This window comes from Streptomyces sp. NPDC093221 (assembly GCF_044753885.1).
Taxonomy (GTDB): Bacteria; Actinomycetota; Actinomycetes; order Streptomycetales; family Streptomycetaceae; genus Actinacidiphila.
The window spans coordinates 510,381-625,723 of record NZ_JBIVOA010000004.1 but is presented as its reverse complement, the minus strand read 5'-3'; the positions used below and the strand labels follow the sequence as shown (position 1 = coordinate 625,723).

General features: G+C 72.1%; 96 protein-coding genes (2 of these 96 cut by a window edge). 59 read left to right on the top strand and 37 right to left on the bottom strand.

The features are described from left to right. Positions 1–625 carry the 3' portion of a hypothetical protein gene (locus tag ACIQCJ_RS19710; protein WP_402712051.1) on the top strand. It extends 236 nt beyond the left edge of the window, so the window shows 625 of its 861 coding nt (coding positions 237–861); the start codon falls outside the window, past its left edge; the stop codon is at positions 623–625. 55 nt (positions 626–680) lie between these two features. Here the strand turns inward: ACIQCJ_RS19710 and ACIQCJ_RS19705 are convergent, their stop codons facing one another. Beyond that, a complete protein-coding gene (locus tag ACIQCJ_RS19705; protein ID WP_355346035.1) occupies positions 681–1,703 on the bottom strand; it encodes a LacI family DNA-binding transcriptional regulator in 1,023 nt (340 codons plus the stop codon). Between the two features lie 173 nt (positions 1,704–1,876). Here ACIQCJ_RS19705 and ACIQCJ_RS19700 point away from each other — a divergent pair, with 173 nt between their 5' ends. Then, positions 1,877–3,847: a discoidin domain-containing protein gene (locus ACIQCJ_RS19700; RefSeq protein ID WP_402712050.1), complete on the top strand. Its 1,971-nt coding sequence runs from the start codon at positions 1,877–1,879 to the stop codon at positions 3,845–3,847. Positions 3,848–3,921: 74 nt separating this feature from the next. Here the strand turns inward: ACIQCJ_RS19700 and ACIQCJ_RS19695 are convergent, their stop codons facing one another. The 4 genes from ACIQCJ_RS19695 to ACIQCJ_RS19680 form a co-directional block, all read right to left on the bottom strand. Continuing rightward, a complete protein-coding gene (locus ACIQCJ_RS19695; RefSeq protein WP_402712049.1) occupies positions 3,922–5,211 on the bottom strand; it encodes a benzoate/H(+) symporter BenE family transporter in 1,290 nt (429 codons plus the stop codon). Continuing rightward, the gene (locus ACIQCJ_RS19690; RefSeq protein WP_391162127.1) at positions 5,211–6,815 is read right to left on the bottom strand and encodes an amino acid adenylation domain-containing protein; all 1,605 of its coding nucleotides are present in this window, start codon (positions 6,813–6,815) and stop codon (positions 5,211–5,213) included. Before ACIQCJ_RS19690 ends, ACIQCJ_RS19695 begins: the two co-directional genes overlap by 1 nt. A 236-nt stretch (positions 6,816–7,051) precedes the next feature. Then, positions 7,052–7,552, bottom strand: a complete 501-nt coding sequence (locus ACIQCJ_RS19685) for a hypothetical protein (RefSeq protein WP_401722491.1) — start codon at positions 7,550–7,552, stop codon at positions 7,052–7,054. After that, positions 7,549–9,603, bottom strand: coding sequence for a DNRLRE domain-containing protein (locus ACIQCJ_RS19680; RefSeq protein WP_402712048.1), 2,055 nt, complete (start codon positions 9,601–9,603; stop codon positions 7,549–7,551). Before ACIQCJ_RS19680 ends, ACIQCJ_RS19685 begins: the two co-directional genes overlap by 4 nt. Before the next feature lie 399 nt (positions 9,604–10,002). Between ACIQCJ_RS19680 and ACIQCJ_RS19675 the strand changes: the two genes are divergently transcribed. From ACIQCJ_RS19675 to ACIQCJ_RS19665, 3 genes are all read left to right on the top strand, one after another. Continuing rightward, a complete protein-coding gene (locus ACIQCJ_RS19675; RefSeq protein ID WP_355346053.1) occupies positions 10,003–10,914 on the top strand; it encodes an oxidoreductase in 912 nt (303 codons plus the stop codon). A gap of 148 nt (positions 10,915–11,062) precedes the next feature. After that, on the top strand, positions 11,063–11,587 hold the full coding sequence (locus tag ACIQCJ_RS19670) for a hypothetical protein (protein ID WP_402712047.1): 525 nt from the start codon (positions 11,063–11,065) through the stop codon (positions 11,585–11,587). A 77-nt stretch (positions 11,588–11,664) separates the two neighbouring features. Continuing rightward, a complete protein-coding gene (locus ACIQCJ_RS19665) occupies positions 11,665–14,163 on the top strand; it encodes a tetratricopeptide repeat protein (protein WP_402712046.1) in 2,499 nt (832 codons plus the stop codon). Positions 14,164–14,277: 114 nt separating this feature from the next. Here ACIQCJ_RS19665 and ACIQCJ_RS19660 read toward each other — a convergent pair whose 3' ends face one another. After that, the gene (locus tag ACIQCJ_RS19660; protein ID WP_355346062.1) at positions 14,278–15,036 is read right to left on the bottom strand and encodes a DeoR/GlpR family DNA-binding transcription regulator; all 759 of its coding nucleotides are present in this window, start codon (positions 15,034–15,036) and stop codon (positions 14,278–14,280) included. A gap of 234 nt (positions 15,037–15,270) precedes the next feature. On the opposite strand from ACIQCJ_RS19660, the gene ACIQCJ_RS19655 reads away from it, so the two are divergent. The 6 genes from ACIQCJ_RS19655 to ACIQCJ_RS19630 all read left to right on the top strand — a co-directional run bounded on the left by ACIQCJ_RS19655 (position 15,271) and on the right by ACIQCJ_RS19630 (position 22,098). Continuing rightward, complete coding sequence (locus ACIQCJ_RS19655; protein ID WP_355346065.1) at positions 15,271–16,092, top strand: endo alpha-1,4 polygalactosaminidase; 822 nt, start codon at positions 15,271–15,273, stop codon at positions 16,090–16,092. Positions 16,093–16,290: 198 nt separating this feature from the next. Beyond that, positions 16,291–17,673, top strand: coding sequence for an ABC transporter substrate-binding protein (locus ACIQCJ_RS19650; RefSeq protein WP_401310835.1), 1,383 nt, complete (start codon positions 16,291–16,293; stop codon positions 17,671–17,673). Between the two features lie 8 nt (positions 17,674–17,681). Next, positions 17,682–18,698 (top strand): sugar ABC transporter permease, encoded by a 1,017-nt coding sequence (locus tag ACIQCJ_RS19645; RefSeq protein WP_355345765.1) that lies wholly within the window; start codon positions 17,682–17,684, stop codon positions 18,696–18,698. Beyond that, positions 18,695–19,600: a carbohydrate ABC transporter permease gene (locus tag ACIQCJ_RS19640; protein ID WP_355345762.1), complete on the top strand. Its 906-nt coding sequence runs from the start codon at positions 18,695–18,697 to the stop codon at positions 19,598–19,600. The genes ACIQCJ_RS19645 and ACIQCJ_RS19640 overlap by 4 nt, the downstream gene beginning before the upstream one ends. A 120-nt stretch (positions 19,601–19,720) precedes the next feature. Continuing rightward, the gene (locus tag ACIQCJ_RS19635) at positions 19,721–20,746 is read left to right on the top strand and encodes a carbohydrate kinase family protein (protein ID WP_402712045.1); all 1,026 of its coding nucleotides are present in this window, start codon (positions 19,721–19,723) and stop codon (positions 20,744–20,746) included. After that, a complete protein-coding gene (locus ACIQCJ_RS19630) occupies positions 20,743–22,098 on the top strand; it encodes an alpha-glucosidase/alpha-galactosidase (RefSeq protein ID WP_402712044.1) in 1,356 nt (451 codons plus the stop codon). The genes ACIQCJ_RS19635 and ACIQCJ_RS19630 overlap by 4 nt, the downstream gene beginning before the upstream one ends. A 106-nt stretch (positions 22,099–22,204) precedes the next feature. Here ACIQCJ_RS19630 and ACIQCJ_RS19625 read toward each other — a convergent pair whose 3' ends face one another. Both ACIQCJ_RS19625 and ACIQCJ_RS19620 read right to left on the bottom strand, forming a co-directional pair. After that, positions 22,205–23,116: a hypothetical protein gene (locus ACIQCJ_RS19625; protein ID WP_402712043.1), complete on the bottom strand. Its 912-nt coding sequence runs from the start codon at positions 23,114–23,116 to the stop codon at positions 22,205–22,207. A 177-nt stretch (positions 23,117–23,293) separates the two neighbouring features. Beyond that, on the bottom strand, positions 23,294–23,497 hold the full coding sequence (locus ACIQCJ_RS19620) for a hypothetical protein (protein ID WP_402712042.1): 204 nt from the start codon (positions 23,495–23,497) through the stop codon (positions 23,294–23,296). Between the two features lie 473 nt (positions 23,498–23,970). Between ACIQCJ_RS19620 and ACIQCJ_RS19615 the strand changes: the two genes are divergently transcribed. Genes ACIQCJ_RS19615 through ACIQCJ_RS19600 form a run of 4 tightly spaced genes read left to right on the top strand, consistent with a single transcriptional unit; the run spans position 23,971 to position 30,105 of the window. Beyond that, entirely contained in the window at positions 23,971–25,173 is a 1,203-nt protein-coding gene (locus tag ACIQCJ_RS19615) for an acetyl-CoA carboxylase biotin carboxylase subunit family protein (protein ID WP_402712041.1), read from the top strand. Between the two features lie 2 nt (positions 25,174–25,175). Then, the gene (locus ACIQCJ_RS19610) at positions 25,176–27,014 is read left to right on the top strand and encodes an IucA/IucC family protein (protein ID WP_402712138.1); all 1,839 of its coding nucleotides are present in this window, start codon (positions 25,176–25,178) and stop codon (positions 27,012–27,014) included. Beyond that, positions 27,014–28,810: an IucA/IucC family protein gene (locus tag ACIQCJ_RS19605; protein WP_402712040.1), complete on the top strand. Its 1,797-nt coding sequence runs from the start codon at positions 27,014–27,016 to the stop codon at positions 28,808–28,810. The genes ACIQCJ_RS19610 and ACIQCJ_RS19605 overlap by 1 nt, the downstream gene beginning before the upstream one ends. Then, on the top strand, positions 28,807–30,105 hold the full coding sequence (locus ACIQCJ_RS19600; protein ID WP_402712039.1) for a type III PLP-dependent enzyme: 1,299 nt from the start codon (positions 28,807–28,809) through the stop codon (positions 30,103–30,105). Before ACIQCJ_RS19605 ends, ACIQCJ_RS19600 begins: the two co-directional genes overlap by 4 nt. A gap of 89 nt (positions 30,106–30,194) precedes the next feature. On the opposite strand, the gene ACIQCJ_RS19595 is transcribed toward ACIQCJ_RS19600, so the two are convergent. After that, complete coding sequence (locus tag ACIQCJ_RS19595; protein ID WP_402712038.1) at positions 30,195–32,786, bottom strand: alpha-L-rhamnosidase C-terminal domain-containing protein; 2,592 nt, start codon at positions 32,784–32,786, stop codon at positions 30,195–30,197. A gap of 409 nt (positions 32,787–33,195) precedes the next feature. On the opposite strand from ACIQCJ_RS19595, the gene ACIQCJ_RS19590 reads away from it, so the two are divergent. The 9 genes from ACIQCJ_RS19590 to ACIQCJ_RS19550 all read left to right on the top strand — a co-directional run bounded on the left by ACIQCJ_RS19590 (position 33,196) and on the right by ACIQCJ_RS19550 (position 42,925). After that, positions 33,196–34,515, top strand: a complete 1,320-nt coding sequence (locus ACIQCJ_RS19590) for an extracellular solute-binding protein (RefSeq protein ID WP_355345733.1) — start codon at positions 33,196–33,198, stop codon at positions 34,513–34,515. A gap of 19 nt (positions 34,516–34,534) precedes the next feature. Then, entirely contained in the window at positions 34,535–35,476 is a 942-nt protein-coding gene (locus tag ACIQCJ_RS19585) for a carbohydrate ABC transporter permease (protein ID WP_401311287.1), read from the top strand. Beyond that, positions 35,476–36,309: an ABC transporter permease subunit gene (locus tag ACIQCJ_RS19580; protein WP_391045476.1), complete on the top strand. Its 834-nt coding sequence runs from the start codon at positions 35,476–35,478 to the stop codon at positions 36,307–36,309. Before ACIQCJ_RS19585 ends, ACIQCJ_RS19580 begins: the two co-directional genes overlap by 1 nt. Beyond that, entirely contained in the window at positions 36,306–38,747 is a 2,442-nt protein-coding gene (locus ACIQCJ_RS19575; RefSeq protein WP_402712037.1) for a beta-glucosidase, read from the top strand. The genes ACIQCJ_RS19580 and ACIQCJ_RS19575 overlap by 4 nt, the downstream gene beginning before the upstream one ends. Positions 38,748–38,964: 217 nt before the next feature. Beyond that, positions 38,965–39,111 carry a hypothetical protein gene (locus tag ACIQCJ_RS19570; RefSeq protein ID WP_402712036.1) on the top strand — a complete coding sequence of 49 codons (147 nt, stop codon included), beginning with the start codon at positions 38,965–38,967 and terminating at the stop codon, positions 39,109–39,111. Positions 39,112–39,191: 80 nt separating this feature from the next. Continuing rightward, entirely contained in the window at positions 39,192–39,494 is a 303-nt protein-coding gene (locus tag ACIQCJ_RS19565) for a LuxR C-terminal-related transcriptional regulator (protein WP_402712035.1), read from the top strand. 338 nt (positions 39,495–39,832) lie between these two features. Then, on the top strand, positions 39,833–40,273 hold the full coding sequence (locus ACIQCJ_RS19560) for a hypothetical protein (protein ID WP_188279498.1): 441 nt from the start codon (positions 39,833–39,835) through the stop codon (positions 40,271–40,273). A gap of 263 nt (positions 40,274–40,536) precedes the next feature. Then, entirely contained in the window at positions 40,537–41,217 is a 681-nt protein-coding gene (locus ACIQCJ_RS19555; protein ID WP_402712034.1) for a class F sortase, read from the top strand. A 136-nt stretch (positions 41,218–41,353) separates the two neighbouring features. Further along, positions 41,354–42,925, top strand: a complete 1,572-nt coding sequence (locus ACIQCJ_RS19550; protein WP_402712033.1) for an oleate hydratase — start codon at positions 41,354–41,356, stop codon at positions 42,923–42,925. Positions 42,926–43,185: 260 nt separating this feature from the next. On the opposite strand, the gene ACIQCJ_RS19545 is transcribed toward ACIQCJ_RS19550, so the two are convergent. Further along, the gene (locus ACIQCJ_RS19545) at positions 43,186–43,638 is read right to left on the bottom strand and encodes an anthrone oxygenase family protein (protein WP_391045460.1); all 453 of its coding nucleotides are present in this window, start codon (positions 43,636–43,638) and stop codon (positions 43,186–43,188) included. Positions 43,639–43,719: 81 nt separating this feature from the next. Between ACIQCJ_RS19545 and ACIQCJ_RS19540 the strand changes: the two genes are divergently transcribed. From ACIQCJ_RS19540 to ACIQCJ_RS19515, 6 genes are all read left to right on the top strand, one after another. Further along, complete coding sequence (locus ACIQCJ_RS19540; protein ID WP_402712032.1) at positions 43,720–44,439, top strand: TetR/AcrR family transcriptional regulator; 720 nt, start codon at positions 43,720–43,722, stop codon at positions 44,437–44,439. Positions 44,440–44,582: 143 nt separating this feature from the next. After that, positions 44,583–44,714, top strand: a complete 132-nt coding sequence (locus ACIQCJ_RS19535; RefSeq protein WP_355345712.1) for a putative leader peptide — start codon at positions 44,583–44,585, stop codon at positions 44,712–44,714. 214 nt (positions 44,715–44,928) lie between these two features. Next, positions 44,929–45,972: an amino acid ABC transporter permease gene (locus ACIQCJ_RS19530; protein WP_402712031.1), complete on the top strand. Its 1,044-nt coding sequence runs from the start codon at positions 44,929–44,931 to the stop codon at positions 45,970–45,972. Positions 45,973–45,989: 17 nt separating this feature from the next. Beyond that, complete coding sequence (locus tag ACIQCJ_RS19525; protein ID WP_355345777.1) at positions 45,990–46,742, top strand: amino acid ABC transporter ATP-binding protein; 753 nt, start codon at positions 45,990–45,992, stop codon at positions 46,740–46,742. A 118-nt stretch (positions 46,743–46,860) separates the two neighbouring features. Continuing rightward, a complete protein-coding gene (locus ACIQCJ_RS19520) occupies positions 46,861–47,862 on the top strand; it encodes an ABC transporter substrate-binding protein (protein ID WP_355345706.1) in 1,002 nt (333 codons plus the stop codon). A 145-nt stretch (positions 47,863–48,007) separates the two neighbouring features. Then, positions 48,008–48,457 (top strand): NUDIX domain-containing protein, encoded by a 450-nt coding sequence (locus ACIQCJ_RS19515; protein WP_402712030.1) that lies wholly within the window; start codon positions 48,008–48,010, stop codon positions 48,455–48,457. Between the two features lie 23 nt (positions 48,458–48,480). Here the strand turns inward: ACIQCJ_RS19515 and rpsN are convergent, their stop codons facing one another. From rpsN to ACIQCJ_RS19490, 5 genes are all read right to left on the bottom strand, one after another. Further along, complete coding sequence (rpsN, locus tag ACIQCJ_RS19510; protein ID WP_355345700.1) at positions 48,481–48,786, bottom strand: 30S ribosomal protein S14; 306 nt, start codon at positions 48,784–48,786, stop codon at positions 48,481–48,483. Further along, positions 48,786–49,022 carry a 50S ribosomal protein L28 gene (gene rpmB, locus ACIQCJ_RS19505; protein ID WP_355345697.1) on the bottom strand — a complete coding sequence of 79 codons (237 nt, stop codon included), beginning with the start codon at positions 49,020–49,022 and terminating at the stop codon, positions 48,786–48,788. Before rpmB ends, rpsN begins: the two co-directional genes overlap by 1 nt. Before the next feature lie 268 nt (positions 49,023–49,290). Then, a complete protein-coding gene (locus tag ACIQCJ_RS19500; protein WP_402712029.1) occupies positions 49,291–50,106 on the bottom strand; it encodes an SAM-dependent methyltransferase in 816 nt (271 codons plus the stop codon). 56 nt (positions 50,107–50,162) lie between these two features. Beyond that, positions 50,163–50,402: a DUF397 domain-containing protein gene (locus ACIQCJ_RS19495; RefSeq protein WP_317452483.1), complete on the bottom strand. Its 240-nt coding sequence runs from the start codon at positions 50,400–50,402 to the stop codon at positions 50,163–50,165. A 1-nt stretch (position 50,403) separates the two neighbouring features. Further along, the gene (locus ACIQCJ_RS19490) at positions 50,404–51,285 is read right to left on the bottom strand and encodes a helix-turn-helix domain-containing protein (RefSeq protein ID WP_402712028.1); all 882 of its coding nucleotides are present in this window, start codon (positions 51,283–51,285) and stop codon (positions 50,404–50,406) included. A 244-nt stretch (positions 51,286–51,529) separates the two neighbouring features. Here ACIQCJ_RS19490 and ACIQCJ_RS19485 point away from each other — a divergent pair, with 244 nt between their 5' ends. Further along, positions 51,530–52,093: an ATP-binding protein gene (locus tag ACIQCJ_RS19485; RefSeq protein ID WP_402712027.1), complete on the top strand. Its 564-nt coding sequence runs from the start codon at positions 51,530–51,532 to the stop codon at positions 52,091–52,093. Next, the gene (locus ACIQCJ_RS19480) at positions 52,090–52,563 is read left to right on the top strand and encodes a hypothetical protein (protein ID WP_355345684.1); all 474 of its coding nucleotides are present in this window, start codon (positions 52,090–52,092) and stop codon (positions 52,561–52,563) included. Before ACIQCJ_RS19485 ends, ACIQCJ_RS19480 begins: the two co-directional genes overlap by 4 nt. A gap of 83 nt (positions 52,564–52,646) precedes the next feature. On the opposite strand, the gene ACIQCJ_RS19475 is transcribed toward ACIQCJ_RS19480, so the two are convergent. Beyond that, on the bottom strand, positions 52,647–54,644 hold the full coding sequence (locus tag ACIQCJ_RS19475; protein WP_402712026.1) for a hypothetical protein: 1,998 nt from the start codon (positions 54,642–54,644) through the stop codon (positions 52,647–52,649). Positions 54,645–54,901: 257 nt separating this feature from the next. After that, the gene (locus tag ACIQCJ_RS19470) at positions 54,902–56,524 is read right to left on the bottom strand and encodes a hypothetical protein (protein ID WP_402712025.1); all 1,623 of its coding nucleotides are present in this window, start codon (positions 56,522–56,524) and stop codon (positions 54,902–54,904) included. Between the two features lie 325 nt (positions 56,525–56,849). Between ACIQCJ_RS19470 and ACIQCJ_RS19465 the strand changes: the two genes are divergently transcribed. Continuing rightward, positions 56,850–57,365, top strand: coding sequence for a hypothetical protein (locus ACIQCJ_RS19465; RefSeq protein ID WP_355345675.1), 516 nt, complete (start codon positions 56,850–56,852; stop codon positions 57,363–57,365). A 107-nt stretch (positions 57,366–57,472) separates the two neighbouring features. Here ACIQCJ_RS19465 and ACIQCJ_RS19460 read toward each other — a convergent pair whose 3' ends face one another. Beyond that, entirely contained in the window at positions 57,473–58,909 is a 1,437-nt protein-coding gene (locus tag ACIQCJ_RS19460) for an MFS transporter (protein WP_402712024.1), read from the bottom strand. Positions 58,910–59,099: 190 nt separating this feature from the next. On the opposite strand from ACIQCJ_RS19460, the gene ACIQCJ_RS19455 reads away from it, so the two are divergent. Beyond that, a complete protein-coding gene (locus ACIQCJ_RS19455) occupies positions 59,100–59,789 on the top strand; it encodes a TetR/AcrR family transcriptional regulator (RefSeq protein WP_402712023.1) in 690 nt (229 codons plus the stop codon). 21 nt (positions 59,790–59,810) lie between these two features. On the opposite strand, the gene ACIQCJ_RS19450 is transcribed toward ACIQCJ_RS19455, so the two are convergent. Together ACIQCJ_RS19450 and ACIQCJ_RS19445 are read right to left on the bottom strand one after the other, a co-directional pair. After that, positions 59,811–60,704 (bottom strand): MurR/RpiR family transcriptional regulator, encoded by an 894-nt coding sequence (locus tag ACIQCJ_RS19450; protein WP_355345666.1) that lies wholly within the window; start codon positions 60,702–60,704, stop codon positions 59,811–59,813. 89 nt (positions 60,705–60,793) lie between these two features. Then, positions 60,794–62,539, bottom strand: coding sequence for a serine hydrolase (locus ACIQCJ_RS19445; protein WP_402712022.1), 1,746 nt, complete (start codon positions 62,537–62,539; stop codon positions 60,794–60,796). Between the two features lie 205 nt (positions 62,540–62,744). Between ACIQCJ_RS19445 and ACIQCJ_RS19440 the strand changes: the two genes are divergently transcribed. Next, positions 62,745–63,953 carry a M20 family metallopeptidase gene (locus ACIQCJ_RS19440; protein WP_402712021.1) on the top strand — a complete coding sequence of 403 codons (1,209 nt, stop codon included), beginning with the start codon at positions 62,745–62,747 and terminating at the stop codon, positions 63,951–63,953. Positions 63,954–63,997: 44 nt separating this feature from the next. On the opposite strand, the gene ACIQCJ_RS19435 is transcribed toward ACIQCJ_RS19440, so the two are convergent. From ACIQCJ_RS19435 to ACIQCJ_RS19420, 4 genes are all read right to left on the bottom strand, one after another. After that, positions 63,998–64,141 (bottom strand): hypothetical protein, encoded by a 144-nt coding sequence (locus ACIQCJ_RS19435; RefSeq protein ID WP_402712020.1) that lies wholly within the window; start codon positions 64,139–64,141, stop codon positions 63,998–64,000. Positions 64,142–64,252: 111 nt separating this feature from the next. Continuing rightward, positions 64,253–67,462: a discoidin domain-containing protein gene (locus ACIQCJ_RS19430; protein WP_402712019.1), complete on the bottom strand. Its 3,210-nt coding sequence runs from the start codon at positions 67,460–67,462 to the stop codon at positions 64,253–64,255. Positions 67,463–67,719: 257 nt separating this feature from the next. Then, entirely contained in the window at positions 67,720–68,244 is a 525-nt protein-coding gene (locus tag ACIQCJ_RS19425; protein WP_402712018.1) for an AAA family ATPase, read from the bottom strand. 140 nt (positions 68,245–68,384) lie between these two features. Next, a complete protein-coding gene (locus ACIQCJ_RS19420) occupies positions 68,385–70,268 on the bottom strand; it encodes a LamG-like jellyroll fold domain-containing protein (RefSeq protein WP_355345648.1) in 1,884 nt (627 codons plus the stop codon). Between the two features lie 303 nt (positions 70,269–70,571). On the opposite strand from ACIQCJ_RS19420, the gene ACIQCJ_RS19415 reads away from it, so the two are divergent. Then, the gene (locus ACIQCJ_RS19415; protein WP_402712017.1) at positions 70,572–71,567 is read left to right on the top strand and encodes a pyridoxal-phosphate dependent enzyme; all 996 of its coding nucleotides are present in this window, start codon (positions 70,572–70,574) and stop codon (positions 71,565–71,567) included. A 59-nt stretch (positions 71,568–71,626) separates the two neighbouring features. Here the strand turns inward: ACIQCJ_RS19415 and ACIQCJ_RS19410 are convergent, their stop codons facing one another. Beyond that, positions 71,627–74,884: a TIM-barrel domain-containing protein gene (locus ACIQCJ_RS19410; RefSeq protein ID WP_402712016.1), complete on the bottom strand. Its 3,258-nt coding sequence runs from the start codon at positions 74,882–74,884 to the stop codon at positions 71,627–71,629. 635 nt (positions 74,885–75,519) lie between these two features. Here ACIQCJ_RS19410 and ACIQCJ_RS19405 point away from each other — a divergent pair. Further along, positions 75,520–76,044, top strand: a complete 525-nt coding sequence (locus ACIQCJ_RS19405; protein ID WP_402712015.1) for an AAA family ATPase — start codon at positions 75,520–75,522, stop codon at positions 76,042–76,044. Positions 76,045–76,099: 55 nt separating this feature from the next. On the opposite strand, the gene ACIQCJ_RS19400 is transcribed toward ACIQCJ_RS19405, so the two are convergent. Further along, positions 76,100–76,660 (bottom strand): hypothetical protein, encoded by a 561-nt coding sequence (locus tag ACIQCJ_RS19400; protein WP_402712013.1) that lies wholly within the window; start codon positions 76,658–76,660, stop codon positions 76,100–76,102. Positions 76,661–76,795: 135 nt separating this feature from the next. Between ACIQCJ_RS19400 and ACIQCJ_RS19395 the strand changes: the two genes are divergently transcribed. Next, entirely contained in the window at positions 76,796–78,511 is a 1,716-nt protein-coding gene (locus ACIQCJ_RS19395; protein WP_401722393.1) for a PHP domain-containing protein, read from the top strand. Beyond that, positions 78,508–79,200, top strand: a complete 693-nt coding sequence (locus ACIQCJ_RS19390; RefSeq protein ID WP_401310939.1) for a hypothetical protein — start codon at positions 78,508–78,510, stop codon at positions 79,198–79,200. The genes ACIQCJ_RS19395 and ACIQCJ_RS19390 overlap by 4 nt, the downstream gene beginning before the upstream one ends. 54 nt (positions 79,201–79,254) lie before the next feature. On the opposite strand, the gene ACIQCJ_RS19385 is transcribed toward ACIQCJ_RS19390, so the two are convergent. Continuing rightward, complete coding sequence (locus ACIQCJ_RS19385; protein WP_391162067.1) at positions 79,255–79,494, bottom strand: DUF6191 domain-containing protein; 240 nt, start codon at positions 79,492–79,494, stop codon at positions 79,255–79,257. Positions 79,495–79,624: 130 nt separating this feature from the next. On the opposite strand from ACIQCJ_RS19385, the gene ACIQCJ_RS19380 reads away from it, so the two are divergent. Further along, positions 79,625–79,843 carry an HTH domain-containing protein gene (locus ACIQCJ_RS19380; protein WP_355345627.1) on the top strand — a complete coding sequence of 73 codons (219 nt, stop codon included), beginning with the start codon at positions 79,625–79,627 and terminating at the stop codon, positions 79,841–79,843. Here ACIQCJ_RS19380 and ACIQCJ_RS19375 read toward each other — a convergent pair. Both ACIQCJ_RS19375 and ACIQCJ_RS19370 read right to left on the bottom strand, forming a co-directional pair. Continuing rightward, complete coding sequence (locus tag ACIQCJ_RS19375; RefSeq protein WP_402712012.1) at positions 79,840–81,558, bottom strand: FAD-dependent monooxygenase; 1,719 nt, start codon at positions 81,556–81,558, stop codon at positions 79,840–79,842. The two genes, ACIQCJ_RS19380 and ACIQCJ_RS19375, sit on opposite strands and share 4 nt — an antisense overlap. Positions 81,559–81,677: 119 nt before the next feature. Then, a complete protein-coding gene (locus tag ACIQCJ_RS19370) occupies positions 81,678–82,313 on the bottom strand; it encodes a TetR family transcriptional regulator (RefSeq protein ID WP_355345621.1) in 636 nt (211 codons plus the stop codon). Between the two features lie 225 nt (positions 82,314–82,538). On the opposite strand from ACIQCJ_RS19370, the gene ACIQCJ_RS19365 reads away from it, so the two are divergent. The 4 genes from ACIQCJ_RS19365 (at position 82,539) to gap (ending at position 86,790) form a co-directional block, all read left to right on the top strand. After that, positions 82,539–83,351 (top strand): hypothetical protein, encoded by an 813-nt coding sequence (locus ACIQCJ_RS19365; RefSeq protein WP_402712011.1) that lies wholly within the window; start codon positions 82,539–82,541, stop codon positions 83,349–83,351. 45 nt (positions 83,352–83,396) lie between these two features. Beyond that, positions 83,397–84,356 (top strand): NAD(P)H-dependent flavin oxidoreductase, encoded by a 960-nt coding sequence (locus ACIQCJ_RS19360; protein WP_402712010.1) that lies wholly within the window; start codon positions 83,397–83,399, stop codon positions 84,354–84,356. Positions 84,357–84,594: 238 nt separating this feature from the next. Then, entirely contained in the window at positions 84,595–85,542 is a 948-nt protein-coding gene (locus ACIQCJ_RS19355) for a DJ-1/PfpI family protein (protein ID WP_391045381.1), read from the top strand. Between the two features lie 249 nt (positions 85,543–85,791). Continuing rightward, the gene (gene gap, locus ACIQCJ_RS19350) at positions 85,792–86,790 is read left to right on the top strand and encodes a type I glyceraldehyde-3-phosphate dehydrogenase (protein ID WP_402712009.1); all 999 of its coding nucleotides are present in this window, start codon (positions 85,792–85,794) and stop codon (positions 86,788–86,790) included. Positions 86,791–87,025: 235 nt separating this feature from the next. Here the strand turns inward: gap and ACIQCJ_RS19345 are convergent, their stop codons facing one another. Further along, entirely contained in the window at positions 87,026–87,304 is a 279-nt protein-coding gene (locus tag ACIQCJ_RS19345; protein ID WP_391045375.1) for a YciI family protein, read from the bottom strand. Positions 87,305–87,661: 357 nt separating this feature from the next. On the opposite strand from ACIQCJ_RS19345, the gene ACIQCJ_RS19340 reads away from it, so the two are divergent. From ACIQCJ_RS19340 to ACIQCJ_RS19315, 6 genes are all read left to right on the top strand, one after another. Beyond that, on the top strand, positions 87,662–88,639 hold the full coding sequence (locus ACIQCJ_RS19340; protein WP_391045373.1) for an acetylxylan esterase: 978 nt from the start codon (positions 87,662–87,664) through the stop codon (positions 88,637–88,639). A gap of 239 nt (positions 88,640–88,878) precedes the next feature. Beyond that, the gene (locus ACIQCJ_RS19335; protein ID WP_402712008.1) at positions 88,879–89,148 is read left to right on the top strand and encodes a hypothetical protein; all 270 of its coding nucleotides are present in this window, start codon (positions 88,879–88,881) and stop codon (positions 89,146–89,148) included. Then, on the top strand, positions 89,145–90,188 hold the full coding sequence (locus ACIQCJ_RS19330; RefSeq protein WP_402712007.1) for a LacI family DNA-binding transcriptional regulator: 1,044 nt from the start codon (positions 89,145–89,147) through the stop codon (positions 90,186–90,188). The genes ACIQCJ_RS19335 and ACIQCJ_RS19330 overlap by 4 nt, the downstream gene beginning before the upstream one ends. 421 nt (positions 90,189–90,609) lie before the next feature. Next, positions 90,610–95,004 (top strand): LamG-like jellyroll fold domain-containing protein, encoded by a 4,395-nt coding sequence (locus tag ACIQCJ_RS19325; protein WP_402712006.1) that lies wholly within the window; start codon positions 90,610–90,612, stop codon positions 95,002–95,004. A gap of 172 nt (positions 95,005–95,176) precedes the next feature. Continuing rightward, on the top strand, positions 95,177–101,620 hold the full coding sequence (locus ACIQCJ_RS19320) for an RHS repeat-associated core domain-containing protein (RefSeq protein WP_402712005.1): 6,444 nt from the start codon (positions 95,177–95,179) through the stop codon (positions 101,618–101,620). A 3-nt stretch (positions 101,621–101,623) separates the two neighbouring features. Further along, the gene (locus ACIQCJ_RS19315) at positions 101,624–102,016 is read left to right on the top strand and encodes a hypothetical protein (RefSeq protein WP_401310967.1); all 393 of its coding nucleotides are present in this window, start codon (positions 101,624–101,626) and stop codon (positions 102,014–102,016) included. 20 nt (positions 102,017–102,036) lie between these two features. On the opposite strand, the gene ACIQCJ_RS19310 is transcribed toward ACIQCJ_RS19315, so the two are convergent. Beyond that, positions 102,037–102,405: a hypothetical protein gene (locus tag ACIQCJ_RS19310; protein WP_355345586.1), complete on the bottom strand. Its 369-nt coding sequence runs from the start codon at positions 102,403–102,405 to the stop codon at positions 102,037–102,039. Positions 102,406–102,423: 18 nt separating this feature from the next. On the opposite strand from ACIQCJ_RS19310, the gene ACIQCJ_RS19305 reads away from it, so the two are divergent. After that, a complete protein-coding gene (locus tag ACIQCJ_RS19305) occupies positions 102,424–103,281 on the top strand; it encodes a LysR family transcriptional regulator (protein WP_355345583.1) in 858 nt (285 codons plus the stop codon). A 140-nt stretch (positions 103,282–103,421) separates the two neighbouring features. Here the strand turns inward: ACIQCJ_RS19305 and ACIQCJ_RS19300 are convergent, their stop codons facing one another. Then, positions 103,422–103,844, bottom strand: coding sequence for a hypothetical protein (locus tag ACIQCJ_RS19300; protein ID WP_355345580.1), 423 nt, complete (start codon positions 103,842–103,844; stop codon positions 103,422–103,424). A 564-nt stretch (positions 103,845–104,408) separates the two neighbouring features. Between ACIQCJ_RS19300 and ACIQCJ_RS19295 the strand changes: the two genes are divergently transcribed. After that, positions 104,409–104,795 carry a DoxX family protein gene (locus tag ACIQCJ_RS19295; protein ID WP_355345577.1) on the top strand — a complete coding sequence of 129 codons (387 nt, stop codon included), beginning with the start codon at positions 104,409–104,411 and terminating at the stop codon, positions 104,793–104,795. 36 nt (positions 104,796–104,831) lie between these two features. On the opposite strand, the gene ACIQCJ_RS19290 is transcribed toward ACIQCJ_RS19295, so the two are convergent. Both ACIQCJ_RS19290 and ACIQCJ_RS19285 read right to left on the bottom strand, forming a co-directional pair. Then, positions 104,832–105,731, bottom strand: coding sequence for a GNAT family N-acetyltransferase (locus ACIQCJ_RS19290; RefSeq protein ID WP_391045353.1), 900 nt, complete (start codon positions 105,729–105,731; stop codon positions 104,832–104,834). A 179-nt stretch (positions 105,732–105,910) separates the two neighbouring features. Next, entirely contained in the window at positions 105,911–106,651 is a 741-nt protein-coding gene (locus ACIQCJ_RS19285) for an alpha/beta hydrolase (RefSeq protein WP_402712004.1), read from the bottom strand. Positions 106,652–106,950: 299 nt separating this feature from the next. On the opposite strand from ACIQCJ_RS19285, the gene ACIQCJ_RS19280 reads away from it, so the two are divergent. Further along, complete coding sequence (locus tag ACIQCJ_RS19280) at positions 106,951–107,406, top strand: hypothetical protein (protein WP_355345568.1); 456 nt, start codon at positions 106,951–106,953, stop codon at positions 107,404–107,406. Between the two features lie 121 nt (positions 107,407–107,527). Here the strand turns inward: ACIQCJ_RS19280 and ACIQCJ_RS19275 are convergent, their stop codons facing one another. The 3 genes from ACIQCJ_RS19275 to ACIQCJ_RS19265 are packed head-to-tail and all read right to left on the bottom strand — an operon-like array spanning position 107,528 to position 109,525. After that, entirely contained in the window at positions 107,528–108,631 is a 1,104-nt protein-coding gene (locus tag ACIQCJ_RS19275; protein WP_402712003.1) for an iron-containing redox enzyme family protein, read from the bottom strand. Next, positions 108,631–108,900 carry a CDGSH iron-sulfur domain-containing protein gene (locus tag ACIQCJ_RS19270; RefSeq protein WP_355345562.1) on the bottom strand — a complete coding sequence of 90 codons (270 nt, stop codon included), beginning with the start codon at positions 108,898–108,900 and terminating at the stop codon, positions 108,631–108,633. The genes ACIQCJ_RS19275 and ACIQCJ_RS19270 overlap by 1 nt, the downstream gene beginning before the upstream one ends. Beyond that, positions 108,884–109,525: a HemK2/MTQ2 family protein methyltransferase gene (locus ACIQCJ_RS19265; protein ID WP_355345559.1), complete on the bottom strand. Its 642-nt coding sequence runs from the start codon at positions 109,523–109,525 to the stop codon at positions 108,884–108,886. Before ACIQCJ_RS19265 ends, ACIQCJ_RS19270 begins: the two co-directional genes overlap by 17 nt. A 212-nt stretch (positions 109,526–109,737) precedes the next feature. On the opposite strand from ACIQCJ_RS19265, the gene ACIQCJ_RS19260 reads away from it, so the two are divergent. The 6 genes from ACIQCJ_RS19260 to ACIQCJ_RS19235 form a co-directional block, all read left to right on the top strand. Continuing rightward, the gene (locus ACIQCJ_RS19260; RefSeq protein WP_402712002.1) at positions 109,738–111,048 is read left to right on the top strand and encodes a peptide ligase PGM1-related protein; all 1,311 of its coding nucleotides are present in this window, start codon (positions 109,738–109,740) and stop codon (positions 111,046–111,048) included. 343 nt (positions 111,049–111,391) lie between these two features. Beyond that, positions 111,392–112,645 carry an ice-binding family protein gene (locus ACIQCJ_RS19255; protein WP_402712001.1) on the top strand — a complete coding sequence of 418 codons (1,254 nt, stop codon included), beginning with the start codon at positions 111,392–111,394 and terminating at the stop codon, positions 112,643–112,645. 246 nt (positions 112,646–112,891) lie between these two features. Further along, a complete protein-coding gene (locus ACIQCJ_RS19250; RefSeq protein ID WP_402712000.1) occupies positions 112,892–113,482 on the top strand; it encodes a DUF5819 family protein in 591 nt (196 codons plus the stop codon). Then, a complete protein-coding gene (locus ACIQCJ_RS19245) occupies positions 113,472–114,545 on the top strand; it encodes an HTTM domain-containing protein (protein WP_402711999.1) in 1,074 nt (357 codons plus the stop codon). Before ACIQCJ_RS19250 ends, ACIQCJ_RS19245 begins: the two co-directional genes overlap by 11 nt. A gap of 147 nt (positions 114,546–114,692) precedes the next feature. After that, a complete protein-coding gene (locus ACIQCJ_RS19240) occupies positions 114,693–114,992 on the top strand; it encodes a hypothetical protein (RefSeq protein WP_402711998.1) in 300 nt (99 codons plus the stop codon). A gap of 80 nt (positions 114,993–115,072) precedes the next feature. Beyond that, positions 115,073–115,343, top strand: partial view of a nucleotidyltransferase domain-containing protein gene (locus ACIQCJ_RS19235; protein WP_401722332.1) — the 5' portion only. Its footprint extends 491 nt past the window's final position; the window shows 271 of its 762 coding nt (coding positions 1–271); the start codon lies at positions 115,073–115,075; its stop codon lies beyond the right edge, outside the window.

Genomic DNA, 115,343 nt, shown 5'->3' with positions numbered 1-115,343 from the left:
CCTGGCCGCCCCCGAGGACATCACCGCGGCGCGGCTGCGCGCGGTCGACGCCGTACAGCGCCGTCTGCTCGGCGACGCCGTCGACTCCCCGGAGATGGCCGAGGCCGCCGAACTCGCCCAGCGGGCCGCCGAGGCGTGCACCGGCGGCGACCGTATCCTCTACGCCGCCCACGCGGCCCTGCCGTCGCCGAAGGAGCCGCACCTGGCCTTCTGGCACGCCACCACGCTGCTGCGCGAGTACCGCGGCGACGGACACCTCGCCGTCCTGCTCTGCGCCGAACTCGACGGCCTGGAAGCCCTCGTCACCCACACCGCGACCGGCAAGGGCTTCCTGCCGGGCTTCGCCAGGACCCACCGCGGCTGGAGCGAGCAGGAGTGGGACGCGGCCGTCGCCCGGCTGCGCGACCGCGGCCTTCTCGACGCCGAAGGCTCGCTCACCGACCAGGGTGTCGAACTGCGCCGCCACATCGAGTCCGAGACCGACCGTCTCGGCCGCGCCCCCTACGAGCACCTCGGCGAGGCCGGCACCGCCCGTCTGACCGAGATCGCCCAGGGCCTCACCATGCGCGCGCTGGCCGCGGGCGCCTTCCCCGAGGGCGTCTTCGCGACCGGCCCCAAGCGCTGACGCACCTGTCGCCGACTCCGAGCGGGCCACCGGCCCCGGACGCCCGCTCCCCGCGTCAGCGGGGAGGCGTCGGCGCCGGGCCCGTCGAGCCGCGGACCACCAGGTGGGTGGCCAGTTCGACGTGGAGGGTGTCGACCGTGTGGCGGTCCAGGAGCCGCATCAGCAGGGAGACCGCCATCCGGCCCATCTCTTCGAGCGGCTGGCGGACGGTGGTGAGGCGGGGCACGGTGCTGCGGCTGAGGTCGATGTCGTCGAAGCCGGTGATGGAGAGGTCCTCGGGGACGCGCAGGCCGCGTTCGTAGGCGGCGCGCAGCGCGCCGACGGCGGCCTTGTCGTTGAACGCGACGAGCGCGGTGGGGGGTTGGGGGAGGTCGAGGAGTTCGCAGGCGGCCCCGTAGCCCCAGTCGGCGGTCGGCTCGATGCTGCGCAGGAGTTCGGGGGAGGGCAGCACCCCGGCGTCGGCGAGGGCCGAAGTGTGGCCCGCGAGACGGGACTTGCTGGCGAGCCAGTCGCCCGGTCCGCCGATGACGCCGATCCGGCGGTGGCCGAACTCCACCAGGTGCGCGGTGACACTGCGGGCCGCGGCGAGGTTGGCGGCCGAGACCGAGGCGATGTCGCGGGGGAGCGGGGTGCGCGGGTCGACGACCACGAAGGGGAAGTCCTGGGCCCGCAGGACCTCCAACTCCCTTTCCGGCTCGGGCGGGACGATGAGGATCGCGCCCGCGATGCCCGGGTCGCCCGGCAGCCCCGGCAGCACCTGGACCTCGCGCGCCGCGTCGCCCGCGCTGAGCACCACGCGCCTGCCGTGCAGGTCCAGCGTCTCGGCGATCGAGGAGACGATCACACCGAAGTAGTCGGTGAGGACATACGGGCAGCGCACGTAGATCGCGCCGTCCGCCGCGCCGCGCCGGACGGGGGCCGGCGCCCCCAGCCGTTCGACCGCCCGGCGGACCAGCGCCTGGGTGTCGGGGGCCACGTTGGCCTGTCCTGTCATGACCCGCGACACGGTGGCGATGGAGACGCCCGCCTCCGCCGCGATGGCGCGGACCGTCACGCGGGTGCCCGGTGACCTAGCCAACTGTTACACCCGTTCGTTTCATGTGCGCAGCTTAGCGCCCCGACCCATCAGGGTCACGGCAGGATCGGTACAAGGCATTGACAGCGCACGCCGCCGACCGCTTACCTGATTTTCGCCACGGTTCCAGAAAATGTTTCATTCCGTTTCAGAATGAGTGCTGCCCGAGGAGAACGATGAGGAGACGCGCCGTAGGTGCCGCCGCTGCCACAGCCGCCGCACTCTGCCTGGCCTGCGTACCGGCCGCCCAGACGGCCGCCGTCACCCCGACGGCCGCCACTGCGGCCTCCCCCTCCCGCCCGGCGCCGCCACCCCGCGCCCAGGTGTGGCTGACCACGGCCGACGGCGAGCAGGAACTACGGCAGCAGGCGCCGGTCGACTTCGGCCGGGGACCGTCCGACCTCACCACCATCACCGTCGACCCGAACCAGAGCTACCAGAGCGTGGACGGCTTCGGCGGCGCGCTCACCGACTCCTCGGCCGCGGTCCTGAGCCGACTGCCGCGCACGACGCGGGACTCCGCGATGCGGCAGCTCTTCGACCCCGCCCGCGGCATCGGCGTCAGCTTCCTGCGCCAGCCCATCGGCTCCTCCGACTTCACGGCCGCCGCCGCCCACTACACCTACGACGACATGCCCGCGGGGCAGACCGACTTCGCGCTGCGCCACTTCAGCATCGCGCACGACCAGCGGCAGATCCTGCCGCTGCTGCGCCAGGCGAAGCGGCTCAACCCCCGGCTCACCGTCATGGCCACGCCCTGGAGCCCGCCCGCGTGGATGAAGGACGGCGACTCGCTGGTCGGCGGCCACCTCAAGGACGACCCGAAGGTCTACGACGCCTACGCCCGCTACCTGGTGAAATTCGTCCAGGCGTACGCGGCGGCGGGCGTGCCCGTCGACTACCTGACGGTGCAGAACGAGCCGCAGAACCGTAAGCCCTCCGCGTACCCCGGCACCGACCTGCCCGTGCAGGCGCAGGTCAAGGTGATCGAGGCGCTGGGACCGCTGCTGCACCGGGCCAGCCCGCGCACCAAGATCCTCGCGTACGACCACAACTGGACCACGCACCCCGACGACATCAAGACCGCCGAGCAGATGGGCGAGGACCCGCAGACCGACTACCCGTACGAGGTGCTGGACAGCCCGGCCGCCCGGTGGATCGCGGGCACCGCCTACCACTGCTACTCGGGCGACCCCAGCGCGCAGAGCGCGCTGCACGACGCGCACCCCGACAAGGGCATCTGGTTCACGGAGTGCTCCGGCTCGCACGGCGCGACCGACACGCCCGCGCAGATCTTCCGCGGCACGCTGACCTGGCACGCGCGCACGATCACCGTCGGCACCACGCGCAACTGGGCGAAGTCCGTCGCCGACTGGAACCTCGCGCTGGACGCCGACGGCGGCCCGCACAACGGCGGCTGCGACACCTGCACCGCCCTGCTGACCGTCCAGCCGGACGGCACGGTCACCCGCAGCGCCGAGTTCTTCACCATCGGCCACCTGTCGAAGTTCGTCCGGCCGGGCGCGGTACGGATCGGCAGCACCAACTACGGCACGACCGGCTGGAACGGCCAGCTCACCGATGTCGCCTTCCGCAACCCCGACGGCTCCACCGCGCTCGTCGTGCACAACGAGAACGACGACCCGCGCTCCTTCGCCGTCGCCGTCGGCGACCGGACCTTCGCATACTCCCTGCCCGGCGGTGCGCTGGCGACCTTCACATGGCCCAGGTCGGCTGATCTGACCAGCCGGTCGCACGCGGTGCCGCTGAACGGCGCGAGCGCCACCTCCCAGCCCGCCGGGCAGGGCGCCCCCGACCTCGCGATCGACGCCGACGGCTCGACCCGCTGGTCCAGCGGCGCGGCCCAGACCCCCGGTCAGTACGTGCAGATCGACCTCAAGAAGCGCACCGCGTTCTCCCGCGTCGCCGTCGACAGCGGCGACAACCTCGGCGACTACGCCCGCGGCTGGCAGATCTCGACCAGCGACGACGGCGTCACCTGGCGGACGGCCGCCGCCGGTACGGGAACCGGGCAGCTCACCGTCGCCGACCTGCCCCGTACGACCACGGCACGCTATGTGCGCGTCACATCGACGGGCACGGCGGCCAACTGGTGGAGCCTGGCCGATCTGCGGCTCTACCGCTGAGCCGAGGCGTTCCGACCCGACGCGTCACCCCGGGGCAGCCGCGACCTCCAGGAGGTCGCGGCTGCCGCCGCGTGTCACGCGTCCGCCTCCGGTACGGGACGCGCCGCCGCTTCCGGCCCGGCGTCCGCCGCTGCCGCCCGCTCCGCCCGGCGCGCCTGCCACTGCCGCGTCGCGTACAGCGCGCCGCCCGCGCCCAGGCCCCAGAAGGCGCCGCTGACGCCGAAGAAGGTCACGCCCGAGACGGTGACGACGAGCGTGACGACCGCCGACTCGCGGTGGTCGGCGTCGGCCATCGCGCCGGTCAGGGAATTGCCGAGGGCGCCGAGCAGCGCGAGTCCCGCGACGGCCTCGATGACATTGGGCGGTGAGGCGTTGACGAAGGCGACCGCCGCCGCCGCGCCCAGGCCCAACAGGATGTACGCGCCGCCGGCGACGACCGCGGCCCGGTACCGCTTGCGCGGGTCGGGCCCCGCCTCCTCGCCCGCGCACAGCGCGGCGGTGATCGCCGCCAGGTTGACCGCGTGGCCGCCGAAGGGCGCCGACAGCAGGCTGAAGACGCCGGTCCAGCCGAACAGCGGCCCCGGCTCCGGGTGGTAGCCGTTGACATTGAGCACCGCGATGCCGGGGATGTTCTGCGACGCCATCGTCACCACGTACAGCGGCAGCGCGATGCCGATCACCGCGGAGGCGGTGAAGTGCGGGGTGACCAGCACCGGGTGCGGCCACAGCGGGCCGAGCGCGGCCGTGTCGATGTGCGTGGTGGCGGCGATCAGGACGACGGCCACGACCACCGCGGCGGGCACCGCGTACAGCTTCCGGACACTGCCGACGACCGCCCAGGCGAGGATCACACCGAGGCCCACCGCCGGGTCGGACTTGACCGCGTGCGCCGGAGCCAGGCACAGCGGCAGCAGGATGCCCGCGAGCATCGCGTTCGCCAGCGGCTTCGGGATCGCCGAGACCCACCGGCCCAGGGGCTTCCACAGCCCGGAGATCACGACGAGCACCCCCGTGAGCAGGAACGCGCCCACAGCCGCCGCGAATCCGCCGTGCGTACCCGCGGAGCCCGCCAGCAGCGCCGCGCCCGGCGTCGACCAGGCGATGCTGATCGGCAGCCGGGAGCGCAGGCTCAGGTAGATCGCGCACAGGCCCATCGCCACGCACAGCGCCATCAGGCCCGACGCGGCCTCGGCGTGCGACGCGCCGACCTTGCTGAGCCCTTCGAGCACCACCGCGAAGGAGCTGGAGAAGCCGACGAAGGCGGCGATCAGGCCCGCAGTCGAGGCCCGGAAGAGGCCGGAGCGCGCGGAGTCACCGCTGGGCTCGTCCCGGACGGGCTCCGGGGCGGTGGTGCGGACGGGCATCAGGTCTCCTCCGGGGCCGGCCGGCGCGCGTGGGCGGCGAGCAGGGCCGTGCGGTCGATCTTGCCGCTGGCGGTCAACGGCAGGGTGTCACAGAGCTGGATGCGGGCCGGGACCATGAAGCCGGGCAGCAGCGCGCGCAGATGGGCGCGGAGCGCCTGCGGGGTGCAGGCCGGGTCGTCGGTGACGACGAACGCCCACACCGGCTTCTCGCCGCGGGCGCTCGCGGTGACGAAGCTGCGCCGGACGGCCGGGTGCCGGTCCAGATGGTGGGCGATCTCGCCCAGTTCGATGCGGTAGCCGTTCACCTTCACCTGGTCGTCCCTGCGGCCGTGGAACACCGCCGCGCCGTCCGCCCGCAGATGCCCGTAGTCGCCCGTCCGGTACAGCCGTTCGCGTACGCCGTCGACCTCGCGCTCCACGAACAGCCGGGCGGTCAGCTCCGGCATCCCCAGATATCCGGGCGACAGACCGTCCCCCGCCAGCCAGATCTCGCCCGCGCGCCCCGGCTCGCACAGCTCACCGCCGTCGTCGCCGTCCGTGTCGATCACGTACAGCCGGGTGTTCTGGATCGGCCGGCCGATCGGCAGTTCCGCCGCGTCGGCGGGGAGCGCGTCGACCCGGTGGTACGTGGCGAAGGTGGTCGACTCGGTCGGTCCGTAGACGTGCACCAGGCGGCCGGGGCCGTAGCGGCGTACGGCCTGCGCCAGCCGCGGCACCGAGGCGCGCTCGCCGCCGGTCAGCACGGTGGCCACCGTGTCGAGGGCTTCGGGCGCCTCGTCCAGCACGGAGTTGAACAGCGCCGTGGTCAGGAACAGCACATTGACCCGGCTCTCGCGCAGCACCCGCCCCAGCTTCGACAGGCTCAGCCGCGCGTCGGGGTAGAGCACGCAGGTGCCGCCGGTCAGCAGCGCGCCCCAGATCTCGAAGGTCGCCGCGTCGAAGGTCACCGGCGCCAGCTGCAGCAGCCTGCCGCCCTCGCCGAGCCGGGCGTAGCGGGCGCCGGACACCAGCCGGACCACACCGCGGTGCCGGACCGGCACCCCCTTGGGGCGGCCGGTCGAACCCGAGGTGAAGTTGACGTACGCGACGGCGTCGCCCGCGACCTCGACCTCCGGGCCGCGCTCGCTCTCCGCGACACCGCCCCGCGTCACCGGGACGGTCCGGCAGCCGTCGAGCCGGTCGGCCAGCTCCGCCGGCCGGTCGGTGAGCACCCACCGGCAGTCGGCGTCCGACAGCAGCGCGCGCAGCCGCTCGTCCGGCCAGGACGCGTCGAACGGCAGGTAGCAGCCGCCGCATTTGAGGACGGCGAGCAGCGCGACGACCAGTTCGGGAGAGCGGTCGAGGCACACGCCGACGGTCGCGCCCGGCGGGAGTCCGCGCGCCAGCAGGTCACGGGCGAGGCCGTTGGCGAGGCGGTCGAGCTGCCCGTAGCCGACCGTGCGCGCGCCCTGTTCGACCGCGGGCGCTTCGGGCCGCAGCCGCGCGCGCTCCTCGAACAGGGCGGGCACACCGCTGTCGCGCGGATAGCCGACCGCCGTGGCGTTGATCTGCCGGTGCGCGGCCAGGGCCGCCTCGGACGCGGTCACCCGGCGCAGCGCCGACACCTCCGGACGGATACGGCGTGCCGTCGGCGGTGTGCTCGACGAACCATCACGTCCCGCGCTTTCCCAGGCTCGGCGTTTGCTTGACCACCGGGCCCGCGCGCCGTGGCAGGTGACAACGGCGAAGGGGACGGCTCGGGCATCGTAATCCGCGGCCCCGAAGGAGCGCGCGCCAATTCCGATACCCGGACCGTCCCCGGCGCCGACCGGCCCGCCGCGCGGGCGGGCCGGTCGATCCGCTACCGGAGCAGGCTCTTGTACTTCGGGCAGAGATACGTGATCGCGTCCTTCGCGTCCGCGATCTCGCCGTCCGCGATGGCCTCCTTCGCCAGCTTCGGACTCGCGTCCGCGGTGTTGGCGATCCGGTCGCAGGACTCCTGGCCGGTCTGGAGAACGGCGGCCGGGTCCATGCCCTTGGGCACCTTTCCGACCAGATAGCTCTTCTGCTGGTCGGTGAACGTGCCGGTGGCCGGGGTGAGCTGGGATTCGGGCAGGGTCGACTCCTTGGCGTCGGCGCCGTTCGCACCGCCGTCGCCGCCCGGACCGGCCGAGGCCGAGGCGGACGGCTCCGCGGTGCCGTCGGGGCCGATGGCGGGCGCGGAGGAGGCCGGGCGCTCGCTGGTGGGGGCGGCGCGGTCCCGCGCCGCGTCCGCGTGTCCGCCGCCGCATCCGGCCAGGACGGCCGCGGCCGTCGTCACGATGACGACGGCCGCGGCGAACCGGCCTCTGGTCGCGGTCACGGCTTCGCGAAGGTCAGGACGAGCTGCGGATGTCCCGACGTGCCGGGCGCGTCCTTCGACCAGAACCAGGCCGAGTCCGTGCCGGTGGACGTCACCGCGAGATCGTACGGACCGCCGAGCCCCGGCGTCAGCGCCGCCACGGTGAGCGTCGCGGTGTAGTCGGTCTGGAGCGCGGTCGGCGCGGGCACCGTGCCGAGCACCGTCGGGTCGAGCGTGGGACGGGTGTTCCAGGTCACCCCGGTCTCCGTCCAGCTCCCCGTCACACGCTGCACATTGAGCGTGTCGACCGAGTTCGCGATGGCGTCGGAGCTGGTGCGCAGGGTCAGCCGCGCGCTCGTGAGCACCATGCCGCCGGGCGCGGCGGGCAGGTCGAACCGCAGGTACGTGTGGTACGCGGACGTGCCGCGCACCGCGAGCTGCTGGTCCGGGCCGTAATTCGCCGAGGGCGCGCCCGCGTTGACGTAACTGTCCGCTATCGCGTTGAGCGTCACCGTCGAGGACGTCGGCGCGCCCGGCGTCGTGACGGCCGCCGCGGCCGACTTGGCACTGGTGTTGCCGGGCGCGTCACCCGCCGTGACCTGGTACGCGTACGTGGTGCCGGGTGAGGCGGCGGTGTCGGTGAAGGTCAGCGTCGGGCGGATCCAGAACTTGGAGTCACCGGTGACCGTGCCGACCTGCGTGCCGTCGCGGTAGATCCGGTACGTCAGCGTCGAGTCGTCGAGGTCGAGGCTGGCCTGCCAGCTCACCCGTACCCCGCCGGACACGTTCGCCGCGGTCACCTGGAGCGGTACGGACGGCGCGCGCGTGTCGGGGCCGCTCGGGAAGCGGACCAGGCCCTGCTGGAGCCGGTTGCCGTTGCTGGCGATCCGGGTGAACTCGCCGCCCACCCACAGGTAGTCCGTGCCGCCGCTGGAGGCGGTGGTGAGGGCGCGCGGACCGATCTTCTCGGTGCCCGCCGGGCCGTCGTCGGTGTCGGGGAACCAGCCCAGCAGCGGCCTCGGGTTGTCGACGGACTCCGCGAGCAGGTGCTGCCGGTCGTTGTTGAGCTGCGGGAACTGCTGCATGCTGGAGCAGTCGTGCGCGTGCGAGCCGCTGTACAGCACGCCCTTGTAGACGGTGACGGCCTGGGTCGCGCCCAGGCAGGTGTCGCGCCAGCGCTGGTTGAGGTCGCTGAAGTTGAGCGCGATGCGGCCGTCGAAGACACCGCCGCCCGTGCCCTCGTTGGCGGTGAAGAAGCCGCTGGCGTCCCTCGTGAGGTCCTGCACGGTGGAGGTCGCCGAGATGAAGCCCGGATAGGTCTTCACATTGGCGCCGGTCGTGGCGTTGACCACGGCCAGCGCGTGCGAATTGACCCCGTTGACGGTGTTGAAGTCGCCGCCGATGACGAGCCTGGTGCCGTCCGGGCTGAGCACCATGGCCTTGCCCGCCTTGTCGGCGTTGGCCGTGAACGGCTTGAGCGCGCCCGTGGTCGTCAGCGCGGCGAAGCGCTGCCGGGGCTGCCCGGCGACGGTGAGGAAATTGCCGCCGATGTACACCGTGTCGTTCGTCGCCACGATGCTGCGGACCTGCGCCGAGACCGACACCTTGAACGTGGTCCTCACGGTGCAGGTGGCGATGTCGATCGCCGCCAGGCTGCTCGACGGAACGCCGTTCACCGAACCGAAGGTGCCCCCCGCGTACAGCGTCGACTCGTCCGGTGAGACGGCCAGCGCCCGAATCGTCGCCGTGCCCGAGCCGACCGTGAAGGACAGCTTGCAGGACGTCGGCGCGCCCGTGGCGGCGTCGAACGCCTGGAAGTTGAGCGCCTGCTGCTCGCCGGTGCCCGCGGCGGCGCCCGGCGGCCGGACGGTGGAGAAGGTGCCGCCCGCGAAGACCACACCGTGCGCCTGGGCCAGCGCCCACACGACGCCGTTGGTCTGCCAGGTCGGCAGGTCGTCCGCGGTCATCGCGACCGGCGCGGTGAGCGCGGACGCGGACTGCGCGGCGGTGAATCCGATCATCGAAGCCGCCGCCAGTGAGAAGGCAGCGGTTATTGCCCCAGCTCTTCGCATGAGCCCCCCTGAGCTCTGTGCTGTTCCCCCAGCGGTCCCAAACGGCCGCAAGATGCGACAAGGTTAACGTTTGGTCCGCTTTGGGGTCAGCCTCCCCGTAACGACTGTTGCACTCCTGTAGCCCAGCGGCCGGGGAGGGGGACACGGCGGGCACGCAGCGGCGCCGCGCCGATTCCGCTTCGGCCGGATCCGGTCCCCGCCGGGCGGTCCCGAAATGTTTCGGTGCGGTGCCAAGAACGACTATGACCCGGCATGACCTGCGGGCACAAGGCCGAGCGGCCCGCGCGGTCCCGGTCGCGACGGTGATGCGCGACACTCCCGCTGGACTCCGGATGTGGCCTGAATGTCACCTCGACGTTCCTCGGGGGCGACTGTGGGCCGCCGTGGGAGAATCCTCCGATGACTTCTGAGACGACGATCACCGCGGACGCCGCGGGCACGTGGACGCTCGGAGATCTGACCGTCAACCGGATGGGCTTCGGGGCGATGCGGCTGCCGCAGGACGGCAGGGCGTTCGCTCCCGACAGCGGCTCCAGCGACCGCGAGCGCGCGATCGGCGTGCTGCGGCGCGCGGTCGAACTCGGTGTGAACCACATCGACACCGCCGCCTTCTACTTCTCCGCCCTGCGCTCGGCCAACGAGCTGATCAACCGGGCGCTGGCGCCGTACCCCGACGACCTCGTCATCACCACCAAGGTCGGCCCGGGGCGCGACCCTTCGGGCGCCTGGCTGCCCGCCGCGACGCCCGCGCAGTTGCGCGGACAGGTCGAGGAGAATCTGCGGCAGCTCGGCCGGGACCACCTCGACGTGGTCAACTACCGCAATCAGGGCGCGGACTCCATCGCCGAGCACTTCGGCGCGCTCGCCGAACTGCGCGAGCGCGGGCTGATCCGCCACCTCGGGATCTCCAACGTCGGGCCGCGCCACCTCGCCGAGGCCCGCGCCATCGCGCCGGTGGTGTGCGTACAGAACAAGTACGCGCTCGGACTGCCCGGCGAGGACGACGACTTCCTGGACCTGTGCGGTGAACAGGGCGTCGCCTTCGTGCCGTTCTTCGCCATCGCGGGCGCGGGCCGCGAGTCGGGGGCGGGCGCAGCGGAGAGCGAGCAGGTGCTGGCCGCGGCCCGCGCCCACGGTGTGACCGCCGCCCAGATCAGGACGGCCTGGACCCTCCAGCGCGGCCCGCACGTCCTGGCCATCCCCGGCACCGGCAACCCCGACCACCTGGTGGAGAACGTGGCCGCGGGCGCGCTGCGGTTCACCGCCGACGAACTGGCCGCCCTGGACGCGCTGCACCACGGGGGCGCCTGAGGAGCCGAGGTACCCCGGCCGGGGCCGGAGTTGACGCGTGTGCACCGTGGGTCGTCTGTGGAATCGTGTGCCCGCGGTGCCAATTCGCGACGGCTTGCCGAGATCGGATGCCGGGCCGCGCGCGGCTGGCTACCGTCGGTGGAGACGAGTGAGCGCATGGGGGTACGGGGTGACGGGTGTCGAGGCCGCGGTCGGCCATGTCTGCGTGTGGCTCACGTGGCGAGCGAGCGGTGCCGAGCAGCGGCGGCACGACCTGGACGAGGTCCAGGTCGGCGAACTCGACCGGCTGTACTCGCTGGTCCGCGTGCTGCTCGGCGAGGACCCCGCGCTGCGGCTGGCCACCGAGGAGTGCGCCGCCCCTGAGGGCGCGGTCACCGAGCGGACCAGGCGCCGCCTGACCGACGCGCTCGACGAGGCCGTCGAGCGGGACGCGGCGCTGGCCACGGCGCTGCGGCAGGCGGTGGACCGGCTGCGGGACCGTCCCTACGGCGGCGGACCGCCGGGCGGCCCGCCCGCCGGGACGACGGCGGCCACCGGTGACGGTATCGCGGTCGGCGGCGACGTCGACGTACGAGCCCGGGACGGGTCCGCGGCGTCGTTACGGATGGGGGACGTACGGATGGGGGACGTACGGATGGAAAACCCTCCTCTGCCGGGTCCGCCCCAGGGCTGAGCGCACCCGGAGCCGTCCCCGCCCCTTTGTCCGCGCCGCCGTACGCACCGCCCGCGCCGCCGTACGCACCCGCGCCGGTGGCGCCGCCGCGCGCGCCGGAGCCTTCGGACACCGTCCCGACGCTGCCGATGCTGCCCGCGGCCACCCCGTGGCGGGTCCGCGCCGAGGGCCGGAGCCGCACGGAGGCCGAGGCCCGGCCCCGTACCGACGCCGAGGCCCGGTCCCAGGCGGCCCCGGTCCCTGCCCCGGTCCCTTCCGCCGTCACCGCGGCCGGCGGCGGTGTCGCGGCGGGCGTCGCGGGCGACATCCACCAGCACCACCACTGGCATGTCGTGCCGCGCTCGCCGGTCAACTGGCCGGTCAGGGTCGGCGTGGTGCCCCGGTCGGCCGACTGGTTCCAGCACCGGGACGTGATCCACGCCCTGGACACCGCGCTGACCGGCCCCGGCACCGCCGTGGTCTGCCAGGTGCTCACCGGCATGGGCGGCGTCGGCAAGACGCAGCTCGCCGCCCGGCGCGCCCACCACGCCTGGCGGGCGGGCGAGGTCGACCTGCTGATGTGGGTCACGGCCTCGACCCGGCAGGCCGTCATCGACGCGTACGCCGACGCCGCCGCGCGGGTGCTGCACATCGAGCGGGACGAACCGGCGCGCGCCGCGCAGGAGTTCCTGGCCTGGCTGGAGCCCGGCCCCGGCGCGGCGGCCGGACACTGCCGCTGGCTGCTGGTCCTCGACAATGTGACGGACCCCGCCGACCTCACCGGCCTGTGGCCGCCGGACCACCCCCTCGGCCGTACGGTCGTCACCACCCGCAGCCGGGACGCCGCCCTGACCGGCGCGGGCCGCCGCATGGTGACCGTCGGCCTGTTCACCCCGCGGGAGGCGACCGGCTATCTGACGGAGGCGCTCGCCGCGCGCGGCCGGGTGGAGGCGCCCGAGGAGGTCGCGCTGCTCGCCGAGGACCTGGGCAGACTGCCGCTGGCCCTGTCCCAGGCCGCCGCGTATCTCATCGACGCCGACATCGGCTGCCACGACTACCGCGCGCTGCTGGCGAACCGGGCCCGGCTGGCCGACCTCAGGCCGCCGACCCTGCCCGACGACCAGACCGCGGGCGTGGCCGCCGTCTGGTCGCTGTCGGTGGACCGCGCCGACGCCCGCGGTCCCCGGGGTCTGGCCAGGTCCCTGCTGGAGCTGGCCGCGCTGCTCGACCCGAACGGCATCCCGCAGCCGGTGCTCACCAGCGGGCCGGTCCGCGACCACCTCACCCGCGTCGTGCGCCGGGCCGCCCCCGAGCAGTGCCCGGCGCGCGGGATCACCGAGCAGCAGACCGTACGGGCCCTGCGCGATCTGCACGGGCTCAATCTGATCGACCACACCCCGAAGACCGGGCACCGGGCGGTCCGTGTCCACCAGCTCATCCAGCGGGCCGTCCGGGACACGCTCCGCGAGGCGGACCACGACGCGCTGGCCCGTACCGCGGCCGACGCACTGACCGCGGTCTGGCCGGAGGTCGAGCGCGACACCGACCTCGCGCAGGCGCTGCGCGCCAACACCACGGCGCTGACCGGCAAGGCGGAGAGCGCCCTGCACCGCCCGCACGCGCACGCGCTGCTCTACCGGGTCGGCGAGAGCCTGGGCGTCGCGGGCCAGGTGGCCGCCGCGGCCGGGCACTTCAGGCTGCTGGCCAGGACCACCCACCAGCACCTGGGCCCCGACCACCCCGACACCCTCGCCGCCCGCCACGACCTGGCGTACTGGCGGGGCGCGGCGGGCGACGCGCAGGGCGCGATCAGTGCCTTCCGCGAACTGTTCGCGGACCGGCTGCGGGTGCTCGGCCCCGACCACCCGCACACGCTCACCACCCGCGGCAACATCGCCTACTGGAGCGGCGAGGCGGAGTACGCGCAGGACGCGGAGGACGCCGCCACCGCGCTGGAGGAGCTGCTGGCGGACCGGCTGCGGGTGCTGGGCCCCGACCATCCGGACACGCTCAGCACGCGGCACAACATGGCCCGGCTGCGCGGTCGCGCGGGGGAGACGGCCGAAGCGGCCGAGGGGCTACGGGAGTTGCTGGTCGACATGGTGCGGGTGCTGGGCCAGGACCACCCCGACACCCTGACCACCCGGCACGACCTGGCCTACTGGCAGGGGCGCGCGGGGGACGCCGAGGGCGCGGCGCGCGCCTTCGAGGAGCTGCTGGCCGACGCGGCGCGGGTGCTGGGCCCCGACCATCCGGACACGCTCACCACCCGGCACAACATCGCGCGGCTGCGCGGCCGGGCCGGGGACGTCAGCGGCGCGGCGCGCGCCTTCGAGGAACTGCTGGCAGACCGGCTCCGCGTGCTCGGCCCGGACCATCCGCACACGCTCACCACCCGGCACAATGTCGCGCGGTTGCGGGGGCGGGCGGGGGACGCGGCAGGCGCGGCGCGCGCCTTCGAGGAGCTGCTGGCCGACATGGAGCGGGTGCTCGGTCCCGAGCACGGCGACACGGTCATCACCCGGCACAACATCGCCTACTGGCGTGAGGAGTCGGAGGTGCTGACCCTGCGCGTCAGGCGCGCCCCGGCGCCGTGAACGACGGTCGGCGCTTCCCGGCTCTCTGAACAGCGGTCGGCGCTTCCCGGCGCCGTGCACAGCGGTCGGCGCGCCCCCGCACAGCACGCGGCCGACCGTGGTGAGGGAAAGCGCTCAGCCGACCGTCACCCGTACGCCCGCGCCCGCGATACGGGCCAGCTCGGCGTCCGGCGCCGCCCCGTCGGTCACCAGGTCGTGGATCTCGGCGAGCGGGCAGATCTTGGCGAGCGTGGCCCGGCCGATCTTCGTGTGGTCGGCGACCACGACCGTACGGTCGCTGTTGTCGGCGAAGGCGCGGTCGGTGCCGCCCTCCAACTGGTCGTGCGTGGTGCAGCCGTGGGCCGCGCTGATGCCGTCGACGCCGAGGAAGGCGATGTCGGTGTGGTAGCTGGCCAGGGTCTTCTCGGCGATCGGGCCCACCAGCTCATAGCTGGCGTTCCTGGCGTTGCCGCCGATCACGACGAGCGTCACGTGCTTGTGCAGAACCAACTCGGCCGCGATGTTCACGGCGTTGGTGACGACGGTGAGCGGTCCTCGGGCGGCCAGCAGCCGGGCCACCTCCGTCACCGTACTGCCGCCGTTCATGCCGACCACCGCGCCGTCCGGCACCAGGGCCGCCGCCGCCCTCGCGATGGCCTGCTTCTCCGGTCGGCTGCGGCCCGCGCGGTGCTGGAGCGGGACCTCCAGGTCGACCGGGCCGACCGCCGCCCCGCCGTGGGTGCGGCGCAGCAGGTGGAGTTCGCTCAGGTGCTGGAGGTCGCGCCGGACGGTGGCCGTGGAGACGCCGAGCAGCCGGGACAGCTCGTGGACGTCGATGCCGCCCCTGGCGGAGACATGCTCAAGTATGCGCGCATGACGCTCAGTTCTCAGCATGCGTGCAGCATAATGCGCACTCCGATGCGTAAGTGAGCATGATTTGCGCAGAAGAGGGCGGTTGACATGACGAATTCTGCGCGGTTAACTCCTGGCGAACGTCGGAGTTGAGCACCGACGTCAGAGGTACGCCTAGCCGGTGGGCGGCCGTGCGCCGCAAGCCCGGACAAAGTCGCCAGGATCGCTGTCAGCGTCCGAGGCGGGGACGTACCCCCCATCATCAGGAGCTCGATGATGCGCATGAATCGTGTCCGGTCCCGTCGGAGTCTGGCCGCCCTCGCGGCCGTCGCCGCAGTCGTGGCTGTCCCCTCACTCGCTCCCGATTCCGCAGGGGCCGCGCCCCAGTCCGTCTCCCCGCCTCCGGCGCACGCCGGATTCGACTACCAGATCGGGGGCCCCTACACCCCGCCCGCCGGTGTCTCCGTGGTCAGCCGCGACTACACCGCTCCGGCCGCCGCCGGGGTCTACAACATCTGTTACGTCAACGCCTTCCAGGCCCAGGAGGGCGCCGAGGGCCAGTGGGACGCCGACCTGCTGCTGCGGGACTCCAAGGGCGCCGTCGTCAAGGACAAGGACTGGAACGAGGCGATCCTCGACATCCGCACCGCCGACAAGCGGCAGCGGATCGCCGCCAAGGTCAACGGCTGGGTCGACCAGTGCGCGGCCAAGGGCTTCCAGGGTGTCGAACCCGACAACTTCGACACCTACGACCGCTTCTCCGGCTACCTGACCAAGGCCGAGGCCGAGTCGTACATCAAGCTCCTCTCCGCCCACGCGCACTCCAAGAACATGGCGATCGCGCAGAAGAACACCCCGCAACTGTCCGGCGACCGGGTCGCCAACGGCCTGGACTTCGCCGTCGCCGAGGAATGCGCCACGTACAACGAGTGCGGCGACTACACCTCCGGCTTCGGCAACAACGTGATCGTCATCGAGTACACCGCCAAGGGCCTCCAGAAGGCGTGCTCGGGTTACGGCACGAAGCTCAGCGTCGTCCGCCGCGACGTGGACGTCGTACCGCTGGGCACCAGCGGATACGTCCGCCAGACCTGCTGACCCGCTGAACCCGCCGACCGGCTGTTCCGCCCGCCCGGCCGACCACGCCGGCCGTCGGGACCGCCGGCCGGCCGCGGCCGGCCCGGTGCGCCGCCCCCGTCGGCGCACCGGGCCCCCGCCGCCCGGCACGGGCAACGGCCCCGCCCCCCAGCCGCCGCCCGGCACCCGCACTCGCACTTCCGCCTTCTGGAGGCACCGATGACCGCAGGCCCCGTCCTGCCCCGCAGCCCGCTCCCCGGCGACCCGCCGCCCGCCGGGCACCCGCGCCGGGACACCGGACTCTCCCGCCGTGACGTCCTGCGCCGCGGCACAGGACTGCTCTCCGGCGCCGCCGCGGGCGCGCTGCTCGCGGGCTGCGGCACCGGCGAGAGCGACGGCGTGGGCGCGGACGGCCGGGTCACCGTCGAGCTGTGGCACGGCCAGACCGACACCGGCCGCGCCGCGATCCAGCAACTGGTGGCCGAGTTCAACCGCACCCATCCGAAGATCAGGGTCGACCCCGGCGGCGGCGTCCTGTCCGACGCCATGCTCCAGAAGGTCACCGCCGCGCTCGCCTCCGGCTCGTACCCCGACATCGCCTACATCTTCGGCTCGGACCTGGCCAGCATCGCCCGCAGCCCCAAGGTCGTGGACCTCACGGCGACGATGGCCCACGGCCCCACCCCCTGGAACGACTTCTGGACCCCGGCCCGCGAGGCCGTCACCGTCAACAAGCGGGTACGTGCCGCGCCCGCGCTCATCGACTCGCTCGCCGTCGTCTGCAACAAGAAGCTCTTCGCCCGCGCCGGAGTGCCGCTGCCCGAGCCCGGCTGGACCTGGGACGAGTTCACGGCCACCGCGAAGAAGCTCACCAGCCACGCCGACGGCACCTTCGGCACCGGCTGGCCGGGCGTCGGCGACGAGGACACCGTCTGGCGGATCTGGCCGATGATCTGGGACCTCGGCGGCGAGGTCATCTCCGCCGACGGCCACGGCATCGGCTTCGAGGACACCGGCGTCCGCGCCCTGGAGACCATCGCCACCCTCGCCTCCGACAAGAGCGTCTACATCGACCCCAAGCCCGGCAGCGAGCAGATGTACCAGGTCTTCCTCTCCGGCCGGATGGGCATGGTCCCCACCGGCCCCTGGCAACTGCCCGACGTCATCCAGGCCAAGATCGACTACCACGTCGTCCCGCTGCCCAGCTACAGCGGGAAAGAGGTCACCATCTCCGGGCCCGACACCTGGACGGTCTTCGACAACGGCTCGGCGCGCGTCGCCGCCGCCCGCACCTTCGTCGAGTGGCTGATCCAGCCGCCGCAGGACGTGCGGTGGGACATCCAGGCCGGCAGCCTCCCGCTCAGCCGCAGCACCCAGGCGCTGCCCGCGTGGCAGGACCGCAGCTCCCGCACGGAGGGTCTGTCGGTCTTCACCAAGGCCCTGGAGACCGCGCGGGTACGCCCCGCCCACCCCGCCTACCCGCAGATCTCCGAGGCGCTCGGCCAGGCGATCACCGCGGTGCTGCTCGGCCGCAGCACCCCCGCCAAGGCACTGCGCGACTGTGCGCACGAAGCCAACGCCGCACTGCTCATCCCGCGTTGAGGAGACCCATGTCGAGAACCACGCCGCGGCTGCTGCCCCGGCACAGGCCGGGCCCCGCGCAGCGCCGCCCCGCCCCGCTCACCCTGTCCGACCAGGACCGCGACCGCGAGCACGCACAGCAACTGCGCGCCCGCCGCCGCAGGCTGCGCGGCGAGTCCGCGACCGCGTGGACCTTCATCGCGCCCTCGATCGTGGTCATCCTCGGCCTCAGCGTCGTCCCCGTGGTCTGGTCGCTGCTGCTGTCCTTCCGCGCGGACGACCTGGTCACCCCCAGCCGCTGGGTGGGCCTGGCCAACTACCGGGCCCTGTCCAAGGACCCGCACTTCAGCCAGGCGGTGCGCAACACCCTGGAGTACACCGCGCTGTACGTCCCGCTGAGCATGCTGCTGGGCCTGGCGCTCGCCCTCGCGCTCAACCGGCGCATCCGGCTCGTCGGCGTCTACCGCACCCTGATCTTCGTACCGTTCGTCATCTCGGCCACCGCGCAGGGCGTGCTGTTCTCCTTCATCCTCGACCCGCAGTTCGGCGCCGCCAACTCCGTACTGCACTCCATCGGCGTCTCCCCGCAGGGGTTCCTCACCGATCCCTCGCAGGCCCTCCTCGTCCTCGTCGCGATCTCCCTGTGGAGCGGCACCGGCTTCTGCGTCGTGGTCTACCTCGCCGCGCTCCAGGACGTGCCGCAGTCCCTCATCGAGGCCGCCAGACTCGACGGGGCGGGACGCCGCCAACTGCTGCGCCACGTCGTGCTGCCGACGCTCACCCCGGTCAACGTCTTCCTGCTGCTGTGGCAGACCATCAACTCCCTCCAAGTCTTCGACCTCGTCTACGTCACCACCAAGGGCGGACCGCTCGGCTCCACCACCGTGATCGTCTACTTCATCTGGGAGCAGGCGTTCAAGAACTTCACCGCCGGTTACGGGGCAGCCGCCGCCTACGTGCTCGCGCTCGCCCTGCTGGTGATCGCGGTCGGCACGCGGGCCCTGCGCCGCCGCGAGCCCGTACGCCTCGAAGGAGCCCCGCGATGACCGTCACCTCAGCCCTGCCCGACGCGGCGCCGCCCGGCGCCGGGAACGCCGACGCCCCGCGGCCGAGCGCGCCCCGCCCCCGGCGGTCGCGGCTGCCCTTCAGCGGCTGGCACCTGCTGCTCGCCCCGCTCGCCCTGCTCTTCGCGGTCCCGCTGATCTGGCTGCTGGTCAGCTCGGTGATGAGCAACGCCGAGATCAACCGCTTCCCGCCCGCGCTGTGGCCCTCCCACATCGACCTCGGCGGCTACCGCTACGTGCTCGGCAACGCGCTGTTCCCGCGCTGGTTCGCCAACTCGCTGATCGTCTCCGTCGTCGCGGTCGTCTCCAACCTCGTCTTCGGCGCGCTCGGCGGATACGCCTTCGCCCGGATGCGGTTCGCCGGCTCGCGCACCCTGCTGGTGCTGATGCTGGCCACCATGGCGATCCCGTTCCAGCTCACCATGATCCCGACCTTCCTGGTGATGAAGCGGCTCGGCCTGATCGACACCCTCGGCGCGCTCATCGTGCCGTCGCTGGTCACGCCCTTCGCGGTCTTCCTGCTGCGGCAGTTCTTCCTCTCGCTGCCCAGGGAGCTGGAGGAGGCCGCGTGGATCGACGGCTGCTCACGGCTGCGCGTGCTGCTGCTCATCGTGCTGCCGCTGTCGCGGCCCGCGCTGAGCACGGTCGCGGTGCTGACCTTCCTCAGCACCTGGAACGACCTGACCTGGCCGCTGATCGCCATCAACCACGACACGCAGTACACGCTGCAACTCGGCCTGACCACCTTCCAGGGCCTGCACCACACGCGCTGGTCCGCGGTGATGGCGGGCAACGTCCTGACCGTCCTGCCGGTGCTGCTCGCCTTCCTCGCGGCGCAGAAGCAGTTCATCCAGTCGATCACCTCCAGCGGCCTGAAGGGCTGACGGGACACCGCCCCGTCGCCCGAGGACGGACGGACCCGCTCCGTCGCCCGAAGGGATGACGGGACACCGCCCGGACTCCCGCCGCCGGACTTCCGCCCCACCACCACAGAAAGCCAGCTCATGCCGGACACGTTCGACCTGCTCGTCATCGGGGACGCCAATCCCGACATCGTCCTGGGGCCGCTGGACGCCCCGCTCGCCTTCGGCCAGCGCGAACAGCTCGTCCCCACCGGCCTGCTGACCCTCGGCGGCTCCGCCGCGATCATGGCGTGCGGCGCCGCCCGGCTCGGCCTGAAGGTCGCCATCGCCGGCCGGATCGGCGACGACGACACCGGCAGGTACGTCCGTACCGCCCTGGCCGAGCGCGGCGTCGACACCGCGGCGCTGCGGGTGGACCCGGACCTGCCGACGCCGCTGACCACCGTGCTCACCCGCGGCGACGACCGGGCCATCCTCACCGCGCCCGGCACCCTCACGGCCACCGTCGGCGCCGACGTGCCCCAGGCGCTGCTCGCGCACAGCCGCCATGTGCACGCCGCCTCGTACTTCCTGCTGCCGGGACTCGCGACCGCGCTGCCCGACCTCTTCCGCACCGCCCGCGCGCACGGCGCCACCACCTCGCTCGACACCAACGACGACCCGGCGGGCGGCTGGGACCCGGCCGGAATCGCCGCGCTGCTCCCCGTCACCGACATCCTGCTGCCGAACGCCAGGGAGGCGTGCGCCCTGGCGGCCGGCGGGGAGGCCGCGTCCGGTGACCCCGAGGCGCGCGGGAAGATCCCGGCGGGGGACCCCGAGCCCGCCGACGTCGAGCGGGCCGCGGCCCTGCTCGCCGCGCGCGGTCCGCTGGTGGTGGTGAAGAACGGCGCGGACGGCGCCCTGGCCCACGACGGCCGCGGCCCGCTGCGCGCCCCCGCCGTCCCCGTACGGCCGCTCGACACCGTCGGCGCGGGCGACAGCTTCGACGCCGGCTTCGTCGCCGCCACCCTGGCGGGCCTGCCCCTGGCAGCCGCCCTCGCCCTGGCCGCCGCCTGCGGCGCCCTGTCCACCCGAGCGCACGGCGGCACCACCGCCCAACCCACCTGGGACGAGGCGCTCGGCGCCTCCCGCGCCGCCACCACCCGCAACGGAAAGAACCCGTCATGAGCACAGCCAGCACCACACCCCGCACGACGACCAGCGGCGCCGCCCGTACGACCAAGATCGCCTTCATCGGTGCCGGAAGCGTCGTCTTCACCCAGGGCCTGCTCGCCGACCTCTTCGCCTTCCCCGAGCTCAAGGACGTGCACATCGCGCTGCACGACATCGACGCCGAGCGGCTGGCCACCGCCGACGGGGCCGCACGGCACATCGCGGCCGAGCGCGGCGCGGCGCCGCTGATCACCGCGCACGCCGAGCGCCGCGCGGCCCTGGAAGGCGCCGACTTCGTCATCAACATCATCCAGGTCGGCATGGGCGAGGCGACCCGTACCGACTTCGACGTCCCCGCCCGCCACGGCCTGCGCCAGACCATCGGCGACACCCTCGGCGTCGGCGGCATCTTCCGCGCGCTGCGCACCTTCCCCGTCCTGCGGGAACTCGGCCGGGACATCGCGGAGGTCTGCCCCGACGCCTGGCTGCTCAACTACACCAACCCGATGGCGATGAACGTGCAGTACCTCGCCGAGGCGACCGGGCTGACCCGGGTCGTCGGCCTGTGCCACTCGGTGTACTGGACGATGCACGACCTCGCGGAGCTGCTGCGCATCCCGCTGGAAGAGGTCACCTACCACGCGGCGGGCGTCAACCACCAGGCGTGGGTGCTGCGCTTCGAGTACCAGGGCGAGGACGTCTACCCGCGGCTCGACGCGCTCATCGCGCAGGACCCGCAACTGCGCCGCAGGGTCCGCGTCGACATGTACCGGCGGCTCGGCTACTACCCGACCGAGACCAGCGAGCACTCCTCCGAGTACGTGCCCTGGTACCTGCACCACGACAGCGAGATCGAGCGGCTGCGGCTGCCCGTCGGCGCGTACCTCGGCATCGTGGACGAGAACGTGGCCGCGTACGAGAAGACCCGCGCCGCGCTCGCCGCCGGACTCCCGCTGCCGGTCGAGGGCACGATGGAGTACGCGCCGCAGGTGATCCACAGCATCACCACCGGCACCCCGCGCACCATCTACGGCAATGTGCCCAACCACGGCCTCATCGACGACCTCCCGGCCGCCGGTACGGTCGAAGTGCCGTGCCTGGTCGACGCGTTGGGCGTCCAGCCCACCCGGATCGGCGCGCTGCCGCCGCAGTGCGCCGCGCTGAACCGCACCTACCTCAGCACCACCGACCTCGTCGTCCGCGCCGCGATCGAGGGCGACCCCCGCCACATCCGGCACGCCGCCATGACCGACCCGGCGACGGCCGCCTCGCTCCCCGTCGAACGGATCTGGGAGCTGTGCGACGACATGGTGCGCGCCCACGGTGACGCGCTCCAGCCGGAGTTGCGGGCCGTCCTGGGCACGTGAGGCGGCGGGCCGCGCGCCGGGCCGGTGGGCTGAGTCGGCCCGGCTCGGCCCGGCTCCACTCGGCTCGGCCCGGCTCGGCACTCGGTTCGGTTCGACGGGGCTCGGCTCAGTGCGCGAGGGCGCTCATCAGGTGGCGCATGGCCCGGATGAGCGCCGGGCGCAGCGCGATGGTGTCGGCGGGGGTCGCCTCGATGGGGGAGCCGTCGGCGTTCAGCGGGCGGGCGGCCACGCCGTTCCACTGCTTGATGCCGTCCACGCTGAGCGAGAAGACGGCGCCGCCGTGCCGGACGGTGACGGCCTGCCGCGCGGTGCCGTAGATCGTGAACGCCTGGTCGCCGAGGCCGCGCAACGCCTTGGTGACCTCGGGCGAGTCGGTCATGAACAGGAAGTCGCCGGAACCCGCGGTCGTGGGGTCGGGAACGATCACATGCGAGAGGTCCGCGAATTCGGCGTGCACGTCGGACTTCTTGTGCAGGTCGACGGTGACGGTGACCGTGTACGTCGTCTCCCAGTCGCCGCTCCCGGTCACCGACGTGGTCAGGGTGCAGGCGGCGTGATCGAGGGCGGGACCCTTGGTGATCACGGGGATGCCCTGGAGGAATTCGGTGCCGAAGGCGTCGGACAGCGGCTGGAGATTGTCGCTGGTGCACGGGTTGTCCGCGAGGTGATAGCCGTGCAGGTCCGGCCGCGGGCCGCCGTACCCGGTGAACTGGAGGACCGCGAGCCAGACCGCCGACGCCGTGACGACGCCGCCGAGCGCCCACAGCACGCGGCCCCGGCGTCCCTCGGGCCGTGGCCGCCAGGGCTTGAGGGTCGGGCCCCTGTCCTCGCCGCCGTGACCGCCGCCCGTGTCGCGGACGCGGTACGGGTCCGCGGGGGAGCGCGGCGGCGGGAGGCGGGCGCGCAGCCGGGAGAGCGCGGAGCGCAGCGACGGCGGCGCGTGACCCGCGCCGCTCAGGATGTCGGGGGCGGGGCGGTCGGGCTCCGGCTCCTCGACCATCTCCGGCTCGGTGATCATGCCGAATCCCCTCGTCGCGGTGTGCCGGACACTGTACGGCGGGGCGGACGCCGCATCGGGACCCCTGCTCCCAGGCTGCCCATGGGCGGCGGCGGATAACAGGCGGGTTCGCGCCAGGGGGATCGGGGCCGGACGGGTGCGGTGCCGGGGGAGTGCGGGCCGGGCGTCCGGCCGCGGTCAGCCGCCGGTCTCCGCGCCGCCGTTGTCCCCGTCCTCCGGGAGGTCCGCGTCGACCCCGTTCGCGCGGGCGATCCGGAGCGCGTCGTCCAACTCGTCGCAGGCCACGGCCAACGCGTACGCGTCCCCCGCCCGCCCCGCGGCGGCCACCGCCTCCCGAGCCACGCGCACCCGCTCCAGCATCGCCTCGGCGAAACCGTCCACCCGGACCTCCATCCGACGTCATCGGCCGCCCTCCGCCCTGGCCCCGATCGCACGGAGAGCCAAGGGAGATCGCGGATCTCCGGACATGCTAACGACGCCGCCGCGGCCCGGCGCCACCCGAACCCCCGTATGGCGTAGGGCGGTTCGGCCCGCTTCACCTGCTGTCCAAGGTCCGTCCACCGCCCGTCCGCGCTCAGGTCGGACGGTGGACGGACGGCGTGCGAACCGGGGCGGCGGCGGACCTCCGGGCACGGCGGAAATCGGTGTCGCGCGCGCCGGTCGGTGGACATGATCGGATCAGCGGACGGCATGACAATCGCACCGACGCGCCGGTGCCCACGGCCGTCAACCGGCGCCGCGCCGGGGCGAATTGACAGAGTTAGGCATGCCTAACCTAGGCTCGTCGCGCCCCTGGTCACCGGTCGTCCCACGACCGTCGGCCCGAACGACTGCGCGCCCGGAAGTGGACCCCCATGCGGCTCTATGTGCTGGCTCTGAACCCGACCGACTCGGTCACCGAGGGATTCCTCCCGGCCGCCCGCCGCCTCGGCCTGGACGTCACGGTCCTCACCGACCAGCCCGCCGCGCACCGGGCCGCGTACGGAGACGATCCGGCGGTCGGCGTCCTGGAGTGCGACGTACGCGACTTCCGCGCCGTCATCACCCGCGTCTCCACCTATCGGCCGCCGGACGCCGTCTTCACCAACAGCGACCACCTCCAGGTCCAAGCCGCCCTGGCCGCCGACTACTTCGGCCTGCCCGCCAAGAGCTGGCAGGCCGCGCTGCGCACCAAGGACAAGGCCGAGACGCGCCGGGTCCTGGCCGCCTCGGGCGTCGACACGGTGTGGTCGGCGCAGGTGCCCGCGGGCCAGGACCCGGCGGCCTGCCTCGCCGGACTCGACGTGCCGTACCCCTGCGTCGTCAAACCGCGCGAGGGCGTGGCGAGCGAGGACGTCGTACGCGCCGAGGACCCGGCGGACCTGGAGCGCCGCGTCCGGCGGATCCAGGCCGACCGGCCGGGCGCCGCACTGGTCGTGGAGGAGTTCCTGCCCGGCGAACTGCTCACCCTGGAAACCCTCGGCGACGGTACGACCCGCCATGTGCTGGGCGGCTTCCGCACCACGCTGTCCCCGCCGCCGTACTTCATCGAGGAGCGGCTGACCTTCGTCCCCGCGCACCCCGCGCCCGTCGTCGACCAGGTCCTCGCCCAACTCGACGCCCTCGGCGTCGGATTCGGCGCCTGCCACACCGAATTCGTGCTGCACGAAGGGCGCGCGCGCCTGATCGAGGTCAATTACCGCGCCATCGGCGACCAGTGCGACCTGCTGCTGGCCGAACTGCTCGACCTGCCGCTCTTCGAACACATCCTCCGCACCCATCTGGGCGAATCCCTCCCGGCCGACCTGCGTACCGCGACCGGCCGCGCCGCCCGGCTCGACTACCCCTACGCGCGGCAGGCGGGCACCCTCACCGCCGCCCCCGGCCCGGCCGACCTGACGGCCGACGGCGTGCGCCTGACCTACCGGCCGTTGCGGGCGGTCGGCGAACGGCATCCGCTGCACCGCACCAACCGCGACCTGCTGGGCGTCGTCCGGGCCATCGGACCCGACGAGGACGCCGTGGAGCGGGCCGTCACCGGCTTCCTCGCCGAGCACCGCTGGGAGATCACGCCGTGACGGTGACCGGCCGGGCCGCCGGAGACGAAGAACGCGCCCTGCTGCTCGACGTGTTGAGCACGCTGCTGCGCGAGGACGTCGTGCGCCTGCGCACCGGCAGCGCCCTCGTACGCCGCCCCGACGGCGACTGGCTGCGACTGCCGGTCCCCGAGGCCGATGCGGACGCGCTGCCGCTGCCGCTGCCCGTGACCGACCCGGCAGGGGAGGAGTCGGCGCTCCTGCTGCCGGTCACGGCGGACGGCTTCCAGAGCGAGTACGCCGCCCGGCTTCCGCTGCTGCTCCAGGAGCCCGGCGGGCGGGAGTTGACGACCGGCGAGGACGTCCTGGCGGCGCTGCGCACTCTCGCGGCGCCCGAGGACCGCGCGGGCTTCACCGCCTTCGCGGACGAGTACCGGGACGCGCTGACCGCCCTGCGGCTGCGGACCGCGACCCGCGCCGACACCGTTGCCCGGCTCACCGCACGCCACGGCGGCGACCCCGCCGGGTGGACCGGACTCACCGGCGCCCTCGCGTACGACACCCTGGCCGCCCGGTACGGCCACCCGGTGCACCCGACCTCCGCCGCCCGCAGCGGACTGACGGAACGTCAACTCCTCGCCCACGCGCCCGAATTCGCGCCACGCTTCGCCCTGCGCTGGCTCGCCCTGCCCAGGGAGGCCGTCACCGTGCAGGGCGCGGACGGCGATCGGGCACCCGACGGCCTCGGCCTCGGCGTTCTGCGGCCGTCCGCCCTCACCCTCGGCCTGCCGCAGGAGCTGGACGGCACCCATGTCGCCTTCCCCGTCCACCCCCTCACGGCGGACGGCCCGCTGCGGGACGCGCTGCGCGCCACCGGCCTCGACGGCAGGTCCGTACTGGCCGACCGCACCTACCTGGACGTGGCGCCCACACTGTCGACCCGCACCGTCGCGGTCCTCGCCGACCCCGGCACCCACCTCAAACTGCCCCTGGCCACCTCGACGTTGGGGCTGCTCAACCGGCGCACGATCAAACCGGGCAGCCTGATCGACGGCGCGGCCGGGCAGCGGCTGCTGGAGGCGGTGACCGCGCGCGAACCGCGTTTCCGCGACAGCGTGCTGCACGCCGACGAGACCCGGTTCGCGCACGCGGGCCACGAACTCCTCGCCGTGCTCGTCCGCCGCCACCCGCCCGGCCTCGACGGCTGCGCCGTCCTGCCCATGGCCGCGCTGCTCGCCGAGGCCCCCGACGGCCGGCCGGTCATCGACCACATCGCCGACCGCTACTACGGCGGTGACCCGCTCGCCCTGCTCGACGCGGTCCTCACCCTGCTCCTCGACTGGCAGACCACGCTCTTCGGATACGGCATCGCCCTGGAGTCCCACCAGCAGAACATCTCGCTGCTGCTGGACGACCCCGAAGGCCGCACCCGGCTGCGCCTGCTCCTCAAGGACGACGACGGCCTGCGCGTCAACCGCGTGCGGCTGCGCGCGGCCCTCGGCCCCGACGCACCGGAGCGCGCCGCCTTCGACGACCCGCGCATCCTGGTGGACGACGACGGCCCGGTGGCCGATCTGTTCACCACCATCACCGTCCATCTGTGCGCGGGCGCCTACGCGTTCGCTCTCGCGCGGCTCGGCCGCGCCCCGCTGGAAGACCTGCTCGGCCGCGTACGCGACCTGCTCGACCGGGCCGCGCGGCGGCTCGGCACCGGGCCGGGCGAAGCGGGCGAGACCCTGCGCGCGCGTGTGCTCGACGCACCGCGCCTGCCCGTCAAAGCGATGGTGAGCGCGGGCACGCTGCTCACCAAGGACCGCTCAGGAGCCACCGACATCAACAAGCACTACACCACCGGACCCAACTACCTTCTGCGGAGCCGTTGATGACGCTGCCCACCATCACCGGACCCGCCGACTGCGCCCGGCACGCGGGACTGCCCGACGCGGACCGGGCCGTGGCCCACACCCTGCTGAACTGCCTGCTCCGCGAGGTGTCGGGGCCCGAGCACCAGACCGCCGTCATCGACGGCCGCCTGCTGGTACGGCTGCCCCGCACCGGAGTACGGCTGCGGGTCGCGCTGCGCCGCACCTCACTGCTCGGCGCGCACCGCTTCGCGGGACCGGTCGCGGAACAGACCGGCCACGACGACTGGACCGAGATCGACTGGCGACGGCTGGCCGAACACACCCACGCCGAGCTGACCTCGCTCACCGGCGTGCCCAACGACGAATTCCTCGACCAGGTGGAGTCCAGCCACCACGGAGTCGCCACCGCGCTGCGCGCCCCGCGCCCGGTCGCGGCCGGGCTCCCGCTCGCCGGATACCTCGCCTCCGAACAGTCGCTCGTCTACGGCCACCGCTTCCACCCGGCCCCCAAGTCCCGTGGCGGCGAACCCGGTTCATGGGCCGCCTACGCACCGGAGACCTCGGCGTCCTTCCCGCTGCGGCTGCTCGCCGTGCGCGAGGATCTGACCGTTCAGGAGTGCGCCGAGCCCGGCGCCACCGACCCGCTGGACCGGCTCGCGGCCGTGCCCACGGGCTACCGGCTGCTGCCCGCCCATCCCTGGCAGTACGACCTGCTGCGCCGCCACCCCGCGCTGCGCGCCGCCCTGGACCGCCGCGACGTGCTGGACCTGGGCCCCGGCAGGACCCGTTTCGCCGCCACCGCCTCCGTCCGCACCCTCTACGACGGCGACACGTTCCTCAAATTCAGCCTCAATGTGCGGATCACCAACTGCCTGCGCAAGAACGCCAGTTACGAACTGGCCGGGGCCGTCGCCCTGACCCGGATGCTGCGGCCCGCCTTCGCCGACCTCGCCGCCCGCTTCCCCGGCGCCGACGTCCTGCGCGAGCCCGCCTACCGCAGCCTGGCCCTGCCCGGCCGCGACGGCCGCCCCGACCAGTCGCTGCTCGAAGGCTTCGGCGTGATCGTCAGGGAAGGGCTCGACCGGCGGCTCGGGCCCGGCGGCACCGCGCTGCTGGCCGCCGCCGTCGCCGACGAGTACCCGACAGGACCGGGGCACATCTCCCGGCTGGTCGCGGACGGCGGCCCGGCGGCGGCCCTGCGCTGGTGGCGCGCCTACCTGCGGCTGCTCGTACCCCCGGTGCTTGCCGCCTACTTCGACCACGGCGTGGTGCTCGAACCCCACCTCCAGAACGTGCTGGTCTGCGTCGACACCGACGGCGACCCCGTCCAGGTGCTCTTCCGCGACCTGGAGGGCACCAAACTGGTCCCCGAACTGCTCTCGGGCCCCTGCGCCGACGCCCTCGCCGCGCTGCCGCCCGAGGTCGCGGAGCCCCTGCGCTACGACGCCGACCGGGGCTGGGACCGGGTGGTCTACTGCCTGCTGGTCAACCACGTCGCCGAGATGCTGGCCGCCCTCGCCGACCTCCACCCGGACACCGAACCCGCCCTGTGGGCCGAGGTCCGCCGCGCCATCCGCGACCACGCGGACGAGCACGGCCATCACCCCCGGCTCGACGCCCTGCTCGCCGGAGCGCCGCTGCCCGCCAAGGCCAATCTCCTCACCCGCTGGGAACGCGCGGCCGACCGGTTCGCGGGATACGTACGCCTGCCGTCGCCCCTCGCCGAGGACGTCCTGCCGGCACCGGACGGCGGACCCGGACACCCCGTGCGCGGCGCCGACCGCGATCCCGACGACGCGAGGACGCAGTCATGACCGCACCCGCACCCGCACCCGCACCCGCACCTGTCGCCGTCCCCGACTCCGTACGGACCACGGCTCTCGCCCTTCCGACCGCCCAACTGCCCGCCTACCTCTACGACCTGGCGGCGCTGCGCGCGCACGCGGCGGCCGTGCGGGCGGCGCTGCCCGAGCGGGCGGAGCTGTACTACGCGGCGAAGGCCAACCCGGAGCCGGAGATCCTGGCGGCGCTCGGCCCGTACGTGACCGGCTACGAGGTCTCGTCCGGCGGCGAGGCCGCCCATGTGGCGGCGGCGGTGCCGGGCCGCCCGCTGGCCTTCGGCGGACCGGGGAAGACCCCCGCCGAGATCACGGCCGCGCTCGACCTCGGCGTGGACCGCTTCCACGTGGAGAGCGCGTACGAACTGCGCGTGCTCGCGCATCTCGTGGCCGCGCGCGGGAGCCGCGTCGGCGTGCTGCTGCGCTTCAACCTCGCTGTCGCACCGGGGGAGTTGGCGACGGGTGTGCTGGCCATGGGCGGCGGACCCTCGCCCTTCGGCCTCGATCCGGCGCAGGCCGACGCGGCCGTCCGCGCGCTCACCGACGGCAGCCACCCGCACCTCGAACTGCGCGGTGTGCACGCCCATTTGGCCAGCGGCCTCCCGGCGCCGCGATTGCTCGCCGTCGCCGAGGCCGTGGTCGCCTGGGCGAGTGACCTCACGGCGCGGCACGGCGTCCCGCTCCGGGAGGTCAACGTCGGCGGCGGCATGGCCGTCGACTACACCCGCCCGGCGGACCGCTTCGACTGGGCCGCGTACGGCGAGGGGCTCGCCCGGCTGCTCGACGCCCACCCCGGACCGCTGCTGCGCATCGAACCGGGCCGCGCCCTGACCGCGTACTGCGGCTGGTACGCCACCGACGTGCTGGACGTGAAGCCCAGCCACGGCGAGGAGTTCGCGGTGCTGCGCGGCGGCACCCACCATCTGCGGACCCCGGCGGCCAAGGGCCACGACCAGCCCTGCGCGCTGCTGCCGGTCGACGACTGGCCGCACCCGTGGCCGCGCTCGGCGGCCGACGGTGAACTGGTCACGCTGGCGGGCCAGTTGTGCACACCCAAGGACGTGCTCGCCCGGCGGGTCCCGGCGGCGGGACTCCGCGCGGGCGACCGGGTGCTGTTCGCGCTCGCCGGGGCGTACGCCTGGAACATCTCGCACCACGACTTCCTGATGCACCCCCGGCCGACCGTCCACTACGTCGATTCCACGGATGTCCCGGATTCCACGGCTCTCCCGGAACCCACGGCTCTCCCGGAATCCACGGCCCGTTCCTGAGACCGGCCTCTCCCGGCCCGCTCCTGAGACCGGCCGCTCCCGGCCCGGCCGAGGCGCCGGTCCGGGAGAGGGCGTGTGCGGCGGACGGTTCAGGACGCTTTGCCGGTCACCGTGATCGTGTGGCTGCCCGCCGGGATGCCGCGCAGTGTCACCCGGCCGTCCTTGAGCATGGCCTGGAAGGCGTGCGCCCCCGAGCCGTCCCAGGCGACCCGGCCGTCGACCTTGACGGTGACGCGCGTGCCCGCCGCGGGCAGGTCGACGACACCGGACGTCCCCTTGGGCGCCGTCAGGTCGAGCGTGAACTGCCGGTCACCGCCGCCGCGCTTCCAGCCGACGGTCAACGGACCGTGCAGCGTGGGAAGTTGACCGCGCGCCCAGGTGACGGAGCCCGGGTGCGGTGCGACGCTCCAAGTGGCGAAGCCGGGAGTGACGGGCGTCGCGCCGAGCAGGTCGTTGGTCAGTGCCGGGACCACCCCGGTCGACCAGCCGTGCGCCGCCGAGGTGAAGCCGCCCTCGTACATCGAACCGCCCGGGCCGATGCCCTCCCAGTCGGTGATGCCGGGCCCGTGACCTGCCATCCAGCCGTACAGCCGCTTGATCTCGTCGATGGCGGAGTCGGCCTTGCCCGCCAGGAAACGGGCCTGGATCTCGGGGTACGAGGTGAAGGCGTAGACCCGCTGGGAGCCGTCCGGGACCAGGGTGTTGTTGTCCATGAAGGCGTTGCCGTACGGCTGGGCGGTGGTCCGGGACAGGTGGTCGAGCGCCGAGGCGGCGCGCGTCGGGTCGGCGACCCCGGCGACCACGGCCAGGCCGTTGCCGTCCTGCCCGTGCCGTACCGCGCCGGTCGCCGAGTCGAGGTAGGCGCCCGCGGCGCTGTCCCACAGACGGGTGTTGATCGCCGTGCTCACGGTGGCGGCGCGCTTCTGCCAGCGGTCGGCGTCCGCGCCGTGGCCCAGTGACGTCGCCAGCGCCGCCGCGTCCTTGAGCGCCTGGACGTAGAGGGTGTTGTAGTAGGTGACCTCGCCGCTGCGGGGCAGGAAGGCGTAGTCGCCGTAACCGCCGGTGCCGTTCAGGCCCTTGGACAGCAGGCCGTTGGCGTCTGTGACGCTCGGGTACCAACTGTCCAGCGTCTTGACGAGGTTGGCGTAGTAGTCGCGGGCGTAGGCCGTGTCGCCGGTGTACAGCACGTAGTCCCAGCTACTGGTCACCCACCACAGCGGGTAGTCGAACAGCGGGAGCGTGTAGGTGTTGATCGAGGCGGGCGGTATCCAGCCGTCGCCGCGCTGGTGGTCGGCGAGGTCGGCCAGCACGTTCTTGGCGGCGACCGCCGCGTCATGGGTCAGATACGTGGTGCGGCCGGAGACCGCGACATCGCCCACATACGGGTCGCGGTCGCGCTTGGCGCCGTCGTGCAGCACGAGCTTGCCGTCCAGCGTCGGGCTGTCGGCGTTGCGCGGGTCGACGTCGTCCGACCGGAAGGTGTCGGTGACCAGTTCGTTGGTGTACGAGGCGTCGTACCAGTACTGGTTCAGCTCGGCGTCCGAGGACTCGAACCAGCCGGTGTAGGAGTCCGGGGTGCCGAGGAACGGGGTGAAGTCGAGCGAGACACCGTCGATCCGCACGGTGCCCGACGGCTGCGCGAGCGGCGCGTCGGAGGGGAGCGCGTCCAGGCTGATCCTCATGTAGCGGAAGCCGTGCAGACCGTCGGCGCACACCTTCGTACCGCTCAGGCAGCTCTTGTGGTCGGTCCAGATCCCGCCCTGCCGGGGGACCGCGTACTGATCGGTGCCGGGGCCGCCGGAGACGTCGGAGCGCGTGTAGTCGGAGCGGTCGGTGAGGTAGTCGAGCGTCTCGGAGAAGGCCACCCGCACGCCGGGGCTGTTGTCCGAGGCGCCCGCGAAGCTGATCCGGGGGTAGCCGGAGACGACCTTGCCGAAGTCGAGCGTGACGCTGGGCACCGGCTCGGCGGCGACCAGCCCCGGCCACACCTCGTTGATCCTGGTGTACTCGCCCTTGCCCGAGGACTGGTCCTTGGTCACGGTGATCCGCACCCGCGCGGTGGTCACGGACGAGGAGAAGGCGACTGCGCGCCGCACGTCGGAGTTGCCGGTGACGGTGGCGCGGGTGGTCCAGGCCGAGCCGTCCCAGGTCTCGACGGTGAAGTCCTGCGGGACGCCGTCGCTGTTGGACAGCACCGTGATGCCGGGGAGCGTGACCGGGGTCGGGCTGGTGATCTCCAGCCAGGCGGGATACGTGGCCGCGTTCGCGTCGTTCCAGAACGTGTCGGTGTCGCCGTCGACCGCGTTGCCTGGCACGTAGGTACGGGGCTTGCCGTCGTTGCCGTTGTTGCCGTCGTGGTACGAGGAGGCGGCGGCCGTGGTGTCGGCCGGCCACGTCGGCTTGGGCTTGGGGGCGGGCCTGTTGAGGGTGGCGGTGCCCTTGCCGAGGACGCCCTGAGGGTGGGCGACGTCGCCGGTGGTGGCCGTCACGGCGACCGGCCGCACCTCGCGGCTCGACGGTGCCCGTACGTACTTCCGCCAGGAGGCGGAGTGGGGGGAGTTGGCGGAGGCCGGCCCCGACAGGGCCGTGGTCGCGGTGAGCGCGCCGACGACGGCGACGGCCTGCGCGATGCGGACCGACCGTCGGGAGAGCGTGCCACGGAGGGGATGCGCAGAGGACAAGAGGGCTCCAGGTGTTCCACGAGCCGCGTCCCGCAGCCCGCACCACTAAGAACGATTCAATTCGGCGCCGCTGAACCTATGGCGCGATTGAGCTGGGGGTCAATACGTCCTTCGGCCAAGGCTTCGCATTGTCGCGGCGCTGAATTGAAACGTCATTGAAACGGTGCGGCAGAGCCGCCCCCGCGTCCGGCCCGCCGTCGGCCCCGCTCGCCGGTCTCGTCTCGTGTTCCGACATCTTTCTCGAAACTGTCGAAGCCGACACCGCGTCAGTTCGGTGGTCCGATCGGGTGTTGGGTCACGCTTTGGTAACCCGTGACGCGAGCCTTGACCCCCTCTCCGGGTGCACTTTACCGTCACAGCGCGCAGCAAATTTCGGCGATGATGTCGAATCTTTCGAAAGGCTGGACCGATGAAGAAGCGCGCATTGCTCTCCCGCGCCGCGACCGCCAGAGCCCTGGCCGGCGGCGTGGCGCTCGTGCTCGGAATGTCCCTGGCCGCCTGTGGCGGCAGCAGCGGCGGCGACTCGGGCGGCGCCGGCTCGTTCCACGTGCTGGTCTACGGGGACGCGACCAACAAGGTCGAGAAGCAGATCGTCGCGACGTTCAACAAGACGTCCAAGGTCAAGGCGGTCCTCGACACCATCCCCGGCGCGGACTACCAGCAGAAGCTGCAGACGCTCATCAGCACCAAGCAGGCGCCCGACGTCTTCTTCAACTGGGGCGGCGGCAGCATCGCCCCCTTCGTCAAGAAGGGGCTTCTGCTGCCGCTGGACGAGATGATCGCCAAGGACCCGGGGCTCAAGAACAACTTCCTGACGTCGGTGTTCGACAGCGCCAAGGTGGACGGCAAGCCCTACGGCATCCCGATGCGCGGCACCCAGCCCGTCCTGCTCTTCAACAACAAGAAGGTGCTGGCCGACGCGGGCCTGACCGAGCCCAAGACGTGGGACGACCTGCTCAACGCGGTCAAGGTCCTGAAGTCCAAGCACATCACCCCGATCGCGCTCGGCGGCGGCGACCAGTGGCCGACCCTGATGTGGTACGAGTACGTCTACGACCGCGTCGCGGGCCCCGGCCTGTTCGAGAAGGCGCTCGCGGGCGACAAGAGCGCCTGGGCCAGCGCCGACAGCAAGAAGGCGCTGTCGATGCTCAAGGAGCTGGTCGACGCCGGTGCCTTCGGCACCAACTACGACTCGGTGAAGTTCACCGACAACGGCTCCGCGGCCCTGGTCGCCACCGGCAAGGCCGGGTTCGAGCTGATGGGCTCCTGGTACTACTCCACCCAGCAGGACGCCAACGCCGACTTCGCCAAGAACGACCTCGGCTTCAGCACCTTCCCGACCGTGACCGGCGGCGTCGGCGACCCGACCGACGTGGTGGGCAACACCAACAACTTCTACTCGGTGCTGAAGAAGACCAAGTATCCGGACGCGATAGCCGAATTCCTCAAGCTCCAGTACAGCGACGAATTCGTGCAGGCACAGCTCGGCATCGGCAATCTGCCGACGACGAGGAACACCGAGAAGTTCCTCGACACCTCGGCCGATCCCGCCTACTCCAAGTACCAGTACAACCTGGTCAAGGACGCGAAGTCCTTCCAGCTCTCCTGGGACCAGGCGTACCCGCAGTCGGCGAGCACCGCGATGCACACGGCGGTCCAGCAGTTCTTCGACGGCAAGCTCGACGCCGACGGGTTCATCAAGGCCATGCAGGCCCTGCCGTCGTCCTGACCAGGGAACCCTCCACATGATCACCACATCGCCCCCTGCGGCACGGAGCGGCACGGCCCACCGGGCCGGGATGGGCCGCCGCTCCGGCTCCGCGGTGACCCGCCCAGGTCTGGCCTGGGCGGTTCCCGCCACCTTGTTCTTCGTCTGCTTCGCCGTCGTTCCGCTGCTGCTGGTCGCCGTGCTGTCCTTCACGAGCTGGGACGGACTCGGCTCACCCCGGTGGGCGGGCGTGGCCAACTGGAAGGCGCTGATCCACGACCACACCATGATCCAGAGCCTGTGGCTCAGCGCGCTGATAACGGTGCTCGGCGTCGTGATCCAGACACCGCTGAGCCTGCTGCTCGGCGTCTGGGCCGCGGGCCACCAGCGCAACCGCGCGATCCTCTCGGCGGTCTACTTCATCCCGCTGCTGCTGTCGGCCACCGCGATCTCGGTCCTGTGGCGGGCGATGCTCGACCCCAACTTCGGTGTGCCCGCACAGGCCAGATGGCTCTTCGGGGACGGAAATCTGCTCGGCATGCGGTCCGGCGCCATCGGCGTGCTCGTCTTCGTCGGCGCCTGGCAGTACACCCCGTTCCACACCCTGATCTACCAGGGCGCCGCGCGCGCCGTCCCGCCCGTGCTCTACCAGGCGGCGGCCATCGACGGCGCGGGAACCATCCGGCAGTTCTGGCACATCACCCTGCCGCAACTGCGCAACACCATGATCACCTCGATGATCCTGATGGTGGTCGGCGGCCTCACCACCTTCGACACCGTGCTGATCCTCACCCAGGGCGGCCCCGGCACCGACACCACCATCAGCGCCTACTACATGTACCAAAAGGCGTTCAAGAGCTTCGACTTCGGCGGCGGTTCCGCCATCGCCCTGGTCCTCGTCGTGATCGCCACGATCGTCTCGCTGATCGTCGTCAAGGTCTCCGGATACGACAAGATGCGCAGCTCGGCGGAGGGCCTGTGATGACACGCCGAACCAACCGCCACCGCCCCAACTACCTGGCCGGGCTCGGCTCCCTGGTCTGGCTCTTCCTCGTGGGCCTGCCACTGTACGTGATGCTCGCCGCGACCCTCCAGAGCCGCAGCGACTACTTCAAGAGCGGCCCGCTGGGCTTCCCCCGGCACTTCACGCTGAAGAACTACACGCAGGACTTCCACAACGGCTTCGGCCAGTACTTCCTCAACACGGTGCTGGTCACCCTCGCCGTCGTCGCCATCGTGCTGCTGCTCGTGCCGCCGCTGGCGTACGCGATCGTCCGCGGCCGAGGGCGCCTCACCACCGGCGTCTTCCGGGTCTTCCTGCTGGGCCTGGCCATCCCCGCGCAGGCCGTGATCGTGCCGATGTTCTACGTCATCACCAAGGCCGGTCTCTACGACAACCTCATCGGCGTCATCCTGCCGACCGCCGCGTTCTCCATGCCGGTGTGCGCGCTGATCCTGTCCGGCGTCATGCGCGACATCACCCCCGACCTCTACGAGGCCATGGCGATGGACGGCGCCGCGCCCTGGCGGGTCTTCTTCCAGCTCGTGCTGCCGCTGTCCAAGGGCGGCCTGTCCACCATCGTGGTCTTCTCCGCGCTCCAGTCCTGGAACGGCTTCCTGTTCCCGCTGGTCCTGACGCAGTCCGACTCATCCAAGGTCATCACGCTCGGCCTCTACAACTTCCAGACAGAGCACGGCATCGACGTCCCCGGCCTGCTGGCCGCGGTGGTGCTGTCGATGCTGCCCATCTTCATCGTCTACCTGTTCGCCCGGCGCGCCCTGGTCCAGGGCCTCATGGGCGTCGGAGGAAAGTGACCGACACCGTGGTCGAAGAGACAGAACCCGTCACCGAACCCTGGCGCGACCCCGACCTGGCCCCCGAACTGCGGGCCGACGCGCTGATCTCCGCGATGACCTTGCGGGAGAAGGCCGCGCAACTCGTCGGCGTCTGGGTCGGAGCGTCCGACGACGGCGGCGAAGTCGCCCCGTTCCAGCACGAGATGGAAGCGCCGGTCGACCTGGAGGCGCTGCTGCCGCAAGGACTCGGGCAGCTCACCCGGTCGTTCGGGACCGCGCCGGTCGACCCCGCGCTCGGCGCGCTGTCGCTGCTGCGCACCCAGCGCGCCATCGCCGGGGCCAACCGCTTCGGCATCCCCGCGCTCGCCCACGAGGAGTGCCTGGCCGGTTTCGCCGCCTGGGGCGCCACCGCCTACCCCGTACCGCTGGCCTGGGGCGCCACCTTCGACCGCGCGCTGATCCGCCGCATGGCCCGCGCCATCGGCGACGACATGCGCTCGGTCGGCGTGCACCAGGGCCTGGCCCCGGTCCTCGACGTAGTGCGCGACGCCCGCTGGGGCCGCGTCGAGGAGACGATCGGAGAGGACCCGTACCTCGTCGGAACCCTCGGCACCGCCTACGTCCAGGGCCTGGAGTCCGCCGGAGTCGTCGCCACCCTCAAGCACTTCGCTGGCTACTCCGCCTCCACCGCGGGCCGCAATCTCGCCCCGGTCGGCATGGGCGTACGGGAGCGCGCCGACGTGATCCTGCCGCCGTTCGAGATGGCGATCCGGGAGAGCGGGGTGCGCTCGGTCATGCACGCCTACACCGACACCGACGGCGTCCCCTCCGCCGCCGACGAACACCTGCTGACCGGACTCCTGCGGGACACCTGGGGGTTCACCGGCACCGTGGTCGCCGACTACTTCGGCATCGCCTTCCTCCAGACCCTGCACGGCGTGGCGGGCACCCTCGGCGAAGCGGCGGGCGCCGCCCTCGCGGCCGGCGTGGACGTCGAACTGCCCACCGTGAAGGCGTACGGCGAACCCCTGCTCAAGGCCGTCGCCGACGGGAAGGTACCCGAAGCCCTCGTCGACCGCGCGGTACGCCGGGTGCTGATCCAGAAGGCACAGCTCGGACTCCTCGACGCCGACTGGGACCCGACTCCCGCCGCCCTCAAGGGCCTTGGCACGGCCTCCGCCGACGGCCCGGCCGACCTCACCGACGCCGGGATCGACACCGAGGCGCTGCGCGGCCGGGTCGACCTCGACCCGCCGGCCAACCGCGCCATCGCCCGGCAGGTCGCCGAGCAGAGCGTCGTCCTGCTGCGCAACGACGGCGACACCCTGCCGCTGGACCGCCCCGCGACCATCGCCGTCATCGGCCCCAACGCCCACACCCCCACCGCCGTGCTGGGCTGCTACGCCTTCCCCGTACACGTCGGCGGACAGCACCCCGACACCCCGCTCGGCATCGAACTGCCCACCCTGCGCGAGGCGTTGGTCGCCGAATTCCCCGGCGCGCGGATCGTCTCGGCGCTCGGCGCAAGCATCGACGGCGCCGACACCGACGGCTTCGCCGAGGCGGTCCGGGTGGCACGCGGCGCGGACGCCGTCGTCCTCGCCCTCGGCGACCGGGCGGGCCTGTTCGGACGCGGCACCAGCGGCGAGGGCTGCGACGCGGAGTCGCTGACGCTGCCCGGCGTGCAGCAGCAGCTCCTCGACACCCTGCTGGACACGCTCGCGGGCACCGGCACCCCGCTGATCGTCACCCTGCTGGCCGGGCGGCCCTACGCGCTCGGCCGCGCCGCCACCGAGGCCGCCGCCGTCGTGCAGTCCTTCTTCCCCGGCGAGGAGGGCACCGCCGCCGTCGCCGGAATCCTCAGCGGCCGGGTCGAGCCCTCCGGCCGACTGCCCGTCAGCGTCCCGCGCCGCCCCGGCGGCCAGCCGTCCACGTATCTGGCGGCGCGCCTCGGCAAGGCCAGCGAGGTCTCCAGCATCGACCCCACCGCGGCCTTCGCCTTCGGCCACGGGCTGACGTACACCCGATTCCAGTGGACGGACCTGGACGTGCCGCGCCTGCACACCGGGACGGACGGGGAGATCGCCCTCGCCTTCACCGTGCGCAACACCGGTCGTCGGGACGGCACCGAGGTCGTCCAGCTCTACCTCCACGACCCGGTCGCCTCGGTCGTGCAGCCCGTGCAGCGACTGGTCGGCTACCACCGGGTCGCCCTCGCGCCCGGCGAGTCGGCCCGCGTCGAGGTCACCGTGCCCGCCGACCTGGCCGCGTTCACCGGCCGCGACGGCCGACGCGTCGTGGAACCGGGGGAGTTGGAGCTGCGGCTCGGCGCCTCCTCCACCGATCTGCGGCTCACCGTCGTCTGCGCCCTGACCGGCCCGGCCCGCACGGTGGACCACACCCGCAGGCTGCACGCCGACTTCAGGACGGATCGCGAGCGGGACTCCGTGTCCTGAACATCCTGAACGCCCCTTCTGTAGCGGTGACTTGACGGACCGACAGCCGTGCCCCGCCCTGCGCGGAGGCGCGGCTGTCGGCGTTGCGGAACCGACGCCGACGGGGGAGCGGCGGGTCCCTCCCGTAGCGCCCGCGCCTCCAGATGCCGCCACATCGCCGACACGTTGAACCCCGCTCCCCGGCCGGCGGCTGGACGCCCTGCACGCGCTGAGCGACGTGCTGGACCTTGGCCACGCCTTCTTCGCCCCCGCCGGGCTGCCGCGGGACCGCCTCGCGGCCCTGCGCGACGCCTTCCTCGCCTCGACGCCCGCCGCCTTGGTGAGCGTGACGCCGAGGTCGTCGGAGGAGAAGACGCCGCCGTAGCCGCCGCGCCGGATCCGGCCGCGCCGGTTCCGATCGGCCACGACGGCGCGGTAGACGTCGTCCTTGCGCAGCCCCTTCCAGTGCCCGCCGCCGTCGGCGGTGGTCCAGCCGCCGACGGAGTCCAGCCGCTGGCAGCCGATTACTGGCGGCTGTGCTGGCAGCAGGCCGCCCCGCTGAACGCCCCGGCGGAGGACCCGCTGGCCGGGGAGGACCGGCTGATGCTGTCGCTGCTGGTCGGCGGCCTGAAGGACGAGGCCATCGCCCGTCAGCTCGGCTGGTCCATCCGTACGATGCGCCGCCGGATGAGCGGCCTGCGCGAACGTCTCGGGGTCACCAACCGCTTCCAGGCCGGGGTGGTCGCGACCCGGCGCGGCTGGATCTGACCGGCGGTCGCATGCGCCGGGAGCGGAGGCCGGGCTCACGGCCGGGTACGGGGTCGGGTACGGGGGCGGATGCCGCCTGGATACGAGGCCCGAAGCGTGCCCGCGGGGACTCACCCATTCGGCGATCCGAGTGACGGAGCGTCGGGCGGAGCCGCGATACCACGCTGACCTGTGGAATTGCCGCACGTCGAGCGCGACACGCTGCCGGATGCCGCCAGAAGTGACGGGTTGTCAGCAGGCGCGGTGCCCGGCCGCCGGGTTGCCTCGGAAGCGCGAGCACGGATTTCCCCCGTTGCGGTGCACCGGCATCCGCGTCCGGACTCGCTGGAGGATCACTCATGCGTTCGATCAACACGCTTCTGGGCACCGCCGTTCTCGGTGCGAGCATCGCGCTGGCCGCTCCGGCCGCTCACGCCGCCGCCGCGCTGCCGCAGACCACGGCCGAGTGCACCAAGGCGGTGGCCGCCGCCGACAAGGCGCAGGCCGACTACGACGCCGCGCTGGCGGACTACAAGAAGCAGGTCGCGGCGGGCGGCCACCCCGGCACCGCCGAGCAGGACAACCTCTCCGCGCTGGAGAACCAGGTCAACGTCACGGCCTCCGACGCCTCGCGCGTCTGCCCGGACGCCAAGGTCCCGTCCGGCACCGTGCACACCGGCATCGGCAGCACGAGCGAGGGCGGCAACACCACCGAGATCGCGCTCGGCGCCGGTCTGCTCGGTGTCGTCGGCGCGGGCACCCTCGTGCTGCGCCGCCGCCGCGCCGGTGGCCAGGTCTGACGAAGGTCCGACGCGAGGTCGCCGACGCGGGCCGCGCAGCCCTGACGCAGCCCTGACGCGGTCCTGGTCACCGGCCGTCACGGCCTCGCCGGCCCGCCGCGGTCGCACCCGTGCCCCGTACCCCGTGGTCGTACCGCGCGGTGCGGGGCCGCGCCCCGGCGCCTGCTCGCCGCGTCATCCGATTGGCCGCGTCCCCCGGCAGGCCGCGTCTTTCGGCAGCCCGAGCCGCCTCCCCCCTACGTGACGTCAGACAGGCAGACCCCGTGGACCACAACGCCCCCGCAGGCAGCGGCCTGCTCCGCCGTATCGCGCTGACCGTGCTGACGACGGTCGCGGTGTCCGTTGGGATCACCCTGATCAGCAACGGTGCCCAGTCGCAGACGCCCCCGCCGCAGCCGGGCGCAGCCCAGGCGTTCGCGGCGCAGGACGACACGCCGAGCCCCGCGCCGACGCGGCCCGGCGTCCCGGCGATCACGGTGCTGCCGCCCTCGGTGCCGACCGAGGTCCGGATTCCCTCCATCCGCCTCGACGCCCCGGTGACCGGCCTCGACCTGCGACAGGACGGCCACCTCGACGCGCCGCCGGACGACGAGCGGAATCTGGCGGGCTGGTACCGGGGCGGCACGGCGCCCGGAGCCGTCGGCACCGCGATCCTCGCCGGTCACGTCGACACCCGGCAGGGCTCCGCCGTCTTCTACAACCTCGGCGCGCTCAAGAAGGGCGCCGCCGTCGAGGTGGACCGCCAGGACGGCCGTACCGCCCTGTTCACGATCGACGCCATCGAGGTCTACGCGGCCAAGGACTTCCCGAACAACAAGGTCTACGGCCCCGCCTCCCGGCCGGAGCTGCGCCTGATCACCTGCGGCGGCGGATTCGACAAGAAGCGGCAGCAGTACCTGGGCAATGTCGTCGTCTACGCCCACCTGACCGGGGCCCGTCTCTGAGGCCGTGACGTGCCCGGCGTACCTGCTCCGACGTACCGGCCGACACCGACGTACCTGCTCCGACGTACCTGCGCGACGCACCGACTGACACCGACGCACCGAACGTTCCGACGTACCGAACGACACCGATCGAGGAGTGGCTGTGGCCAAGGCATATCTGGTGGGAAGCGGAATCGCGTCGCTCTCGGCGGCGGCGTTCCTGATCCGCGAGGGCAAATTCACGGGCTCCGACATCGTGATCCTGGAGGAGCAGGACCGCGAGGGCGGCAGCCTGGACGCGGCGGGCACGCCCGAGAGCGGCTACACCATGCGCGGCGGCCGGATGTTCGAGGTGCACTTCGACTGCACCTACGACCTGCTGTCCTCCGTCCCCTCCCTCGACGACCCCACCAAGTCCGTCACCGAGGACACCTTCGCCTTCCACGAGGACTTCGCCTGGAACGACCACGCCCGGCTGGTGGACGCGGAAGGGAAGGTGATCGACGCGCACTCGATGACCTTCTCCGAGCGCGACCGGCTGGAGTTGGTGGCGTGCGTGGCGACCCCGGAGAAGCTGCTGGACGGCAAGCGCATCGCGGACTGCTTCCACGAGGAGTTCTTCCACACCAACTTCTGGGCGATGTGGTGCACCACCTTCGCCTTCGAGCCCTGGCACAGCGCGATCGAGTTCCGCCGCTATCTGAACCGCTTCGTGCACCTGTTCAAGACCTTCGACAGCATGTCGGGGATCTACCGCACGCGGTTCAACCAGTTCGACTCGATCGTGCGTCCGTTGATGAAGTGGCTCGCCGACCAGGGCGTCGTCGTGCAGTTGGGCACCCGCGTCACCGATCTGCGGCTCGCGCCGGGCGACGAGCTCACCGTGGAGGCCATCACCTGGGTGCGCGGCGGCGCGACCGAGGAGACGGCGGTCGGCCCCGACGACCTGGTGATGGTCACCAACGGTTCGATGACCGCGAACTCCACCCTCGGCGACACCGACACCGTGCCCGTCCTGGACACCACGAGCACCGCCGGGTCCTGGGCGCTGTGGGAGACGCTGGCCGCCAAGCGCCGCGGGCTCGGCGACCCGAAGGTGTTCGACTCCTCCGTCAAGGACTCCACCTGGGAGTCGTTCACGGTCACGACCAAGGACCCGCTCTTCTTCGAGCTGATGGAGGAGTTCAGCGGCAGCGAGGCGGGCAAGGGCGGCCTGATCACGTTCAAGGACTCCACGTGGCTGCTGACCATCGTCCTCAACCACCAGCCGCACTTCCGTGAGCAGCCCGAGGACACGTACGTCTGGTGGGGTTACGCGCTCTTCCCCGACCGGGAGGGCGACTTCGTCGGCAAGCCGATGGCGCGGTGCACGGGCCGCGAGATCCTGGACGAGGTCCTTCAGCACCTGCGGTTCGCCGAGCGCCCGCGCATCCTGGACGACTCGATCGTGATCCCGGCGATGATGCCGTACATCACCAGCCAGTTCCTGGTCCGCTCCGCGGGCGACCGCCCCCAGGTCGTCCCCGAGGGCTCCACCAACCTGGCCTTCATCGGGCAGTACGCGGAAGTGCCCGACGACGTCGTCTTCACCGTGGAGTACTCGGTGCGCACCGCGTGGACCGCCGTGGCGGGACTGCTCGGTCTCGAGCGGCAGCCCCCGCCCGTCCACAAGGGCGGCCACGACCCGAAGGTGCTGATCGAGGCGGTGCAGACGCTCCACCGCCGCTGACGCCGCTGACGCCGCTGACGCCGCTGACGCCGCTGACGCCGCTGACGCCGCTGACGCCGCTGACGCCGCTGACGCCGGTCAGGCGGGGCCGGGCTCGCGCTGCGCGTCGTCCAGGGCGCGGAGGTGTTCGAGCGCGGGGACGGCGGCGGCCAGCGCCGCCGCCTCGTCGGGGGGCAGCCGGTCGATGAGCCGGGCGAAGACCTCGACACTCGACCGGCGGCGCTCGGCCAGAATCGGCGTGCCGTACCGAGAACGAGCGCTCAGTAGACCGCGGCGACCAGTAGGAGAGCGACCCCGGTCACCGACGCGCCTATGCGTACGAGGTGGAAGCGGCCCCAGCGGTCCCGGAGCCCCTGCCAGTCGTCGGGAAGGGTGTCGACCGTCCAGGTCCCGATGCGCGTGACGATCGGGACCTCGACGGCTGCCGTCACCACCAGGGCGACGACGAACAGCGCGAGTGCCGCCAATGTGAGGAAGAACGTGCGGCGGTGCCCGTCGTAGGACAGCACCAGGACGGGAACCGCGGACAGCAGCGCCGCGGGCATGAGCACGGTCATCACCTGGGCCATGTTCCGGCTCAGCCTCCGCACGAGCGGCAGCATGAAGTCCGGCTCGAAGCGCGGCATGGACCGGGTGAGGGCGAGCCAGGGACCCCAGAACATCCCCGAGACCGCGGCCGACAGAAGGATGTTGACCAGCTGCCAGGTCTTCATGGTGATGCGCCTCCCCGTAGTTACTGTCACTGTAAATTTACAGTAGCAGAATAAATTATGCTCCCGCACTATGCTGTGCGCATGAGCAGGGGCACGGTGAACTGGACGGTGCTGCGCGCGCCCGCCGCGGGGGAGCCCGAGGGTGAGGGGCTGCGCGAGCGCAAGAAGCGCCTGATGCGGCAGCAGCTCTCCGACGCGGCGACGCGGATGTTCGTGGAGCGCGGCTTCGACGCCGTACGGGTCGCCGAGATCGCCGAGGCGTGCGGGGTGTCGGAGAAGACGGTCTTCAACTACTTCCCGACCAAGGAATCGCTGATCCTGGACCTGCCGCAGGCGACCGCGGCCTCGTTGGAAGTGGCGCTCTCCGACCCCGCTCCCGGCTTCTCACCGGTCGCGGCGGCGCTGGGGGTCCTGGCCGACGAGTTGGCGAGCGTCACCTCCTGGCTCGCCGCCCAGGACGACCGGGCCGGCGCCGCCGCGGACTTCCGTCGCTTCGGCGCGCTCATCCACTCGACCCCCTCGCTGCGCGCCCAGCAACGGGAGATCCGCGACGAACTCGTCGCCGTCACCGCAGGACTGCTCGCCCGCAGGACCGGCGCGGAGCCCGGCGACCCGGAGCCGCAGATCACGGCCACCGCACTGCTCGGGCTGTGGCCCGTGCAGTTCCGCAGCCTCGGCCGCCACCTCGACGGGACCCGGACGCCCGGCCAGGTGCGGGACGCGGTCACCGTCGACGTTCACCGTGCCGCGAACCTCATCGACGCCGGACTGCGGACGTTCGGGGCGCCGGACGCCGGATAACGCCGGGTCGGCCGTACGGGACGGCGCTTCATGCGTGTCCCGCGTGCGATCTCCGTCACTCGCGCGGGCATTGTCCCCACGGCACGGGCCGGTTACCGTGATTGCTGTTTTCCGGCAGGACCGACGCGAGAGAGGGGACGGGCATGCGCGGCGCACACGACAGCGGCGGCACACCCCGCCCCGGCGGGTCCTTCCAGCTCCACGTGGCCAGGCGCCACGTCGACCTGCTGCGCGTGAGCAGCGCCCTGTGTCCGGAAACCCTCCCGGCCCGCTGACCGTCCAGGAGCCCGCAGGTCCGCACGTCCCGTCGGGACGTCGACCCCGCTTCCCGCACGGCGGCGCGTAGCCGTTCGCCGACGCGCGCCCGCACACCCCCGCGCGCTCGCCCCCCCCGCCGCCGTTTCCCGACGTCAACCCGCCCGCCGCACGCGGCCGTTGACGCCGTACGCGCGCTGCCGCGACCGCACATCCAGACGGGAAGCACCGACCATGGAGCACCAGGACACCTTCCAGCGCCTACGCGCTGTGCCCGAAGACCCCCCACCACCGGCCGAAGCGGGGAAGACCCGCGCGCCGCGCGCCCTCGACCGCCGCCCCACGGACGACGAACTGCTCGCCGCCAGGCTCGTACCACTGCGCAGGCCGGGCCAATGGGTCTCCGCGCTGGTCCTGTTGGTGCTGTTCGCCATGCTGGTGCACACCCTGCTGACCAACAAGCGGTTCCAATGGGGCACCGTCGGCGACTACTTCCTGCGCGGATCGATCCTGCACGGCCTGGAACTCACGCTGTGGCTCACGGGCGCCGTCATGGCCAGCGGCTACCTCCTCGGCATCGGCATCGCCGCGATGCGCCTGTCCCGCAACCCCGTCCTGCGCGCCCTGAGCTTCGGCTACGTCTGGCTGCTGCGCTCCGTGCCGCCGCTGGTGCAACTCCTCTTCTGGTACGAACTCGCCTCGCTGTACCCGCGGATATCGCTCGGCATCCCCTTCGGCCACGAATTCGTCACCGTCAAGACCGCCCACCTGTTCAGCGGCATCCTCGCCGCCTACGTCGGCCTCACCCTCGACGTGGCCGCCTTCTCCTCCGAGATCGTCAGGGGCGGCATCCTGTCCGTCGACCCGGGACAGAGCGAGGCCGCGCAGGCGCTCGGCCTCGGCAACGGCCGGATCTTCCGCAAGATCGTGCTCCCGCAGGCCATGCCCGCGATCATCCCCGCCTCCGGCAACCTGCTGATCGGCATGCTGAAGGCGACCTCCATCGTGAGCGTCATCGCCGTCCAGGACCTGCTGTATTCGGCCCAGTTGATCTACAACCAGAACTTCCTCATCATGCCGCTGCTGCTGGTGGCCACCGTCTGGTACGTCATCCTCACCACGCTGCTGTCGATCGGCCAGTTCTACGTCGAGCGGTACTACGCGCGCGGCAGCGGTCGCGGTGGCGGCGGTGGTCCCAAGCGCGGCTTCTGGGAGGTCACCCGCGCCAACATCCCGGTGTTCGGCCGGACCAGGACCGACCTGGCGGGTCTGTCATGACCGACGACGGACGCCCGCTGGTCAGGATCCGCGGCCTGCGCAAGAGCTTCGGCACGCAACTCGTCCTCGACAGCGTCGACATGGATGTCCACGAGGGCGAGGTGACCGTCCTGCTCGGCCCCTCCGGCTCCGGGAAATCCACGCTGCTGCGCTGCGTCAACCACCTGGAGCGGCCCGACGCGGGCTTCGTCGAGGTCGGCGGCGACATCGTCGGCTACCGGCCGGGCCGCGGCCGACTGCACGAACTGCGCGCCCGCTCGATCACCCGGCAGCGCGCCCATGTCGGCATGGTCTTCCAGCAGTTCAACCTCTTTCCGCACATGACGGTGCTGGAGAACATCACCGAGGCGCCGGTCGCGGTGCGCGGCGTGCCGCGCAAACAGGCGGCGGTCCGGGCGCGCGCCCTGCTGGAACAGGTGGGGCTCGGCGGACGCGAGGACTCCTACCCCCGGCAGATGTCCGGCGGTCAGCAGCAACGCGTCGCCATCGCCCGCGCGCTCGCGATGGAGCCGAGGCTGCTGCTCTTCGACGAGCCCACCAGCGCCCTCGACCCCGAACTCGTCGGCGACGTCCTCGCCGTGATGAAGGACCTCGCGGTCAGCGGGATGACGATGATCGTCGTCACCCACGAAATCGGCTTCGCCCGCGAGGTCGCCGACACCGTCGCCTTCCTCGACGGCGGCCGGATCATCGAGTCGGGGCCGCCCGCCGACGTCCTCGCCGACCCCCGCCACCCCCGGGCGCGGTCCTTCCTCGCGGCCGTCCTGTAGCGCCGGTCCCGCATCGCCCCCGCACTCCTCCAATTGACGCTCGCCGTCGAGCGGTTCACGCCAGGCCGCGCACACACCTGCCCGCACTCGTCTCGACCCCGCTGCGAAAGGCACCCCCGTGACCACCGAAAGACGCCCCGCCCGCCGTCTCCCGCGGCCGGCCGCCGCCACGCTCACCGCCGTCATCGGCCTCGCCCTGCTGACCGCCTGCGGTGACTCGTCCGACGACTCGGGCACGCCGAAGTCCCGGGCAGCCGGCGCCACCTCGTCGTCGTCCGCGTCGGCCGGATCGACCGCCATCCCGACCGAGGACGTCGTGTCGGGCATCGCGGCCGACCCCGCGCTGACGGCGGAGCTGCCCGCCGCGGCGAAGAGCAGCGGCACGCTCACCCTGGGCACCACCCGCGCGCCGGGCGTCACCGGCCTCCCGCACGGCGGCGAGAGCGAGGACGGCACGCCCATCGGCCTCGACGTCGACCTGCGCAACGCCGTCGGCAAGGTCCTCGGCATCACGTGGAAGGTGCAGTACGGCACCTTCCCGACCGTCATCCCCGGTGTGCAGAACGGCCGGTACGACGTCGGCCAGGACAACTTCGGTGTCACCAAGGCCCGCGTGGAGGTCGTGGACTTCGCGACCTACCTCAACGACGGCCAGTCCTTCCTCGGCGCCGAGGACGTGCCCGTCGACTCGGTCACCCAGCTCACCGACCTCTGCGGGCTGACCGTGGCGACCAGCCCCGGCTCCACCTTCCAGCAGATCCTCACCGACGGCGCCTCGAAGTGCTCGGGCGCCGGGAAGAAGCCGTACAAGGTGCAGTACTTCACCGACTCCGCCCCCATCTTCCTGGGGCTGGCGAACGGCAAGGTGGACATCTACTTCGGCCCGACGCTGGCCCTGAAGTACGACGCCACGCATGTGCCCCACACGAAGTACCTCGGCCAGATCAGCACCACGCCGGTCGGATTCGTGACGGCGAAGGGCTCACCGATCGGCAAGGCGCTCAGCGACGCCGTGAACAAGCTGATCGCCGACGGCGCCTACGCGAAGATCTTCGCGAAGTGGGACGTGCCCGGCACGGGCATCACCAAGTCCGAGGTCAACCCGGCGGCCACTTTCTGAGACCCGCCGCCCTCCGACCGCGCACGCCTCCGGCGGCGCCCGGACCCCGTGCCGCTCGGGCACGGGGTCCGGGCCGCGCGGCCCCGCACGACGATCACACCGGCCGACCTCCGCGTGCTACGGTCCCGCGAAGTCCCTTCGCCCCATGAGGATTTCCATGCCGTATCAGCCGCCTGTGTGGCCGGTGTCCGTCAAGGCCGTGGTGCTCGACGCGCGTGGCCGTGTCCTGCTGTCGAGGAACGACCGCGAGGAGTGGGAACTCCCCGGCGGGCACCTGGAGTCGGGCGCCGAGCAGACCGGACGACGGGCCGACGACAGCCCCGAATCCGCCGTCGAACGCCAGGTGCTGGAGAGGACCGGCTGGCTGGTCGAGGCCGACGGCCTCATCGACGACGGGGTGTGGATCCACGAGACCGCGCCCGGCCGTCGCGTCCTGGTCGTCACGTACGGCTGTTCGCTGCTGCCGCCCGACCAGCCGCCGCCGACGGCCGAGGAGCACAAGGAATCCTCGCTCTTCCCGCTCGACAGCATCCCCGAGCTGAACATGCCCAGCTCCTACAAGCGCGCCATCTACGCCTGGACACACCGAAGTTGAACTGAGGCGCGGGGGAGAGACAGCTACCAGCTCGATTTGCGCACGCCCGGCAGGAACCCCGCGTGCGCCTGCTCGCGCAGCCGGACCCGTGAGATGCCGAAGGTGCGGAAGTAGCCGCGCGGGCGGCCGTCCACCGCGTCCCGGTTGCGGACCCGGGTGGCGCTCGCGTCGCGCGGCTGTCGGCCCAACTCGGCCTGCGCGGAGGCCCGTTCGCCGGGCGTGGTGGCGGGGGAGGCGATGATCCGCTTCAACTCGGCCCGGCGTGCCGCGTATCGGGCGACCACCGCCTGACGCTGCTCGTTCTTCGCGATCTTGCTCTTCTTGGCCATCAGACCTTCTCCCCGCGGGCGCGCAGCCGGGCGACGGCCGCCTCGACGCCGATCCGGTCGACGGTCTTGATGCCCTTCGCGCTGAGCGTCAGCCGGACGAAGCGGCCCTCGGAGGCCAGCCAGTAGCGCTTGCGCTGGATATTGGGGTCGAAGCGGCGCGGTGTGCGCCGATGGGAGTGGGAGATGGCGTTGCCGAAGCCGGGCTTGCGCCCGGTGAGCTGGCAGTGGGCGGACATGGTGCCTCCAGGGCGGTTGCGGACTCGCGAGGGCCCGCGACGGCCCGGACGACCGCCGCCGATGCCCGGCGACCGGCCCCACCGTACCTTAATGGAAACGAATGTCATTACGCCGGGCTACCGGCTACCGGCTACCGGCGGCCGGACTGCCGCACTCCCGGACTGCCGCACTGCCCCCTGTCCGGGACGCGGCAGTGCCCCCCTGAAACGCGTCGCGGCCCGGCCTCCGGCGTCACCGGAGACCAGGCCACAGGGGAACGGGAGGCGATCAGGGCTTACGGGCGACCGCTCCGTACATCGCGATCTGCTCGTCCCGCACCGCGGGGTCGACGGAGTCGTCCGGCCGCCAGCGGTGCACCTGCGTGATGCCCGGCTCCACCAGCTCCAGGCCCTCGAAGTACGCCTGCGCCTCGCTGAGATTCCGCAGCCGCATCGGCATGCTGCGCGCGGTGTACTCGGCGTTCACGCGCCCGACCTCCTCCGGCGCGAAGTCGTCCGTGCCGATCGACATCGCGAGGTAGCTGCCGGACGGCAGCGGGTCCAGCAGGCGGTGGACGATGCCGAGCGGGTCGTCCTCGTCCATGATCAGGTGGACGATCGCGATGAACGTCAGGCCCACCGGCTTGCCGAGGTCGATGGTCTCGCGGAACTGCGGCGAGCCGAGGATCGCGGCGGGTTCCCGCATGTCCGCCTCGATGTACTCGGTCCGCCCCTCGGGGGTGCTGGAGGACAGGCCCGCCGAGAGCGTGAGCACGATCGGGTCGTTGTCCACGTACACCACCCGCGACTCGGGGGCGATGGACTGCGCGACCTCGTGCACATTCGGCCGGGTCGGTATGCCGGTGCCGATGTCGACGAACTGCCGGATGCCCGCCTCCTGCGCCAGGTAGCGCGTGGCGCGGTGCATGAACTTCCGGTTCTCCAGCATGTGCGGCACGATCGACGGCCACACCTCCACCATGGCGTCGCCCGCCTCGCGGTCGGGAGGGTAGTAGTCCTTGCCGCCGAGGATGTAGTCGTACACCCGTGCCGGGTGCGGGTTCTTGGTGTCGATACGGTCGGCCGGCCAGCCGTTCTCGGGCACGCGGTCCTCCGGATTTCCTTGTCGATGTGCGGTGGTGCCGCTCGCGCGGCCTGGCGTCACTGCTGGAGCAGGAAGTCGGCGTCGCCCGCCTTGGTGCCCCGGATGAAACTCTCGATCTCCCGGCGGTTGTAGATCAGCGCGGGCCCGCCCGGATCGGTGGACTGGCGCAGCGCCACCCGGCCGTCGGGCAGCTTCATCGCCTCGACGCACGCTCCGCCGGCATCGTCGCTCCACGGCTTGTGCCAGCCGTGGGGCCCGAGGTCGGCGGCACTCATGCCGTTGCGAATGTGATCCACGTCAGAGCTCCTTGCGTAGGGCACCCAGCAGTGCCTTGGTCTTCTTCTCCTGCGCCGCCTGGGCGGCGAGCCGGTCCATGGCCTCGCGGTACGCGGCGACCTCGTCCTGCTTGTCGAGGTAGGTCGACCCGATCAGGCCGCCGAGATAGACGACATCGGGCAGTTCCGCGGCCTCGAACCGGAAGAGCTGGAAGGCCCCCGCGCGGGTCGCCGGGTGCGGCCCGTTGGTGAAGGGCATCATCTGAAGGCGTACGTTCGGCAGTTCGCCGATCTCCAGCAGATGGTCGATCTGAGCGCGCATCACCTTCGGTCCGCCGACCGGCCAGTGCAGCACCGTCTCGTCCATCACCGCCCACAGCAGCGGGGGTTGGGCACGGGTCAGGATCTGCTGCCGGGTCAGCCGCAGGGCGACCCTGCGGTCGATGTCCTCGGCCGACGCCTGCGGGTCGCCCGCGGTGAGCAGCGCGTGCGCGTACTCCTCGGTCTGGAGCAGGCCGGGGATGAACTGCGCCTCGTACGCGCGGATGTGGACCGCCGCCTGCTCCAGGCTGAGATAGGCGCCGAACCAGTCGGGCATCACGTCGCGGTAGGTGTGCCACCAGCCGTGCTTGTTGGCCTCGCGGGCGAGTTCGAGGAAGGTCTCGATTTCGGCCGTTTCCGTGATGCCGTAGGTGCGCAGCAGCTTCTCGACGTCGGACAGCCGCAGCCGTGCCACCTTGGCCTGTTCCATCCGGCGGATCGTCGAATGGCTCACCCCGATGACCTCGCCGGCCTGCTCGAATGAGACGCCGGCGCGGGATCTGAGCTCCTCCAACTGGCGTCCCAGTATCATCCGCAGCACCGTAGGAGGGCCGCCGCCCCACCCATTGTCGGTGGCCGCCATTGCTACCTCCCCGTGCGAATGTTCAGTGCTCGCCGCAGTGTGCCATGTTGCCCCGCAGTCTCCCGCCGCCCTGGCTCATTCTGCGAATTGCACTTTGTGGCTTGCGAGTTGAGGGTAGCAGCACCATAGTTGGAGTCGACGGCGTAGCCGATCACCATGATGACTACGTTGTCAGGAACCGCCACGCGCCCGGTCGTCCTCAGCCGTCGTCATCGCGGAAGCACCGACACAGGCAGTGACGCCGATGGTCGAGCCCGGCAGTGATGCCGCCGAGCGCGCAACCGCGACCCCACATACGCGGCCCCCACGAGAGGTGACGGCCATGGCAGCATTAACGGGTCTCCGAACCCCACCGATCACGTCATCGCGCCCGAGCGGCGATGTGTACGCCGTCTTCCGTCTCGCCGCCCGCCGGACCTCCGTGAGCGCCGCCCGCCACGAGGCCCGCGCGGAACTCGACCGCTGGGGCCTGCCCGAGGGCGTCCGCGACGACATCGTGCTGGTCGTCTCCGAGCTGGTCACCAACGCGATCGTGCACAGCCTCAGCGACAGCGTGACCTGCCATCTGCGCGGCGGCGGCCCCGAGGTCTACGTCGAGGTCGGCTCCGAGGGGCGCAGCGCGTCGCGGCACGACGCCCGGCCGCCGGACGAGGGGGGCCGCGGGCTGGTCGTCGTGGAGGCCCTGAGTACGACCTGGGGGATCAACGTCCCCTCGCCCGGAGCCGGTTGGACGGCCTGGGCCACCTTCACCGTGCGCGCCGCCCCGGCCGACGACGCGTCGGCCACGTACTCGGAGGACCCCCGATGAAGCGTGTCCCCCCGGCCGGCCGTCGCTCCGCCCTGCCGCCCCGGGGCACCCGCCTCGACTGGCTCGCCCCCCGCGTGGACGGGCCTCCGGCCGCCAGGGAACGGATCCATGTCCCGACCACCGCAGACTTCCCGCCGGGACTGGCCTGCGACGTGGTCGAGACGTCCGCGGAGCACGGCATGCGGATCCTCGGCTGTCTGCCCAGCTCCGGCTGCGTCCTCACCAACGGACGGCAGTGGTCGTGGATCGTGCCGACCGGCTCCGACATCGACGTGGAGTGGCCGTCCTCCACCCGCTACCTGGTCGACGCGGCCGTGCTGGTGCCCGCGTACGAGACGCTGCCCGACGTGTCCGGCGGCCACGACGTCATCCACCCGCCGGACCAGGCCGTGCCGTACACGCACCCGATCCTGCTGTACTTCGCGGCCTGCTGCATCGCCGGGGTGCAGCCCGCCATGACCGTCGAGTAGCGGCCCCGACTGGCGGCCCGGGACGGCACGGGGCCTGCCCGGAGCCGCCGCGCGGGCGGTCCGGGCAGGCCGTGGGTGACAACTCAGCGGACCGTGAAGGGGAGTTGGACGGTCTTGCCGTTCACCAGCACTTCGGCGGCCATGATGCCGACGGTCTTCGGGTCGCGCACGGTGAAGTCGAGCGCGAAGGTACCGTCGAGACCGATGACGCGCAGCACCGAGGAGTCGGAGCTCTGGGAGCCGTTGGCGCGGCGCCCGGACACGACGACCGTGGCGACGGGGGCGAAGTTCCGCCCGCTGACAAGTACGGAGGTGCCGACCGGTCCCGCGGCCGGACTGAGCGAGTAGGCGGGAGCGGGCGGGGCCGTGCTGCCGTTGACGGCGAAGGCGGCGGTCGCGGTGTGCCCGTTGATCAGCCACTCGTGCGCGTAGAGCGCCACCGTGGCCGGGTCGTTGACCGTGAAGGTCTGCGACCAGGTGCCGTCCAGGCCGATGATCTTGGTGGCGTAGCTGTCGGAGGTGCGGGAACCGTCCGCCTTGAGCCCGTCGATCTCCACCGTGGCGACCGGCGCCCAGCCCTGGCCGACGACCGTGACCTTGGTGTGCGCGGGACCGGAGGCGGGGCTGAGCGTGATGAACGTCGTGGCGACGGACAGCGGCGCGAGGACGTGGATCGAGCCCGCGGTGACCTGCACCTGGTAGGAGCCCTTGGCGACGGATTTCGCCACGGTGACCGAGCCGGAGAGCTTCCCGTCGGAGGCGATGCTCAGGCTGCTCGACGAGACGGACGCGGCCGAGCACGCGGTGCCGTCCGCGGCGCAGAGCGCGGCGGTCGGGGTGGTGCCCGCGGGCCAGCCCGATCCGGTGAGCGTCGCCGCGTGGCCGGGAAGGACGGTCGGGGTGGTGGCGCTGAGCGTCACGGCGGTGGTGGTGACGGTGAACGGTACGGTGACGCTGGTCCCGGCCGTGCCGCTCTCGTCGGCGTAGACGGCCACCAGGTCGGCGCTGTCGATGGTGAAGTCGGTGCTGAACGTGCCGTCGGGCAGGCTCTGTACGTAGACCGCGTCGTCGAGGGCGTTCCCGGCGGCGTCGAGTCCCCAGATGTTGATCCACTGGTCCTGGCGGAAGTTGTGACCCACGACGGTGATCACCGTGCCGACCACGCCGTTGTTCTGGGACAGCGTCATCGTTCTCGGACCGGTGGGCGCGAACGCCTTGACCGTCAGTGGCGCGTTCGCGTGGGTCGTGCCGTCGTTGACCTGGATCTGATACGAGCCGTCGGCCACGGTGTTGGCGTCGGCGAGCGTCGCGGTGCCGGTGAGGATGCCCGAACTGTCGATGGCGAGGGTGTTGGACGTGAAGTCGGCCGGGTTGCAGCCCGCGCCGTTGGCGTCGCACAGCGACACCGTCGGAGTGCCGCCGGCCGTCCAGCCGCCGCCCGCGAGGTCGATCGCGGTGTGCGGCCGGACCGCTCCGGTGGGCCCGGACAGCGAGGCGCCGCTGCCCGCTCCCTGCGCGGTGACCGTGCCGACCGGTCCGCCGCCCGCGGTGACCACGCAGGGCGTCTGGTACGTACCCCCGAGGACCACGGTGCTGGTGAGGGTACGGGTCGGCGTGAAGGTGATGGCCCCCGAGGCGTTGGCGGGCAGGTAGATGTCACCCTCGTACGGGGGAACGACGACGGGCTGCCCCGAGGGGTAGTTCATGTTCACCGTGGGGCCGGTGACCGTCACGGTGCCGGTGGCGCCGCCGGACATCGCCAGGTCCATGGAGGGCGTGGTGGGCACATTGGACAGCGAGGTGCCGGGGATGGCGGGGCTGGCGCCGAGGGTGACGGTGACGTGCACCTTACCGCCGGGGGTGACGACGGCCGGGGTGAGGGTCACCGTCATCGACTGCGGCCCGGTGGCGTCGCCCTGACCCGCCGGGAGCGTGCAGTGCACGGTCGGGTTGATGGTCGCGGCCTGGGCCGTCGTCGCGGAGGTCAGACCCGCGCCGACGAGGGCGAGCACCGCGACGGCGCCCGTGGCGATTCTTGCCCGCCAGCCCCGTCCGGGCCTGCGGTGGAAGGGTGGGAACATCTGCTGCGCCGCCTTTCGGGCATGGCAGACCCCTCCCTGAGCCTGGGCACGGGAGGGGTCCGGGAAGAGGGAGAAGGTCCGCGGGGTGGGGTCCCGGGGAATGAGTCCGCGGGGGATGAGCCCCGGGGGAGAAGGAGCGGGGGTCGGGTCCGGGCCGTTCCTCCCCCGGGAGATGGGCCCGGGAGATGGGCCCGGGGGAGGAACGGATCAGGAGGAGGGACGTCGGAGTCGGTTGGTGCGGAACGGGGACGTGGCGCTCAGGTGAGGGTGAGTGTGAGGATCGCGCTGTAGTCGCCGGGCGCCGTCACCGCGGGGAGCCGCAGGTCCATGTCGGCATTGACCTTCACGGTGCCGCCGACGACCTTCTCGCCGCCGGCCGCGGTGAGTTGGCACAGCGTCGCCGCGGTGCTGCCCAGCGGGCCCGGCGTGCCCGGTGCGGGCGTGCCGACGCTCTGCGAGCTTCGGACGCAGTCGGGTGTCCAACGGACGGCCGAGGCGGGGATGGTGTTCTGACCCGAGGTCAGGTCGGTGAGCGTGCCGGTCAGGGACCAGCCGAGGTCGACGCCGCGGGAGTCCACGACGGTGACGGTGTTGAGCGCGCTGGTGGCGGTCTGGGACCGTCCGGTCAGGGGGATGGTGCCGAAGTCGATGGTGTCCCCGGACTGGGTCATCTGGAGATTGCCCGCGGTGACGGTGGCGCTGATCTTCTGGGTGGCCGTCGCGCCGCCGCTGTCGCCCACGGTGAACTTCGCGTTCACGTCGGAGCCTTCCGCACCGCTCTCGTCGGTGTGGATCGCGGTGGTGGCGGGGTCGTTGACGGTGAACTCGGCGCTGAAGGTGCCGTCGGGTGTGCTGACCGGGTACACGGCGTCGTCGGCGGTCTGGTTGCCGTCGGCGTCCACCCCCCAGACGTTGATGTACTGGTCCTGGTGGAAGTTGCGGCCGCTGACGGTCACCACGGTGCCGAGCGGGCCGTGGTCGGGCGAGAGCGTGACGCTGCGGGCGCCCGTGGGCACGAACGCCTTGACGGTGAGGTCGGCGGTGGCGTGCTTGGCGCCGTCGCTGACCTGGACCTGGTAGGTGCCGTCGGCGATCACGGACGACGCGGCCAGCGTCGCGCTCCCCGAGAGGGCGCCGGACGAGTCGATCGCGAGGGTATCGGAGGTGAAGCGGGACGGGTCGCAGCCCAGTCCCTGCGCGTCGCACAGCGAGACCACGGGGGTGCCCCCCGCGGTGAATCCGCTGCCGCTCAGCGCGACCGAGGTGCTGGGACGTACGGCCGAGGCCGGCGCGGTGAGCGTGGTGGCCCCACCGCCGCCGCCCTGCACGGTGACCGTGCCGATGCCGCCGCTGCCCGAGACGATGTCACAGGGCGTCTGGAAGGTGCTGCCGAGCACCACCGTCTGCGTGTTCATCTTCAACGGCGTGAACGTCACCGGTCCCGACGCGTCCGAGGGGACGAAGAAGTCCCCTCCGTAGGGCGGGATGACGATCGGCGCGGGCGCCGCCGGGATGTCCACGGGAACGGTCGGGCCGGTCACCGAGACCGTCCCGGTCGCCCCGCCCGACATGGTGAAGTAGATGCTCGGCGTGGTCGGTACGGCGGACAGTGCGAGCGGGCTGGTCGCGGGCGAGGGTCCGAGGGTGACCTCGGCGTGCACCTTGCCGCCCGGCGCGACCGTGGCCGGGGTGAGGGTCACCGAGACGGACTGCGGCCCGGTGTTCTCACCCTGTCCGGCGGGCAGCACGCAGTGCACGGTCGGGGTGACCGTGTCCGCGTGCGCCGCGGGGGCGGCCAGCGTGCAGGCCGCGGCCAGGGCCAGAGCCGGCACCGCCGCCCGCGCGAGGCGCCGTAGAGAGATCTGCCCTGCATGATGCAACGCGTGCCTCCTGACTCCGGGACGCATACGTGTATATGACGGTGCGTCAGGTGCTGGTTCCAGGGCATTGCGACAGCGCGGGACGCAGAAGTCAATGCGAACCCGCCGGTAACCTCGCGGTGTTGGGCCGCCGTTCGCACCGGGCGAGGCCGGCCGCGGGTCACGTCGTCCCGTGGCGCTTGACTCTTCAAGGTCATGGGGCTTCACTCCCGACCAGCGCGCCGGGCCGGACAGCGGGTAGTCACTCGACAACGGGATGTCAAGGGTGCCTGTGCGAGGTCGTCCCCCGGCGCACCCTCACCCTGCTTGATTGGAGTGCTTTGCCATGTCCAGATCCAAGCGTATGGGGACGATCGCCGTCCTCAGCGGCGGCGCACTGTTCGCCGGTCTGACCCTCGCCCCGCACGCGGTCGCCGTCACCCCGGCCACCGCCACCGCCAGCTACAACTGCGGCACCTGGGGCAGCGGGACGGCCACGCTGACCGCCACCGACTCCGGCGGCGTCAAGAAACTGAAACTGAGCTCCTCCACGATCACGGTCCCGGCCGGCACCACGGTGCCGCCGAACAGCATCACCACGACCATCAAGGTCAAGAAGAACGGCTCGACCGAGGTCGACTTCTCCGGCACCGTGAACCCCGCGATGACCGGCGCCGTCACCCTCGGCCCGCTCCCGCAGTCCACCGGCACGCTCGCCGCCGGTGACAAGACCGACTCCTGGGTGCTGTCCGGCACGCCGAGCGCCACCAACTGGTCGGTCAAGATCGTCACCACGTCGCCCTCGGTGACCACCGTCTACTGCATCGCCACCAGCGCCCAGTCCACCGCGTTCACCTGGTAGCGGTTCACCTCGTCGTACGGGATTCGCCCGGCGCGACTCGGTACGCGGCACGCACGCCGGGACCCCGCCCCCCCAAGGGAGCGGGGTCCTCGCGGCGGCCTGACCCGCTAGTGGCCGGTCTCCTCGGGGGCGCGCTTGGGCATCAGCGCGACCGCGGGCAGGCACAGCAGGCTGAGCCCCAGGACGACGGCGAGGCTGATCTTCATGGCGTGGCCGAGGCCGCCGCCCGCGGTCTGGAAGAAGACCGAGGTCACCGCGGCCGAACCGATACCGGCGGCGAGCTGCTGGATCGCCGAGAGCGAGCCGCTGGCGCTGCCCGCCTCGTCGGGGCTGATGTCGCCGAGCGCGATGTCGAAGATCGTGCCGTAGCAGGCGCCCATGCCGAGCCCGGTGACGAAGATCGGCGCGGCCAGCGTCCACAGGCCCACGCCGGTGCCCGAGTGGGCGACCAGCGCGAGCAGCCAGCCGCCGCCCGCCAGCAGGATCGCGATGCCGACGAAGATCAGCGTGCGGCCGAGCTTCTTGATCAGCGCCATGCGCGCGCCCGCGGCCACGATGATGCCGAGCGTCATCGGCAGCAACGCGAGTGAAGCGGTGCGCGGCGAGGCGTGCAGGCCCTCCTGGATGAACAGGGACAGTACGTAGATCAGCCCGCTGGTGGTCGCGAAGACCACGAGCCCGACGACCAGTCCCGAGCTGAAGCCGCGGTTGCGCAGCAACGACGCCTTCAGCAGCGGGTCGGCCGCCGTGCTCTGGCGGCGGGCGAAGGCGGCGAAGGCCGCCACGCCCACGACGAGGGAGAGGACGGGAGTGGCCGTCCAGCCGTTGGTCGAGCCCTCGACCAGGCCGAAGAGCAGGCCGAACATGGTGACGGCGAGCAGACCCGAGCCGATCCCGTCCACGACGACCGCACGGTCCCCGTCGTCGTGCGGGAGCAGCCGGACCGCCAGGACCAGGCCGACCGCGCCGAGGACGAGGTTGATCAGGAAGATCGGCCGCCAGGACAGGCCGAAGAGGTCGGCGTCGATGATGAATCCGGCCAGGATCGGACCGCCGACCGAGGCCAGGCCGAGCAGCGGCCCGAAGAACGCGAACGCCTTGCCGAGCATGTCGCGCGAGAAGGTCTTGGTCATGATCGCCATGCCCTGCGGGATCATCAGGGCGCCGAAGGCCCCCTGCACCACACGGGCGGCGATCAGCAGTCCGGGATCGGGGGAGAGCCCGGCCACGGCGGAGGCGACGGTGAAGCCGCCCATGCCGATCAGGAACATCCGGCGCTGGCCGAATTTGTCGCCGAGCCGCCCGCCGATGACGAGCAGGACGCCCATGGCCAGCATGTAGGAGGAGCCCAGCCACTTGATCAGGCCCTGGCCGCCGTGCAGCTCGGCGCTGATGGTGGGCGCGGCGATGTTGGTGACGGTCGAGTCGATCATGTCCAGGGCGTCGGCGAGCAGCACCAGCCCCAGGATCGCCCACATCAGCCGGGCCGATGTGCTAGTGCCCGCGGGACGGGGCGCGGTCGAAGTCGTGGTCGCGGTGGTCATGGCGGGACCTCCTTCCGGGGTGACGTCGGGTGACGTCCGCTGTGACATTGCGTGATCGAACCGGTCTGTCCGGCCACACCCACCACCGTACACGAACATGTTCGTTGCGAACGCGTTCAGAGCGAACATGTTCGTTCGAGGAGGTGTAATCACGCCATGGCCGGGCGAACGTGTTCGTTATGCTGAGGCGATGACGCCTGGGAAAACCGCCCCCATCAGCCGCCGCGACCGGCCCGCCAAACCCGCGCTCTCCCGCGAGGGGATCGTCGGCACGGCGCTGGAGATCATGCGCGCCGAAGGGCTCGACCGCGTCACGATGCGCCGCCTCGCCCAGGAGCTGGACACCGGCCCGGCCTCGCTCTACGTCTACGTGAGCAACACCGCCGAGCTGCGCGCGTACATGCTCGACGACCTGCTCGCCGGACTCGACCTCGGCCCGGTGACCGCGCCAGGGGACTGGCGCGAGCGGCTGTTCACGCTCCTGTGGTCGTACGGCAGAGCCCTGATGGAGTACCCGGGGCTCGCCCAGTCCGCGCTGGTGACCAGGCCCGCGGGTCCCGGTTACCTACGGCTGGTCGACGGCCTGCTCGCGCTGCTGGCCGAAGGCGTCCCCGCGGAGCGGACCGCGTGGGCGGTGGACCTGCTGCTGCACTTCGCGACCTCCACCGCCACCGAACAGGGCACCCGCAGCGTGGCCGACGGCGCGGAGCAGGAGGAGAGCGACCTCGCGAACGCGATCCTCTCCGCCACGCCCGACACCTACCCCCACATCGCCGCCCTCGGCATGGACCTGCTGAGCGGCACCGGCACCGGCCGTCTGACCTGGGGATTCGACGTCCTGCTCAACGGCATCATCCACACGCCCCGGCCGTCGGCGTAGCAGGCGGCCTCACCCGCCCGGTCACGGCTCCGGCAGCCGGTGGTCGCCGACCGCGTCGTACGTCTCCTTGAGCGCCTTGCGGGCGCTGTCCAGATGGTGCTGGGCGACGCCGATGAACAGGCAGTCGATCACGGTGAGCTGGGCGATACGGCTGGCGGTCGCGCCCGAGCGGAAGGTGGTCTCGGGGGCCACGGTCGTCAGGAGGTGATCGCTGACCGCGTGGATCGGCGAGCGCGGGAAGCTGGTCAGGGCGACGGTCGTCGCGCCGTGCTCGCGCGCCACCCGCAGCGCCTCGACGGTGTCGGCGGTCGCCCCGGTGTGGGAGAGGCCGATGGCCACGTCACCGGGGCTGAGCACCGCCGCCGAGGTGAGCATGATGTGGGTGTCGCTCCACGCGAAGCTCACCCGCCCGATCCGGTGCAGCTTCTGCTGGAGGTCGGCGGCGACCAAGGCGTTGGCGCCGACGCCGTAGATGTCGACGCGGCCCGCCGCCGCGACCGCCGCCACGACGCGGCGCAGCGTGTCGACGTCGAGCTGCCGCGCGGTCTCCTCGACGGCGCGCGCATCGGCGAAGGCGACCTTGCCGACGACTTCCGACAGGTCGTCGGTCGGCGTGATGTCGCTGCCGAGGTGCCGGTCGTCGCGGGTCTCGGCGCGCGCGGCGTCCGCGGCCAGCGCGATCCGCAACTCCGGGTAGCCGCGCAGGCCCACGGAACGGCAGAAGCGGATGACCGTGGTCTCGCTCGTCGTCGCCGCCTCGGCCAGTTCGGTGATGCTGCTGCGCGCGGCGAGCGCCGGATTGGCCAGCACGGCCGCCGCCACGCGCCGCTCGGCCGGAGCGAGGTCCGGCAGCAGCGACCGGACGCGCGCCAAGGGACTCGCCTCGGGGGATTCGTTGTCGGAACCGGCTGACACGGGGGAAACGTATCCACCGTGATCGTCGGGGTCAACGTGGCCTCGGGCGAGCCCCGGCGCGGGTGAGCGCTCCGCGGCCGGCGGACGGATCAGTGCACGGTCCGCCAGGCGCCGGCCGGGGTGAGTCCCGCGGCGCGCAGCAGGTCGTGGTGGCCCGAGGTGACCGACAGCCCCGCGAGGTCGACGCCGCGGCCCTCGTAGACCGGGTCGGTGGCGTACGTCCAGCGGATCAGCGCACCGGCCGCGCCCCGCGGAAGCTCGGCGCGCACCCGCCACCAGGCGCGGACGTCCTGCCCCGACAGCGAGGTCGGGGTGCCGGACGGCGCGCCCTTGCCGGTCACCCGCAGCGGCAGCGGCTGCCAGGTCGTGCCGCCGTCCGTGGAGGACTCGACGGTGAGCAGGTCGGTGGACTCGGTGTTGACGAACGCCGAGAAGTCGATGTCGACCCGTGTCTTCGCGGTGATCGGTCCCGTGGTGAGGGTGCTGGTGGTGCCGCCGCCCTGCCCCGAGTACCACAGCGGGCCGCCGCCGGGGGCCCGGACCGCGATCGCCTGTGCGAGCGCGGTGGCGATGGCCCGGCGCGGCGGATTGGTCGAGGGCGTGTTCCGCGTCGGGTGCACCCGGTTGCTGAGCAGGACGGCGAACGAACGCGACTGCGGGTCGATCACCAGCGAGGTGCCGGTGAAACCGGTGTGCCCGAGGGTGCGCGGACCCGACAGGCCGCCCATGTACCAGATCTGGTCCAGCTCGAAGCCCAGGCCGTGCGAGTCACCGGGGAACGCCTGGTTGAAGTTCTGCTCCATCAGCGTGACGCTGTTCCGGCTGAGGATCCGACGGCCCTTGTACGTACCGCCGTTGAGGATCGTCTGCGCCAGGACGGCCAGATCGTCCACGGTGGAGAAGACGCCCGCGTGGCCCGCGACGCCGCCCATGGCCCACGCGTTCTCGTCGTGCACCTGGCCGCGCACCATGCCGCGCGCGGGGCTGGTCTCGTACTCGGTCGCCGCGATCCTCGGCAGCTTCGCGGCCGACGGGTTGTAGCCGGTGTCGGTCAGCCGCAGCGGTCCTGTGATGCCGTCGCGCACCAGCGTGTTGAGCGGCTTGCCCGTCACCTTCTGCAACACCAGTTGCAGGCTCAGCATGTTCAGATCCGAGTACAGATACGTCGTCCCCGGCGCGTTGATCGGCTTCGCGTCGAGAATCGCCTTCTCGCGGGACGGCAGATCCGGGTAGCCCTGCCACAGGGAGGGGACCGGATCGGCGTCGAACCCCGAGGTGTGGGTGAGCAGTTGCTCGATGGTGACGGCGCCCTTGCCGTTGGTGGCGAACTCCGGCAGGTAGTGCGCCACCGGTGTGTCGAGGTCGATCCGGCCCGCTTCGAGCTGCTGCATGGCCACGATCGAGGTGAACAGCTTCGACAGCGAGGCCAGGTCGTAGATGGTGTCGGTACGCGCCGGGACCCGCTGGTCGGCCGGCAACTCGTGGGTGGCGTCGGCGTATTCGACCGCGTAACCGCCCGCGTCGCGCTCCACCACCACGCCGTCGTGGGCCATCAGCGTGGTCGCGCCGGGGAAGAGGTGATTCGCACCCGAGGCGGGGTCCTCCCAGCCCGCCATCTGCCGCTCGAAGGCGTCGATCGGCGCCGCGTCCAGCCCGGCCGACCGGGGGGTGCCCCGGTGCAGGACGGTGTCCGCCGGGGCGAATCCGGAGTACGGCCGGTCGAATTGGCCGCTCCCGCCGTGCTGCGGGGCCGGGGTCGCGTCGGCGCTCCCGGCGAGTACGAGGGAGAGGGAGGCGAGCAGCGCCGCGGCTGCCGTCAGTGCAGGGGTCCGCATGGAAACCTCGTCTGTAGAGGCCGGCTGGATCGGGAGCAGTGGTCGGGAGCGGCAGGGAAGGGACGCCGGGGGAGTGGAAGGATTCCTACCGCATGGCAGCTGGCGTCGGTAAGTTACTCACGCCGCACGCGCGGGTCAACCATTCGACCGGTCAAGGCTGTCGGGTGCGACGAACCCCGCGCCGCCGTCCGGTACCCTCCCACGCATGCCATCAGCACTGGACAGCCAGGAGATCGGCAATATCGCGCAAGAGTTCGACAACGACCTGGTGCTGCTGCGCCGCGACATCCACCGCCACCCCGAGCCCGCGGGCGCCGAGGAACGTACGGCGGCGCTGGTCGCCGAACGGCTGTGGGCCGCGGGCCTCACGGTGACCACCGGCGTCGGCGGCCACGGCGTGGTCGCGGTGCTCGACGGCGCGGGACCGGGACCCACCCTCGCCTACCGTGCCGACATGGACGCGGTGGACGACGACGAGCTGGACGAGCTGTTCGAGAGCGACTTCGCCTCCCTCGTCCCCGGCACCGCGCACCTGTGCGGCCACGATCTGCACACGGCCGTCGGGGTCGGCGTCGCCCAGGTACTCGCCCGGCTGCGCGAGCGCTGGCACGGCCGGATCGTCTTCCTCTTCCAGCCTGCCGAGGAGACGCTGGCCGGAGCGCGGGCCATGATCGAGGACGGCGCCCTGGAACACACACCCCCGCGCGAGGTCTACGCGCTGCACTGCGGGCCGTTCCCGGTCGGCACCTTCGCGGTCATGCCCGGTCACGGACTGCCGGGACAGGACCATTTCCAGGTCGAGTTGACCGGCCCGGACGCCGCGTCCGACGCGCGCCGGATTCTCGACCTGGTGGACGGCCTGTCCACCGTCCGCCTCCCGCGCAACCCCGAGGAGTACGACCGTCTGCTGGCCGACCTCCGCGACCCCGACGGGCCGCTGGCGCGATTCGTCGTCACCTGGCCCGAGTTGACCGCGCTCGACGACGGCAGCCCGCTCGTCCGCGTCTCGCTGCGGGCGTGGCCCGACAGCCGCTACGCCGAGATCCGCGACACCGTACGCGCCGCGGTGGAACCGCTGCCGGGCGCCACGGCCGTCTTCGCGGACGAGCCGTTCCCCGCGATGGTCTGCTCGCCGGAACTGAGCGAGGCCGCGGCGCGGTACCTGCGCGGCGCGCTCGGTCCGGCCGCGGTGGAGGTGCTGCACGCCTCCTTCCCCTTCAACGGCGAGGACTTCGCGCTCTTCCTGAACGGTGTGCCGGGCGCGATGTTCTACCTCGGCGTCGCCAATCCGGAAGCCGGGATGAACGGCGCTCCGCACGCACCGGACTTCGCGGCCGACGAGCGGGCGCTGGGGTTCGGCGTCCGCGGCATGGCCGGGTTCCTGCTCAGCCGCCTCGCGGCCGACGTGGCCTGAAGGCCCGCCCCCACCCTCGGCGGGAGCGGGCCTCCTCATCGGCCCTACGCCGACGATGTCCTGCCGGTGTCCGTCGCCGCGGGGCCGACGCCGGTCCCGGTGACGGCCCCGACGCTCACGGTGCACGACGTGCCCGGCGTGAGGGCGCCGACGACCACGGCTCCCGCCTGCTGCGCGTCGTCGTGCACTGAGCCTGACCTGATGTGACGTCAGCGGCCCCCGCGGCACTGCCGGTTCGGGGTGGCAGACCGGCCTGACCCGGTCTGCCGCCCCGAACCGGGGCTCTTGTCCGGCCGTGGTCAGGCCGGGACGACCTCCAGGCTCACCAGCCGCGCGTCCGTGTCGCGACCGCCGGACACGGCGAGCGCCACATAGCGTGCCGTCGTACGCGCCGCGAGCGTCGCCGCACGGCCGCGCCGCCGCAGCTCGCCCGCCGAGGTGTACGTCAGCCCGTCCGCGCTGAACTCGATGGCGGCGGACGGCACATGGCCGCCGGTCCAGGCGGTACGGATCTCCCGCACATCGACCGCCGCGCCGAGATCGACCACCATGCGGCCGCGCGCGGAGCCGGGCCGCCAGGACGTCGCCGGGTCGCCGTCCACGGCCGCGGCCGGATCCGACATGCCCGCGGGCAGCGGACCGGTCGGGAAGGTGTCGCAGCCGACCGCCACGTCCTCCAGGGGGTACGGCTTCGCGCCGCGCACGGTGACCTGCGCGGTCCTGCCCGGCTGGACATCGACCTGGGCGTGGGCGCCCGACGGCGCCGTGACCAGCAGACGGGCGCGCGGACCGCTCACCCGTACGGTCGCGGCGTCCACGACCTCCACCCGCAGACCGGTGGGCACCGAACCGCCCGCACGCGACGTCAGGGTGAAGCGGGCCGGGACGACCGCCGCGCTCGCGGCCGTCAACTCGGCGGCGACATCGGTGCCGTCCGCGGTGACCTGCTGCGTTCCCGCGTAGAGCGTGAGACGGGACCGGCTCTGCGGCACCGACACCGTGGTGGCGACGGAGCCGGCGGAGAGGTTGAACAGGCTCAAGTGCCCGCCCGCCGTACTGGCCTTGACCGCCGCGTCGCGCGCCCGGGGCGCGGGCCGCGCGGCGGCGGCCTTCACCGCACGCGGGTCGCCCGACGGCAGCCCCTCCACCAGCAACGGCTCGGCGGGACCGTCGGAGAGCACCACCAGATCGCCGTACACCGACAGCGGGTTGGCGGCGCCGCGCACCACCAGCCCCGCCCGGCCGTCCACCGACAGCCAGCCGCCGCGGCTGGACAGGTCCGCGCTCGGGAAGCGGATCAGATCGGTCCAGGTCTTCCCGTCCGCCGAGCCCTGCACGCGGTACGCGCGGGCCGCCGCCGTCTCCCAGCGCAGCGTCACACGGTCGAAGGCACTGGCGGCGCCGAGGTCCACGGTCAGCCAACTGTCCGCGCGCCCGCGGTCCGAGACCGCGACCGCCCACCGGGTCGTCGCATTGCCGTCCACGGCCAGCGCCGCGCCCTTGCCGGAGTCGGCGGACGACGCGGTGGCCGTCCTGCCCTGGGCCAGATCCGGACCGCTCGCGCCGTCACGGACCTCGAAGGCGTACAGCGAGTAGCCGTACGTGGTGTGGCCCGCGACGCCCTGCATGCGCACGTACCGCCACGAACCGCTGGGTACGGTCAGCTCGTCCACCCGCGGCCCGGGACCGACACCGGCGTTGCCGCTGTCCTGCGAGGCGACCTTCGCGCTGCCCTCGGCCGCGGTGTACGTACGGCTGCCGACGAGCCCCGCGACACCGGGCATCGTCAGATTCTGCACCCGCAGCGAGCCCTCGCCCGACGCCGTACCGCTGGTCGCGTAGACCACCGCGCCGGACGGCAGAGTGGTGAAGCCCGCGGTGCCCGAGTCCAGCGTCAGCACGGTCGCGGTCGCGTCGAAGCCGTCGCGCACCTCCCGGTACGTCGTCACCGACCGCTTGAGCACCTTCGCCGCCGTCGCGGGCAGGAACATCGGTGTCGTGCCGCTGAGCGCGAACAGCCAGTCGTCGTGGGCGGGTTGCCAGCCGAACTTCACAAAGCCCGGCTTGCTGACCGCCGCCGCCCAGGCCGCCGGGGTCTGCTGCGCGACCAGGCCGGGGCCGGTGCCGAAGTCCTTGACGCCGGAGGCCCGCGCGAACATCTCCGCGTCCGACAGCGGCTTGACGATCCCGCCGTGCGCCGCCCGCCACTCGTGCAGCAGATAGCTGATCGCCACCTCGGCGCGCGCCTCGGGCTCGTACTTCGGCTCACCGGAGAACTTCGCCAGCCGGTACAGCGGCGCGTACGCCTGGTACGGCGCCAGCCGCGCCGCCATCGCGGCCTCGCCCCACGCCGCCGTACGGTCCCCGGCGACCTGCGCGAGGAACGCCAGCGGGATCACGTCACGGCCGTAGAGGTGCTCGCGGTCGGCGACCATCGGCATCAGCGGCTCGCCCGCGTCGCTCATCACCATCAGCAGCGTGCGCCACAACTGCTTGGCGTTCGGCTGCTCGGTGAGCACCTGCGGCAGCGGACGGCCCGCGGTGATGAAGTGCACGGCGTTACGGCCCGAGGTGCGCCACAACTCCTGCTGGTAGTGCGGTCCGAAGGAGCCGTGGTTCTCCACGATGAAGGAGTCGTACAGATTCGTCGCGGTGTTCGCGCTGACCGCGACGCCGTCCACCACGGTCGGGTTGGCCAGGTCGGCGGCCGGGAGCCCCGTCTCGTTCCGGCTCCAACGGCCGTACGCGGCGCTCCAGTCGGCATACCTCGGATCGTCGCTGGCCCAGGCCAGACCCGGCGCCAGGGACTGGGCGTAGACGCCCATCTCCTCCAGCTTGGTGTCCCCGACGAAGCCGCCCTTGAGCCCGTTCGGCGTCCAACTGCCGGACGCCGGGTCGTTGGCGGTGCCCAACGCCGTGGTGTACGCGGCCTGTTCGCGCACGATCGTGTCGACGTGACCTCGCGTCACCGCGTCCAACTGGTCCCAGAGCAGGTGCGCCGCGAGCACGAAGTAGAGCTGGAAGGTCGTGTCGAAGAAGAGGGTGCGGCCCCACTCGGTGCCGCCCGTCAGGCGGTTGGACGCGGCGAAGTGCTTGACCGTGGCCAGTGTGTGCGCCCGCAGCGTCTCCTTGTCGATGCCCGCGCTCGTGGCGTCGTACGTACCGCGGGTCAGCAGCACCGCGTTGCCGAGGACGACCACGAAGTTGTAGTCGGTCCCCGTGTAGTAGCCCTTCGAAGCGTCCCACTGGGTCTCGGCCCAGCGGGTGTGGGTCAGCAGCGCCTGGTAGTAGGCGGCGGCGACATCGTCGTCGGGAGCGTGGCCAGGACCGTGCCCTGCGCCGCCGGGCCGGCCCGCGGGCGCGGCGTCCGCGGAGGCGGCGCCGATCGACAGCGGCGTGGCGACGGCCAGGGAGGTGAGCGCGGCGAGCTGGGCGAAGCGCCGTCTGCCCAGTCCGGCGGGGTCGTGGGTCACGGCAGATCTCCTCTTGCAATTAGACAACGTTGTCATTGGCTGCCGGGCCATTCTTTGCGGTCGTGGACGCGGCCGTCAAGGTCTGGGAAGACGGCAAAGCGGACGGACCGCGGCCGGTGACCGGGCGGACTGTGGCCGGTGGGAGGCGCGGTGCGCGCGGGCTGCGGGGTGCGAGGGACGGGCGGCCGGGGGAGGCGCGGGGCACGATCCGGAACCCGGCCCAGCCGTCGGTCGCGGGGGTACCGGGGTTCGGCACGCGGCCATCGGGCTGACGAGCCCGCCAGGTCACCGCGTCACGGGCGCACGGTGCGCAGCCACGCCTCGGCCCGACGCGGCGAGGGGAAACGGAGCACCTGGAGGTGCGCGAAGCGGGGGTCCTGGCCGCGCCCGCCGATGTCCGCGCGCCGGGCGGCGTGCTGGGACCAGGCCCACCACGCCGGGTGTTCGCCGCTGAACCAGCCCGACACGGTCTCCACATTGCCGCCGAAGACCCGCTCCCGGCGCAGCGTCCTGCTCAGCGACCGGCGCAGGACGCGCGGCATGATCACCGCTCGCGGGTAGTCGAGCCAGACCACGGTGTCCGCGCGCGTCCACAGCAGGTCCCGTACCTCCGGGTAGCCGAAGGAGTCGACGATCCACTCGGGGCCGGCCGCGAGGTCGGCGACCTTCCGCTCGAACTCCGGGTCGGTGGCCCAGTCGGGGCCCGAGAACCGCAGGGCGTCCATCTCGTGGAAGGGCAGGCGGAGCCGCTCGGCGAGGGCCCGCGCCATGGTGGTCTTGCCCGCTCCGGTGATGCCTGCGACGAGGATGCGTTTCACCGCCCGAGGCTAACCGCTGCCCGGGCGGTGGGGTCCGGGTCCGGGTCCGGGTCCGATCGAGAGTGAGGTCCGGGGCCGGGGGACGGGGCCGGGGGACGGGTGCGGTCGGGTCGGGACCCGCCCCCCGGCGGCTGTGTGCGTCAGGCGTTCATGAACTCGCGCGGGGCCAGCGCCCGTTCGGCGATCCGGACGTCACCGATCCAGCCGCGCATGACCTGGTCCGGCTTGCCGCCGTCCGCGTGACCGCCGATCATCCACGGCAGATTGAGCGAGGTCAGGCCGTTGTTGCGGGTGGACGGATTGCGGACGACCGGGCAGCCGTCGACGTACATCGTGGTCTGTCGGCCGTTGTTGACGACGGCGACGTGCCACCACACGTTGATCGGCAGGTAGTGGCCCCAGTTGGTGGTCGACGTCGTGAGGTTCAACGGGTAGACGTTCCACTGGAGTTCGGCGCCGCCGGACAGGCTGAGGGTGACGATCGGCTCGGTCTCGGAGTAACCCGTCTTGCCCGCCTGGCCGCTGGTGCCCCAGCGGCTCAGCAGCGCCGACCAGCCGTTGCGGTTGCCGTCCCAGTCGGCGGGCAGCTTGAAGAACGCCTCGAAGGTGTACGCCGAGCGGAAGGTGGCCGCGTTCAGCGGCGCCCTGTCCACGGTCTGGAGGTAGGCGCCGTGCGGGCCGCCGCTGTCCCTGTCCCCGCCGAAGTAGAGACTGGCGTGGCCGGGCTGGTCCGGGTGGTGGTCGGCCGACCAGGTCAGCGCCGCGTCCGTGGCGCCGGGCAGCGCGACCTTGGTGAGGTCGTTGCCGCGCCCCGACAGGTCGACGATCCGGTCGGTGCCGTGCGAGCCGTCGAACCGCCAGTACGCCAGGGTGCCGGGGACGAGCATCCGGTTGACGGGCCGTGCGGGCCGCGGGGTGGCCGGGGCGAAGCCCGAGAAGCGCTGCTCGAAGTCGATGTCGAGCGAGAACCGGTCCTGCGGTCCCGTCAGTTCGATCTCCTGCCGCTCCAGCTCGTTGAGGCTGTCGGCGGCCTTGCCGAGGATCCACGGGGAGATCGTCTCGACGTCGATGGTGTCGCGCGCCAGGTCGAAGCGGTAGAGCCGGATCATCGCGGCGCCGCCGTAGTACCGGTCCTGGTAGTTGGTGATGTGCAGATGCGTGTCGTGCCCGGCGGCGTTCTTCTTCACCGTGCGGGCGGGCGGCCAGAAGTGACCGTTGAGCGTGAGGAAGATCTGGTCGTTGCCGTCGATCAGGTCGGCCCACAACTGCTGCCCGAAGTCGGACAGTTCGGCCTCGTCGCCGTACGTGTCGGCGCCGACGATCTCGTGCGTGGTGAGGATGACCGGGGACTTCGGGTGCGCGGCGATGACCTTCTTCGCCCACGCGACGCCCGCGGCCGACGGCCGCCAGTCGAGGGCCAGCACCAGCCACTCCCGGCCCGCGGCCCGGAAGGTGTGGAAGGTGTTGTAGCCGTCGGGGCTCGCGCCGCCGAAGGAGCGCGCCTTGCGGAACCGCCGCGGTCCGAAGTGGTCGAGGTACGGCGTGTTCCCCCGCTGGTCGTCCTTGCCGGGGATGTCGTGGTTGCCCGCCAGGACGCTGTACGGCACCTGGTGGTCGTCCAGGATCTTGAACGCCTTGCTGATGGAGGCGAATTCGCCCGCCTTGCCGTTCTGGGTGAGGTCGCCCAGGTGGGCCATGAAGACGATGTTCTCGTCCTTGCCGTTCGCCAGCAGATAGCGGAAGGCCGCCTCGACCGGCGCAGGGTACAGGGCGTCACCGTCGAACATGTACTGCGTGTCCGGCATCACCACGACGGTGAAGCGCTGGTCGTCGGTGTCGGGCCGCCACGGCCCGCCGAACCCCGGAAGCCCGGCGGTTCCGGCCGTTCCCGGCGTACTGGCCGACGCGGGTCCCGCGGCCGACAGACCGGCCACCGCGGCTCCGGCGAGTCCGGCTCCGACGAGCAACGATCGGCGGCTCGCGCCGGGCAGGGGTCCCTCGGGCTGGTGCTGCGGACTGCACATGGGCGTCTCTCATTCGTCTGCGCTGTTGTTCGGTTCATCGGTCGTCGCCGTGGGGCAGCACGGAACCTGTGAGGGGTCCCCGAGAGGTCGACGGGGCAGGTCCGGCCGGCAGAAGCCGACGCTACGGACCGAGATGACAGCCCCAGCCAACGCGCGACGAAGCGCACATGAACGCCTTGCCGGAATCACCCACTCCGGGCGCGCCCCCGGCCCGTGCACCGCCGCCGCGCAGGCCGCGGGACCGTAACGTCCGAGGTCCGGCCACCCGCGAGGCGCCCGAGGAGCACGGCGTAGGGTGCGGTGGTGACCTCAACCCACCGCCCCCCGACCGCCGCCGCGCCGGTCACGCTGGCCGACGTCCGCGACGCCGCCGCCCGCATCGACGGCGTCGCGCACCGTACGCCCGTCCTGCGCTCGCGCACCCTGGACGACCTCGTCGGCGCCGAGGTCCATCTCAAGTGCGAGAACTTCCAGCGCGTCGGCGCGTTCAAATTCCGCGGCGCGTACAACGCCGCGTCGCGGCTCACGCCCGAGCAGTTGGCCAAGGGCATCGCCGCGTACTCCTCCGGCAACCACGCGCAGGCCGTCGCGCTCTCCGCGCGGGAGCTGGGCAGCACCGCGGTGATCGTGATGCCGGAGGACACCCCGCGCTCCAAGCGGGAGGCCACCGAGGGCTACGGCGCGGAGGTCGTCACCTACGACCGGTATACGGGCGACCGGGTCGCCATCGGCGAGGCGCTGGCCGCCGACCGCGGCCTCACCCTGATCCCGCCGTACGACCACCCGCACGTCATCGCGGGACAGGGCACCGCCGCCCTGGAACTCCTCGACGAGGCAGGGCCGTTGGACGCCCTCGTGGTGCCGGTCGGCGGCGGGGGACTCCTCGCGGGAAGCGCGACCGCCGTCAAGGGGCTGGACAGCGCCATCCGGATGATCGGCGTCGAACCGGCGGCGGGCGACGACACCAAGCGCTCGCTGGAGGCGGGCGAGCGTGTCGCCATCCCCGTCCCGCGCACGATCGCCGACGGACAAGCGGCCTCCGTCCCCGGCGAGTTGACCTTCTCCATCAACCGGCGGCTGGTGGACGACATCGTCCTGGTCACCGAGGACGCCATCCGCGACGCGATGCGCTTCGCCTTCGAACGCCTGAAGATCGTCCTCGAACCCAGCGGCGCCACGCCCCTGGCCGCCCTGCTCTCCGCCCGCGTCACCCCCCTACCGCCCCGCGTCGGCCTGATCCTGTCCGGCGGCAACATCGACACCGCGCGCTTCGCGGAGCTGTGCGGTGGCGCGGGCTAGCGGCGTCATGGGTACGGGCCCGCGCGGGGGTACGCGCGGGCCCGTACGGGGCCGGTCGGTCAGCGGTAGCTGAGGGTGACCGGTGCGTGCACGCTGCGCGAGGGCAGCGTGACGGTGAGGGAGCGGGTCGCGCTGTCGTAGTGGTACGCGTCCGGCGACAATCCCTTGCCGGCCGCCGTGACGTGGCTCGGCGCGGCGACGCCGAGCAGCGTCACCGTCCACTGCCGGGTCCTGACCTGGCCGGGGAAGGACCCGGCGGCCGGGCTGACGGTGACGGTGTGCCGACCGCCGCTCTCGCGGTACCGGACCGTCGTGGTGGCGCTGCGACCGGGACCCCCGGTGGTGCCGTTGTCCTCGTAGAGCGAGGTCGAGCCGGAGGCGCCCGCGGCCACGGTCAGCGTGACCTTGGTCAGCGGCGCCTTGTCGTTGGCGGTGACATCGTCCGTACGGGTCGGGATGACGCCGCCCGCCTTCACGAACACCGGCATCCGGTCGAGCCCCGTGGTGATGTTCCGCGTGGTGCCGCCGGTGTAGGTCTGCCCGGTGAAGTAGTCCGTCCACTGGCCGGGCGGGAACCACACCGACGTCGTGGCCGTCGTCCCCGGGGTGGTGACGGGAGCGACCAGCATGTCGGAGCCGTAGAAGTACTCACTGCCCGCGGTGGCGTACGCCTGCGGCTCGTCCGGGTATTCGAGGTACGTGGCGCGGACCACGGGGACGCCTGTGGTGGCCGCCTGCTGCGCGAGGCTGTACGTGTAAGGCACCAGGTTCTCGCGGAGGTTGAGGAATGTGTCCGCCGACTGCCGGGCCGCGGTGCCGTACTGCCACGGCAGCCGGTCGCTGTGGTTGCTGTGCAGCCGGTCGACGGGCTGGAAGGTGCCGAGCTGCACCCACCGGGCGTACAGGTCGTCCGGCAGTTTGTGCGTGGTGTGGGTGCCGCCGCCGTCGGTGTACGTCTCGGAGCCGGTCAGTCCCGTCGTGTCGTTGTGACCGCCGATGTCGTGGCTGACCGCGGACATGCCGGTCGCGACCGACTCGCCCGGTGTGTAACCGACTTCGGACCGCAGCGTGCCCCAGGTCGAGGACGTGTCACCGGTGAAGTGCACGGTGGTGCGCTTGTCGGCCCACGGTCCGGTGGGCAGCCCCTGCTGGCCGCTGTACCCGCCGGCCTGGAGCGAGCCGTAGGCACGGGAGATGACGAAGCCGCGGCCGATCGCCGGAGCGGATTCCGCCGCGTACGCCTGGTTGATCCACGCGTCGGGCGTCACTCCGGCGAGCGAGGACTGGGAGTTGTCGCAGCACCAGTCGAACCACCAGAAGTCGTTGCCCTGCTGGTCCATCGTCTTGTGCAGGTCCATGTACGCCTTGAGCTGGTCGGGGTCGCCGAAGTCGAAGACGTAGCAGTCGCCTCCCGCGCTCGCCCCCGCCGCGCAACCGCCCTTGACCAGCTTGCCCTTGGCGGTCGCCTGGGCCTGTGCGAACTGCGGGTCCGAGGCCAGGATGCTCGGGTGGGTGTTGAGCGTGTTGTGCAGCCCCTGCGCCGCCGACCAGTCGAAGAAGCCCTTCGGGTCGGGGAATTTGGCGGTGTTCATCTCCCAACCGCTCCACGGGTTGGGCGACTTGAAGTCCGTGTCGGTCACCAGGACGTCCAGCGGGACGCCTTCGGACCGGAAGGCGGGCAGGATCGTGTTCTCGTAGTCGGCGGCGGTCCTGTCGATGTACTCCGAATACCAGACGCCGTACACCCACTGCGGCAGCAGCTGCGCCGGGCCGGTCAGCGTCGCCAGATCCGACAGCGCCTGCTTGTAGGCGTGGCCGTACCCGAAGAGATAACCGTCCTGGTACGGGGTCCCGTTGTGCGAGGGGCGCTGCGTGACCGTCTTGGCGGCGGTGTCGTACAGCGCGGACGTCGTGTCGTCCAGCAGATACCAGCCGTCCTTGTACATCAGGCCGGGCGTGGTCGTCGGATTGCCGTTGTCGCCGTTGAGCCCGTCCAGGCTGCGCCGGTATCCGCCGAGCGCGAGGTGCGGCTGCGGGGCCGCCGCGCCGGACGCGGTCACCGACAGCGTGTCGAGGTTGATGTGGCAACTCGCCGCGTTCGGGCAGCCGACGGTGATGTCGTCGGCGCCCGCCTTGAGTGCCACGGGCACCGAGGCGGTCTGCCAGGTGTCCCAGTTGCCGGTCACCGGCAGCGAGAGCGTCTGACTCGTACCGCCGGACGACACCGTGGCCGTACGGGTCTGGTTCAGGCCGTCGCCGCCCGTGGAGTTGGCGTAGCGCACCTGGACCGCGTACGTCCCGTCCGACGGGACCCCGACGACGTGGGTCGTCACGCTCGACCCCTGGTTCAGCTCCCCGAGGAAGCCGCTGCCCGAGTACCCGCCGTGGTCGGTGGCCACCTTCGCGGAACCCGCGATCCGGTCCGCCTCGGCCTCGCAACTCGCGCCGAAGGCACAGTCCGCGATCGCCGTCGCCGAGGCCGGGGGGAACGCGCTCCCCGAGTTCACCAGCGCGACGCTGTCGATGTTCACATTGCCGGAGTTCCCGGCGGCCCTGGACAGCGTGACGGTGTGACGGCCCGCGCCGAGCTGCACCGCGGCGGTCGCCAGACTCCAGGTGTCCCAACTGCCGGTCACCGGAAGGCTCAGCGTCCGCGCCGCGCCGCCGTCGACCGTCAAGGTGAGCGTGCGTGTGGCGTTCTGGCCGTCGCCCGCCGCGGAGTTGGCGTACCGCGCGTCGAATTGGTACGTGCCCGCCGTCGCGACCTCGACGTCGGCCGACAGCGAACTGCCCGTCCCCTGGAAGCCGGCCAGGAAGCCGGAGCCGGTGTACCCGGTGTGGTCCGTGGCGACGCCGACCCCGCTGTACGGCAGGCTCTCCGCCTCGCACAGCGCGCCGACCGCGCACGTCATCTGCTGCCACGGCGCCGCGGTGACCGCCGAGGATCCGGCTGTCAGTCTCACCGACAGATTCCGCGCGCTGAAGGGCCCGGAGCCCACCTGGTACCGCAGCGTCATCGCACTCGTCGCGACCGTCAGCCAGCCGTTGGACGTGCTCGTCGTGTACGCGGCCGGCGCGAAGTCGCCGCGGCCGATCGCGTTGTACGTCGCGGCGTCGGTGAACTTCCCGTCCTGCGCGTACTCGGTACGGATCAACGTCGGCGACAGCACCTGGAAGCGGGCCCCGCCCGAGGTCACCGAGGGGACGGCGTGGTGGCCCGCCCCGTGTCCCGGTCCCGCGGACGCCTGGCCCGCCCCGGCCACCGTCATCCCCGCCACGCTGGCGGTCACGGCGACCACCGCTGCCCGCCGCCGCATGTACCGCATCGTGCGCCACGCTCGTCTTCTTCTCACGCACAACTCCGTCCTGAAGCGGGCCCCTTGTCGACCCGTCGTGAGGCTCCGTCGGCCGCTGACAGCGTTGTCGGAGCCCGCCTCCCCGTACCGCGTGGGCTCCTGAGGTCCGACCTGGCGGAATGCTGGACAAAGGCGGCGCCCGCGTCCCACGGGCACCTCCCCGCACTTCTTCCATCGTTGCAAACGATGTCGGTGGCATGACAGCACAGTGCCTGGCGGGTGTCCATACGGGCGGCGGTCAACGTTGGAAAAAGGGAGGTCGCCCGCGCGGCGCCGAGACCGGCGGTGGCGCGCGCCGTTCCCGACCGCCGGGCATCCTCAGGGCGGTGCGGGTGATGCCCCGTCAGGGGCGGTTAGCCGCTCCCCGGATAGACGCAGACCGCCCCCACGGGGCACCGCTGGAAGCGCGGCGCGGCGCCGCGCTCCTGACGTTGGACAGGGCGGCGCGCGGCGCGGACGTCGCCCTTCCGGGTCCGGGCGGCTCCCGGTGCCGCGCCGGTCAGAGCGCGGCCGGTCGGCTCGCGCGTAAGCGCGTACGCGCCCTGGCCGGGGAAAACGCGTGGCCCGACGGGGTCGGCCTCTGGGAGGCTCCCGGCGTGACGACGTATGAGGTGCTGCTCATCGGGGGGCGTTCGGGCGTGGGCAAGTCCACGGTGGCCTGGGAGGTTTCGGAGCTGCTGCGGGAGGCGGAGGTCGCGCACTGCGTGATCGAGGGCGACCTCATGGGGCAGGTGCACCCGGCGCCGCCGGACGACCCGCGCCGCTCCGCGATCACCGAGCGGAATCTGGCCGCGGTGTGGGCGAATTTCGCGGCGCTGGGGCACCGCAGGCTGATCTACACCAACACGGTGAGCGTGCTGGAGCACGACATGTTCGTCCGGGCCCTGGGCGGCGGGCCGCCGCGCGTCGTCCGGGTGCTGCTCACCGCCGACGACGCGACGGCCCGCGCCCGGCTCGCCCGGCGCGAGACCGGCTCCCAACTCGCCCCGCACATCAGCCGGAGCGACGTCATGGCGCGGCATCTGGCAGAACACGCGCCTCAGGACACGGTACGGATCGCCACGGACGGCAGGAGCGTCGTGGACATCGCCCGCGAGGTGGTCGCCGCGACGGGCTGGTGAACACCGCGCCCGGAAGACGCCGCGCCCACCGCTCCGGAGCGACGACGGGCCCGTGTCAGAGCAGGAAGACGCCGGGGCCGATCTCGCGAGAGGCCGCGCGCGCCTTCTTGGCGGCGGCAGGGGACCAGACCGTACTCGGGGACCAGAGGGCACGCAGCCCGGAGACGGCGTGCGCGTTCAGGCCGGACAGGTCCGCGGCGGTGAGGTCGAGGACCACCGTGTCGAGCAGGGTGCCGAGCGAAGCGCCGTACGCGCTCATCCGGGACCTGGTGCTCGACATCTCGCGGTCCCGGACCCGGACGTAGAACGGCTCGCGGCTGCGCAACGTCGCCAGGGCGCGGGTCAGTTCGAGGACGCCCCGGCGGACGGCGAGGACACCGCCGTCGTCGAGCACGTCGCGTTCGTGGACGCTGACGTACCGCCCCAGCCGGGGGTGCGCCCGCAGACGCGCGCAGCCGCCCCGGCAGAGGCGGGCGCTGATCCGGCGGAGGCTGCGGGCGAGCGCCTTGCCCTGGTGGCGGACGACGTTGGCGCGCTTGGGGTAGAGGTAGGTGCGGCTGTCGTCCAGCGCGAGGGTGAATTCGGTCATGTCCCGGCGGGCCGCCGCCAGTTCCACGCGACGCGCATGCCGTGGGCCTTTGCTTACGCTTTACTTCGCCTTTGCCACCCCACGGTGCCTCCCGCCGTTCACCCGCGCTGCCCAGACTCGCCGCGTCCTACGCGTACATCCTGTCGTCAGCGGGAGCTGAATATGAGCCACGGCCACAGCCACGGTCACCAGCACGGGCCCCACGATCACGCGCACGGCGGTCACACCGACGGCGGTTCGCTGCCTCCCGCCCTCGACACCTCGGTACCGGACGAGGAGTTGACGCCCAGTCAGCTCTCGCGGCGCTCCATGCTGCGCCGAACGGGCCTGCTGGGCGCGGGACTCGCGGCCGGGAGCGTCCTGGCCGGAGCGGGCCAGGCGGCGGCGCACTCCTCCGGCGGTCATGCGGGCCACGGCGGTTCGCACCCCGGCGGCCTGCTGTGGCTGGCGGGTGACCACCACATCCACACCCAGTACAGCAGCGACGCCAAGTACCGCGTGATCGACCACGTACGGCAGGCCAACGCGCACGGCCTCGACTGGATGGTCATCACCGACCACGGCAGCGAGCAGCACGCCAAGATCGGTGTGGAGAAGGTCAATCCGGACATCGTCGCGGCCCGCGCGAAGGTCTCCGACACCCTGGTCTTCCAGGGCCTTGAGTGGAACATCCCGGCCGCCGAGCACGGCACCGTCTTCGTCCACCCCGGCCGCAACGAGGTCGCGGTCCTCAAGGAGTTCGAGAATTCCTTCGACGGTTCGGTGAAGGGCGCGAGCGCCAGCACGCCCGCCAACGAGGCGCTGGCCATCTCCGGCCTGAACTTCCTCGCCGACCAGGTCAGGCGGCGCAAGGTCCAGGACGTGCTGTTCCTGGCCAACCACCCGGCGCGCAAGGGCATCGACTCCCCGCACGAGATCCGCGCCTGGCGCGACGCCCAGCCGGGGATCGCCGTCGGCATGGAGGGCGCCCCCGGCCACCAGGCGGGCGGCCTGCCCGCCCCGCAGGGCGCGGGGTCCGGGCGCGGCATCTACGACAACAGCCCCAGCGCCGACTCCTTCCCGGGCTACCCGCTGGAGAGCTACCGCACCTGGGGCGGCTTCGACTGGATGACCTCCACCGTCGGCGGCCTGTGGGACAGCCTCCTCGCCGAGGGCAAGCCCTGGTGGATCACCGCCAACTCCGACTCGCACAACGTCTACGCCGACAATTCGGTGCGCGGCCCGAACGGCGACTTCAACGCCAACGGCAAGTACGCCGACCCGGTCTACGGCGGCGCGCTCAACCTCACCGACACCGACTTCTGGCCCGGCCAGTACAGCCGCACCCACGTCGGCTCCGCCGGCTTCTCCTACGCGGCCGTCATGGACGGCATCCGCGCCGGACGCGTCTGGGTCGACCACGGCGGCCTGATCAGCGGCCTCGACGCGCGGCTCGGCGACGGCAGCCGGTCGGTCACCCTCGGCGGCGTCCTGCACGTGCGCCGCGGCAGCAAGGTCGACCTGGTCGTCACCGTCGCCCTGGCGGGCGGCCCGAACTGGTCCCAGTTCGTCCCCAAGCTCGCCCGCGTCGACGTCATCCAGGGCCAGGTGACCGGCACCGCGCGGGACAAGGACACCCTCGCCGCGCCGAACACCAAGGTCGTGAAGTCCTTCGAGGTCGACAAGTCGACCGGCACGGTCCGGCTGACCTACTCCCTGGGCCGGGTCGACAAGCCGGTGTACGTCCGCCTGCGCGGCACCGACGGCAACCGCACCGCCGTCGGCGTCAACGGCGCCTCCGTCGACCCGGTCGGCCCCGCCATGGACGTGATCGGCGACGCCGACCCCTGGAAGGACCTGTGGTTCTACTCCAACCCGATGTGGGTCCTGCCCGCATGACGACCCCGCACGAAGGACCCGGCGGCCACACCGTCATCGGTGTGGCCGCCGGGTCGGTGAATCTGCGCGAGGCCGACCACCTCATCCGGCACCTCGCCGACGTGCTCGACCTCCCGGCCGCCACCGTCGCCTGCACCCACCTCGTACGCGCCACCGCCCGCCCGCGTACGGCCGTCTCCTTCGCGCTGCCCGACGCCGAGGCCGCGACGGCGGCATGGGACCGGCTGCTGGCCCGGCTCTCGCCCGAGGACACGGCGGGACCGGGCGGGGCGGGGCTCGACGGTGCGGGACTCGCCAGCGCTGGGCTCGACGGTGCGGGCGCCGCGCTCGGCCCTGCTACGCACGGCCCGGCCGAGGAGGCGCGCTCCGCGACCGCGGCGGCGGCGGAACACGCCCGCGGGAGCGGCGGCCGGGCGGTGCTCTATCCGGGCGCCGACGTCCTGACCGGCACCGTCACGCTCGCGGACCTGCTCGCACGTACCGCGATCGACCAGGTCGTCCTGGTCGGCGCGCCGCCCGCGACGGACGGCGACGGGCCCGATCCGCACATCCCCGTGCGGACCCGCGACCACGTACGCCCGCGGTGGCGCGACGGACGGCTCGTGCTGGACCTGACCCCCGCGCCCGGTGGCACGCTGGCCCCCTTCGAGGTGCCGAACCCGACTCCCTGCTGCGCCGACCACCCGTAGACCCGCCGTGGCGCGCGGATCGCTCGGGACCTGCGGATGACGCGTGCCCGCGCCTCACTCCTCGTCCGCGTCCACGGCCGGTTCCCCGGCGGGGGCGGACTCCGACGGGGTCGCCTCGGTGACGTGGGCATCGGCGTGGGCCGGACGGATGACCACCGAGCCGGAATCGAGGTCTATCGCCCCGCGCGCCGGATCGCTGCTGCCCTCGTCGTCGCGGGACAGCTCCAGGCGGTTGCGCTCGTCCTCGGTGTGCTTGCGGCCGGGCGCGAAGAGCTCATCCATGAAGTTGAACATCGCGGCTCCTTCTCGGCTCGGCTCGGCATGGCACCACTTCAGGCTACGCCGAGCGTCCCCCGAACGAGTGAGAGCCGCCTTTGACAACGAGGGGTTGACATGACAACCCCTCGTTGTCACTGTGGAGGGCATGGCAGACAGGAAAGACCTCTCGATGCACGAGCCGACCTTCGCCCGCATCAAGGAAGTGCGCGCCCAGGCCATCCACCACACCCGCCTGGCCCGACAGTTCGCCGTCGAGCGGCGCGACCTGATGCAGGAGCTCATCGGACAGGGCGTTTCGCAGTCCGACATCGCCCGCGAGCTGGGCGTGAGCCGCCAGGCCATCCAGAAGATGCTGGCCTGCTAGACGGCGCCCCCGGTCCGATTCCCGGCCTGATCCCAGGCCGGCCGCCCGGCCCGGCCCCGGGTGTGATCCCCGGCCGCGTCCCCGGCGCCGAACCAGTGCCGCGCGGCCGACCGGAGCGCGTCCAGGGCCGCCGCGCCGGGACGCGGGTCGGACGACGCCCAGGCCACGTAGGAGTCGGGACGGATCAGCAGGGCGGTCGGGGCGGCAGCGTCGTCCGGCCGCGACGGCGGCTGCGGTGACCGGGACGGCGCGTGCGCCGTGACGACGCTGACGCGGTCGCTCCACGGGCCGAGCGCCGCCGCGGCCGACGCGTCGTCGGTCAGGTCGAGCAGCAACGGCCGCGCCGATCTGGCCAGTTCGGCCACCGAGACCGTGCCGTCCGGGGTGTGGAGGTCCAGATCCGGTGCGAACCGCCCCACCAGCGCGTGCGGTTCGGGACCGCCCATGTCGTAGCGGACATCGGTGCCCGCCGTGAGGTCGGCGAGGTGCTGGACGGTCGCGGGCTGCGCGAGCAGTTCGGTGAAGAGCTGACGCAGCGCCGTGACGTCGTCGCCGGGAGCGGTCAACGCGGCCTGCGCCTGGGCGTAGACGACCATACGGTCGGCGGCCCCGCGCCGCTCGGCGTCGTAACTGTCGAGGAGGTGGGCCGGTGCGGTGCCGTGGATCGCGGCGGCCAGTTTCCAGCCGAGGTTGACCGCGTCCTGGAGGCCGAGGTTCAGGCCGGGGCCGCCGCCCGCCGTGTAGATGTGGGCGGCGTCGCCGACGAGGAACACCCGCCGGTCCCGGAAGCGCTCGGCCACCCGCGTGTTGCCGCCGGTCAACCGCCGCAGGACGTACGGCCCTTCGCCGGTCGGCGGGCTCAGCGGCAGATCGGCGCCCAGCACACGCCGGACGCTCGCGCCCAGTTCTTCGAGGCTCATCGGCGTCCCGGTCTCCGGCTGGTCCCACTCCGTGGTGCTGATCAGCGCCGGGCGGCCGGGGAAGGGCGCGTACGAGAATCCGCCGTGCTCGGTACGGAGCGGCAGGAACGGCCGGACGGTGCCGTAACCGGGCACATTCAGGGCGCCGGTCGCGGGGTCGACCCAATGCGCGGGGACGGTCGCGTGCGCCGTCCGGTTGGTTCTGCGGTCGTCACTCACGCCGGGGAAGCCGATGCCCGACAGCTTGCGCGTGACGCTGTGCGCGCCGTCCGCGCCGACGGCGTAACGGGCGCGCAGCCGGTACGCGCCGTCCGGTCCCGTGACGTCCACGGTGACGGCGTCGCCCGGTGCGCCCGCGTCAGGGTCCGACGCCTCCTGCGGGTCGGGCGGGTCCTGTGATTCCTGCGCCAGGGCGGTCACCCGGTGGCCGCGCCGGATCTCCACGCCGAGTTCACCGGCCCGCTTCTCCAGGATCTCGACGATGTGCCGCTGCGGCGCCGCGATGCCGTACACCGGGCTGTCCGGGAGCAGGCTCAGGTCCAGCGGCAGGGCGGCGAACATGAAGGAGGCGGAGTTCGGGCGCGGCGGCCCCGGCGTCCCGCTCAGGTCCTCGTACAGCCCCCGCCGGTCGACCAGCCGTACGACCTGGCCGACCAGTCCGTTCGCCTTGGGCTCCTCGCTCGGCGCCGACAGGCTCTCCAGCACGGTCGGCCGTACCCCGGCCAGGGCCAACTCGCATGCCAGCATCAGCCCGTTCGGACCGCCTCCGACGATGACGACATCCGTGGTGACCAACTGGTCCTCCTCAGTGACTCGTTGCGTGAACGGAAGAAGGGAAAGGGGGAGCGCCGTACGAGGGCAGGCCGGAGCGACCCGGCGGCCGACCGGGTCAACTCACGTACGGCGCGGGCGGTTCAGGGAGCGGGCAGACCCGCGACGATCCCGTCGAACGTCTCGCGCAGGACCGCGGCGAGCGACACGGGCGGATCCGCGGTCAGGGAGTGCTCGACGGCCACGGCGCTGCCCGCGCCGACCACCGCGGCGACCAGCTTGGGATACACATCGCGGGCGACGTCCGTGCCGGTGCGCTCGGCGACGGCCCTGGCCAGCTCCTCCTGCGCGGCGGCGTTCGCCTTGACGATCTCGCCATGCAGGGCCGGTTCCGCGAGCATCAGCCGCACGCCGTCCGTCCAGCGCCGCCGGTCCTCGGACGAGCCCTGCTCAGGACCGCCCTTCGGCGCGAACTGGCCCTCCACGGCATGTGCCACCGACTCCCACAGCGGCTCGTCGGCCGGTCGCGCGCGCAGTTCGTCGGCGACGCGTCGCATCCGCTCCAGGTGGCTGGCGGCGATGGCCTCGGCCTTGCCGGAGAAGTAGTTGCGGAAGGTGCGCACGGACACGTTCGCCGCGGCGGCGATGTCCTCCACGGTGACGTCGTCCCAGCCGCGCTGGACGCACAGCCGGATCGTGGCCTGGCTCAGCGCGACACGCGTCTCCCGCTTCTTGCGCTCCCGCAGGCCGAGGCGGGCGGCGTCTTCGTCCTGTGTCATGGCTACGACGGTAGATAAATATTGCCGTGATGGCAAGATTGCCGGAGCGGCAAGTTTATTGGAAGGCGGTCGGCGACGGTTCCGGGGGCGGCTCGCGTCGGCGCCTCCCGCTCTCGGGGGCGCACCTGAGGGTCACGTCCCTGACACCACGTCAGGGGCCTTTCGGGGTACGGCAAGGGGCATCCCCAAGGCCGCACCGCCGTGCGCGACGGCAGGCTGACAGCCATGCGATCCACCACCGACACGCGCCGCTCGACCGTCCGCCGCGGAGCCGTGGGCCTGGCCCTCGCCGCCGCCCTGGCCGCCACGGTCACGGGCACCGCGAGCGCCGACCCCGCAGCCGACCCCGCGGCTCTGTCCGCAGCCTCGTCCGCGGCCACCGACGCGCCCGCCCCGCCGCCGTACTCGTCCGACTTCAGCGACTGTCCGGCCCTCCCCGCCGGGGTCGACGCCACGCTCTGGAAGTGCGAAGTCCTCACCGCCACCGGGTCGTTGACGCTCGGCAGCCGGACGATCCCCGAGCTGGCGCCGATGACCCTCACCCACGCCGAGGGCCCGCTGCCCGACGGCGCCGACGGCCAGGTCTGGGGCGCCCTGCGCAGCGCCCCCGACCGCGTCCCCGGCGGCCTCACCGGCATCCCCGGCGCCGACCGCGACCCGCTGCTCCGGCTGTCCCTGCGACCGGAGTACGGCGGCCGGTCCGACTTCTTCTCCGTCGGCGACCGTCTGGGCCTGTTCACCCTGCGCTTCCGCGCCCTCAGCCCCCTGCTGCCGCACGGCTGCGTCATCGGCGGCGGCGACACCCCGGTCGAGCTGCGGCTGGTGCGCTCTGGCGGCTCCCGCGTCGTCTCGCAGGACCCGCCGGTCATCGCGTTCGACGCCTACGGCACCGCCTTCACGGTCCCCGGCGCCACCGGCTGCGGCCCCCTCGACCGCCTCGTCGACAACCGCCTCGGACTTCCCGCCGCCACCGGCAACGCGATGCGGCTGAGCGCGTACTACACGTTCAGGACCTACGATCAACTCCCGCCGCGCTGAAGGGGATCACGCGTCACGGACCCGTCCGGGGCCATGATGGAGCGCATGACTTTGGCGACGGCGTTCACGGAGATGTTCGGTGTGCGGCACCCGATCGCGCTGGCACCGATGGGCGGTTCCGCCGGTGGCGCGCTGGCGGCGGCCGTGTCGCGCGGCGGCGGCCTCGGACTGCTCGGCGGCGGCAGCGGCGACCGGGAGTGGCTGGCCCGCGAGCTGCCCGTGGCGGCCGAGTGCGGCAGGCCGTGGGGAGTCGGGTTCCTGAGCTGGGCGGCCGAGGCCGGCGCCGTCGAGCAGGCACTGGAGTACGGTCCCGCCGCGGTGATGCTGTCCTTCGGGGACCCGGCGCCCTTGGCGGCACGTGTCCGTGCGGCGGGCGTGCCGCTGATCGTGCAGGTCACCGACCTGGAGGAGGCCCGGCGGGCGCTGGACGTCGGGGCCGACGTCATCGTGGCGCAGGGCACCGAGAGCGGCGGACACGGCGCGCGCCACGGCCGGTCCACGCTGCCCTTCGTGCCGGTCGTGGTCGACCTCGCGGCTCCGGTGCCGGTGCTCGCGGCCGGTGGGATCGGCGACGGCCGCGGTGTGGCCGCCGCGCTGGCGCTGGGCGCGGCCGGTGCACTCATCGGCACCCGCTTCCAGGCGACGGCCGAGGCCGGGGCCGAGCCCTCGGCCGTCGAGGCGATCGTCGGCGGGAGCGGGGAGGACACCGAGCGCAACAGCGTCCTGGACATCGCCCGCGGTTCCCGGTGGCCGACGGCGTACACCGCTCGTACGCTCGGCCACCCCTACCTGGACCGCTGGCGCGGCCGGGAGGCGGAGCTGGCCGCCGACCCGCAGGCGCGGCACGAGTACCAGGCCGATGTGGCGCGCGGCGCGGTGCCCTCGCTCCCGGTGTGGGCGGGGGAGGCCGTCGACCTCGTCCACAACGTCCCGCAGGCCGCCGACCTGGTCGCCGTACTGGCCGTTCAGGCGGAGGAGGCGCTGGCGCGGGCCGTACGGCGCTGACCTCGCCGTCACGCGGGCCGACGTCCGCCCGTACGGGAGCGGGCGCGGACAGGCGTACGCCGCCCGTACGGGAGCGGGCGGCGACAGGCGCACGCCGCCGGGTGGCAGGATGCTTGCGGTAGGTGCCATCGCGGCCACCGGCGCCCCGGCGGGTACCCGTGTCCGGCCGCGAGGCGCGCGGAGTCACCGCAGCAGTCACGCAGTCACCGCAGTCACCGAAGCGACCGGAGGAGAGCTGATGAGCCGGAAGCGGCACCGCGTCGCCGTGCTCGTACTGGAGGGTGCGAAGCCGCTCGATGTCGGCATCCCCGCGCAGGTGTTCTCGAACCGGCCGAGCATGCCGTACGAGGTGCGGGTGTGCGGGGCCGCGCCAGGACTCGTGACCGGCGGTGACGGCCTCTCGTACCACGTGGCCGAGGGGCTCGACGCGGTCGAGCACGCCGACACCATCTTCATCCCCGGCTACCGCGAGCCCGCGACCACGGAGCCTCCGGCGGCGGTCGTCAGCGCGCTCACGGCGGCCCACGGGCGGGGTACGCGCCTCGCCGCGATCTCGACGGGGGCCTTCGCGCTGGCGGCGACCGGCCTGCTCGACGGGAAGCGGGCGACGACGCACTGGCACTACACGAAGGCATTGGCCACCCGGCATCCGCTGGTGCGGGTGGACGAGAACGTGCTGTTCGTGGACGAGGGCGACGTGCTCACCTCGGCGGGCGCGGCCTCCGGTATCGACATGTGCCTGCACTTGGTGCGGCGTGACCACGGAGTGGGACTCTCCAACCACGTGGCGAGACGGCTGGTCGCGGCGCCGTACCGCAGCGGGGGACAGGCGCAGTACGTGCCCCGGAGCGTGCCGGAACCGCTCGGCGACGTCTTCGCGAGCACGCGGGAGTGGGTGCTGGCGCACCTCGCGGAGCCGCTGACGCTGGAGGAGCTGGCCCGCCACGCGCGGGTCTCGGCGCGGACCTTCTCGCGGCGGTTCGTGCAGGACACCGGGTACACGCCGATGCAGTGGGTGCTGCGGGCGCGCGTGGACCTGGCCCGTGAACTGCTGGAACGCACCGACCTGGGCGTGGAGCAGATCGCCGACCGGGTCGGGCTCGGCACGGGCGCCAATCTGCGCCTGCACTTCCAGCGGATCCTCGGTACGTCGCCGACGGAGTACCGGCACACGTTCTCGGCCTGAGGGGTCTCGGTCCGAGCCTTTCCGGATGGGAGCTTTCCGGGCTGGTGCTTCCCGGCCTGAGTCTTTCCTGGCTGGAGCCGTGAGGGCTGAAGCGGTACGGAGCCGCTGGACCTCAGGCGAGTCGATGGCGGGCCGCTCGCGGTGTCACGACCGGCCTGGCGAGATCCTTGCGGGCGCTGTCATTCGGGCCACTGTCGGCTCGGCGCGCGGTTGCCGACCATGGAAGACGTAACGAAAGGAGCCCTTCTCATGACCCGCATCGCCGTCAACGGATTCGGCCGTATTGGCCGCAACACCCTCCGCGCCCTGCTCGCCCGCGACACCGACCTCGAAGTGGTCGCCGTCAACGACCTGACCGCGCCCGAGGCGCTGGCCCACCTGCTCGAGTTCGACAGCACGCTCGGCCGCCTCGACGCCTCCGTCGAGGTCGACGGGACCGACCTGGTGGTCGACGGCCGCCGCATCAAGGTGCTCGCCGAGCGCGAGCCCGAGAAGCTGCCGTGGGCCGAGCTGGGCGTCGAGATCGTGCTGGAGTCCACCGGCCGGTTCACCTCGGCGGACGCCGCCCGCGCCCACATCCGCGCCGGTGCCAAGCGCGTCCTGGTCAGCGCCCCCTCGGACGGCGCCGACGTGACGCTCGCGTACGGCGTCAACACCGACGACTACGACCCCGCCTCGCATGTGATCGTCTCGAACGCCTCGTGCACCACCAACGCGCTGGCCCCGCTCGCCGCCGTCCTGGACGACCTGGCCGGTATCGAGCACGGCTTCATGACCACCGTGCATGCCTACACCCAGGAGCAGAACCTCCAGGACGGCCCGCACCGCGACCTGCGCCGCGCCCGCGCCGCCGGGGTCAACATCGTCCCCACCACGACCGGCGCCGCCAAGGCCATCGGCCGCGTACTGCCCAACCTCGACGGGAAGCTGTCCGGCGACTCCATCCGTGTCCCGGTCCCGGTCGGCTCGATCGTGGAGCTGAACACCACCGTCGCGCGCGAGGTCACCCGCGACGAAGTGCTCGCCGCCTACCGCGCCGCCGCCGATGGCCCCCTCAAGGGCGTCCTCGAATACACCGACAAGCCCCTGGTCTCCAGCGACATCACCGGCCGCCCCGCCTCGTCGATCTTCGACTCCGCCCTCACCCGCGTCGACGGCAAGCACGTCAAGGTCGTCGCCTGGTACGACAACGAATGGGGCTTCTCCAACCGCGTCATCGACACCCTCGAACTCCTCGCCCGCTCCTGACCGACACCCAGCCGCAGGCCGCCGCCGCTCGGCGTAAGTCGCTCACCGCACCGGTGAGTTGACTGATCGTCAGTCCTCGCGGTGGCCACGCGGCGCGATCCTGCTTCAGGTCGCCGAGGCGATCGAGGCCCACGGCCGACGAACCGGCCGTGGGCCGACTCGTTCTCCATGGGGGAGTGTTCTCGACGCCTGCACCGAGACCAAGACGGTCATGCTCCACCTCCGAGGCACCGGATCAGCCGTCGGTCAGACGGTCCCGCCCGACCACCGGAGCCCACTCGTGGACGGCGGTCACGGTGACTCCGGGCGTCCGGTAGTACGCGTCCGCGGCCATGATCCGGTCCAGTTCGTCGCGGTCGGCGGAGAAGACGAGAAGCGCGCCCGTGTCGTCCGCCCAGGGACCCGCGGCGACGAGGCGGCCCTCGTCATGGAGGCGCTGGAGGATCGCGCGGTGCGCGGGGCGGGCCGCGAGGCGTTCGGAGGTGGCGGTGAAGGCGAGTTCGACAGTCAGCATGCCTCCGAGGGTAGGTTTCGGGAGTGGCCGGATCCGGATCACGTGATGCCGCGGGCGTGGCGAGCCCGCCTGCCGGGACCGGCGGCGCAGTGGGCGCGGCACGCGCGCACCGGAACGCAGGCCCCGGCCGTGACCTGCGAGAACGCCACTCGCTAGCATGGCCGTCGGCAACCGTACCGGGCCTCACCGGCGGGCCGGGACGGTGAACGGCGGCCGCCGCCGGATTCGACCCGGACGCGGTGCGATCGAGAGGATCGAGAAGCGGCCACGGCTCGTCCGGCCGCCGACAGCGCATTCGCCGCCCCCGCCGGGCCTTCCGGCGCCGGGCGGAACGACCGAGGAGAGGAATCCGCACCCGTGACGGCCGAGGCCATCGAGACCCACGACTTCCCGTTCGACCCGACGTACGGATACGACCTGGACCGGCTGCTCCAGGTCGGCACCCCGGAGGCGCCCGCCGACTTCGGCGACTTCTGGCAGGGCGCGTACGCCAAGGCGCTGGCGGTCGACACCGCGCCGCGGGTGGGAGCGCTGGAGGAGGAGCGGGACGGTGTACGCGTCCACGCGGTGTCGTACACCTCGGTCGGCGGCTTCCGCGTGGGCGGCTGGCTGACGCTGCCCGCCGACGGACACGTCACGCACGGCATGGTCGTCCTGCACGGCTACGGCGGCAGGGACGCCGTCGATGTGACGCTGCCCCCGCCCGGCACCGCCGCGATCTGGCCGTGCGCCCGCGGAATGGCCACGCGCAGCCTCGACCCGGAGATTCCGGCGACCGCGGCCGAACACGTCGTGCACGGCATCGCCTCGCGCGAGACCTACGTGCACGGCGGATGCGTCGCCGACACCTGGTGCGCGGCCTCCGCGCTGCTCGCCCTGGTACCGGGAGCGGCGCGCCAACTCGCCCTGGTGGGAGGCAGTTTCGGCGGCGGGATCGGCGCCCTGGCGCTGCCCTGGGACGACCGTTTCCACCACGGGCTGCTGACCGTGCCCAGCTTCGGCAACCATCCGCTGCGGCTGACCCTGCCCTGCACGGGCAGCGGGGAGGCGGTCCGCGCCCACTACGCCCGGCACCCCGAAGTCACCGAAGTGCTCGGCTACTTCGACGCGGCCGTCGCCGCCACCCGCGTCCGCGTCCCCGTCCACGTCGGCGCGGCCCTGTTCGACCCCGCGGTGCCGCCGCCCGGACAATTCGCCGTGCACAACGCCCTGGGCGGCCCGAAGGAGCTGTTCGTCCTGACGGCGGGCCATGTCGAGTACCCGGCCGCCGCCGAGGAGGACGCCCGACTGCGGGCGGCACAGCGGGAGTTCCTGGCGGAGGCCGACCCGCGATAACGGCCGGCGGTCGCCGGGACGGCCACGGACCATGTGCTCGCGGAAACGTCCCGCACGCGGTGCTGACGCGCTCTCCGTACCAAGACCGGCCGGGACACCGGAAGGCCGCCGGGCCCTGACGCTCGACGGACAGCCGAGCAGCGAGGCCGACGTGTCGAGCCCGCTTCCGGCGGACCGCCCGCAGCGGGATCCCGCCGATGCGCGGCACCGGACGGGCGGCCCGCGCCTACCATGCTGACGTGCAGCTCATCTTCCCGGACCCGCTCGGCTCGCTGAAGCCGCTGTGCCGCGCCCGCCGCGCCCGTCGTGCCCGCCGCGCCTTCCGCCCCCGTCGCCCCCTGGAACGCCATGCCGCGCCCGCGCGAACCGGCTCCGGACCGGGCCGGGCGGGCGGACTCGCCGGGACGGCGCACGCGGCAACCGAGCACCGCCGCCAGGAGACCGGCCCGGCCCGGCGCGAGCCGGTGACGCACAAGGACAGCCCCCTGCGACAGGAGAGCACACCGTGACCGCCCGCCGCCGCGACCGCGCCCCCAACCAGGCCGACGTGGCCCGTCTCGCCGGGGTCTCCCAGTCGGCGGTCTCCCGAGTGATCAGCGGCGACGCCGTCCGCGCCCGGATCCCCGAGGAGACCCGCAAGCGGGTCTTCGACGCGGTCAGGGAACTCGGGTACGTCGCCAACCCGGCCGCCCGCGCGATGCGCAACAAGCGCACCAACCTCCTCGGGGTGCACACCTTCGAGGCCGTCTTCCCGCACGCCCGCGAGGACTTCTACTTCGAATTCCTCCAGGGCATCGAGGAGCGGGCGGAGGAGACCGGCTACGACCTGGTGCTGTTCACCTCGACCGGCAGCGGCGACGGACGCCGCCGCAACATCTACCGGGACGGCACCAACCGGCTGGGCCTGGCCGACGGCAGCGTGCTCCTCGGCGTGTCCACCGACCGCGGCGAACTGGCCCGGCTCTGGTACGAGGGCTACCCGTTCATCCACATCGGCCGCCGCGAGGTGCCCGGCGCCGAGATCCCGTGCGTCATCCCCGACTACGAGACCGCGGCGGCGGGCATCGTGGAGAGGCTCGCCGCGCTCGGGCACCGCAGCATCGGTTATCTGCGCGAGCCCCTGGAGATGGAGCCGTACACCGACCGCCGGGAGGGCTACGCGCGGGCCGTCCGCGAACTCGGCCTCACCGACGGGTCACCCGGCTTCCGCGGCGAGACCGGCCTGTCCGACGCGTGGCTCGACCACCTGGTCACGGGACCCGAGACGGCCGTCGTCGCCGAGAGCGTACGGCTCGCCGAGACGCTGCGGACGAAGCTGGCCGAGCGCGGCCTGCGGGTGCCGGACGACCTGTCCGTCGCCGTGCTCGAAGGCGCGCCCGAGCAGCCGGAAGGCCGGTGGGTGTCGCTGGAGATCCCGCGCGTCGAGATCGGCCGGACCGCCGTGGACCAGCTCATCGCGATGCTCGACGACCCCGGCCGCCGCGCCGACAGCCTCCTCGTCCCCTGCTCGATCGCCGCCGGCAGCACCCTCGCTCCTCCCCGTCACTGACCGTCACCGACCGCCCGTCCGAACACCCGCCTGTCGGACCGTCCGACCGCCCGCACGTCCGCCGCCCGCCGTCTGTCCGGGCCGCGTCGCGGCGCTCACCGACGGTGCCGATAACGCCGAGACGGCGCATAGGGCCGTTGTGCGAGCAGGGCCGGACAAAGCCGGGCAGCGGCTCTCACCAGCGGCTAAGCGGAATTCACACAGACGCGGGCATCCGTCCGCTACCTGCGCCTACGCGAAATATTCGACGGACATTGACGGAACGTCACGAAACGCTGGGGGCGGGCGAATATTCGAGAGAAGTGTGTTGCTGTCGTGAAGGTGTTGATCTACGGTTCTCGATTGTTCGCGCACTGTTAACAGACGCCTACAAGGCGGCGCGTCTCATGGGGGGATTATGGATTTGGGTGGGGTCAGACGTGTGCGTGCGTCTCGTGGGCTGATAGTGACGCTCGCGTCCGCTCTGGTCGTCGCGGTGGGTCCCGCGGCGGCGATCGCGGTCGCCGCGGCACCGACTCCGGGCGCGGAGCCGACATCGACATCGATGTCGAAGGCGGCACAGTCCTCGAAGCCGGTGAAGGCCGACACCGGTGCGTCGCACCGCACGGCGCTCACGCAGGACGCGGCGGTCGCCGAGGCGGCCGAGGCCGGGCAGAGCGTGGAGATCACGTCGCTGCGGACGGAGTCCAACGAGACGTACGCGCTGCCGGACGGCAGCCTGGAGACGGACCAGCACCTGCGTCCGGTCCGGGCCCGCGTCGGCGGCGAGTGGAAGACGATCGACAACACTCTGGTGCGGCGGCCCGACGGCGGCGTCGCACCCGCGGTCGCGTCGGTCGGCATGGAACTGTCGGGCGGCGGCTCCGCGCCGCTGGTGACCCTGGACAGGGCCGGGCGGAAACTGTCGTACACCTGGCCGTCGGCGCTGCCCGCGCCGACGCTCGACGGCGACACCGCCACGTACAAGAACGTCCTGCCGGACGTCGACCTCCGGGTGCGCGCGGACACCGACGGTTTCCACGAGCTGCTGGTGGTCAACACCGCCGCGGCGGCGCGGAATCCGGCGCTCACACAGCTCACCTTCGGGGTGGTGACCGACGGCCTCGACGTGGCGCGCACCGCCGACGGCGGTCTGACCGCCACCGACACCACGACCGGCGGCGAGGTCTTCGCGGCGCCGCAGCCGATCATGTGGGACTCCGGCACGCAGGGGACGAACACCCCGGCGGCCGGAACCAAGAGCGCCAGGACCACCAGCGCCGCCAAGGGCGCGAAGGCCGCGACCGCCGAGGACGGCAGCCCGGAGGACCCGGCGCAGGGCCCGACCGATACCTCCCAGATGGCGCCGATCGCCGTCGCCGTCGACACCTCCGACGTGTCCGGCTCGCTGACGCTGACGCCCGACCACGCGCTGCTGACCGGCGCGGACACCTCGTTCCCGCTGTACATCGACCCGCAGACGTACACCCCCAGGGCGGGGGACTGGACGATGGTCTCGCGCTACTGGGCCTCCAGCCCGCAGTACCGCTTCAACGGCGACGACGACGCGGGTGTGGGCGACTGCGACTGGACCTACTGCGCGCCCAGGGACGTCAAGCGGCTCTTCTACTCCTTCCCGACGTCGAAGTTCGCGGGCAAGACGATCCTGGACGCCACCTTCGTCGCGCACGAGACGTGGTCCGCGTCGTGCACCGCCAAGCCGATCGAGCTGTGGCGCACGAGCGGTTTCACCAAGGGCACGACCTGGAACTCCTCCGCCGACCACTGGCTCGACCACATCGACACCCAGACCGAGGCGCACGGCAGCTCCGGCTGTGCGGCCTCCGACGTCGAGTTCAACGCCACCACCGGCGTGAAGTACGCGGCGGCCCACAACTCCGGGACCACCACCTTCGGTCTGAAGGCCAACGAGTCCGACCCGTACGGCTGGAAGCGCTTCACCAACAAGGCGTATCTGCGGGTCCACTACAACCAGCCGCCCAAGCAGATCCCCATGTCCCACCTGTCGATGAGCCCCGGCGCCTCCTGCCACAGCCCGTCCACGTCGGTACGGATCCGCACCCTGCCGACGATCAGCGCGAGCGATGTCACCGACCCCGACGGCGACCAGGTGAGCGTGCAGTTCTCCGTCGCGTGGGACGCCGGTGACGGCAAGGGCCTGGTCACGCAGTGGACTTCGGCGAAGATCGGCCCGAAGAAGTCCGGCTCGACCTTCTCCACGAAGCTCACCGCGACGCTCGGCGGCAAGACCGTCCCGAAGAACAAGACGATCGCCTGGCAGGCCCGCGCGGTCGACTACGACCAGGGCAAGTACTACAGCTACTCCCCATGGTCGTCCGCGGGTTCCGCGACCAACTGCTACTGGGTGTACGACACCACCGTGCCGGCGGGCCCCGTGATCACCTCGGGCGACTACCCGGCCGTCGACGACAACAACCCCAACGACCCGACGTACGACGGTGTCGGCCGGGACGGCGACTTCACCTTCCGCTCGGCCTCCACCGACGTCGTGAAGTACTGCTACGGCGTCAACGCCGACGCGGTGTGCGACACGGCCCACACCGTGGCCACCTCGGGCGGCGCGGCGAAGTCGGTGACCTTCCGGCCGACCCGCGCGGGCACCAACTTCCTGAACGTGCAGGCATTCGACAGCGCGGGCAACGGCAGTGAGCCGGAGGTGTACGAGTTCCGGGTCAAGGAGGGCCAGCCCGCCCGCGCCCAGTGGCAACTCGACGACGACGCGGGCGCCACTCAGGCGGCCGGTTCCGCCGGTGACCGCACCCTGAACGTGGTCGGCTCGCCGACCCTCGGCGCGCCCGGCAAGTCCGGCACCGCCGTCGACTTCAACGGCACCGACTCCTACCTCCAGTCCGACATCCCGGCCGTCCACACCGACCAGGGCATGACGGTCGCCGCCTGGGTGAAGCTCGACCGGATGCCGACCGCCGCGGCGGTCGTCGCCGCACAGCCGGGCAACAACGCGCCGGGCTTCGAGCTGTACTACTCACAGGGCTACGACCGGTGGGTGTTCAACCAGTACAGCTCCGACTCGGCCACCGCCACCCCGGTCCGCGCGATGTCCGCCACGGCGGGCGGCGTCACGGCCGGACAGTGGTACCACCTGCTCGGCACGTACGACGGGACGGCCCACACCCTGTCGCTGTACGTCAACGGGGCCCTGATGGGGACCACGAGCTACACCACCGCGTGGGACGCGCGGCGCGGTCTCCAGATCGGCGCGGGGAGCTACTCCGGCTCCCCGGGGAGCTTCTTCCCCGGCACGGTCGACGACGTCCGGATCTACGACAAGCCCCTGGTGGCCGCCGACGTGGCGCACCTGTACAAGGGGGAGCAACTCGGGGCCGGCCGCCCGGCCAGCGCGGTCTTCCCGCTGGACGAACCGGCCGCGCAGGACGACGGCAACCCCACCACGGTGGTGCACGGCCAGGCCGACGTGGACCCCGCGGTCCTGCACGGCGGGGTCACCGCGGGAAGCGCGGGCGCGCAGGACAAGTCGCTGACCCTCAACGGCACCAGCGGCTACGCGTCCACCCGCTCCCCGCAGGTCAACAACCAGCGCAGCTTCTCCGTGGTCGGCTGGGCGAAACTGTCCGCCAAACCCGACCACGCGGCGATCATCGCCACCCAGACCAGCACCTACCGGCCGGGCTTCGAGCTGTACTACTCCGCGACCTACGGGTGGTCCTTCGACGCCTACACCGCCGACTCCGACAGCGCCACGATCGTGCGGGCCGCCCAGGGTGACACCACCCATTCACCGGCCGGTGTCTGGACCCACCTCCTCGGCTCGTACGACGCGAACACCGACGACATGCGGCTGTACGTCAACGGCCTCTGGGTGGCCACGACGAAATTCGCCGCGCCCTTCTACGGCAAGGGACCCGTCCAGATCGGCGCCGGGTCGTACGACGGCGCACCGAGCAGCTTCTTCCCCGGTCAGATCGACGACGTGCGGTTCTACGACCGGGCCCTGTCGGCGCCGGAAGCCGAGTCGATGTACCACAACCAGCTCGTGGTCGAAGGGCGTTGGAAGCTGGACAGCGCGTCCGGCACTCCCCAGGTCTCGCCCGACTCGCTGACCACCGCGGCCGACCAGCACCCGCTGACCCTCGGCGGCGGCGCGCAGATCGACGCCACAGGCGCCAACAGCATGGTCGGCACCGGGTCGTTGGTGCTCAACGGCACGTCCACCGGCTACGCGTCGACCACCACGTCACCGATCCACACCAACAGCAGCTTCACGGTGGGCGCGTGGGTCTCCACCGCCGCGCGGCCGACGAAACCGGTGACGGTGCTGAGCATGGCCGGTACGAACACCAGCGGTTTCGCGGTGCGTTACGTACCCGACTCCGCCGACCCGGCCCACGCGGGCGCCTGGCAGTTGCAGACGTCCAACGCGGACGGCACCGGCGCCGTCGTCTCGACCGCCTCCGACACCAGCTTCCAGGACAACGGCGCGTGGGATCACATCGCCGTGGTCTACGACCTGATGGCCGGTCAGATGCGGTTGTACATCAACGGCCAGATGCAGCAGTCGCTCTGCTCCGACGGTGACGACGACGGCAACCCCGACGACCCGGCGTGCAAGGAGTCGGTGTCGTGGAACTCCTCGGTGCTGCCGTTCGACGCGACCAAGGGCCTGCAACTGGGCCGCCTCAAGACCGGCACGTCCACCTGGGGCGAGTACTGGCCCGGTGTGATCGACGACGTGTGGGTCTTCGGCGGAGTCGCGACCGACACCCAGATCGCGGCGCTCGCCAGCGGAGTGGATCTCGACACCACCGCCGGGCCCTGACCCGGTAGCACCACCGGGGCGGCGCGCGGGTCATCGCGCGCCGCCCCGGACGCGTGGCATTCGACGAAGTGACAGATCAGACACGTGCGCACGGGCGGAGCCCGGCGGCGGTTCGTGCTGCCGACGTCGGAAGACGGGGGCGCACACGGTGAGGGATGGGGACGGGACAAGCGTGAGCGACAGACGGACATCAATGGGCGGCGCGCGCGGCAAGGCCGCGCTGCTCGCCTGCGGAGCATTGGTGGCGGGCCTGCTGCAAGTGGCCGCGCTACCGGCGGCCCAGGCCGACGACATGCCGAGAACACCGTCCCCGGGCGCGCCCGTGGCCGGACACTCCAGCACCACGACGGCGCCCCGCGCCGAGGACGGCCTGCCGCACCGGGCCGACGACCGGGCCGCGGAGAAGTCCTGGGCCGCGCCCGGAACCGCCACGGTGACGCTGCCCGCCGCGCACGCCGAGCCCACGGCGGTGCGCGCCGGAAAGCTCCCGGTGACCCTCACCGTGCCGGCGGCGGCGACATCCGCCACGGCCCGCGGCGCGGCCAAGGCGACGGCCCCGCCGTTGACCGGCGCCGCGACCGTACGCGTCCTGGACCGGAAGACCACGCGGGCCGCGGGCGTGGACGGCCTCCTGTTCACCGTCGCACCGCGGGCGGACGCCGAGGGCGGAACGGTCGGCGTCCGCGTGGACGACAGCGCGTACGCCCAGGCGTACGGCGGTGCCTACGCGGCCCGGCTGCGCCTGGTCACACTGCCCGCGTGCGCGCTGACCACCCCCGACAAGCCCGCCTGCACCACGCGGACCCCGGTCCGCGCCACGAACGACGCGGCAGCGCACACGCTGACCGCCGACGCGCTGACCCTGGCGTCCTCGGGCGCGCCCGGCACCGCGACGGTCCTCGCGGCCACCGCGGGCACGTCGAGCGACCACGGCGACTACACCGCCACCTCGCTGTCCCCGTCCTCGAACTGGAACGTCGGGCCCAACACCGGCTCCTTCACCTGGTCCTACGACATGCCCGCCCCCGACGTGCCGGGCAGCTTCACCCCGAAGGTCGGCCTGTCCTACGACTCCGGCAGCGTCGACGGCCGCACCAGCAGCACCAACAACCAGGCGTCCTGGGCCGGTGACGGCTTCGACCTGTCGCCCGGCTACATCGAGCGCAGCTACAAGTCCTGCGGCGACGAAGGCGCCAAGGACTCCTCGGGCAAGAAGTACGAGGACCTGTGCTGGGCGTACGACAACGCGTCGATCTCCTTCGACGGCCACTCCGGCCAGTTGGTCGCCACCGGCACCAACTCCTTCCGGATCAAGGGCGACGACGGCACGAAGGTCGACCGGGTCTACGGCACCTCCACCGACGTGCGCTCCAACGGCGCCCGCAACGACGAGTACTGGCGGCTGACGCTCACCGACGGCAGCCAGTACTACTTCGGCTACAACCGGCTGCCCGGCTGGGCGAGCGGCAAGGCGACCACCGACTCCACGTGGACCGTGCCGGTCTTCGGCAACAACGCGGACGAGCCGTGCCACGCCTCCACCTTCGCCAACTCCTGGTGCCAGCAGGGCTGGCGGTGGAATCTCGACTACTCCGTCGACCCGCACGGCAACGCCATCGCGTATTACTACACCAAGGAGACCAACTACTACGGCCGCGCCAGGACCGCCGCCAGCCCCACGACCTACGTCCGCGGCGGCTACCTGGACCACATCGACTACGGCCTGAAGTCCACCGCGATGTACTCGGCCAAGGCCCTCGCGCAGGTCGCCTTCACCAGCGGGGAGAGGTGCCTGTCCGCCACGGCTGGCGCCTGCGACGCCTCGAAGATCGACAACGCCGCCTCCCCCTGGTACGACACGCCGTGGGACCTCAACTGCAAGTCGACCGGCGACTGCCACTCCTTCGGCCCGTCCTTCTGGACCCGCGAGCGCCTGACCGCGGTCACCTCGCAGGTGCTCACCTCGGCCGGGAAGTACACCCCGGTCGACACGTGGAAGCTGGGCCACCAGTGGGGCATGGCCGACATCGACTACCAGTTGGAGCTGGCGTCGATCGAGCACACGGGCAACGCCGACACCCCCGAGGGCGCGCCCGACCTGACCATGCCGAAGATCACCTTCGGGTACGACCAGCGCACCAACCGGCTGGACATCCCCGGTGACAACACCTCGCCGTTCATCAAGGAACGCGTCTCGACCATCGACGACGAGACCGGCGGACAGACCGACATCACCTACTCCACCGCGGCCTGCGACGCCGCGCACCTGCCCACCCCCGACACCAACACCACGCTCTGCTTCCCGCAGTCCTTCACCAAGGAGGGCGACGAGGACCCGTCGCGCCAGTGGTTCAACAAGTACGTGGTGAAGCAGGTCATCCAGTCCGACCGCACCGCCTCCTCGCCCGACGAGGTCACCAGGTACGACTACCTCGGCGGGGCCGCCTGGCACTACGACTCCGACGACGGCATCACCAAGGAGAAGTACAAGTCCTGGTCCACCTGGCGCGGTTACGCCCACGTCCAGGTCGAGACCGGCGGCCAGGACCCGGTCGGCATGAGCTCGCGGACCGACCACTACTACCTGCGCGGCATGGACGCCGACAAGACGACCGGCGGCAAGCGCACCGTAACCGTCTCCGACGACAACGGCGGCACCATCACCGACCACGACTCGCTGGCGGGCGTCGAGTACAAGACCGAGCACTACTCCGGGCCCGACGGCAAGGTGCTGGACAAGACCGTCAGCACCCCCTGGCGCCACGAAACGGCCTCGGTCACCCGCAGTTGGGGCACCATCGCCGCGAATCTGACCGGCACCGCGGAGACCCGCGCCTGGACCTCCCTGGACAACGGCGCCGGTTCGTCGTGGCGGATCACCGACGTCACCCGCACCTTCGACAACACCGCGGGCCGCGTCCTGACCACCGACGACCACGGCGACATCTCCACCGCCGCCGACGACCGGTGCGCCACCACCACCTACGTCGACAACGGCACCGACTGGATCCTGGACAACCCCTCGCGGATTCTCACGGTCGCGGTGCCCTGCTCGGCGACCCCCGACTACACCAAGGACGTCCTGTCCGACATCCGCACCGCCTACGACGGCCACGCCTACGGAGCCGCGCCGACCGCGGGTGACGCCACGCACGTGGCGAGCCTGAAGTCCCACAACGGCACCACCGCCACCTACCTGGAGTCCGCCGCGGCCTACGACTCCTACGGCCGCGCCGTCTCGGCCACCGATCTGAGCGGCGACGTCACCGCGACCGTGACCGGCGCGCCCCAGCGCACCGACCGCACCGACGGCCGCGTCACGACCACGGTCTACGCCCCGGCGACCGGCTTCCCGACCACGACGACGGTCACCACACCGCCGGCCACCGCGGGAGACGCGAGCACCGCGCAGACCACCACCACGACCCTGGACCCCGTACGCGGGCTGCCCGTCACGGTCGTCGACACCAACGGCAAGCGCACCGACACCACATACGACGCGCTGGGCCGCAAGCTGAGGATCTGGCTGCCCGACCGCTCCAAGGCCAACAACCAGACGCCCAACTCCGCCTTCACGTACACACTGGCCGACGGCAAGCCCCCGGTGGTGGCCACCACGAGCCTCGCGGGCACCGGCACGCAGACCGCGTACGCGCTGTACGACGGCTTCCTGAGGGTCCGTCAGGCCCAGACACCAGGGCCCAAGGGCGGCATGCTGGTCTCCGACACCTTCTACGACGAACGCGGCCTGCCCGCGAAGACCTTCGCCTCGTACTACGCGGCGAAGGCGCCCTCCACCGTGCTGTACAAGGTGGACGACGCGCTGTCGGTCGAGACGCAGACGTGGAACACCTACGACGGTCTCGGCCGGGTCGTGCGCAGCCAGCAGGTCGCGGGCAACGGCGACGGCGGCCAGGTCCTCGCGACCACCACCACGGCCTACGGCGGCGACCGCACCACGGTCACCCCGCCGAAGGGCGGCACACCGACCACCACGGTCGTGGACGCGGGCGGCAACGTCCGTGAGCTGGACCAGTACCAGGCCGCGACACCCACGGGCCCGTACGACAAGACGCTCTACGACTACACCCCGGCGGGCAAGCTCTCCAAGGTCACCGACGCGTCGGGCACCGTCTGGGAGTACCGCTACGACCAGCGCGGCAACCAGACCAAGGCGATCGACCCCGACAAGGGCACGACCGACTCCGGCTACGACGACCGCGGCCAACTGGTCTCCAGCACCGACCAGCGCGGCGAGAGCGTCACCCACCTCTACGACGGGCTCGGCCGGGAGACCGAGACCCACGACGGCGACGCGACCGGCCCGCTGCTGACCAAGCACGTGTGGGACCCGGCCGGTTTCAAGGGCCAGATCGCCTCGGCCGCCCGCTACGTCGGCGGCGCCACGGGCTCCGCGTACACCGTGGCCTACTCGCTGTACGACAACCTGTACCGCGCGCACCGCACGACGACCACGATCCCGGCGGCCGAAGGCGCGCTCGCCGGTTCCTACCAGGGCAACGTGCAGTACAACGCGGACGGCACCACGCAGTCCGTCGGCTACCCCGCGGCGGGCAGCCTGCCCGCGGAAGCGGTCACCCCGACCTACGACGAGGTGCTGCGGCCCAGCACGGTGTCCGGCTCCGGCGGCGCCACGTACACGACCAACACCACGTACAGCTACACCGGCCAGGCGCTCCAGTACACCTTCCAGGCGGCCGGGCAGAAGATGACCCAGGTCACCAACACCTACCAGTGGGGCACCCAGCGGCTGTCCAACTCCCGCGTCGACCGGCAGGACGTGCCGGGCACCGACAAGTCCGCCACGTACGGCTACGACCCGGCCGGTGACATCACCTCGCTCACCGACGTCTCCCGCGACGGCACCGACGCCCAGTGCTTCCAGTACGACTACCTGGGCCGGCTGACCGAGGCGTGGGCGCAGGGCTCGGCGGGCTGCGCGGCCACCCCGAGCGCCGCGGCACTCGGCGGCCCGGCCGCGTACTGGCAGTCCTTCGGCTACGACAAGGCGGGCGACCGCACCAAGGAGACGGACCACTCCGCCACCGGCGCCACCGCACAGGACACCGTCCGCGACTACTCCTACCCCGCCCCGACCGGCCCCCAGCCGCACACGCTCAGCCAGATGCGGACCACGGGCCCCGGCGGCAGCACGCTGAAGTCCTACACGTACGACGCGATCGGCGGCACCCAGACCAGCACGGTCGGCGCGGCCAAGCAGACCCAGGTGTGGGACACCGAGGGCCACCTGACCCAGGTGACCGCGGTCGACGGCAACGGCGGTACGAAGACCACCTCGTACGTCTACGACGCCGACGGCAACCGGCTGGTGGTCCGTACCGACAGCGGCAGCACGCTCTACCTCGGCGGCACCGAGGTCGCCCTCGCCAAGGGGTCGACCACACCGCGCGCCACCCGCTACTACGACCTCGGCGACGGCAACCAGGCGATGCGCACCGACGACAACAAGGTGTCGTTCCTGATCGCCGACAGCCAGGGCACCAGCCAACTCCAGATCGACGGCGCCGACCTGACCATGCAGCAGCGCCGTACCACCCCCTTCGGGGAACCGCGCGGCACGGCGCCGACCGCCTGGTCGGGGGACAAGGGCTTCGTCGGCGGCGTCAACGACCCGGGCACCGGCCTGACCCACCTCGGCGCCCGCGACTACGACCCGTCGACCGGCCGCTTCACCTCGGTCGACGCCGACCTCGACACCAGCGACCCGCAGTCGCTCAACGGCTACGCGTACGCGGGCAACGACCCCGTCTCCCAGAGCGACCCGACGGGCCTGTACACCTGCCGCAACGGTCACGAGGGCTGTGACGAGCACGGCAACGCCTGCGGCAAGGACTGCAGCGCGTGGGCGACCCAGACCGGTGACTGCGTGCACACCGAGTGCAGCAGCAGCAAGGTCAACCAGAACCCGTACGTCAGCCTCAAGACGCAGCGCAAGGTCTCCTACGCGCGACGCCACTGCGACGACCTGTGCGGCACCCTCGGCATCTCCTCGCCGAGGGAACACCGGTGGCAGGACCTGATCAAGGACCTGTACGGCGGCAACGCGCCGGAGCCCGAGCGGGACACGTACGCGGCCGCGCACGCGCAGGAGAAGTCCGTCGCCTTCTCGCCGCACCCGAGCTACAAATACACGATGTCGGAGCTGATCGGGCCCAACAGCCTCGGCACGCCCGAGGAGATCATGGCCTACTTCAAGGCGCACCCGAAGGAGATGTTCCCGTTCAAGGTGACCGGCTGCGACGCCTTCACCCAGGGCGCGATGTGCACGCTGCACCCGGGCGACTCGATCGCGCACGGCCTCGGCCGGATCGCGGGCGGACCCGGCAAGGTGAAGGTGTCCTTCAAGGACAAGACCTCCTTCACCTTCACGGTGACCAACAAGGGATACTTCGACGACGCCGGTTCGCAGATCAAGTTCTCGATCTCGTCCCGGAAGGACGGCGTGTACCTGACGCAGAAGGCGTACACGACGGGCTCGAACTGGTTCGCGTGGGCCGGGGTCAAGATGGGCGCCGCCAAGCAGCAGTGGCAGCAGCAGGCCCGCAATCTGCGGAACGCCATGGAGAACAAATAACGGATGACACGCACGACGCGTAGGGCCTGGCTGTCCTCGGCCCCATGGATCGCCGCCGCGGTGGCGACTCCATGGGCGTCGAGGGCGGCCTCGCCCGTCGACCCCACGGTGGTCACCCTGCTGGCCGCCTTCGCCGCCGTCGGCGTCCTGGGCATCCCGCTGGGCGTCCTGCTCGGACGCCTGGGCGTCCGGCGGGAGGCCGTCGCCGTGGCCGCGCTCGCGGTGGCCGGGGCGGCGGCTTCCTGCGCGGTCCGGATCGTCGGCGCCAGTGACGAGAGCCCGGCGGGCAAGGCGGCGATCGTCCTCGTGCTGGCCGCGCTCTTCGCGGTCCTGGCCCTGCCCCTGCCCGCCGTCGGCTTCGTCGTGGCGTGGGTGCGGCGGAAGCGCGCGCACTGAGCACGCGCCCGCCCAGTCGGTCAGGCCAGCGGCTCGTGGTTGGCCCAGACGACCTGGTACGGGTAGCGGGCCTGCCAGCGGCTGATGAGTTCCTCGGTGCCGGGAATGGCGAAGGCCGCGTTGAGCGCGTCGAGGTCGGCGACGCCGATGTGGACGATCGCGGTGGCGGTGAACACCGGGCTGTGGTCGTCCGCGGGAACACGGATGTGGCGCCGGGCGGAGAAGGTACGCACGTGCCCGGAGCCCACCATCAGGCTTTCGATATCCTTGAGGTATTGATCCAGGTCCGCGTCCGGGATCGACGGTTCGAACGAGACAATCATCGTGTGGCTGATCATGGGTCCATGGAACCGCCGCCCGGCCGCCACGTCCAAGACCTTCTGGATCATCAGCGATAACCTGAGGGCATGAGTGACCTGGAGACGCGCGAGCTGGAGTACTTCGTCGCGGTCGCCGAGGAACTGCACTTCGGCCGCGCCGCCGAGCGCCTGTCCATCGCGCAGCCCGCGCTGTCGAAGGCGATCCGGCGGGTCGAGTCGCGCCTCGGTGTCCTGCTCCTGACCCGTACGAGCCGCCATGTGGCGCTCACCCCGGCGGGGGAGGCGCTGCTGCACCACGGCCGCCACGCGCTCAACGCGGTCGGCGCGGCGGCCGAGAGCGCGCGCCGGGCCGGTGACGCGCGGGCCCAGCTGCGGCTGGTGATCAAGCCGGGCGGCGACGCCAATCTGCTGTCCGGGATCCTCGCCGCGTACGCGGAACGGCCGGACGCGCGCCGGGTGGACGTGCTGTTCGGCGGCGCCACCGACCGGGCCGACCACCTGCGGGACGGCAGGGCCGATGTGGCGCTGCTGTACGCGCCGTTCGACGACCTGACCGGGCTCGCGTCCGAGACGCTGTTCGTGGAGGGGCGGGTGGCGATCATGCCGCGTGACCACCGGCTGGCCGGGCGTGCGCAGTTGCGGCTCGCGGATCTGGACGGCGAGACGCTGCCGCGCTGGCAGGGCGTGGGCTGGGCGGGTGTGCCCGACGACGGGAGCGGGCCGGAGGTCGCGGACGTGCCGCAGATGGTCCAGATGATCGTGCTGGGGCGGATGATCGCGGTGCTGCCGCGGTCGCTCGCCGAGCCGGCGCATCCGGGTCTGGTGTGCGTGCCGGTGACCGACGCGCCCACGAGCCGGCTGGTCGTGGCGTGGTCGCGCAGCGACGACCGGGCGCTTGTCGCCTCGTTCGTACGGGCGGCGGTGGCAGCGGCGGGCAGGGCGTAGGCATAGCGCGTGTGGTGCGCGGCGCGCACGCGTCGGTGCGCGAGAGCCGCGAGCCCGACCGCCGCCTCCACCGTACTGAGGGTGGGGCGGCGGTCCGGCCGGTGCCGCGTGTGGTGCGAGTGGTGCTGCGGACTGCCTGACTACCGGCCGACGCGCGGGAGGCTGTTGAGCTTGCCGGGCAGTGCGGTGTTCGTCTGCTGGGCCCGCATGAGAGCGAGGACCGCGCCGACACCGGCGAGGATCAGGCTCACCCAGAAGCTGAAGCCGTGGCCACCGGCCGGGCCGAAGTCGGAGTGCGCGAAGATCGCGATCAGGTACAGGACGAAGCCCACCGCGAAGCCGACGAAGGTCAGCATGCGGTCGGGCGCGGGCAGCGTGACGGTGGGCACGAAGAGGCTGACTGCGAGCACCGCGGCGCTGAGCACCGTGATGACCATCGCGAACCAGGCTATGAACAGCCCGTGGCTGAAGTGCCAGGCACTCCAACTCACGCTGCCGAGGTTGATGCCGTAACCGCTCCCGAAATCCCAGGAGTAGTAGTCGAAGAACGAGAAGATCAACACAATGAACCCGATACCGAGAATTGCCCAGTCGAGTCGGTTGACCGAAGCCGGGTCGAAAGAACCCCCGGACGGGCCGCTCGCGCTCGGCGGCTGAGTCGGTGGGCCCGGCGGCGGTACATCGTGCGACATGGTGACTTGTCTCCCTGCTGACGTCGTTCTACGAACACTCGGGGGCTGAGAATAGCGGTACGTCGCCCCACCCCGTAAGCAGGTTGGACCGACCTGCATCACATGGGTTCAATTGGTCGCTTTGTTACGTGTGGGGACGCCAGTGGCGGGAGTTGGCTTCTCGGTCCCACGGGTTCCGTGGGGAGGGTAAAAGGGGTGAAAGCGGCCCGCGCGAGGTTCAAGCATGCGCAAATTCGGCGTATTTGGCCGCGCCCGGTCCCGTGCCCGTCCTGCCATCGTGCCGCCCCCGGTCCTGCCCTCGCCCCACGCCTGTTCCTGCCTTCGTCCCGCGCCCGTTCCCGCCTTCGTCCCGCGCCGTTTCCGCTGGCGTGTCACAGGGCGCGGCGGCTGTCTCGTCCTACGGGACACAGGCAATTCCCGATCAAGGAGCGGACGATGAACCTCGCGCTGTGGATCGTCACCGGGCTGCTGGCCGCGGTGGCACTGACCGGCGGTGTTTCCAAGGCATTCATTCCCAAGGACAAACTGACCGCCACTCACGGCGGCGGCTGGACCGGTGACGCCAGTGTCACCTTCGTCAAATCCCTCGGCGTCCTCGAACTCCTCGCCGCTTTCGGCCTCATCCTTCCCGCCGCTCTCGACGTGGCCCCCTTCTTCGTCCCCGTCACCGCGATCTGCTGGTGCCTCCTGATGGTCGGCGCGATGACCACCCACGCCCGTCGCCCGGCCGAAGCCCCCTTCGTCCTCCTCAACCTCTTCTATCTCTGCCTGGCCCTGTTCATCACCTGGGGCCGCCTCGGCCCCCACCCCTTCACCGGGTGAGGCCGCCGTGGCCGCGGCCCTCGTGGCGGTGGGGATTCATCCCGACGGCGGTGTGGTGATCCGCTTCTCGAACCAGTGGTGGGCGTACGGCTCGTCGTTGAAGGCCGCGACCTCCTCGAAACCGCAGGAGTGGTACAGGCTGATCGCGGCGTTCAGCGCCTTGTTGGTGTCAAGGCGCAGCAGGTCCCGGCCGTCGCGGGCGGCCCGCAGTTCCAGTTCGGCCAGGAAGCGGCGGCCGAGGCCGAGTCTGCGGGCCCGCGGCGCGACCCACATGCGCTTGATCTCGGCCGGGGCCCCCGGCGGCAGCTTCAGACCGGCGCAGCCGACCGGCTCACCGTGCAGCCGGGCGACCAGGAAGAGGCCGTGCGGCGACCGGAGTTCACCGGCGTCGGGCAGGAGACTGCGCGCGGGATCGAAACCGGCGTCGAAGCGTTCGCGCAACTCGGCGAAGTAGGAGCGCATGCAGTGCTCGGCATCGGGGTGGTCCGGGTCGACGACGTCCAGCGTGACCGTCGCGGCGGTCAGCAGCCGGTCGACCTCGGCCATGGCGGCGACCAGCCGGGAGCGCTGGACGGCGTTGAGCGGCTCCAGCAGGGAGCCCGCCAGTTCGTCGCTGCGACCGTCGAGCACCGCGCGCTCGGCGCGACCGGCGTCGGTGAGCCGGACCGTGCGCACCCGTCTGTCGCGGGGCAGCGGCTCCACCGTCACCAGCCCGTCCGTCTCCAGGGAGCGCAGCAGACGGCTGACGTATCCCGAGTCGAGACCGAGCCGTTCGCGCAACCGGCGTACGTCCTGGCCCCGTTCGCCGATCTCCCACAGGAGCCGGGCCTCACCGATCGGCCGGTCCCGGCCCAGATAACGGTCGTGGAGCACGCCCACGCGCTCGGTAACGGTGCGGTTGAACCGCCGCACCTGGGCGATCTCTCGTGCGTCCATTCTCTGACTCTAGTCAGAGAAGTCCCGTCGGACCAGAGGTGACCGATCCACGTCGCTCCCCGGTGCCTCCGGTCGTAGGACCGTGTGTGGAGGAGCGCCGCCGAGCCGGTGGCGGCGCTCCTCCGGGGCCGTCCCGGTCGGAGCGGGCTACCGTCCGGGACCGGTCTGACGGCGCGCCGCTACTTCAGGTGGCGGGTGAAGAACTGGGCCGCGGCGGCACCCGCGGACTCCGGGACTCCGGCGTGTCCGCCGAGGTGGGCATGGAGGGACTTCTCCTTGGAGCCGAAGGTGTCGAAGAGATCCAGGGACGCCTGCCGGTCGTTGCCTTCGTCGTCCCACTGAAGGAGGACGTGCAGGGGAATGGTGACCTGCCTGGCCTCCTCGAAGATGGCGCGGGGCACGAGGCTCCCGGCGAACAGAACGGCTGCCGAGACGCGAGGCTCGACCACCGCCAGCCGGACGCCGACGGAGATCACCCCTCCCGAGTACCCGACCGGGCCGTCGACCTCGGGCAGTGCGAGAAGGGCGTCCAGGGCGGCCCGCCATTCCGGGACGGCCGCCTCCACCAGGGGGAGGACGAGGGCGTGGACGATCTCGTCGCCGACCGGCTCGCCGGTCTCCATCGCCCGGCGCAGGTCGGCGCGGGCCTCGTCGAGGGCGGGCAGGCGAGGCCGGTCGCCGCTTCCGGGGAGCTCGATGGTGGCCGTGGCGAAACCCTCCGCCGCGCAGCCCAGGGCCCGGCCCAGCAGCCGGGGGTACATCTTGCGCAGCCCGAGGGGAGGGTGGCCGAGCAGGATCAGCGGCGCCGGTGCTGCCGCGGACGCCGTATCGGGCGTCCACAAAATGCCGGGGATCTCGCCGAGGGTGAATTCGCGTTCGAGGACGCCTTCGTCGAGGCGCTGCTCAGAAGTGAATCGCATGGTCGTGCCTTTCGGGAGTGCTCGTTGACGGCGCTCCCGGACGACCTATCGCCCGACCGTGGCCCCAGAGGGGAGCACCCATGTGGATACTGCGTTCACGGGTACCACCTCCTCGTTCTCTCGCACGGCCTCGGGGAGGGTAGCAAGGGCCGGGCACGCTTCGCCAACGGGTTTTCCCCGCGACGCCGTGGCCGCCGGCCGTCCCCGGTGCGCCCGCCCCCGGCCTCCCGCCGCGGGCCGGTCGCGCCGGGCGCTCCGATCGCCGTGATGGACACGGCCGGCCGGGGAAGGTCTTGCACATGACCAACCATGAACAAGAGCGCGGCCCCGCGGCACCGGCCCGACGTCCCGCAGGGCTGAGCGACGCCTCGGTGGAGGCGCTCGGCATCCTCTCCGAAGCCCTCGAGACGGTGGAGCGGGCGCGCGGGCGGCTGTACGACTTCCACCAGCTCACCGGGGGAGCCGACCTGCGACTCGGCGAGGCGGTCGAGCACCTCAGGGCCGCGGGCCACGCGGAACACGCGGAGCGGCTCGAACGCGAGATCGTCGGCCGCAACGTCCTGCCGGGCTACTGGACCTTCCAGATGGTCGAGGCGTACGACGACACGTACGTCGAACCCTTCCGGCGCATGGAGGAGCAGATCCGCACCGACCTGGCGGGCGGCGCGCGCCACATCCACGAGGCCGAGATGAAGGAGGCGCGCCGCACGCACGGCCACCCCGACCACACGGCCCGCCCCCCGCGTCCGTCCTGACCCGTATCCCGCCCCCCCGGAAGAGGCCACCGGCCCGGCGGCGCGCCCCCAAGCCCATGGTGCCGCCACCGGACCGGGCCGGTGGGTCAATTCCTCGGACCCGCGTCGGGCAGGGGAACCGTCAGCCTCCGGTGCGCGGCGACGGCCGGTCCCGTAGCGGCTCCAACGGCGTGCGCAGCGCGCTGCGTCCGTTCCGCCAGGCGTCGAGCAGCGCCGCGCCGAGACGGTCCTCCAGCAGCCCGGTCGCCTCGATGCCGAGGACCACGTCGGCGTCCAACTGCGGCTCCGCGGCCAGCAGAGGAGCGATCACCTCGTGGCGTACGACCTGTTCGTGGACGGCGTCCGCTTCGACGTGCTCGTCGTAGAAGCGCTCCGCGGCAGGGCCCGCGCCGTTGGCGCGCATCGCCTGCGCCAGCCGCCGGGAACCCGGCGACGAGGTGATCTCGACGGCGGCGAAGTGCCCGACGAGCGCGCCGCGGAGCGCGCGGTGCAGGCCGAAGAGCGACATCAGGTTGACCACCGCCAGCGCCTCGGCGGGCGCCGCGTCCAGATAGCGGCCGTACGCGGTGTCCAGGCCGAGGTCCGTCATCAGGTCGGCGAAGAGCCGCGCGTGGATGTCCTCCGCGTGCCCGCCGCCGAACTCGTCGAATTCGACGGCGACCATCGCCGCCTTCGCCCGGCCGTGGAGGCGCGGGATCACCCAGGCGTGGGGATCGGCCTCCTTGAGGTGGTACAGGGACCGCAGGGCCGCGTACTCCCGCAAGTGCTCGAGATGGCCCTCGGGCTGGAGGTAATGACTGACACCGGTGCCGTCGTCTCCCACCGGTTCGACCAGCAGGGCGGCGACGGAGTCCGCCGCGTGCGGGCGGGCCGGCGCGTCCGCGCGCACCTGGCGCAGGAAACGGTCCTCCAGGAAGCCGCGCGTCCGCAGCAGCTCCACGTCCCACTCACGGTCGTCGGCCACACCCGCGAAGCCCTGGTAGTGCAATTCGTACAGCGAATACAGGGCGAGTTGCAGGTCGTCGCCGTACGGATCGGCGGCGGCCACGGCACCGGCGCCGGGCAGCTCTCCCGCGCCGTCGCGCAGCGACGCCACCACGGCGGCCGACAGCGGCCCGCGGGGCGTCGGAAGCGGGGGAGTGGTGGCACGCGACTCGCGGTAGGAGGTCGGGTTCGCGGTCGGCGGGTTCGCGGTCGGGTTCGCGGTCGGGTACGCGGTCGTCATCAGGACTCTCCCTCCGGCCCGGCCGGAGCCGTCCGCTGCGCGCCGCACGCCGGCGGCTCTCCGTCCCCGCCGCCCTTGGACCGGCGGCGGTGGCTGGTGTCGCACCACGGGTGCGTCCGGCTGCGGCGGCAGGTGCACACCGCGACCATGAAGCGGTGCGAGGTCACGGCGACACCGTCGTCGCCGACGACGGTCACCGGCCCCTCGACCAGGACGGGCCCGTCCCGTTCGACCAGGACGCGGCGCGGGCGCTCAGGCGTGTTCGGCACGGATCACCACCAGCTCCTCCTTGTCCTGCTCCCCGTCGATCAGTCCCGCCTGCCGCAGCCACGCCGTTCGTCCGCGCAGTACGGGCCCGAAGGGGATCAGCTCCCGGTCGGTCACCGCCGCGCGCAGCCCGGCCTCCGCCAGGGAGGCCAGCGTCGCCTCGACCCCGCACAGTGCCGAGTGCACCATCAGCAGGACGCCGTGCGGCGCCAGGACGCGCGGCGCGGTCGCGCAGATCCGGTCCACGACCGCCCGCCCGTCGTGCCCCGCGTCCCAGGAGCGGGCCGCGCCCCGTACCGGCGGCTCGGCCGCGGGGGAGGGGACGTAGGGCGGATTGCTGACCACCAGGTCGTACGGGCGGTCGTGCCGTCCCCGCTGCCCCGCGAGGTCGCCGTGCAGCACCCGTACCCGCCGCCCGGCCCTCAGGGCGTTCGCGCGGGCCGAGAGCACGGCCTGCCACGCGATGTCCACGGCGGTCACCCGGGCGCCCAGCCGCGCGGCGCAGATGGCCAGCGCGCCGCTGCCGGTGCACAGATCCAGTACGTGCATCCCGGGCGCCACGGCCTCGCGGCACATGGCCCGCATCAGGAGGTGGGTGTCCTGCTGGGGTTGATAGACACCTGGCATACACAGCACGGTCCACCTCCGACGCATGATGCGATGACTTTGAGTCACCTATTTGTGTGGTCCAGGGCCGACTGCCCCGGATGCGGGGTACCAATCGACGGACGGCGACCCGATAGGGATTCGGACGGTTCCGGAAATTCCGGAACCGGGTTTCCCGCCGCGATCGCGGGCACACACCCTCTATGGCGCCGAAGGACAGTGGCACTCCATCATTGATCGTTCTTGCCAACTTCGCCTCCGCACTCGCTGTCGACCTGCGGGAACACGCCGTGGTCGCCCGGTGGGCCGAGCAGGCCCCGCGGAAGATCTGGCTGACCCGGCCCGGTGACGTACTGCTGACCCCGGTCCCGCTGTCCGAGCCGTTCGCGCGGTACGCGTGCGCCCTGACCGGCGTCCCGAGGGACTCCGTACGGATCGTCACCGTCCGTGACCGACCCGGTGTCGCGATGGCAGACTCCGTGGCCGACACGCCCGGCCTGACCGACGAGCTGCGCGCGCTCGCGGCGGCCCGCCCCGGCACCCGGCTGCTGCCCATCGCCCTGGACGCCTCGACGTTCGCGCTCGCCGCCGCGCTGGGAGTGCCGGTGTCCCCCTGCGGTCGCGGCGGGCCGGCGGTCGGCGCCGAAGCGCTGGCGGTCACGGAGCTGTGCAACACCAAGGCCGGTTTCCGCGCCGTGGCCGAGCGGACCGGGATGCGCGTGCCGTACGGGCGCACCTGCTCGGGGCCGGACCTGCGCGAGACCGTACGCGCGGTGCTCCGCGCGGCCGTTTCCGGGCGCGGTGTCGTGAAACCCGACCGGTCGGCGGGCGGGCACGGGCTGCGGTTCGTCGGCGCCGAGGATCCGCTGGTCGCGGCGGACGGCTTGGGTGTGGACGGACGTGGTGTCGCCGGTTTCGGGCCGGACGGTTTCGCGTCAGAAGGATTCGGGTCGGACAGCCGCTGGACCGTGGAGGAGTACGTCCCCCACACCGTCTCGATCAGCGCCCAGTTCGTGGCCGCGGCCGACGCGCCGCGACCGCTCTTCGACGGTGCCATGCGCACCGAGGACGGCTCTTTCACCGGCTACCGGGCTCCGCTGCGCGGCATCGTGCACCCGACGGTGTGCGACGAACTGCGCGACTGGGGCATGGCCTTCGGCCGCCACCTGATCGCGCACGGCTACCGCGGCCCCTACGACATCGACGCCCTCGTGGCCACCGACGGCACCCTGTACGCCACCGAGTCCAACGTCCGCCGCACCGCGACGACCACCCCGTACGACCTGGTCGTCCGCCTCGCCCGCGGCACCCCCGTCACCTGGACGACGGGCACGGTCCACGCGTCCGGTCCGTACTCCTTCACCGCCGCACTCGACCGCCTCCGTGACCGCGCGCTGGACTACGACCCCGAACGCGGCGACGGCGTCGTCCTCTACGCCGACGCCCCTGCGGACGGCGTGAGTTGGCGGTACGCGATCCTGGCGCGCTCCGCGCGGAGGCTGGACGAGTTGGCGGCGTCCTTGCCGTCCGCGCTCCAGGACTGAACCCCGGAGCGCGTCCGCGCGGGGCCGAACTCCGTTTCGGGCGACCGCGGATGGGCCGGATCGGTCCGCCTGAGCGCGAGCGGCGGGCACCCGCGCTCATCATCGGCCGCTCATGGCGATGATTTCCTCGCGGCGCATTCCGGCGCGACGTGCAATAGCGGGAACGTTTTTCCGGCCTCGCAATTCTGCGATATTCGACCATGCCGGTTGATAAATCAATCCTTCACTCGTATGCGTGCATCGCTTCCGCATCTCTTTCTTTAGTGTGCCTGGCACGGAGTCGGCCGTCCTCAGAACCCGCCTTTCGGGCTTCGCTGCCGTTCCTGTCAGGAGTCACGCCTCTATGACGTCACAGATCCTGCCCGCGCCGAAAGGTCGCACCATTCCCACGTGGGTCGCGGCGGTGGTCGCGCCGCTGATCGCCGCGTCTCTCGTCGCCGCGGTATCGACCCAGGCGGATGCCACCGCCACGGCCGTCCCGCTGGGAACGGCGGACAGTTTCGCCGTACTGGCCGGTCAGACGGTCACCAACACGGGTCCTTCGGTGATCACCGGAGACCTCGGGGTGAGCCCCGGCACCGCCATCACCGGGTTCCCGCCCGGCCTGGTCAACGGGGCCCAGCACTCGGCGGACGCGGTCGCCCTCCAGGCGAAGTCCGACCTGGTCACCGCGTTCAACGACGCCGCAGGACAGGCCACGGACTCGGCGCTGCCCCCGGACGCCGGGGGTTTGTCCCTGGTCCCCGGCGTCTACACCTCCTCGTCCACGCTCGGTCTCACCGGGACGCTGACCCTCGACGCGCAGGGCGATCCCAACGCCGTGTGGGTGTTCCAGGTGGGCTCCGGCCTGACCACCGCGTCCGCGAGCCGCGTTCTCCTGGTCAACGGCGCCTCGCCGTGCAACGTCTTCTGGGAGATCGGCAGTTCGGCCACGATCGGCACCAACTCCACCTTCGTGGGCAACATCCTCGCCCTGACCTCGATCAACGTGACCACGGGCGCGAGCATCGACGGCCGCGCCCTGGCCCGTAACGGCTCGGTGACGCTGGACACCAACCGCATCACGCGGCCGGCGTGCGGCACGGGCACGACGACCGGTGGCACCACCACGGGCGGTACGACGACCGGTGGCACGACCACCGGCGGGACCACGACCGGTGGCACGACGACGGGTGGCACGACCACCGGCGGCACGACCACGGGCGGAACGACGGCGGGAACCACCACGGGCGGGACGACCACGGGTGGGACGACGGCCGGGACGACCACGGGTGGCACGACGACCGGTGGCACCACGACCGGTGGGACGACCACGGGTGGCACGACGACCGGTGGCACGACCACGGGCGGCACCACGACCGGCGGCACCACGACGGGTGGTACGACGACCGGCGGGGCCACCACCGGCGGTTCGACCGGCGGCACGGGTCACTACCCGGGCAAGCACTGCAAGCCGAAGAAGCCGGTGAAGCACTGCCCGCCCAAGAAGCCCGTGAAGCACTGCCCGCCGAAGAAGAAGCCGGGCAAGCCCGGCGGTTGGTCCGACAACCAGGGCTACGGCGCACAACCCGCTTCCCAGGCGGGTCACCAGCGCTGACACGCCCGGAGCACGACCCCGCTCGGTGAGCGACCAAGCGGTGCGCGGCGGAATCGACACCGAACCCGCCGCGCGCCGCGGCACCGGGCCGCACAAAAGGCAGCAGCGGAAAGTAGAGGGCAGGCGCAGATGCGGGCAGCAGGGACAGCGGTGCGGGTCGATTCCGACACGTACGTACGGGAATTGCCGGACGAATCACCGGAGTTCTCCGGACAACACCGACTGCCCGTCCCGCTGAGAGCGGGCATGGGGATCGCAATCGCGCTGATCGTGGCCACGGCGTTGACCCATGTGGCCATGGTGTTCCTGCACGTGGCACCGGCCAATCCGATCTCGCAGCGGTTCGGCCGCCAGATCAACGCCTGGATCTACCCGGTCTTCGAGCAGAATTGGCAGTTGTTCGCGCCGGATCCCGAGTCGGTGGACCGGACGGTCTACGCCCGTGTCGCGAGCACCGGCCCCGACGGGACCATGCACGTCACCGCGTGGGTCGACCTGACCGCCGCCGACACGGCGGCGGTCGAGCACGACCCGTTCCCCAGCCACACCCACCAGAACATGCTGCGCCGGGCCTGGTCCTCCTACGTCGACACGCACGGGAGCGACGACGAGCCCCACTCGGACCGCGCGGTCATGACCCAGCGGTACCTGCGCAACATCGCGGTGCAGCGCGTGGGGGCCCGCCGACCCGTCGGCGACGGTCCCGTCCAGTCCGTCCAACTCCGAGTGGTCACCGTGCCCGTCGCCGTCCAGCACGCGCGTCCGGTCGCCACCGCGGCCACGGCCGCCGACACCCGTTTGCTGCCCTGGTGGAAGGTGCCCTCGCATGACCACTGACCAGGTGACGTCCACCGACGACGCGGTGCGGCCGGCGCCCGACGTGCCGCGGCCCACCCCGAACGGGACCGGCCGGGCGTACGCCCTGCTCACGGAGCGACCGGTGTCCCTGTACGCGGCGGCCGTGCTGCGGATCGGATACGGACTGCTCTACCTCGTCTTCCTGCTGCGGGAGTTCTCGCATCGCGACGAGATCTGGGGACCCGGCTCGCCGTGGACTCCCGACCTCGCCCGGCAGCTCTTCGCCCAGAGCGGCTGGGCCAGCATCCTCACGCTGTCCGACAACAAGGTCTACTTCGAGGTCTGTTACGCCTTCGCCGTGATCATCTGCGCGCTCTTCGCGCTGGGTTGGCGGACGCGGGCGGTCTCCGTGCTCTTCGCCGTCGTCGTCGCCTCATTTCACGCCAGGGCGCTCTTCATGACGGACGGCGGCGACAACCTCACCCTGCTGATGTCCGTCTACCTGATGTTCACCGCCTGCGGACGACGCTGGTCCCTGGACGCACGCCGCACTCGGCTTCGCCCCGCCCGCCCGGACACGCGCGCCTTCGTGCAACTCCGTTATATCCGGCGCACGTTGACCACGGTGCTGCACAACTGCGGCATATTCGTCATCGCGGCCCAGGTCTGCTTCCTCTACGGATCCGCCGGCCTCTACAAGGTTCAGGGCGCCTCCTGGGGCAACGGCACCGCCCTGCACGACGTACTCAACCTCCCCCTCTTCCAGCCCTGGCCCGCGCTGTCCCATCTCGCCGACAGCTTTCCGACGGTGCTCGTCATCGCCGGTTACGTGACCGTCCTCGTCCAAGTCGCCTTCCCCTTCGTTCTGTTCGGCCGCCTCAAATACCCCGTCCTCGTCGTCCTGATCGGCATGCACACCGGCATCGCCCTCTTCCTCGGCCTTCCGCTCTTCTCCGCGGCGATGATCATCGCCGACACCGCCTTCCTCCCCGACCGCCTCTACCTCTCCCTCTCCGCCCACCTCCGCCGATTCCGCCGCCCCACCCCCGCGCCACCGGACCCCACCGACGCGCCCCCCATCCCCGCCCAACCCGCGCTCTAGGCTGTGTCGCCAGCGGAAGCCGGTGAGCCGGGCGCCCCCTGACCTCTCGACGTCGAGCACGCCGCCTCCCGCCGACCGCGTGGTGTCCATCTCGCCGCGTAAACTGTCGGCTCCGACGGTTTCCCGTTCGACCCGAAGGACTCAGCCGTGGCCGACCGGCCCGAGATTGTCTGCATCTGCGGCTCTACCCGGTTCGTGGCCGAGATGCGCGCGGCGAACCGTGACCTGACCTTCGCCGGTGTCATCGTCGTCGCGCCGGGCGAGGCGGACGCGCCGATCACCACCGAGCAGAAGACCGCACTGGACGCCCTCCACCTGCGCAAGATCGACCTGGCCGACCGCGTTCTGATCGTCAACCCCGGCGGCTACGTCGGCGAGTCCACGACCCGGGAGATCGCCTACGCCCAAGCCACCGGCAAACCGATCTCGTTCACCGATCCCGTCTGACCACTACTACTCCAGCCCCGTAGATCGTCAGCATGCGGAACCTGCGGCGCAGTGCGTGCACGTGTGCGAGGATCTCGGCTATGGCGGCGACTGAAACGGATCTCGTTCTCAACCGGTTCGTCTCCGAGATACAGCTGGCGGTGCCGATGGTGGCCGTCTGGGCACACGGTTCACTCGCGCTTGGCGACTTCCAGCCGGGACGCAGCGATCTTGATCTCATCGCGATCGTCGAACGCCCTCTGGACGGCGAGCACAGGGACCGGCTGGCGAGCATTCACCAGCGCCTGCTGGACGAAGAGCCAGCCGCGGCCAAGTTGCACTGCTCATACATGGTCACAACATCGCTCTCCG

Bases quoted from the DNA above. Each gene is read 5' to 3' on its own strand.
- ACIQCJ_RS19355 (WP_391045381.1), top strand. From the start codon at position 84,595: ATGAGCCGGAAGCGGCACCGCGTCGCCGTGCTCGTACTGGAGGGTGCG.
- ACIQCJ_RS19460 (WP_402712024.1), bottom strand. From the start codon at position 58,909: ATGACCACCGCGACCACGACTTCGACCGCGCCCCGTCCCGCGGGCACT.
- ACIQCJ_RS19250 (WP_402712000.1), top strand. From the start codon at position 112,892: ATGGGGATCGCAATCGCGCTGATCGTGGCCACGGCGTTGACCCATGTG.
- ACIQCJ_RS19545 (WP_391045460.1), bottom strand. From the start codon at position 43,638: ATGAAGACCTGGCAGCTGGTCAACATCCTTCTGTCGGCCGCGGTCTCG.
- ACIQCJ_RS19605 (WP_402712040.1), top strand. From the start codon at position 27,014: ATGACGCTGCCCACCATCACCGGACCCGCCGACTGCGCCCGGCACGCG.
- ACIQCJ_RS19490 (WP_402712028.1), bottom strand. From the start codon at position 51,285: ATGGCGGCCACCGACAATGGGTGGGGCGGCGGCCCTCCTACGGTGCTG.
- ACIQCJ_RS19420 (WP_355345648.1), bottom strand. From the start codon at position 70,268: ATGTGCAGTCCGCAGCACCAGCCCGAGGGACCCCTGCCCGGCGCGAGC.
- ACIQCJ_RS19660 (WP_355346062.1), bottom strand. From the start codon at position 15,036: ATGCTGAGAACTGAGCGTCATGCGCGCATACTTGAGCATGTCTCCGCC.
- ACIQCJ_RS19295 (WP_355345577.1), top strand. From the start codon at position 104,409: ATGAACCTCGCGCTGTGGATCGTCACCGGGCTGCTGGCCGCGGTGGCA.
- ACIQCJ_RS19630 (WP_402712044.1), top strand. From the start codon at position 20,743: ATGAGCACAGCCAGCACCACACCCCGCACGACGACCAGCGGCGCCGCC.
- ACIQCJ_RS19590 (WP_355345733.1), top strand. From the start codon at position 33,196: ATGAAGAAGCGCGCATTGCTCTCCCGCGCCGCGACCGCCAGAGCCCTG.
- ACIQCJ_RS19280 (WP_355345568.1), top strand. From the start codon at position 106,951: ATGACCAACCATGAACAAGAGCGCGGCCCCGCGGCACCGGCCCGACGT.
- ACIQCJ_RS19655 (WP_355346065.1), top strand. From the start codon at position 15,271: ATGCGCATGAATCGTGTCCGGTCCCGTCGGAGTCTGGCCGCCCTCGCG.
- ACIQCJ_RS19615 (WP_402712041.1), top strand. From the start codon at position 23,971: ATGCGGCTCTATGTGCTGGCTCTGAACCCGACCGACTCGGTCACCGAG.
- ACIQCJ_RS19360 (WP_402712010.1), top strand. From the start codon at position 83,397: ATGACTTTGGCGACGGCGTTCACGGAGATGTTCGGTGTGCGGCACCCG.
- ACIQCJ_RS19310 (WP_355345586.1), bottom strand. From the start codon at position 102,405: ATGATCCAGAAGGTCTTGGACGTGGCGGCCGGGCGGCGGTTCCATGGA.
- ACIQCJ_RS19475 (WP_402712026.1), bottom strand. From the start codon at position 54,644: ATGTTCCCACCCTTCCACCGCAGGCCCGGACGGGGCTGGCGGGCAAGA.
- ACIQCJ_RS19245 (WP_402711999.1), top strand. From the start codon at position 113,472: ATGACCACTGACCAGGTGACGTCCACCGACGACGCGGTGCGGCCGGCG.
- ACIQCJ_RS19560 (WP_188279498.1), top strand. From the start codon at position 39,833: ATGCGTTCGATCAACACGCTTCTGGGCACCGCCGTTCTCGGTGCGAGC.
- ACIQCJ_RS19275 (WP_402712003.1), bottom strand. From the start codon at position 108,631: ATGACGACCGCGTACCCGACCGCGAACCCGACCGCGAACCCGCCGACC.
- ACIQCJ_RS19650 (WP_401310835.1), top strand. From the start codon at position 16,291: ATGACCGCAGGCCCCGTCCTGCCCCGCAGCCCGCTCCCCGGCGACCCG.
- ACIQCJ_RS19480 (WP_355345684.1), top strand. From the start codon at position 52,090: ATGAAGCGTGTCCCCCCGGCCGGCCGTCGCTCCGCCCTGCCGCCCCGG.
- ACIQCJ_RS19455 (WP_402712023.1), top strand. From the start codon at position 59,100: ATGACGCCTGGGAAAACCGCCCCCATCAGCCGCCGCGACCGGCCCGCC.
- ACIQCJ_RS19680 (WP_402712048.1), bottom strand. From the start codon at position 9,603: ATGCGAAGAGCTGGGGCAATAACCGCTGCCTTCTCACTGGCGGCGGCT.
- ACIQCJ_RS19640 (WP_355345762.1), top strand. From the start codon at position 18,695: ATGACCGTCACCTCAGCCCTGCCCGACGCGGCGCCGCCCGGCGCCGGG.
- ACIQCJ_RS19365 (WP_402712011.1), top strand. From the start codon at position 82,539: ATGCGATCCACCACCGACACGCGCCGCTCGACCGTCCGCCGCGGAGCC.
- ACIQCJ_RS19695 (WP_402712049.1), bottom strand. From the start codon at position 5,211: ATGCCCGTCCGCACCACCGCCCCGGAGCCCGTCCGGGACGAGCCCAGC.
- rpmB (WP_355345697.1), bottom strand. From the start codon at position 49,022: ATGTCCGCCCACTGCCAGCTCACCGGGCGCAAGCCCGGCTTCGGCAAC.
- ACIQCJ_RS19445 (WP_402712022.1), bottom strand. From the start codon at position 62,539: ATGCGGACCCCTGCACTGACGGCAGCCGCGGCGCTGCTCGCCTCCCTC.
- ACIQCJ_RS19530 (WP_402712031.1), top strand. From the start codon at position 44,929: ATGGAGCACCAGGACACCTTCCAGCGCCTACGCGCTGTGCCCGAAGAC.
- ACIQCJ_RS19625 (WP_402712043.1), bottom strand. From the start codon at position 23,116: ATGATCACCGAGCCGGAGATGGTCGAGGAGCCGGAGCCCGACCGCCCC.
- gap (WP_402712009.1), top strand. From the start codon at position 85,792: ATGACCCGCATCGCCGTCAACGGATTCGGCCGTATTGGCCGCAACACC.
- ACIQCJ_RS19380 (WP_355345627.1), top strand. From the start codon at position 79,625: ATGGCAGACAGGAAAGACCTCTCGATGCACGAGCCGACCTTCGCCCGC.
- ACIQCJ_RS19465 (WP_355345675.1), top strand. From the start codon at position 56,850: ATGTCCAGATCCAAGCGTATGGGGACGATCGCCGTCCTCAGCGGCGGC.
- ACIQCJ_RS19515 (WP_402712030.1), top strand. From the start codon at position 48,008: ATGAGGATTTCCATGCCGTATCAGCCGCCTGTGTGGCCGGTGTCCGTC.
- ACIQCJ_RS19285 (WP_402712004.1), bottom strand. From the start codon at position 106,651: ATGCGATTCACTTCTGAGCAGCGCCTCGACGAAGGCGTCCTCGAACGC.
- ACIQCJ_RS19540 (WP_402712032.1), top strand. From the start codon at position 43,720: ATGAGCAGGGGCACGGTGAACTGGACGGTGCTGCGCGCGCCCGCCGCG.
- ACIQCJ_RS19600 (WP_402712039.1), top strand. From the start codon at position 28,807: ATGACCGCACCCGCACCCGCACCCGCACCCGCACCTGTCGCCGTCCCC.
- ACIQCJ_RS19390 (WP_401310939.1), top strand. From the start codon at position 78,508: ATGACGACCCCGCACGAAGGACCCGGCGGCCACACCGTCATCGGTGTG.
- ACIQCJ_RS19305 (WP_355345583.1), top strand. From the start codon at position 102,424: ATGAGTGACCTGGAGACGCGCGAGCTGGAGTACTTCGTCGCGGTCGCC.
- ACIQCJ_RS19645 (WP_355345765.1), top strand. From the start codon at position 17,682: ATGTCGAGAACCACGCCGCGGCTGCTGCCCCGGCACAGGCCGGGCCCC.
- ACIQCJ_RS19255 (WP_402712001.1), top strand. From the start codon at position 111,392: ATGACGTCACAGATCCTGCCCGCGCCGAAAGGTCGCACCATTCCCACG.
- ACIQCJ_RS19410 (WP_402712016.1), bottom strand. From the start codon at position 74,884: ATGCGGCGGCGGGCAGCGGTGGTCGCCGTGACCGCCAGCGTGGCGGGG.
- ACIQCJ_RS19370 (WP_355345621.1), bottom strand. From the start codon at position 82,313: ATGACACAGGACGAAGACGCCGCCCGCCTCGGCCTGCGGGAGCGCAAG.
- ACIQCJ_RS19580 (WP_391045476.1), top strand. From the start codon at position 35,476: ATGACACGCCGAACCAACCGCCACCGCCCCAACTACCTGGCCGGGCTC.
- rpsN (WP_355345700.1), bottom strand. From the start codon at position 48,786: ATGGCCAAGAAGAGCAAGATCGCGAAGAACGAGCAGCGTCAGGCGGTG.
- ACIQCJ_RS19430 (WP_402712019.1), bottom strand. From the start codon at position 67,462: ATGACAACGTTGTCTAATTGCAAGAGGAGATCTGCCGTGACCCACGAC.
- ACIQCJ_RS19485 (WP_402712027.1), top strand. From the start codon at position 51,530: ATGGTCGAGCCCGGCAGTGATGCCGCCGAGCGCGCAACCGCGACCCCA.
- ACIQCJ_RS19265 (WP_355345559.1), bottom strand. From the start codon at position 109,525: ATGCCAGGTGTCTATCAACCCCAGCAGGACACCCACCTCCTGATGCGG.
- ACIQCJ_RS19535 (WP_355345712.1), top strand. From the start codon at position 44,583: ATGCGCGGCGCACACGACAGCGGCGGCACACCCCGCCCCGGCGGGTCC.
- ACIQCJ_RS19315 (WP_401310967.1), top strand. From the start codon at position 101,624: ATGACACGCACGACGCGTAGGGCCTGGCTGTCCTCGGCCCCATGGATC.
- ACIQCJ_RS19385 (WP_391162067.1), bottom strand. From the start codon at position 79,494: ATGTTCAACTTCATGGATGAGCTCTTCGCGCCCGGCCGCAAGCACACC.
- ACIQCJ_RS19700 (WP_402712050.1), top strand. From the start codon at position 1,877: ATGAGGAGACGCGCCGTAGGTGCCGCCGCTGCCACAGCCGCCGCACTC.
- ACIQCJ_RS19345 (WP_391045375.1), bottom strand. From the start codon at position 87,304: ATGCTGACTGTCGAACTCGCCTTCACCGCCACCTCCGAACGCCTCGCG.
- ACIQCJ_RS19290 (WP_391045353.1), bottom strand. From the start codon at position 105,731: ATGGACGCACGAGAGATCGCCCAGGTGCGGCGGTTCAACCGCACCGTT.
- ACIQCJ_RS19675 (WP_355346053.1), top strand. From the start codon at position 10,003: ATGACTTCTGAGACGACGATCACCGCGGACGCCGCGGGCACGTGGACG.
- ACIQCJ_RS19635 (WP_402712045.1), top strand. From the start codon at position 19,721: ATGCCGGACACGTTCGACCTGCTCGTCATCGGGGACGCCAATCCCGAC.
- ACIQCJ_RS19395 (WP_401722393.1), top strand. From the start codon at position 76,796: ATGAGCCACGGCCACAGCCACGGTCACCAGCACGGGCCCCACGATCAC.
- ACIQCJ_RS19440 (WP_402712021.1), top strand. From the start codon at position 62,745: ATGCCATCAGCACTGGACAGCCAGGAGATCGGCAATATCGCGCAAGAG.